The 115,343-nt window shown below is 55.6% G+C and carries 93 protein-coding genes, 2 tRNA genes and 10 pseudogenes (1 of these 105 running past the window's edge); 47 read left to right on the top strand and 58 right to left on the bottom strand.

The features are described from left to right. Positions 1–94: 94 nt before the first annotated feature. The 4 genes from ACZ1GM_RS00005 (at position 95) to ACZ1GM_RS00020 (ending at position 5,739) form a co-directional block, all read left to right on the top strand. Entirely contained in the window at positions 95–2,521 is a 2,427-nt protein-coding gene (locus ACZ1GM_RS00005) for an RHS repeat-associated core domain-containing protein (protein ID WP_472677188.1), read from the top strand. A 740-nt stretch (positions 2,522–3,261) separates the two neighbouring features. Further along, entirely contained in the window at positions 3,262–4,113 is an 852-nt protein-coding gene (locus ACZ1GM_RS00010) for an RHS repeat-associated core domain-containing protein (protein ID WP_472677189.1), read from the top strand. Next, positions 4,113–4,400, top strand: coding sequence for a hypothetical protein (locus ACZ1GM_RS00015; RefSeq protein ID WP_472677190.1), 288 nt, complete (start codon positions 4,113–4,115; stop codon positions 4,398–4,400). The genes ACZ1GM_RS00010 and ACZ1GM_RS00015 overlap by 1 nt, the downstream gene beginning before the upstream one ends. Before the next feature lie 313 nt (positions 4,401–4,713). Further along, the gene (locus ACZ1GM_RS00020; protein WP_472677191.1) at positions 4,714–5,739 is read left to right on the top strand and encodes an RHS repeat-associated core domain-containing protein; all 1,026 of its coding nucleotides are present in this window, start codon (positions 4,714–4,716) and stop codon (positions 5,737–5,739) included. A 301-nt stretch (positions 5,740–6,040) separates the two neighbouring features. On the opposite strand, the gene ACZ1GM_RS00025 is transcribed toward ACZ1GM_RS00020, so the two are convergent. Then, entirely contained in the window at positions 6,041–6,253 is a 213-nt protein-coding gene (locus ACZ1GM_RS00025; protein WP_472677192.1) for a hypothetical protein, read from the bottom strand. 27 nt (positions 6,254–6,280) lie between these two features. Here ACZ1GM_RS00025 and ACZ1GM_RS00030 point away from each other — a divergent pair, with 27 nt between their 5' ends. From ACZ1GM_RS00030 to ACZ1GM_RS00040, 3 genes are read left to right on the top strand one after another with little or no spacing between them, the layout of a single operon-like run. Further along, positions 6,281–7,204: an RHS repeat-associated core domain-containing protein gene (locus ACZ1GM_RS00030; protein ID WP_472678592.1), complete on the top strand. Its 924-nt coding sequence runs from the start codon at positions 6,281–6,283 to the stop codon at positions 7,202–7,204. Then, the gene (locus tag ACZ1GM_RS00035; protein WP_472677193.1) at positions 7,201–7,500 is read left to right on the top strand and encodes a hypothetical protein; all 300 of its coding nucleotides are present in this window, start codon (positions 7,201–7,203) and stop codon (positions 7,498–7,500) included. The genes ACZ1GM_RS00030 and ACZ1GM_RS00035 overlap by 4 nt, the downstream gene beginning before the upstream one ends. Positions 7,501–7,505: 5 nt before the next feature. Further along, the gene (locus ACZ1GM_RS00040) at positions 7,506–8,015 is read left to right on the top strand and encodes a hypothetical protein (RefSeq protein WP_472677194.1); all 510 of its coding nucleotides are present in this window, start codon (positions 7,506–7,508) and stop codon (positions 8,013–8,015) included. Positions 8,016–8,378: 363 nt separating this feature from the next. Here the strand turns inward: ACZ1GM_RS00040 and ACZ1GM_RS00045 are convergent, their stop codons facing one another. After that, a complete protein-coding gene (locus tag ACZ1GM_RS00045) occupies positions 8,379–9,962 on the bottom strand; it encodes a sodium:solute symporter family transporter (protein WP_472677195.1) in 1,584 nt (527 codons plus the stop codon). Positions 9,963–10,092: 130 nt separating this feature from the next. Continuing rightward, entirely contained in the window at positions 10,093–10,344 is a 252-nt protein-coding gene (locus ACZ1GM_RS00050) for a hypothetical protein (RefSeq protein ID WP_472677196.1), read from the bottom strand. Between the two features lie 154 nt (positions 10,345–10,498). Here ACZ1GM_RS00050 and ACZ1GM_RS00055 point away from each other — a divergent pair. The 3 genes from ACZ1GM_RS00055 to ACZ1GM_RS00065 all read left to right on the top strand — a co-directional run bounded on the left by ACZ1GM_RS00055 (position 10,499) and on the right by ACZ1GM_RS00065 (position 14,126). After that, positions 10,499–11,850 (top strand): IS3 family transposase gene (locus ACZ1GM_RS00055; protein ID WP_472676197.1). Its coding sequence is split into 2 segments (ribosomal slippage): positions 10,499–10,835 and positions 10,835–11,850, totalling 1,353 coding nucleotides; the frame shifts between segments, so codons are not numbered across the junction. Between the two features lie 81 nt (positions 11,851–11,931). Next, the gene (locus tag ACZ1GM_RS00060) at positions 11,932–12,195 is read left to right on the top strand and encodes a three component ABC system middle component (protein ID WP_472678593.1); all 264 of its coding nucleotides are present in this window, start codon (positions 11,932–11,934) and stop codon (positions 12,193–12,195) included. After that, positions 12,105–14,126 carry a DUF3732 domain-containing protein gene (locus ACZ1GM_RS00065; protein ID WP_472677197.1) on the top strand — a complete coding sequence of 674 codons (2,022 nt, stop codon included), beginning with the start codon at positions 12,105–12,107 and terminating at the stop codon, positions 14,124–14,126. The genes ACZ1GM_RS00060 and ACZ1GM_RS00065 overlap by 91 nt, the downstream gene beginning before the upstream one ends. Before the next feature lie 294 nt (positions 14,127–14,420). Here the strand turns inward: ACZ1GM_RS00065 and ACZ1GM_RS00070 are convergent, their stop codons facing one another. The 4 genes from ACZ1GM_RS00070 to ACZ1GM_RS00085 form a co-directional block, all read right to left on the bottom strand. Further along, positions 14,421–14,792, bottom strand: a complete 372-nt coding sequence (locus tag ACZ1GM_RS00070) for an antibiotic biosynthesis monooxygenase family protein (RefSeq protein ID WP_472677198.1) — start codon at positions 14,790–14,792, stop codon at positions 14,421–14,423. 23 nt (positions 14,793–14,815) lie between these two features. Continuing rightward, entirely contained in the window at positions 14,816–15,271 is a 456-nt protein-coding gene (locus ACZ1GM_RS00075) for a MarR family winged helix-turn-helix transcriptional regulator (protein ID WP_472677199.1), read from the bottom strand. Positions 15,272–15,436: 165 nt separating this feature from the next. Beyond that, a complete protein-coding gene (locus tag ACZ1GM_RS00080) occupies positions 15,437–16,828 on the bottom strand; it encodes a tyrosine-type recombinase/integrase (protein ID WP_472677200.1) in 1,392 nt (463 codons plus the stop codon). A 130-nt stretch (positions 16,829–16,958) separates the two neighbouring features. Next, positions 16,959–17,033 (bottom strand) — tRNA-Gly (locus ACZ1GM_RS00085). A 211-nt stretch (positions 17,034–17,244) separates the two neighbouring features. Between ACZ1GM_RS00085 and ACZ1GM_RS00090 the strand changes: the two are divergent. Further along, positions 17,245–18,184, top strand: a pseudogene (locus ACZ1GM_RS00090) (tetratricopeptide repeat protein). 16 nt (positions 18,185–18,200) lie between these two features. After that, positions 18,201–18,807 (top strand): annotated as a pseudogene (locus ACZ1GM_RS00095) (LON peptidase substrate-binding domain-containing protein). 4 nt (positions 18,808–18,811) lie between these two features. Here the strand turns inward: ACZ1GM_RS00095 and ACZ1GM_RS00100 are convergent. The 6 genes from ACZ1GM_RS00100 to argB all read right to left on the bottom strand — a co-directional run bounded on the left by ACZ1GM_RS00100 (position 18,812) and on the right by argB (position 23,513). Continuing rightward, positions 18,812–19,921, bottom strand: coding sequence for a serine hydrolase domain-containing protein (locus tag ACZ1GM_RS00100; RefSeq protein WP_472677201.1), 1,110 nt, complete (start codon positions 19,919–19,921; stop codon positions 18,812–18,814). A gap of 11 nt (positions 19,922–19,932) precedes the next feature. After that, complete coding sequence (locus ACZ1GM_RS00105; protein ID WP_472677202.1) at positions 19,933–20,553, bottom strand: MarC family protein; 621 nt, start codon at positions 20,551–20,553, stop codon at positions 19,933–19,935. Positions 20,554–20,563: 10 nt separating this feature from the next. Then, positions 20,564–21,322 carry a hypothetical protein gene (locus ACZ1GM_RS00110; protein WP_472677203.1) on the bottom strand — a complete coding sequence of 253 codons (759 nt, stop codon included), beginning with the start codon at positions 21,320–21,322 and terminating at the stop codon, positions 20,564–20,566. Continuing rightward, positions 21,319–22,212, bottom strand: a complete 894-nt coding sequence (folD, locus tag ACZ1GM_RS00115; protein WP_472677204.1) for a bifunctional methylenetetrahydrofolate dehydrogenase/methenyltetrahydrofolate cyclohydrolase FolD — start codon at positions 22,210–22,212, stop codon at positions 21,319–21,321. The genes ACZ1GM_RS00110 and folD overlap by 4 nt, the downstream gene beginning before the upstream one ends. Positions 22,213–22,216: 4 nt before the next feature. After that, positions 22,217–22,510: a YggT family protein gene (locus tag ACZ1GM_RS00120; RefSeq protein ID WP_472677205.1), complete on the bottom strand. Its 294-nt coding sequence runs from the start codon at positions 22,508–22,510 to the stop codon at positions 22,217–22,219. Between the two features lie 97 nt (positions 22,511–22,607). Then, positions 22,608–23,513, bottom strand: coding sequence for an acetylglutamate kinase (gene argB / locus ACZ1GM_RS00125; protein WP_472677206.1), 906 nt, complete (start codon positions 23,511–23,513; stop codon positions 22,608–22,610). A gap of 372 nt (positions 23,514–23,885) precedes the next feature. Here argB and ACZ1GM_RS00130 point away from each other — a divergent pair, with 372 nt between their 5' ends. From ACZ1GM_RS00130 to ACZ1GM_RS00145, 4 genes are all read left to right on the top strand, one after another. After that, the gene (locus ACZ1GM_RS00130; protein ID WP_472678594.1) at positions 23,886–24,098 is read left to right on the top strand and encodes a BufA1 family periplasmic bufferin-type metallophore; all 213 of its coding nucleotides are present in this window, start codon (positions 23,886–23,888) and stop codon (positions 24,096–24,098) included. A gap of 65 nt (positions 24,099–24,163) precedes the next feature. Then, positions 24,164–24,778, top strand: a complete 615-nt coding sequence (locus ACZ1GM_RS00135; protein WP_472677207.1) for a hypothetical protein — start codon at positions 24,164–24,166, stop codon at positions 24,776–24,778. Positions 24,779–24,990: 212 nt separating this feature from the next. Beyond that, positions 24,991–25,434, top strand: coding sequence for a DUF4870 family protein (locus ACZ1GM_RS00140; RefSeq protein ID WP_472677208.1), 444 nt, complete (start codon positions 24,991–24,993; stop codon positions 25,432–25,434). A 549-nt stretch (positions 25,435–25,983) separates the two neighbouring features. Beyond that, positions 25,984–26,448 (top strand): thermonuclease family protein, encoded by a 465-nt coding sequence (locus ACZ1GM_RS00145; RefSeq protein WP_472677209.1) that lies wholly within the window; start codon positions 25,984–25,986, stop codon positions 26,446–26,448. A gap of 31 nt (positions 26,449–26,479) precedes the next feature. Here ACZ1GM_RS00145 and ACZ1GM_RS00150 read toward each other — a convergent pair. From ACZ1GM_RS00150 to ACZ1GM_RS00160, 3 genes and pseudogenes are all read right to left on the bottom strand, one after another. Next, positions 26,480–26,779 (bottom strand): annotated as a pseudogene (locus ACZ1GM_RS00150) (excalibur calcium-binding domain-containing protein); the annotation flags it as partial. Between the two features lie 717 nt (positions 26,780–27,496). Beyond that, positions 27,497–27,943, bottom strand: a complete 447-nt coding sequence (locus tag ACZ1GM_RS00155) for a hypothetical protein (protein WP_472677210.1) — start codon at positions 27,941–27,943, stop codon at positions 27,497–27,499. Between the two features lie 132 nt (positions 27,944–28,075). Next, positions 28,076–29,131, bottom strand: coding sequence for a ribonucleotide-diphosphate reductase subunit beta (locus ACZ1GM_RS00160; protein WP_472677211.1), 1,056 nt, complete (start codon positions 29,129–29,131; stop codon positions 28,076–28,078). Positions 29,132–29,447: 316 nt separating this feature from the next. On the opposite strand from ACZ1GM_RS00160, the gene ACZ1GM_RS00165 reads away from it, so the two are divergent. Further along, a complete protein-coding gene (locus ACZ1GM_RS00165; protein ID WP_472677212.1) occupies positions 29,448–30,704 on the top strand; it encodes a GGDEF domain-containing protein in 1,257 nt (418 codons plus the stop codon). Between the two features lie 111 nt (positions 30,705–30,815). Continuing rightward, on the top strand, positions 30,816–31,058 hold the full coding sequence (locus ACZ1GM_RS00170) for a DUF2171 domain-containing protein (protein ID WP_472677213.1): 243 nt from the start codon (positions 30,816–30,818) through the stop codon (positions 31,056–31,058). 130 nt (positions 31,059–31,188) lie between these two features. Here the strand turns inward: ACZ1GM_RS00170 and ACZ1GM_RS00175 are convergent, their stop codons facing one another. The 4 genes and pseudogenes from ACZ1GM_RS00175 to ACZ1GM_RS00190 form a co-directional block, all read right to left on the bottom strand. Further along, complete coding sequence (locus ACZ1GM_RS00175; RefSeq protein ID WP_472677214.1) at positions 31,189–31,494, bottom strand: hypothetical protein; 306 nt, start codon at positions 31,492–31,494, stop codon at positions 31,189–31,191. 10 nt (positions 31,495–31,504) lie between these two features. After that, complete coding sequence (locus tag ACZ1GM_RS00180; RefSeq protein ID WP_472677215.1) at positions 31,505–31,732, bottom strand: hypothetical protein; 228 nt, start codon at positions 31,730–31,732, stop codon at positions 31,505–31,507. Positions 31,733–31,877: 145 nt separating this feature from the next. Next, a pseudogene (locus ACZ1GM_RS00185) lies at positions 31,878–32,162 on the bottom strand (PilZ domain-containing protein); the annotation flags it as partial. A 150-nt stretch (positions 32,163–32,312) separates the two neighbouring features. Next, entirely contained in the window at positions 32,313–32,609 is a 297-nt protein-coding gene (locus tag ACZ1GM_RS00190; protein ID WP_472677216.1) for a hypothetical protein, read from the bottom strand. Positions 32,610–32,842: 233 nt separating this feature from the next. Between ACZ1GM_RS00190 and ACZ1GM_RS00195 the strand changes: the two genes are divergently transcribed. After that, complete coding sequence (locus ACZ1GM_RS00195; RefSeq protein WP_472677217.1) at positions 32,843–33,793, top strand: hypothetical protein; 951 nt, start codon at positions 32,843–32,845, stop codon at positions 33,791–33,793. Positions 33,794–33,818: 25 nt separating this feature from the next. Here the strand turns inward: ACZ1GM_RS00195 and ACZ1GM_RS00200 are convergent. From ACZ1GM_RS00200 to ACZ1GM_RS00215, 4 genes and pseudogenes are all read right to left on the bottom strand, one after another. Continuing rightward, positions 33,819–35,887, bottom strand: a pseudogene (locus ACZ1GM_RS00200) (ribonucleoside-diphosphate reductase subunit alpha). Positions 35,888–36,357: 470 nt separating this feature from the next. Next, a complete protein-coding gene (locus tag ACZ1GM_RS00205) occupies positions 36,358–37,254 on the bottom strand; it encodes an alpha/beta fold hydrolase (protein WP_472677218.1) in 897 nt (298 codons plus the stop codon). 207 nt (positions 37,255–37,461) lie between these two features. Further along, entirely contained in the window at positions 37,462–37,641 is a 180-nt protein-coding gene (locus ACZ1GM_RS00210; protein WP_472677219.1) for a hypothetical protein, read from the bottom strand. 88 nt (positions 37,642–37,729) lie between these two features. Beyond that, complete coding sequence (locus tag ACZ1GM_RS00215; RefSeq protein WP_472677220.1) at positions 37,730–37,966, bottom strand: hypothetical protein; 237 nt, start codon at positions 37,964–37,966, stop codon at positions 37,730–37,732. Between the two features lie 447 nt (positions 37,967–38,413). Between ACZ1GM_RS00215 and ACZ1GM_RS00220 the strand changes: the two genes are divergently transcribed. Then, complete coding sequence (locus ACZ1GM_RS00220) at positions 38,414–38,743, top strand: PilZ domain-containing protein (protein ID WP_472677221.1); 330 nt, start codon at positions 38,414–38,416, stop codon at positions 38,741–38,743. 18 nt (positions 38,744–38,761) lie between these two features. Here ACZ1GM_RS00220 and ACZ1GM_RS00225 read toward each other — a convergent pair. Continuing rightward, positions 38,762–40,787: pseudogene (locus ACZ1GM_RS00225) on the bottom strand (TonB-dependent receptor). A 96-nt stretch (positions 40,788–40,883) separates the two neighbouring features. Here ACZ1GM_RS00225 and ACZ1GM_RS00230 point away from each other — a divergent pair. The 5 genes and pseudogenes from ACZ1GM_RS00230 (at position 40,884) to ACZ1GM_RS00250 (ending at position 47,286) form a co-directional block, all read left to right on the top strand. Further along, complete coding sequence (locus ACZ1GM_RS00230) at positions 40,884–42,392, top strand: flavin-containing monooxygenase (protein ID WP_472677222.1); 1,509 nt, start codon at positions 40,884–40,886, stop codon at positions 42,390–42,392. A gap of 54 nt (positions 42,393–42,446) precedes the next feature. After that, a pseudogene (locus ACZ1GM_RS00235) lies at positions 42,447–43,207 on the top strand (competence/damage-inducible protein A). Between the two features lie 82 nt (positions 43,208–43,289). Beyond that, positions 43,290–46,271 (top strand): DUF2339 domain-containing protein, encoded by a 2,982-nt coding sequence (locus tag ACZ1GM_RS00240; RefSeq protein ID WP_472677223.1) that lies wholly within the window; start codon positions 43,290–43,292, stop codon positions 46,269–46,271. 48 nt (positions 46,272–46,319) lie between these two features. Further along, on the top strand, positions 46,320–47,003 hold the full coding sequence (locus ACZ1GM_RS00245) for a polysaccharide deacetylase family protein (protein ID WP_472677224.1): 684 nt from the start codon (positions 46,320–46,322) through the stop codon (positions 47,001–47,003). A 40-nt stretch (positions 47,004–47,043) separates the two neighbouring features. Further along, on the top strand, positions 47,044–47,286 hold the full coding sequence (locus tag ACZ1GM_RS00250) for a hypothetical protein (RefSeq protein WP_472677225.1): 243 nt from the start codon (positions 47,044–47,046) through the stop codon (positions 47,284–47,286). A gap of 55 nt (positions 47,287–47,341) precedes the next feature. Here ACZ1GM_RS00250 and rplA read toward each other — a convergent pair whose 3' ends face one another. After that, positions 47,342–48,040: a 50S ribosomal protein L1 gene (gene rplA / locus ACZ1GM_RS00255; protein ID WP_472677226.1), complete on the bottom strand. Its 699-nt coding sequence runs from the start codon at positions 48,038–48,040 to the stop codon at positions 47,342–47,344. A 4-nt stretch (positions 48,041–48,044) separates the two neighbouring features. Then, complete coding sequence (gene rplK, locus ACZ1GM_RS00260) at positions 48,045–48,476, bottom strand: 50S ribosomal protein L11 (RefSeq protein ID WP_472677227.1); 432 nt, start codon at positions 48,474–48,476, stop codon at positions 48,045–48,047. Between the two features lie 273 nt (positions 48,477–48,749). Here rplK and ACZ1GM_RS00265 point away from each other — a divergent pair, with 273 nt between their 5' ends. Continuing rightward, entirely contained in the window at positions 48,750–49,514 is a 765-nt protein-coding gene (locus ACZ1GM_RS00265) for a hypothetical protein (protein WP_472677228.1), read from the top strand. 21 nt (positions 49,515–49,535) lie between these two features. Here the strand turns inward: ACZ1GM_RS00265 and nusG are convergent, their stop codons facing one another. Next, entirely contained in the window at positions 49,536–50,072 is a 537-nt protein-coding gene (nusG, locus tag ACZ1GM_RS00270; protein ID WP_472677229.1) for a transcription termination/antitermination protein NusG, read from the bottom strand. 31 nt (positions 50,073–50,103) lie between these two features. Next, positions 50,104–50,310, bottom strand: coding sequence for a preprotein translocase subunit SecE (secE, locus tag ACZ1GM_RS00275; protein ID WP_472677230.1), 207 nt, complete (start codon positions 50,308–50,310; stop codon positions 50,104–50,106). A 505-nt stretch (positions 50,311–50,815) separates the two neighbouring features. Here secE and ACZ1GM_RS00280 point away from each other — a divergent pair. Beyond that, entirely contained in the window at positions 50,816–52,222 is a 1,407-nt protein-coding gene (locus ACZ1GM_RS00280) for an alanine/glycine:cation symporter family protein (protein ID WP_472677231.1), read from the top strand. 133 nt (positions 52,223–52,355) lie between these two features. Here the strand turns inward: ACZ1GM_RS00280 and ACZ1GM_RS00285 are convergent, their stop codons facing one another. The 3 genes from ACZ1GM_RS00285 to ACZ1GM_RS00295 all read right to left on the bottom strand — a co-directional run bounded on the left by ACZ1GM_RS00285 (position 52,356) and on the right by ACZ1GM_RS00295 (position 55,281). Continuing rightward, entirely contained in the window at positions 52,356–53,078 is a 723-nt protein-coding gene (locus ACZ1GM_RS00285; RefSeq protein WP_472677232.1) for a hypothetical protein, read from the bottom strand. Between the two features lie 5 nt (positions 53,079–53,083). Next, positions 53,084–54,151, bottom strand: a complete 1,068-nt coding sequence (locus tag ACZ1GM_RS00290; RefSeq protein WP_472677233.1) for a Fe(3+) ABC transporter substrate-binding protein — start codon at positions 54,149–54,151, stop codon at positions 53,084–53,086. Positions 54,152–54,225: 74 nt separating this feature from the next. Then, positions 54,226–55,281 carry an ABC transporter ATP-binding protein gene (locus tag ACZ1GM_RS00295; RefSeq protein ID WP_472677234.1) on the bottom strand — a complete coding sequence of 352 codons (1,056 nt, stop codon included), beginning with the start codon at positions 55,279–55,281 and terminating at the stop codon, positions 54,226–54,228. A gap of 53 nt (positions 55,282–55,334) precedes the next feature. Here ACZ1GM_RS00295 and ACZ1GM_RS00300 point away from each other — a divergent pair, with 53 nt between their 5' ends. Next, complete coding sequence (locus ACZ1GM_RS00300) at positions 55,335–56,972, top strand: ABC transporter permease (protein ID WP_472677235.1); 1,638 nt, start codon at positions 55,335–55,337, stop codon at positions 56,970–56,972. A 187-nt stretch (positions 56,973–57,159) separates the two neighbouring features. After that, the gene (locus ACZ1GM_RS00305; RefSeq protein WP_472677236.1) at positions 57,160–57,972 is read left to right on the top strand and encodes a ferredoxin--NADP reductase; all 813 of its coding nucleotides are present in this window, start codon (positions 57,160–57,162) and stop codon (positions 57,970–57,972) included. A gap of 30 nt (positions 57,973–58,002) precedes the next feature. Here the strand turns inward: ACZ1GM_RS00305 and ACZ1GM_RS00310 are convergent, their stop codons facing one another. The 3 genes from ACZ1GM_RS00310 to ACZ1GM_RS00320 all read right to left on the bottom strand — a co-directional run bounded on the left by ACZ1GM_RS00310 (position 58,003) and on the right by ACZ1GM_RS00320 (position 60,937). After that, positions 58,003–58,953: an EAL domain-containing protein gene (locus ACZ1GM_RS00310; RefSeq protein WP_472677237.1), complete on the bottom strand. Its 951-nt coding sequence runs from the start codon at positions 58,951–58,953 to the stop codon at positions 58,003–58,005. A gap of 326 nt (positions 58,954–59,279) precedes the next feature. After that, positions 59,280–60,377, bottom strand: coding sequence for a CHASE2 domain-containing protein (locus ACZ1GM_RS00315; protein ID WP_472677238.1), 1,098 nt, complete (start codon positions 60,375–60,377; stop codon positions 59,280–59,282). A gap of 95 nt (positions 60,378–60,472) precedes the next feature. Further along, on the bottom strand, positions 60,473–60,937 hold the full coding sequence (locus ACZ1GM_RS00320; RefSeq protein WP_472677239.1) for a FecR family protein: 465 nt from the start codon (positions 60,935–60,937) through the stop codon (positions 60,473–60,475). A gap of 423 nt (positions 60,938–61,360) precedes the next feature. Between ACZ1GM_RS00320 and ACZ1GM_RS00325 the strand changes: the two are divergent. From ACZ1GM_RS00325 to ACZ1GM_RS00340, 4 genes and pseudogenes are all read left to right on the top strand, one after another. Continuing rightward, a pseudogene (locus tag ACZ1GM_RS00325) lies at positions 61,361–62,314 on the top strand (BCCT family transporter); the annotation flags it as partial. Positions 62,315–62,426: 112 nt separating this feature from the next. Beyond that, positions 62,427–62,942 (top strand): BCCT family transporter, encoded by a 516-nt coding sequence (locus ACZ1GM_RS00330; RefSeq protein WP_472677240.1) that lies wholly within the window; start codon positions 62,427–62,429, stop codon positions 62,940–62,942. 346 nt (positions 62,943–63,288) lie between these two features. Next, positions 63,289–65,949, top strand: coding sequence for a TonB-dependent receptor (locus tag ACZ1GM_RS00335; protein ID WP_472677241.1), 2,661 nt, complete (start codon positions 63,289–63,291; stop codon positions 65,947–65,949). A gap of 76 nt (positions 65,950–66,025) precedes the next feature. Beyond that, a pseudogene (locus ACZ1GM_RS00340) lies at positions 66,026–67,998 on the top strand (tetratricopeptide repeat-containing sulfotransferase family protein). Positions 67,999–68,025: 27 nt separating this feature from the next. Here ACZ1GM_RS00340 and ACZ1GM_RS00345 read toward each other — a convergent pair. Further along, positions 68,026–68,382, bottom strand: a complete 357-nt coding sequence (locus ACZ1GM_RS00345; RefSeq protein ID WP_472677242.1) for a MerC domain-containing protein — start codon at positions 68,380–68,382, stop codon at positions 68,026–68,028. 206 nt (positions 68,383–68,588) lie between these two features. On the opposite strand from ACZ1GM_RS00345, the gene ACZ1GM_RS00350 reads away from it, so the two are divergent. Together ACZ1GM_RS00350 and ACZ1GM_RS00355 are read left to right on the top strand one after the other, a co-directional pair. Continuing rightward, positions 68,589–71,864, top strand: coding sequence for a VPS10 domain-containing protein (locus tag ACZ1GM_RS00350; protein ID WP_472677243.1), 3,276 nt, complete (start codon positions 68,589–68,591; stop codon positions 71,862–71,864). Between the two features lie 4 nt (positions 71,865–71,868). Further along, the gene (locus ACZ1GM_RS00355) at positions 71,869–72,387 is read left to right on the top strand and encodes a PepSY domain-containing protein (RefSeq protein ID WP_472677244.1); all 519 of its coding nucleotides are present in this window, start codon (positions 71,869–71,871) and stop codon (positions 72,385–72,387) included. A gap of 203 nt (positions 72,388–72,590) precedes the next feature. On the opposite strand, the gene ACZ1GM_RS00360 is transcribed toward ACZ1GM_RS00355, so the two are convergent. Beyond that, positions 72,591–75,749, bottom strand: a complete 3,159-nt coding sequence (locus ACZ1GM_RS00360; protein ID WP_472677245.1) for a VPS10 domain-containing protein — start codon at positions 75,747–75,749, stop codon at positions 72,591–72,593. A gap of 264 nt (positions 75,750–76,013) precedes the next feature. On the opposite strand from ACZ1GM_RS00360, the gene ACZ1GM_RS00365 reads away from it, so the two are divergent. Then, the gene (locus tag ACZ1GM_RS00365; protein ID WP_472677246.1) at positions 76,014–78,698 is read left to right on the top strand and encodes a M14 family zinc carboxypeptidase; all 2,685 of its coding nucleotides are present in this window, start codon (positions 76,014–76,016) and stop codon (positions 78,696–78,698) included. A 99-nt stretch (positions 78,699–78,797) separates the two neighbouring features. Here the strand turns inward: ACZ1GM_RS00365 and ACZ1GM_RS00370 are convergent, their stop codons facing one another. The 8 genes from ACZ1GM_RS00370 to ACZ1GM_RS00405 all read right to left on the bottom strand — a co-directional run bounded on the left by ACZ1GM_RS00370 (position 78,798) and on the right by ACZ1GM_RS00405 (position 89,376). Further along, entirely contained in the window at positions 78,798–80,078 is a 1,281-nt protein-coding gene (locus ACZ1GM_RS00370; RefSeq protein ID WP_472677247.1) for an autotransporter outer membrane beta-barrel domain-containing protein, read from the bottom strand. 39 nt (positions 80,079–80,117) lie between these two features. Next, positions 80,118–81,125, bottom strand: coding sequence for a hypothetical protein (locus ACZ1GM_RS00375; RefSeq protein WP_472677248.1), 1,008 nt, complete (start codon positions 81,123–81,125; stop codon positions 80,118–80,120). Next, positions 81,091–81,501, bottom strand: a complete 411-nt coding sequence (locus tag ACZ1GM_RS00380; protein ID WP_472677249.1) for a hypothetical protein — start codon at positions 81,499–81,501, stop codon at positions 81,091–81,093. Before ACZ1GM_RS00380 ends, ACZ1GM_RS00375 begins: the two co-directional genes overlap by 35 nt. A 169-nt stretch (positions 81,502–81,670) precedes the next feature. Next, positions 81,671–82,072, bottom strand: a complete 402-nt coding sequence (locus ACZ1GM_RS00385; RefSeq protein ID WP_472677250.1) for a hypothetical protein — start codon at positions 82,070–82,072, stop codon at positions 81,671–81,673. Positions 82,073–82,391: 319 nt separating this feature from the next. Beyond that, on the bottom strand, positions 82,392–83,501 hold the full coding sequence (locus tag ACZ1GM_RS00390) for an autotransporter outer membrane beta-barrel domain-containing protein (RefSeq protein WP_472677251.1): 1,110 nt from the start codon (positions 83,499–83,501) through the stop codon (positions 82,392–82,394). Then, on the bottom strand, positions 83,440–85,980 hold the full coding sequence (locus ACZ1GM_RS00395; protein ID WP_472677252.1) for a beta strand repeat-containing protein: 2,541 nt from the start codon (positions 85,978–85,980) through the stop codon (positions 83,440–83,442). Before ACZ1GM_RS00395 ends, ACZ1GM_RS00390 begins: the two co-directional genes overlap by 62 nt. Positions 85,981–86,750: 770 nt before the next feature. After that, the gene (locus tag ACZ1GM_RS00400) at positions 86,751–88,751 is read right to left on the bottom strand and encodes a M48 family metalloprotease (RefSeq protein ID WP_472677253.1); all 2,001 of its coding nucleotides are present in this window, start codon (positions 88,749–88,751) and stop codon (positions 86,751–86,753) included. 169 nt (positions 88,752–88,920) lie between these two features. After that, complete coding sequence (locus ACZ1GM_RS00405) at positions 88,921–89,376, bottom strand: LemA family protein (protein ID WP_472677254.1); 456 nt, start codon at positions 89,374–89,376, stop codon at positions 88,921–88,923. 139 nt (positions 89,377–89,515) lie between these two features. Between ACZ1GM_RS00405 and ACZ1GM_RS00410 the strand changes: the two genes are divergently transcribed. Beyond that, positions 89,516–90,193 (top strand): PspA/IM30 family protein, encoded by a 678-nt coding sequence (locus tag ACZ1GM_RS00410; RefSeq protein ID WP_472677255.1) that lies wholly within the window; start codon positions 89,516–89,518, stop codon positions 90,191–90,193. Between the two features lie 158 nt (positions 90,194–90,351). Further along, positions 90,352–91,314 (top strand): hypothetical protein, encoded by a 963-nt coding sequence (locus ACZ1GM_RS00415; protein WP_472677256.1) that lies wholly within the window; start codon positions 90,352–90,354, stop codon positions 91,312–91,314. A gap of 11 nt (positions 91,315–91,325) precedes the next feature. Here ACZ1GM_RS00415 and ACZ1GM_RS00420 read toward each other — a convergent pair. Continuing rightward, positions 91,326–91,401 (bottom strand) — tRNA-Trp (locus tag ACZ1GM_RS00420). Positions 91,402–91,502: 101 nt separating this feature from the next. Here ACZ1GM_RS00420 and aat point away from each other — a divergent pair. Next, positions 91,503–92,204 carry a leucyl/phenylalanyl-tRNA--protein transferase gene (aat, locus tag ACZ1GM_RS00425; protein WP_472677257.1) on the top strand — a complete coding sequence of 234 codons (702 nt, stop codon included), beginning with the start codon at positions 91,503–91,505 and terminating at the stop codon, positions 92,202–92,204. On the opposite strand, the gene ACZ1GM_RS00430 is transcribed toward aat, so the two are convergent. The 4 genes from ACZ1GM_RS00430 to ACZ1GM_RS00445 form a co-directional block, all read right to left on the bottom strand. Continuing rightward, on the bottom strand, positions 92,150–92,656 hold the full coding sequence (locus tag ACZ1GM_RS00430; RefSeq protein WP_472677258.1) for a DUF2155 domain-containing protein: 507 nt from the start codon (positions 92,654–92,656) through the stop codon (positions 92,150–92,152). The genes aat and ACZ1GM_RS00430 overlap by 55 nt on opposite strands. A gap of 3 nt (positions 92,657–92,659) precedes the next feature. Next, positions 92,660–93,052, bottom strand: a complete 393-nt coding sequence (locus ACZ1GM_RS00435; RefSeq protein ID WP_472677259.1) for an NADH:ubiquinone oxidoreductase subunit NDUFA12 — start codon at positions 93,050–93,052, stop codon at positions 92,660–92,662. Positions 93,053–93,247: 195 nt separating this feature from the next. Beyond that, a complete protein-coding gene (locus tag ACZ1GM_RS00440; RefSeq protein WP_472677260.1) occupies positions 93,248–93,727 on the bottom strand; it encodes a DUF192 domain-containing protein in 480 nt (159 codons plus the stop codon). Further along, the gene (locus tag ACZ1GM_RS00445; RefSeq protein WP_472677261.1) at positions 93,727–94,365 is read right to left on the bottom strand and encodes a regulatory protein RecX; all 639 of its coding nucleotides are present in this window, start codon (positions 94,363–94,365) and stop codon (positions 93,727–93,729) included. The genes ACZ1GM_RS00440 and ACZ1GM_RS00445 overlap by 1 nt, the downstream gene beginning before the upstream one ends. Before the next feature lie 128 nt (positions 94,366–94,493). Here ACZ1GM_RS00445 and ACZ1GM_RS00450 point away from each other — a divergent pair. From ACZ1GM_RS00450 to ACZ1GM_RS00475, 6 genes and pseudogenes are all read left to right on the top strand, one after another. Continuing rightward, a pseudogene (locus ACZ1GM_RS00450) lies at positions 94,494–96,228 on the top strand (fatty acyl-AMP ligase). A 114-nt stretch (positions 96,229–96,342) separates the two neighbouring features. Next, the gene (locus ACZ1GM_RS00455) at positions 96,343–97,563 is read left to right on the top strand and encodes a toxic anion resistance protein (protein ID WP_472677262.1); all 1,221 of its coding nucleotides are present in this window, start codon (positions 96,343–96,345) and stop codon (positions 97,561–97,563) included. Then, complete coding sequence (locus ACZ1GM_RS00460) at positions 97,563–98,318, top strand: hypothetical protein (protein WP_472677263.1); 756 nt, start codon at positions 97,563–97,565, stop codon at positions 98,316–98,318. Before ACZ1GM_RS00455 ends, ACZ1GM_RS00460 begins: the two co-directional genes overlap by 1 nt. Then, entirely contained in the window at positions 98,318–98,626 is a 309-nt protein-coding gene (locus ACZ1GM_RS00465) for a polyhydroxyalkanoic acid system family protein (RefSeq protein ID WP_472677264.1), read from the top strand. Before ACZ1GM_RS00460 ends, ACZ1GM_RS00465 begins: the two co-directional genes overlap by 1 nt. Before the next feature lie 108 nt (positions 98,627–98,734). Continuing rightward, positions 98,735–99,391: a biliverdin-producing heme oxygenase gene (locus ACZ1GM_RS00470; protein WP_472677265.1), complete on the top strand. Its 657-nt coding sequence runs from the start codon at positions 98,735–98,737 to the stop codon at positions 99,389–99,391. Then, complete coding sequence (locus ACZ1GM_RS00475) at positions 99,388–101,946, top strand: HWE histidine kinase domain-containing protein (protein WP_472677266.1); 2,559 nt, start codon at positions 99,388–99,390, stop codon at positions 101,944–101,946. Before ACZ1GM_RS00470 ends, ACZ1GM_RS00475 begins: the two co-directional genes overlap by 4 nt. A 32-nt stretch (positions 101,947–101,978) precedes the next feature. Here ACZ1GM_RS00475 and ACZ1GM_RS00480 read toward each other — a convergent pair whose 3' ends face one another. After that, entirely contained in the window at positions 101,979–103,025 is a 1,047-nt protein-coding gene (locus ACZ1GM_RS00480) for a mannose-1-phosphate guanylyltransferase (protein WP_472677267.1), read from the bottom strand. Between the two features lie 55 nt (positions 103,026–103,080). After that, the gene (locus ACZ1GM_RS00485; protein ID WP_472677268.1) at positions 103,081–103,821 is read right to left on the bottom strand and encodes a hypothetical protein; all 741 of its coding nucleotides are present in this window, start codon (positions 103,819–103,821) and stop codon (positions 103,081–103,083) included. Between the two features lie 127 nt (positions 103,822–103,948). Between ACZ1GM_RS00485 and ACZ1GM_RS00490 the strand changes: the two genes are divergently transcribed. Next, positions 103,949–106,729, top strand: a complete 2,781-nt coding sequence (locus ACZ1GM_RS00490; RefSeq protein WP_472677269.1) for an ATP-binding protein — start codon at positions 103,949–103,951, stop codon at positions 106,727–106,729. A gap of 75 nt (positions 106,730–106,804) precedes the next feature. Here ACZ1GM_RS00490 and ACZ1GM_RS00495 read toward each other — a convergent pair whose 3' ends face one another. From ACZ1GM_RS00495 to ACZ1GM_RS00510, 4 genes are all read right to left on the bottom strand, one after another. Beyond that, positions 106,805–108,058 carry a hypothetical protein gene (locus tag ACZ1GM_RS00495; RefSeq protein ID WP_472677270.1) on the bottom strand — a complete coding sequence of 418 codons (1,254 nt, stop codon included), beginning with the start codon at positions 108,056–108,058 and terminating at the stop codon, positions 106,805–106,807. Continuing rightward, complete coding sequence (locus tag ACZ1GM_RS00500) at positions 107,970–110,282, bottom strand: TonB-dependent receptor (protein WP_472677271.1); 2,313 nt, start codon at positions 110,280–110,282, stop codon at positions 107,970–107,972. Before ACZ1GM_RS00500 ends, ACZ1GM_RS00495 begins: the two co-directional genes overlap by 89 nt. 258 nt (positions 110,283–110,540) lie before the next feature. After that, on the bottom strand, positions 110,541–111,470 hold the full coding sequence (locus ACZ1GM_RS00505) for an isopenicillin N synthase family dioxygenase (RefSeq protein ID WP_472677272.1): 930 nt from the start codon (positions 111,468–111,470) through the stop codon (positions 110,541–110,543). 10 nt (positions 111,471–111,480) lie between these two features. Next, positions 111,481–112,812 (bottom strand): NupC/NupG family nucleoside CNT transporter, encoded by a 1,332-nt coding sequence (locus ACZ1GM_RS00510; RefSeq protein WP_472677273.1) that lies wholly within the window; start codon positions 112,810–112,812, stop codon positions 111,481–111,483. Between the two features lie 148 nt (positions 112,813–112,960). Between ACZ1GM_RS00510 and ACZ1GM_RS00515 the strand changes: the two genes are divergently transcribed. Then, positions 112,961–113,647 (top strand): queuosine precursor transporter, encoded by a 687-nt coding sequence (locus ACZ1GM_RS00515; RefSeq protein ID WP_472677274.1) that lies wholly within the window; start codon positions 112,961–112,963, stop codon positions 113,645–113,647. 248 nt (positions 113,648–113,895) lie between these two features. On the opposite strand, the gene ACZ1GM_RS00520 is transcribed toward ACZ1GM_RS00515, so the two are convergent. Together ACZ1GM_RS00520 and ACZ1GM_RS00525 are read right to left on the bottom strand one after the other, a co-directional pair. Beyond that, a complete protein-coding gene (locus ACZ1GM_RS00520; RefSeq protein WP_472677275.1) occupies positions 113,896–114,903 on the bottom strand; it encodes a radical SAM protein in 1,008 nt (335 codons plus the stop codon). Continuing rightward, positions 114,900–115,343: the 3' portion of a dihydrolipoyl dehydrogenase family protein gene (locus tag ACZ1GM_RS00525; protein ID WP_472677276.1), read on the bottom strand. It continues 975 nt past the right edge of the window; the window shows 444 of its 1,419 coding nt (coding positions 976–1,419); the start codon falls outside the window, past its right edge — the gene reads right to left on this strand; its stop codon occupies positions 114,900–114,902. The genes ACZ1GM_RS00520 and ACZ1GM_RS00525 overlap by 4 nt, the downstream gene beginning before the upstream one ends.

The raw sequence follows: 115,343 nt of genomic DNA on the forward strand, positions 1-115,343 counted from the left end.
TGGCGCTACCAGCCTTCCGCTCAGCGAAACCATCACCGATGGCGCTAACAATACCCCGCTTACCACGACTTACACTTACGACAATGCAGGCCGCATGTTGTCGATGGATGGACCGCTCGCTGGCAGCGATGATGCGACCTACTACAAATATGATGTCGTTGGGCGCCGCATCTGGGAAATCGGTGCCAAGGGTCAGGCGGGCTATCGTCAGGCAACCAAAACAACCTATCGCGATGCCGATGATCAGCCAACTAAGGTCGAAATTGGACGGGTCAACGATGCAGCAGGCAATGGCTGGACACGCTTCAGCTACACGTTGCACTATTACGATAACAATCGTCGCAAGACCTTTGATCGAGTGAATGATCATGGGCATACGACCTATGCCGTCACGCAATACAGTCACGATGCCCGAGGACGTTTGGATTGTACCGCCGTGCGTATGCGTCCAGTGGTGAACTCATCGCTACCCTCAAGCGCATGTACACTCGATCCAGGCACACCAGCTGATCAAACGGACCGGATCACCAAAAACATCTACGACACTGAAAGCCGGGTTACCAAGATCCAGCAGGGTGTTGGGACGTCGTTGCAGCGCGACTATGCGACATACACCTATACGACCAATGGTTTGCAGCGTAGCATGACCGATGCGCGGGGTTACAAGGCGCAATGGGTCTATGACGGCTTTGATCGGATGCGCCGCTGGTATTTCCCATCCAAAACAACGCCAGGCATCATCAACACATCGGACTATGAGCAATATAGCCACGACGCCAATGGCAACCGTACCGCGCTGCGCAAGCGCGATGGCAGCACCATCACGTATACGTATGACAACCTCAATCGAGTGACGCGCAAGACTGTGCCTGAGCGTGCCGGGCTTGATCCGCTGCATACACGCGACGTGTTCTACCAATACGACATTCGTGGGCTTCAAACGCGAGCACGGTTTAACTCGCTGTCAGGGCTAGGGCCGGTGTTTTATTACGATCGATATGGCCGGATGACGAGCGTCTATGACACGACCAGTACGCCGCGAAGCCAATGGTACTATTATGACAAAGCGGGCAATCGCACGCGCATCAAGTACCCGGATAACCAGTATTTTGATTATGTCTATCGCGCGGACAATTCGCTCTATGACGTCAAGCTCTCGAGCGGTTCCATATTTGCGCGTTACATCCGCAATGACCGCAATGAGATGACCCGGCTCCAACAGGCGGGATACCAAGACTTCACCTATGATCCCATTGGCAGGCTCTCTCAGCTAAAGCTCGACATGAGCGGCACTTGGCGCGATGTGACATGGGATTTTACTCGCAACCCGGCTTCGCAGATCGCTAGTGAGAGCCAGACCAATGATGCATATACCTGGGCAGGCCCCACCGGCACGACCACGAATTACACGACGAATGGTCTTAACCAGTATACCGGCGCTGGCGGCAACAACTTCACTTATGATGCCAATGGCAACCTAACATCCGATGGAACCAACACATACCTTTATGACCTTGAGAACCGCTTGGTCCGGGTTATCGGCAGTGGTTACACAACACATCTCTACTACGACCCGTTGGGCCGCCTTTATCGGAAAACCTCCAACAAACCCGGTACTACGAATACCGACTTCGTTTATGATGGGGACGCCCTGATAGCAGAATACAATACGTCAGGTACGATGTTGCGTCGCTATGTGCATGGGCCAAACCCTGGTGCAGATGATCCGATCGCTTGGTTTGAGGGCTCTGCAGTCGACCAAGCCAGTTCTCGGTTCCCCAAGGTTGACGCGCGCGGTTCAGTCGTCGGATGGGCCAATTGGTGGAGCAACTCGCTCGGGGTAAACACCTATGATCCCTATGGCGTGCCCGCCGCGACCAATACCGGGCGGTTTCAGTATACCGGGCAGGTCTGGCTGCCAGAGATCGGTCTCTATTACTACAAGGCTCGCATCTACTCACCCACCCTCGGCAGGTTCCTCCAAACCGATCCCATCGGATATGAGGACAACGTCAACCTCTATGCATACGTCGGCAATGATCCGATTAATGGAACGGATTTCACAGGCCTTCAGAGAGATGAACAGGACAAGCTTGATGTCGATATTGGCGTCGATGCGGGTGAAGATGGCATAACACTGACGACAAGCGCCTCTATTGGCGGCAATAAGGTGGATACTAAGACAACAGTCTCATACAGAGGCGACATCTCTGCGAAATCGGATGCTCAAATTGGCGATTTGAAAGTAAATGCAGAGGGAAGTATTGATCTTGACAACGAGATGGACGCCAGAGCCGATGGAACGGTAAGTTCAGAAGGTGGAGAGGTAGATGTTGCATTGGGCAAGGCCGAAGCTAAGGTGGAGGCGACCGGTGTCGATGACCAAGCGAGAAGATTCTATCGAGCTGCACAGACTGCAGCTGACGAAACCGGCATAACCGGAGCAATAACTGCTGCTGCCGCTGGTGCAGAGTTCGTTGTCAAAAAGTTCAAGAGCTATTTTGGCAATAAGAAGAAATGACTCTATACGGGCAAGCGGACACCACACCTCAAAGCAACTAAGATTTTTAATTATGCCGTTTATACGCGACTTATCGTCTCTGAAAAATTTGATGATTGCCTATCTTCATAGGCGATCTGGACGCATTGACCGTGCTAGAAAGCGGGTAGGCAGAGTTCTTTCAAGCAATCCAGATTCGTTTGATTTCATATTGGCATATGATGGTTTCTTATTGATCCAAGAGGACCAAGTTCCCAAGGCGTTGGAGAAATTCCGCCAATGCCGGGAAAGGTTCGAAGGCAGTTCGGAAGACGATCACCGTTACATTGTAGCGTATTGTGACTACTTCTTAAACGCAGATAAACCAGACTACGACTGGCGGAAGCTCTTACGTAGAGTATCCAATCTAAAACCGAATTCACTGACCAAGTCATTTCTCATATTTCCGACCGAACAGCAAGTATCAGCCTCTTTGGCTAACTGATCGCTACCATGATGCCTGGTAGAAATACATTCGTATTTCGGCTTCAGCAAAAGATCGGCGAGAGCTTGGCAAAGGAATGGGAAACTGAGAAATCTGGAGTTAAGAAGTTCTGGGGACGGTATGTTTAACCTGGGAGTTATGGAGACCGCATACATAATTCTAGCACCGTTACATTCACGGCCCCAATCCCGGTGCAGATGATCCTATCGCGTGGTTCGAGGGCTCTACAGTCGACCAAGCCAGTTCTCGGTTCCCCAAGGTTGACGCGCGCGGTTCTGTGGTCGGATGGGCCAATTGGTGGAGCAACTCGCTCGGGGTAAACACCTATGATCCCTATGGCGTACCCGCCGCGACCAATATGGGGCGGTTCCAATATACCGGGCAGGTCTGGCTCGATGAGATCGGCCTCTATTACTACAAGGCTCGCATCTACTCACCCACCCTCGGCAGGTTCCTCCAAACCGATCCCATCGGATATGAGGACAACGTCAACCTCTATGCATACGTCGGCAATGACCCGATAAACAGCGTCGACCCAACGGGGTTGGCGGCAGCAGATGACCAGATCAGACGCGGCTTTAGTCTTGTTAATCGCAAAGAGTATGGCGGTAGCGGCAACGACTTCAACGGCTCTGCACCCGGGAAGGGCACGGATTTCAGGGGAACGGCGAATAATTCGGGCAACCAGCGAAGATCAACGCGGCCCGGCGTGAGTGCTGCGCGTCCTGCAGGTCAGGCACCTAGGCTGCCTGCGGGTGGGATTAGAGCAAACGATACAGCTGGAGGGCATGTTGCGCGTGTGCATGTTGGCAAGAGTCGGAATTTCTTGAGGAACAGACTCCGCCAGGATCCCAATAAGACGGTGGTCTCAACATTTGCCAACGCACCTCTAGCTAATGCAGCTGCGCGTGAGGCAGTGCGATCCAATGCGAAATTGATCAATGGCTTTTTGAATAACGGCGGGATTGGGCAGCTAAGGATTGAATTCTCATCACCAGTTTCGCTAGGAACGGTCCTGCGCAGAGATGGGACCTCATATCAGAGCAGAGACGCAGTGTTCTTTATTAGGGCAAACAAAAACCCATTCAATAATTATGATGTATACGTAAATACGGGGTTCTTAGAGTGATGCAGCGTTATAAATCCGAGTTCGAGGATTTCATGAAGAATTATTGGCATCAAATGGCCGATGAGATTTACGATTCGTTTGATGATGCCATTATCCAGTTTGGGCAAGACCAAGGTGACCAGAGAAAGGATGGGCTGGTCCGCGAGATTGAAGAAATGCTAGCTAAGGGAAGTTTTCCCGATCAAGAAGGTGTGACCGCAGCATATAACGACCCTTTTTGGACCAAATTCGACAACATCGTTACAAGAGACATGCTGAGAAGTTCTAAGCTCATAGCAACGCTATGACAGTGCGCTGTACTTTGAGGTCCTAGCGGACCGAACCACTACAAAGTTGGTACTCCCGACAAGGTTTGATGAGCAGCAGGGGAGAGGCACGAAATGCAGCTAGCTCACTCAGGCGGATCAAGTCGCCGTCTCAGCAGACTAGGTTGCGGCGTTGATGAATTTCTGGTCTCCACAACGCTTTCTCTATGTCCGAGTTTGGGTCTATTCTGTTGAAGAAGTCGCATCTGGCGCGGGTTGAGTTGCGCTGCGGATAGCGGACGAGCGGAGGCTGCGCTTCCCTCAGGCGGGTGCGAGGCCCGGCATTGGTTGCATCTTGGCCAGTTTGCGCAGGTTTTGTAGTTCCGGGGACGGTATCCATAACTCCTGTACTGCTATATCCACAGCTCTTAATCCTGGAACGGATGATCCCGTCGCTTGGTTTGAAGGCTCTGCCGTTGGCAGCTCCAATGCACGCTTTAGCAAGGTTGATGCACGCGGCTCGGTCGTCGGATGGGCCAATTGGTGGAGCAACTCGCTCGGGGTAAACACCTATGACCCCTACGGCGTGCCCGCCGCGACCAATACGGGGCGGTTCCAGTATACCGGACAGGTCTGGCTGCCAGAGATCGGCCTCTATTACCACAAGGCCCGCATCTACTCACCCACTCTGGGGCGTTTCCTTCAAACCGATCCCATCGGATATGAGGACAACGTCAACCTCTATGCATATGTCGGCAATGATCCCATAAACAGCGTTGATCCTACGGGGCTTTGTGACACAGGCTCCAACATTGATGGTCGCGGTGGCGGTACCAGCACGTGTAAGACGCTGGAAGGTTTTGAGACTGACGATACATATGGTACTGGCAATGGTACAAAGCTCATTCAATCTCAGCGCATTAGCCAGACAAATGATAAAGGGGAGGCAAATTCTGATTTGTTCGAAGAGACGCTAGCCAGTTTTGAAACTCAAGCTAGGCAAGGAACCGTCGACTCAGGCTACACTCGTGAATTTGGTGTGACCGCTGCCTTGGATTCCAAAATAAGTGAGTGGGTTGTCAGTTTGTTTCAGGGGCCGAGAGGAAACAATCCTCTGCAAATGGGGATTGGTGAAGGTCAGCGTTTGGCATACGCATCACACACCCACACTGGGCTTGGGACGACAGGTGCCCTTCAAGCGCTCAGAAACGATCACACGACTTTGTGTTACGGGAGAAGACATGTCACCACAGGCCCCTCTCCGGGTGATAAGGGGTTTGCTTCGCAGGTAAGAGAACATCATCCAGGCGCGAGGATGGGGGTTTGGTATCAAGAACATGGCTTCCTTTCGCCTTCACGGTGGAAGTATAGATCATTCTAAGTAACGCTAGGATTGAGAAAATGGCGACAAAATTCAACGCTGCCTATGTTTTCGCAATGGTGATCGCTTTACTGCATCTCGCGAGCGCATTTGTGGCGTATCAAATGGGAAGTGAAAATGTGATTTCAGGGGGATGGTCATTGGCCCTGTATGGATTGTGCATTGCCATGATTGTCGGCATATTTGCGCCGGAAAAATGGAGAGCACTGCTTTTGCTAACGTTCTCAGTAATCTTGTTTTCTTATGTCGCGTCGGCAATTTTCGTAGCCTTCTTTGAGGAGTTTTCCGATAGAATTGAAGATTACGTGAGCTTCTTAGTAGTATTTTTGATATTACTCCTAGCGTCTATGTTTGGATTGTACTCCTCAATTGTGAAAATACGGTCTACTTTCAAATAGATGCCGGGGAGTTCCGGGAGTTCCGGGAGTTCCGGGAGTTCCGGGAGTTCCGGGAGTTCGCGGAGTTCGCGGAGTTCGGGGGACGGTATACATAACTCCTGCGCCGCTTTGTCCATGGGCCTAACCCTGGTGCAGATGATCCTATCGCGTGGTTCGAGGGATCTGCAGTCGACCAAGCCAGTGGTCGGTTCCCCAAAGTTGATGCGCGCGGTTCAGTCGTCGGATGGGCCAATTGGTGGAGCAACTCGCTCGGGGTAAACACCTACGATCCCTATGGCGTGCCCGCCGCGACCAATATGGGGCGGTTCCAGTATACCGGACAGGTCTGGCTGCCAGAGATCGGCCTCTATTACTACAAGGCCCGCATCTACTCACCCACTCTGGGGCGTTTCCTTCAAACCGATCCAATTGGCTACGCGGATAACGTCAACCTCTATGCATATGTCGGCAATGATCCCATAAACAGCGTTGATCCTACGGGTCTGGCAGCAGCAGACGACCAGATCAGACGCGGCTTTAGCCTTGTTAACCGCAAAGAGTATGGCGGCAGCGGCAACGACTTCAACGGCTCTGCACCTGGGAAGGGCACGGACCATAGGCAGGCGACGAACGGCACAGCAAACCAAATCCGGCCACGGTCAGGCATTAGAGGGCGCAACTTACCTGCGGGGCGTGGGGGTGTAAGGGCGCGTGTATCATATGATCTTACCACCCATGAGAACGGTGCGCACAATGGCCACACGATCGCTCGCCACGTCGGACGTACTAGAGATCAATTGAGAGGACGAGCCATACGTGAAGGGCGAGATAAGGTATCGACATTTGACAATTTGAATGCTGCTAATGGAGCACTGAGATTGGCTATCGAAAGCAATAGCAAACAGATAAATCGTCAGATCATGACTGGTTCAAACTTAATGGTGGTTCGGGCACAGTCATTGATTCCAATCGGAACCGTGTACAATGCCAGAGCTGGGCAATGGACAAGATCTTCAAACATCAAGTTTGTTCTTCGATATAATCAGAACCAAGGCACGTTATCAGCAATAACCGGATACTTAGAATGAGTGCTTACCCAACGTTTGAGAAATTTATGGATGCAATCTGGAATGAGGATGGCTTGTATGCCTACCAATGCCTGCTGTTTGCGATCTTCACATTCGACGAGATCGAAGGCAGAAATCAAACAAAGAAATTGATCCTAGAAATTGCTAGCTTGGATAGCCAAGCAGGGTTTGAAGGTGAGTTTCCTCAACCTCCAGCTTACGAGAAACTATTGAACAGGACGTTTTCCTCGCGCATCTCTACTGAAGAAGCGAAAGCTATCCTGAAGCTTAGCGGGTCCCTGCTGCAACGCAAATAGGTTCAATGGCATTGGCAACTAATCTGATTTGTCGCAGCATGATGTCGTGCATAGTGGCGTTGTGTTTGACATCGTGTGAAATTGGCGAGCTAGAAAAGGATTCGACTGAATATCTAGATAATAACTGCTGGTTCGAGGGGGACACTCTTCATGCCACCGTGCTGGTTTATGCGCTATCCGACAATGAGGTTGTTTTCGATTTCGTTTCCGAGGTTTGTGACCCTTCAGAATACGATCTTGGTCAACCGCGAACCTTCCTCCTGAGTTATTCAAGTTCCGCCGGGCAATCTCTTGCAGAGGCGCTTGACATTAAATCGGAGATTTTGGCAAATCAGGTCAGCCCTCTCCCATCGATCGAACATGCAGAGCGTGCTGTGACAATAACAGCAGTCGCCAGATTTTCGCGTTTGGGCGAAACGCTCGCCAAGATTGATCACATTGAGGCAATCGCTATTGTTGAGGAAGTTCAAGTCGATCGCGCATTAGAACGCCAGTTGAGTTTCGGTCAAAACTAGAATCTTGGACTAAGTTTCGAGTTGGCTAGCGCACTGCCACATTCATGTCTTTAAACCAGACGTGGAATTCCCAGCTCATCGTTTTTTAGGGCTCTGCGGTCGGCAGCTCATATGCTCAAAGCCTAACAGTGGGCTGCGGAACGCGGAACTGTTCTCTTAAAAGCAGCAATCCAAGATCTTATCTGATACTGCAATGCAGCGAGTGTCTTGAGTGCGCCTAATTGACGTCCACAATGGAGTCGTAGGCGGAAAGTCGGCTCTTAGCTCATCCGAAGGCGAAAGCTGACTTTCCGTTCGCGACCCAATTGCGGACATCGCAAATGCCTTCAGAAAAGTAGCTGGGCTTGGATCTGGCTCATCGACTCACCACAGAATGGCGTAGAGCCCGACCAAGATCGCGATTGTGACGGCTGCCAGTGCGTTGAACAAAGTCGTGGTCGCGAAAGCGATATCGCCGAGATTCACCGTCTGCTGTTCGTCCGGCTCCGCGGTCATCCGCGAGACTACAGCTGCCGCGATCAGGCTGACCATGAACACGATCCAGATGCGGATTACGAACGGCACATCACCTGCCAGTTGCGAAAGCGCGAAGTTGAGTATGAGCGAGCCGATGAGCGCGGTGAAAGCACCAACTGCATTGCTCCGCTTATCGAAGAAGCCAAGCAAGAAGACGACCACAATTCCCGGCGCAATATAGCCAGTGTATTCCTGCACCGTTTGAAAGCCGCTCTCAAACCCGCCGATAAATGGCCGCGCCAGCACGAGTGCGATCGCCATTGCGCTGAAGGCAGTTATACGTCCGACCATCACATAATGCTGTTCGCTCTCTTCGGGGCGTGCATTGCGATAAAGGTCCATTGTGAAGATGGTCGAGATCGAGTTCATCATAGAAGCCAGCGAACTTACGATTGCGGCAATGAGCGCTGCGAACACGAGGCCGCGCAGGCCAGCAGGCGCAAAGCCCATCAGCTCTCCATATGTGCGGTCAGACTTCTCAGCCAAGGCCGCGCCGTCAACCAGCCCCTGCTGCGCAAGGATCACTGCTGCAATGCCCGGAATGACAACAATGAAGGGCACGAGCAGCTTGAGCAGAGCGGCAAATGCGAGACCCTTCTGCGCTTCGCCCAGATTCTCTGCGCCGAGCGCACGCTGAATGATGTACTGATTGAAGCCCCAATAGCTGAAGTGCAGCACCCATAGCCCACCCAGCAGCGTCCAGATTCCCGGAAGGTCAGAATAGGCAGGGTGCTCCGGCTCTAGAATCATCTCAAAGTGTCCCGGCATCTCTTTCATCAGATAGCCAAGGCCGCCCATCGCTCCCTCTGCGGGCAGCGCATCCAGGGCGAACCATGTGATAGCGAGGCCGCCCAAGATAAGAATCACGACTTGGATAATGTCCGTGAGTGCGACCGCCTTGAGCCCGCCATAAAGCGAATAGAGCGCGGCAAATGCTGCCAGCGCCATCATGGAGCTCATCACGCCCCAGCCGGTCAGTGTGTCGACGGCGAGCCCGCCGAGCCACAGAACTGCGGTCAGGTTAACCGCAGTGTAGAGCGCCACCCAGAACACGCTCATCATGTTTTTGACGCCGGTGCCATATCGCTGCTCAAAGAATTGCGGCATGGTGTAGATGCGCCGCTTCAGGAAGATCGGCAGGAAATACTTCGCCACGATCAGCAAAACGATGGCCGCCTGCCATTCATAAGCCGCGATTGCGATGCCCACGGCGAAACCCTGGCCAGATTGGCCGATGATCTGCTCTGCCGAGATATTGGAGGCGATCAAGGACGCCCCAATGGCCCACCATGGCAAGGCGCGCCCGGCGAGGAAGTAGTCCTCAGTGTCCTTCTTGTGCCCCGCTGGCTCGCGCGACACTGCTAAAGCTATTCCAAGCAAGGCCACCGCATAGGCAGCAATGATCACGATATCGATCGTTTCAAGCGTCACGTATCTCTCTCCCCAAGCGCAGGCTTTTACCCTGCGTCTTTGATTGCCTCATTTGCTCAGCGATCTTTGTCGCCTAGCTGCGCCAGCTGACGCGCTGGTTGTTCCTATCCCACCACTGCGCGGCATCGCTCTAGAACGAGCACCGAGTCCCTTCAGGCATCTCCTGCCTGGCGATCTTCGCAATGCTGATCTGCATGGGCGCCTCACTGGCAATTGTCAGCGTGCTGCCGGGCGAGGCGAGACACGCTTGAGTCAGCACCATCTCGCGCCAGCCTTTGCCCGCTGCGATGGTCAGTCCTTCTGTGATGTCCGCCGTTGGCCCAGTGCCGCTCGCGGCAATGACGCTGCCTGCTGGAGCCTCAACGATATTGTATGTGATCAAGAACGCACCCTCGCCAGAGCCCGAAAACGTCAGTCCGCTACCAGGCCCAAAAGTGATCTCGCGCGCATCTGTTCCCCGTCAGCACCTATGGCACAGATTAGCGGTTGAAGTTTAGGAGAGTTTTGGTTCTCGTCGTAGTGACGAAGGAACGAAGATGAGAACCAAAAAGTCGAAGTCGAAGCAACCTGCGGAGCAGGTTGTGAAGGACATCCGCCGTCGGACGCGGCGGCACTTCTCAGCCGAAGACAAGATCAGGATCGTATTGGAAGGTCTGCGCGGCGATGATAGCATTGCTGAGCTGTGCCGCCGTGAAGGGATCGCGCAAAGCCTGTATTACACCTGGTCGAAGGAATTCATGGAAGCGGGTAAACGCCGTCTTGCTGGCGATACAGCCCGTGCTGCGACCACGGATGAGGTGAAGGATCTGCGTAATGAGGCGCGTGATCTGAAGGAGTGTGTTGCTGATCTGACCCTGGAGAACCGGTTGCTCAAAAAAAGCATGACCGGGCTTGGGGGAGACGACGCATGAGATACCCTGCATCTGAGAAGCTGGAGATCATCAAGCTGGTCGAGCAGTCACATCTGCCTGCCAAGCGCACGCTGGATCAGCTCGGCGTGGCGCGGCGGACCTTCTACCGCTGGTATGACCGCTACCTAGAAGGCGGGCCTGAGGCGCTCAAGGATCGTCCCTCAACGCCAAGCAGGGTATGGAACCGCATTGCGCCCGAAGTGCAGGACCAGATCGTTGATATGGCGCTGGAGCATAGCGAGCTCAGTCCGCGTGAACTTGCGGTGCGCTTCACTGATGAGAAGCGCTACTTCGTCTCTGAAGCGACCGTTTACCGACTTCTGAGGGCTCATGATCTGATCACCAGTCCTGCTTACACGGTGATCAAGGCGGCAGACCAGTTCCACACGCAAACCATGCGACCGAACGAGATGTGGCAGACGGACTTCACCTACTTCAAGATCATCGGGTGGGGCTGGATGTACCTCTCCACCGTGCTCGATGATTACTCGCGCTACATCATCAGCTGGAAGCTGTGCACCACCATGCGAGCCGAAGACGTCACTGAGACCCTCGATATGGCTCTTACTGCTTCAGACTGTAGCCATGCCAATGTGCTGCATAAGCCGCGCCTGCTATCGGACAACGGTCCCTGTTACATCGCTGGAGAGCTGGCTGATTACATCAGCGCCAAGAAGATGGATCACGTGCGAAGCGCGCCCTTCCATCCGCAGACCCAAGGCAAGATCGAGCGCTGGCATCAGACGCTCAAGAACCGTGTTCTGCTGGAGAACTACTTCCTGCCAGGCGATCTAGAAAACCAAATCAAAGCGTTCGTCGAGCATTACAACCATCAGCGCTATCACGAGAGCCTCGACAACGTCACACCTGCCGACGTCTACTTCGGTAGAGCCGCAGCCATCATCAAGCGAAGAGAAAGGATCAAACAAAAGACGCTAAAACATCGCCGCTTGCTTCACCGCAAGCTAGCCGCCTAAACTGAAACCAACAGACGAGGCCAGTCCTCCAAACGATCAACTCTCAGTCTGTGCCAAATGTCATGACGACGGACAGTCCTAATCGGCTTCGCCGAGCGCGCCCGGTCACTAAGGCCTGTCGTACAAGAAGCCTTGAGATTTGCATTTGATCGACAGGCATTGCGGCTCGTCGAGAATGGGTGCGTGGACTTGGGCGAAACGCCACTGAAAGTGACGAAAGGGTTCATAGATGGGCTTACAACCGACGCAAGCGAATGCGTGCTATCCGCAAGGATGCTTGGTCGTTGGTTCGCAAAGGCGGGTACTACCTCAACAATTCTGACGGCTTGGGGAGTGAAGCCATGAGTATGAACATCGGGTCGATCATTCTTTACTCGCATACCGGAGAGCAACGTGAAGTCTGTTTTCGCAGAACAGGGCTCAATGTCATCACTGGCGAGTCAGGAACCGGCAAGTCGGCGATTATAGATATTATCGATTATTGCCTCGGCAGTAGGAATTGTCACGTAGCGGAAGGTGTCATTCGCAGAGGTGTTTCTTGGTTCGCAATCCAAATTCTCAATGGTGAAGACGAAATATTCGTTGCGCGTAAGAACCCTGGCCCCGGAACTGACACAGGTGGCGAGATCTATGTTCGACGCGGCCATTTCGACGCATACCCCGGCCTTGAAACCCTTTCTCGCAACATGGTCAGAGAAGAATTGGTGTCCCTGCTCTCACGTTTTGTCGGCATCTCAGAGAACGAACATCGCCCAATAACGGGCACTCGACAGCCCCTGCGAGCAACGATCCGGCATGCTCTTTTTCTTTGTTTCCAAGAACAAGATGAAATCGACAGTCGCGAACGGCTATTTCATCGCCAAGGCGACCAACACATCCCTATGGCGATCAAAGACACGTTCCCATATTTTGCGGGCGCAGTCGATGAGCAACACTTCTTGCGACAGCATGAGCTCGATACTGCACGAGACGAATTGCGAGAACTCGAACAAACTGTCCGGCGTCAAGATGAGCAGGCTACGGTTGGATTGGGTCGGGTAAGACGCCTCGTCACGGACGGCAAACGCGTCGGTATCATCGCTCAAGACTTTGAACCCGTTGAAACGGAGCTCGCCGTCAGACAACTTGAGCAGGCCGCAGCTGTGGAACTTGGAAGTCAACGTGTGCTTCCTGATTTCGGTGACTCAATCAATCGCGTGCGGGGCGAACAAGCGACCTTACGAGCCAGTCTGGAGCGCTTAAACGAAGAGCTTCGAGCCTCACGTTTAGTGCTTACTGAGCAAAGCGCCTATTCGAAAGAAACCAATGAGCAAAGAGCAAGGCTCAGCTCTCTTGGCCTATTCAAATCTGATGCCGACGGCCACGACTGTCCATTGTGCGCGACTGAATTGCCGGTTCCGACTCCGAGCGCGGAAAATGTAAACAGCGCACTCAAAGCTGTTTCTGAGCAACTAGCAGCGGTTGAAGTCGAACAGCCTCATCTTCAACGTCATATCGAGGAAATAGAGAAGAAGCGAAGCGAGTTAGAACGCAGTCTCATCGAAGCTCAGAATGAGATGACCCGTCTGATTGCCGATGACGCTAGGGCCAAAGCGCAACAAGACACACTGGTTGAGCAAGCTCGCGTAGTGGGTCGCATTGGCGCTTTTCTGGATGGCCTCAAGCCAACGGAAGGTGAGGCTGATCTAGGGCCGATGATCGAAGCTGCGCAGCGAAAGGTGGAGACGCTAGAAAAAGCAGTGAATGCGGATGATGTGGCGCAACGATTAGACACCTACTTAAACCTGATAAGTAAACAGATGTCGCGCTTTGCTGAATCGCTCGACCTGGAACACAGCGGCAGCGAACTTCGTCTCGACTTAAAGAAACTCACCGTAGTTGCAGATACGATAGATGGACCAGTTCCGCTCAACAGAATGGGGAGCGGAGAGAATTGGGTTGGCTATCACGTGCTGACTTACCTAGCGCTGCACTGGTGGTTTAGGAAGCGCAGCAGACCAGTACCGGCGCTTCTGATTTTCGATCAACCTTCGCAAGCTCACTATCCTGCTGATCGCGATCAAGAAGGCAGTCTCGATCCGCTGGAAGACAAAGATCGTCATGCAGTTCAAGCGTTGTTCCAACTCATGTATCAGGCCTGCGAGACCATTGATGGCTTACAGCTCATTGTTCTTGATCACGCCCACCTAGCGGAGGACTGGTTCGAAAAGTCGATTGTTGAAGAGTGGCGTCGGGATCGGTACCTCGTTCCACCTGAATGGGGCGCGAGTGTTTAACGAAGTCTGGAAGCCAAGAGTTCATGTTACGAGCCCTTCGCAAGCCACAGCCTAGGGGTAATGCGCAGTACCGTTAGCACGAGAACCGTCACGCCGAGCGGGATGTGAACCCTCAAAAACGCCGCTTTAGCGGGCACCACCTGCGTTGAAGCCAGAACCGATCAGCGCAATGATGGGGATTGCGGTGAGCCAGTGAATGGTGACGGCCACATTGCCGTGCTTTTTGAAGGCATTGTTCAGTTCCTGAATTTGATCAAATCGGGCTCATTGACCCGCGAGAGACTCGCTGTCTCTTTAGGCAACGCAGTGTCCCGCGACTGCGAGCTTCTTGAAAAGATACGGCGATACGGTGGCGCTGTCGGGGTAGCGGGCAATGCGAGCCTGAAACTCAGGGTTCGTGAAGGCAGTTCGGAAGCTCTCTACACTCTCCCACACCGCATAGTTTAGGAAGGTAGGGCTGCCAGCGATTGCTTGATGCAACTGAGTGGAGATGTAGCCTGGCTGCGCTTTCATGAACTCAGCATCGTGTGTCCATGCCGCGACCAACGCGTCTTCGTCAGCCGGATCGATGGTGAAGACGTTGATCAAGACAACAGACCCATCCTCATTGGTCTGAAGCTGGTCCATCAGGCTTACTGCGTCGTTTAGTTCCTTTAGATTTGGCATCTGAGATTCCTTAGGCTGTCTGTTCAAGAATTGGCTGCTTCGGACCGCTCTCGAACGGTCTGGAGCAGGCTGAGCGCAGTTCTGATGTCTTTCATGGAGAGCCCATCGGCTAGCGCATTGACCCATTCGGCCTGCGCTTTATTGACCTCGGCGATCACCTTTTCACCATCGTCGCTAATTGCGAAAAGTGGCGCTCTCTTGTGATCAATATTAGGTCTGCTTTCGACGAGGCCGACCATTTCGAGATCGTTTATGATCCGCTGAACGCCTTGGCGTGCAAGGCCCATCCGCCGCGCAATTTGTGGGACTGTGAGCGCTTGCCCTTCTTCGTCGATTGCGCCGATCACCTGCCAGCGAGCGCTGGTGAGGCCATATGGCTTGGTGAGCGTGTTGCCGGCGCTGAGCATTTGGCCGTTAATCCGGAATATCTCCAGAATCAGAGCCGTAAGTGCTTCACCGTTCTCATCTCGAATCGCCATGAGCAATGAATAGTCATAATGACAACATATTGTCAAAAGACGCGATCTGAGGAGTTAATATTTTTGACGAAGCTTACCAGCTCACATCGTTCAACTCAGGTGAGGCAATGCTGTCAGGTCAGCAATTGGGTCGTTTGCTGACTGTCTGCATTGAGCAGAAATCAGTTATGAAGCAGATGAGAGCCCTGCCTGAGAAAGCGGATGGGCAATTTTTGAGAGCTGATCGCGCCTGAACTCCAATGATCCACCGTCGCCGTATTCTGGCCGTGAGTTTGCATGGCCCATGAGGGTCATCCGCAGATCGCGGTCGATCCCTGCCTCCAGCATACGTTTCTCGAAGGAGTGCCGAAACGAATAGATTTTGTGCTCAGGCGTAGGGAACAAGCATCGCGACTTGAACGCCTTCATCAGAGTTGCGGATAATAGGTTCGGTTTGTCGCGATAACGCAGGAAGCCATTCGGGGCTTGGCGCATGGCTTCAAGTGACACCCCTACCAAAGGAATATCTCGAATAGATGCCCGTGTCTTGATCTCGCGGTGAGGCTTTGGCTGAATACGAATATGGGGAACGGCATGGTCTAGAACGATGTCCTCAGTTTCAAGGTTCGCTATCTCACTCGGACGGCACCCTGTTTCGATCAGTGCCAAAACAATAAATCGCGCTTGCTCGTTCATTGTTGCGAGCGCATCGGGAGCAAGAATGCGCGAGCGCACCCAATCATTTTCAAAGGGCGGGACTTCACCCTTTCCTTTATCTTTGAAAGCAAGATTGCGGAACGGATTGGGACGATCCTCTTCGCCAATGAACGCAGTGTACGCCGAGTAGAGTTTTCTCACGCATCCGATATCGCGGTTAGCAGTATTGGCTTTAAGCGCAGGCTTGCCAGTTCTGGGCTCAATGCGCTCGCGCCACCAGTTGTAGAAGGCTTGTGCATCCTGCCGCGTGATTGAAAGGATGGGTTTGTCGCCGATCAAATCAATCAGATAATGAACGCCGCGCTTTTGCGTCTTGATCCAGCTTTTGCGCTGAACGTCAGACTTTCCAATCAACTCATCTGCGGCGATCTGCTCGCAGTAGATATCGAACGCTTCGGAGATGTTCACTGGTGGCGGTGTCGCGCCACCGAGCAGTGCCTCCGCTTCCACCTCTTGGCGCTTAGACTTGCCGCCTGCACTCTTCATATCGACGAGGTGGATACGCTCGATCAGTTCTTCGATTGCCGCTGTCTTGGCGAGCTCTTCGGCTGGCACGTAGCTAAAGCCGCGTGCGACCGCGCGGTTGCTCGCAGCGGAATAGCGACGCTGCGCGATTGCGCGCTGAGCCTGGATCGAATTGCATGAAGCGTCAGCATCATCGCATCCGCAAAGCGATGCCCAATAAAGGTCGTCTGCCGTCACCATTGCATCGCGCCGTTCTTTGGCGGTCTCAAAGGATGTTGTTTTCAAGGAAACACGAATGCGTCCGCGATCATCGAACCGGGCATACCGTGCGGGCACACGGCGATTGTAGTGCCAGTGCCCTGCCCTAAATTCGAGATGACGCGATTCTTGTCCCATGAGCTCCAACGAGGTGTTTGGTCCACAAAATGGTACACATTTTGGTACACAAATTCCTCGCGAGCCTAGGCAAAGCTCCGCCCAAGGGCAAACAAGCCCCTGTGAAATAACAGCTATCTTGGGAAGTCAATGGAGCGGGCGAGGCGATTCGAACGCCCGACCCCAACCTTGGCAAGGTTGTGCTCTACCCCTGAGCTACGCCCGCTCACTGACGCTCGCAATGATCGACCGCTTCGGCCCTGATCACTGGGGAGGCGGCGCGATTAGCAGCGGTCTCACCCCTGTGCAAGCCAAAATCGCGCAAGTCCAAATCGCCATCTAATTTTGGCCATGCACCTGCCCTTCACATTCTTGGCGAGACGTCCCACATGGGGGATCAAACAGATTCGATTACGAAAGGATACGCCGTGGCGAGCATGGGCCTCAATATTGAAGAGCAAAAGGCAGTCGATCGGTTTCGCACTGATGTCGTTGAACCATCGATGTCGAAGCTCGTCATTCTGGATTTCTGGGCTGAATGGTGCGGGCCATGCAAAGCGCTGACCCCGGTTCTGGAAAAGGTATCGGTACGAATATGCTGACAAGGGCGTCGTTTTGGCCAAGGTCAATGTTGACGAAGAGCAATTCATCGCCAGCCAGTTTCAGGTCAAATCCATCCCCACAGTATACGCGATGTTTCAGGGACAGCCCGTCGCCGATCTGACCAATGCGCGCAGCGAAGGTCAGCTAAAACAGATGCTCGACCAGCTTTTGGAAAAACTGCCAATCGGCGAAGGCGCAGCAGATGGCGCAGACCCGCAAGGGCCAACGCCAGAGCAAATCGAACAAATGGTCGCGATGGGTGAGCAGGCGTTAACCGATGGCGATGCCGAACAAGCGATGGCGGCTTTCGCACAGATCGCACAGTTTGATCCAAGTAACGCGGCCGCCATAGGCGGCATGATCCGCGCACAGATCGCTGCAGGGCAGGTCGACGAAGCGAAGCAGATGATGTCAGCCGTCGAAACCGGCCCGGAATTGGCGGAAATTCTCAATGATCCGGCAATCGTGGCCGCCAAGAGTGCGCTCGAGCTAGCCGATACCAGGGTTGATGATAGCGAGCTCGCCAGCCGGCGCAATGCAGCAAAGGCTGATCCTGAAAACATGGAGGCGCGTCTTACCTTTGCCGAGGCAGCCTATGCCGCAGGCCAGCGTGATGAGGCCGCCGACGAACTGCTTGGCATGATCGAAGCAGACAATGAATGGAATGACGGCGCAGCGCGTGCCAAGCTGCTCCAGATATTTGAAGCGGTCGGGCTGGAAGATGAGTGGGTGGTTGCCACCCGTCGCCGTTTGTCTCGGATCCTGTTCGGCTGATAATCGTTCATAGATCATGCGGCTTTCCATATTCCCCCTGCCCGGCGCGATCCTGTTTCCCGGATTGCAATTGCCGCTGCACATCTTTGAGCCGCGGTACCGCGCGATGACCACTGACGCGCTCGCCCGCGATCGCAGGATTGCCATGATCCAGCCGCAAAGGGGCGGAGACGATGCGCCTTTGTATGAAGTAGGCTGCATCGGGCGCATTGAAGATGTTGAGGCGTTGGAAGACGAGCCGCTTTAACCTGATCCTGAGTGGCGAGAAGCGATTCCGTATGATCCGCGAGCTGGATGCAGGCACAGCATTTCGCCAGATCGAAGCGGAAGAGATTGAGGAAAAAGAAGCTCAGGTGCTTGCCTCGGTTGAGCGCGCAGCGTTTGAGATGGAGGCGCGCCGGTTCGCTGATATTCAGGGCTACAGCGTCGATTGGGATTCGGTCGAACGGCTCGATGATCACTCGCTGATCAATGGCGTGTCGCAGATTGCACCGTTTGATGTCGCATCAAAACAGGCGCTGCTTGAGGCCGACACTATCTCGGACCGCTGCGATATGCTGATCCAGCTTATGCAGTTCTTCTCGCTGCGTGATGGCGGCGATGACAAGGTGACGTTGCAGTAGCCAATTACCGGAGTTTCTTGCCGGGCTCGGGCTCCAGCATCCCAAGCAAGGTCGTCATGACTGTGAACCCATTGCGCTCAGCGGTTTTTCGATTGTAGTTTTCGGTCTGCACCACCAGCACGGCATCATAGGATGGCACCAAGGCGACGATATTGCCGCCATTGCCCTTCATCATCAGTGCGGCGACGTATCCTTCATTTGTGCGCAAGGCCGTCAACCACCAGAGGTTCGCATAATAGACGTACTCGCCAAGTTGGTGACGGGGCTTCAGCATGTATTGCAACCAGTCCTGCGACACGATGCGTTGTCCATCCCGCACACCATCGCTCATCACCATGCGACCAATTTTTAACAGCGCATCGTCCGAAATGGTCAACTGCCCACCCGACTGAACTTCACCAGAACGGGAACGTCGCCATTCTACGCCGTCGATACCGAGCGGATCGAACAAACGGCGCTGAACGTAGGCATCGAACCTTTCACCAGTAACGGCCTCGACCACCTGCCCGAGCAGGAACACACCCGCCGTGCAGTATGAAAACGGCCCATCGCCATCGGCCTCACGGGAGAATTCGCGCGCTGACAATCCAAGCGCAAATTCGCGCCAAACGCGCTTGCGGTACATCTTCTCTTCCTGTCCGGGAGAGCGTTTCTCCCAGTCATTGCAATCGAGCGCGGAGGACATGCCCAACAAATCAGCAACAGTGATGTCGTCGTATGGCGCGCCGCGTTCTGACCCCAGCAAGGGCCAGACTTTTGCATCCACGCCAAACAATGCGCCATCATCAATGGCCATACCCACAGCAATCGCTGTGATGGACTTGCCCGCTGACTTTATATCGACGGGGTCGCCCATATCACCTTTACCAAAGCGTTTGCGATATACGATCTCTCCGCCTTGCTCGGTCGCTGCCGCGCGGATCTTCCCAAGCTCGCCAGCCTCAATGGCAGCCTCCAGCTCTGTGATCGTCCAATCGGGAATTGCCTTTGCGGAAAGCTTCGCTGGCACCACAAGCGCCAATACCAAGCCCCACAGGCACATCTGTGCCAATCGTCCGATCCGATCCATGCCGGTGAGCATTACGTCCGGTTCATGAACGCTGCCAGAATTCAAGGGACAGAACTCTAAATCCCGAAACTACCCTTGAGGCCATCGATCACATATTGGGCCGCCAGTGCCGCGAGCAGCACGCCGAGCAGGCGCGTGACAACTGCTTCGAATGCATCACCAAACAAACGCATAAGAGGCCCGGCCGCAATCAGCGCCGCCATTGTTATCAGCAACACGATACCCAGTGCGCCCAGCACGACCAGCGACTGATCCAGCCCATCGGCCTCGTTCATCAGCAGCATGATCGCCGCAATCGCGCCCGGCCCGGCAAGCATCGGCATGGCCATCGGGAAAACCGAGACGTCTTCCACTTCGCGAGCGCTCACTTTTTCGGCGCGTTCCTCGCGGCGTTGTGTGCGCTTTTCAAACACCATTTCAAACGCAATCCAGAACAGCATCAGCCCGCCCGCAATTCTGAAACTGTCGAGATCGATGTGCAACGCGCCGAGCAGACTCTCTCCAAATAGCGCGAAGATGAGCAGAATTATCGCCGCGATAAAGCATGCGCGGATCGCCATATTGCGCGCCTGCGCTGCGGTCGCGGCCTTCGTCAGGCCTGCATAGATTGGTGCGCAGCCCGGTGGGTCAATAACCACAAAAAACGTGATAAAGGCGGAAATGAAAAGCTCGTGCATGATACGATACTCAGCCCTCTGGCGGTGAGGTCAGCGCCTCTTCCAGTGGGGTTTGCCATTTGCCGCCGGAATAGAAATCGACCGCAAAATACTTGATCCCATCAGGGCGGTGTTCCCAGCGCCAGCGTAGCGTTCCATCGCGCGACAGGATCGCACCTTGTGGATGCTCGCTCGCCAATGACAACGCTGGCGGCGGCGGGACTTCGCGACCGCGCGTACAGTCGGCAACCAGCCCCTTGATCGTGTCCAACGCGGTCACAACGATGGCGCCTTCGGGCAGCTCTTCCTCGATACGCGGCGCGGGCTGCGGGTCATCGCGCCCGGCAACATCATATTGCCAGCGATACTCGCCATCCGTCTGGCGCTTCCACACGGTCACGTAATTGCCAACCTTCTGCTCTGCGTCCATGAAGCGGCCCTGGCTTACGGCAAGCTCACCATCACAGCTCATCACCACGGTTCGCGTTGCCCAAGCCGACGATTGCGCAGGATCGGACAGCGCGCTCATCACCCGAACCGCATCGGTCGGGCCATTGCGCGTATGCCACAGGGCACCAGCCGCAGCATAGTCCACACCAGCTGTCCATTGCCCATCCTCTTGCGCAGCGCGGGCATAGGCGATTTCGGTTGCAACGATCTTGCTTGGCTGAGCCGCACCGGGTGCCGTCGCGACAGCGCGTTCCCAGCGCTCAACCACTTTGCGCGACGGGCCGCCACTGGCACATCCAGCGAGCAGGCTAGCAAGAACGACAGCGGCAACAGTTCTCATAGGCTTTCTGGTACCTCTAATCCGGCATTGCGATGCGCCGCGACCAGCGTATTGCGTAGCAGCACGGCGATCGTCATGGGCCCGACGCCGCCGGGAACAGGGGTTATAGCGCCTACTCTTTCGCTAGCCTGAGCATAATCGACGTCGCCCACCAGGCGCCCCTTTTCCGCACCCGGCTCAGGTGGCAGACGGTTGATGCCGACGTCGATAACCGTCGCGCCTTCTTTCAGCCAATCCGCCTTGATCATTTCGGCCCGGCCCACGGCAGCAACCACGATGTCGGCGCGGCGCACGACATCGGGAAGATCCTTCGTGCGGCTATGGGCGATAGTGACCGTCGCATTGGCATCGAGCAGCAATTGCGCCATCGGTTTGCCCACCAGAATGGACCGGCCAATCACCACTGCATTCATACCCGTCAAATCACCCAGATGATCCTTGAGCAGCATCAGGCTGCCCAACGGTGTGCAGGGCACCAACCCATCCAGGCCCAAGGCCAACCGCCCTGTGCTGACGGGGGTCAGCCCGTCGACATCTTTCTCTGGAAGAATGCGATCAACGACCCGTTGCTCATCAAGGTGATCGGGCAGCGGTAGCTGGACCAGAATGCCATCAACCGCATCGTCCGCATTAAGCTTTGCGATCAGCGCCAGCAGTTCGGCTTCGCTGGTATCGGCAGCCAGGCGGTGTTCAAAACTTGCCATATTGGCCGCCACGGTCGCCTTGCCCTTGCTGCGCACATAGACCTGGCTTGCCGGGTCTTCTCCGACCAGCACTACGGCTAGACCAGCCTTGCGCCCCGCCGCCTGTTCGAAGTCGCCTGCCAGAGCGCCGACCCGCTCGCGCAAAGTCGCTGCAAACGCCTTACCGTCAATCCGAATTGCCGCCATGTGGCTACATTCCTCGCAAGATGCCAGACAGCACGATCAGAATGACATTGAGCAGGATAATCAGCACCAGTGGCGAGAAATCAATCGCACCCGTACCCGGCATAATGTTTCGGATCGGTCGCAAGATCGGATCAAGCAATTGGTTGATTGCGTTGTAAAAGCTGGAAAGGAACTGGTTTGACTGGTTCACCACGTTAAAGGCAAACAGCAGTCCGATAATGAACTGAATGATGACCAGCATCACCAAAACATTGGTGAGCATGCTGATGATCTCATAGATCGTGAAAAGCGCCTGCATTGATGCCTATGTCCTTATTGCTTGCAGCCCGTCTTAGCCAAGTAAGTCACCCACTACGAGGGTGCAAGGGGCCTTATCCCTCACCCCAACTAATTCCCTAACCTTGACTGATCAGCGTACCCGCTCCGCGCGCGGTAAAGAATTCCAGCAGCATTGCATGCGGCACACGGCCATCCAGCACCACCGCCGCCTCGCAGCCTGCCTCAACCGCTTTCACGCACGTTTCAAGCTTTGGGATCATGCCCCCGGCGATTGTGCCGTCCGCTTGCAGCTCCGCAATCTGCGCAGGGTTCAAATCGGTAAGCAGTTCGCCCTGCTTGTTCAGCACGCCAGCCACATCAGTGAGAAGAAACAGCCGCGCCGCGCCAAGTGCCGATGCCAGAGCGCCCGCCATGGTGTCGGCGTTGATATTATAGGTATGACCATCATCACCAGCACCGATGGGCGCGACAACCGGGATCATGCCGTTTTCGCTGGCAGTGTCGATCACCGTTGTATCAACCAACGCCGGTTCGCCGACAAAACCCAGATCCAGCGCCTTCTCGATCAGACTATCGGGGTCTTTCTGGGTTCGTTGCAGCTTTGTCGCGGTCACCAGATTGCCGTCTTTGCCCGACAGGCCAATCGCCTTGCCGCCCGCCTTGGCCAGCCAGCCGACCAGCTGCTTATTGATCGCACCGGATAGAACCATCTCGGCGATCTCTGCTGTGGCTTTGTCTGTCACGCGCAGCCCATCAATAAATTGCGTTTCCACGCCCAGCCGCTCCAGCATGTTGCCGATTTGCGGACCGCCGCCATGCACCACAACCGGGTTGATCCCCACCGCTTTGAGCAGCACGATATCGCTGGCAAACTCCATCGCGGCGGCCTCATCACCCATCGCATGGCCGCCATACTTCACCACAAATGTACGCCCGGCATAGCGCTGAAAATATGGTAGCGCTTCGATCAACGTCTGCGCTTTCTGTTGAATGTCCGCCATCGATGTGTCGTTCGCGCTCATGAGCTAATCCGTTCTAAACTTACGGCGAGAGCGCTTAGCTGGCTTCACGACCCGGCGCAAAGCGGTTTCGTCTTTCGCTTACCAAGCGTAACCTTTGCGCAGGTTCATACGAACCGGGGGCCGGAGGGTGGTGCCATTTTGCGCTGCTCCGTTTTTGAGAAAAGGACGCATATCATGGCGAAATTCAAATCAACTGCTCACTTTGGCACTGCAATTCTGGCCGGTCTGGCAGTCGCGGCATGCGGCGGCGCGGCTGAAGATGGCGATGCGATGGCTGACAAAGAAGCGATGTCGGATGACGCGATGGCCATGGAAACCATGGAAGCAGACGAAGCTATGGCCGCTGAAGCAGGTGCAGCAGGTGAAGCGGAAATGACGGCGGCTTCTGAAGACGGCGACAAAGAAAAATGCTATGGCATTTCACTTGCCGGAAAGAACGATTGCGCGGCTGGCCCCGGCACGAGCTGCGCGGGCACATCGACCGTCGATTATCAGGGCAATGCCTGGACTTATGTCGACGCTGGCACATGCGAAGCGACCGAAACGCCAAACGGCACGGGTTCGCTTGAACCAATCCAGGCGTAGTTCAACGCGGATATCATTGGGCGGGCCGCCATTGCAGTGCGGCTCGCCTAGTGCCACAAGGGGGAATGAACCGCACGCGCTTGCTTCTCCCCGCTCTGTGCCTGGCAATTGCCGGATGCGATCGTACCGATCCAAACCCACAGGGTACATTCTGGTCAGCGCTGCAATCGCATTGCGGCAAAGCCTATGCGGGCAAGCTGGTCAGCAAAGAAGAAGTCGACACTGATCTTCGCGGCGCGGCGATGGTTATGCATGTTGCCGAATGTTCCGACACGCAGATCAACATCCCATTCCACATTGGTCAGCCCAATGAAGGCTGGAACCGCAGTCGAACGTGGCAATTCACCAAAACCGATACGGGTGTGCGGCTCAAGCATCGCCACGCGCATAGCGATGGCACGCTGGATGAAGTGACCAATTATGGTGGCGATACCGCCGATGGCGGCACACCGCAGCGGCAGGATTTCCCAGCAGATACGGAAAGCATCGCGCTGTTCCGCGCCACCGGGCTTGATGCATCGGTGGCCAATACCTGGACCGTTCGGGTGGATAGCGCCGATAGTGACACAGACGCGCCAAAGTTCGTCTATCAGCTGACGAGGCCTACCCCGAACAAGCGCAGATTCCGCGCGGAATTCGACCTTAGCAAGCCGATTGATCCGCCACCGCCCCCCTGGTGAGCAATAGCGGCCTGACCAGCAAATGGCTCTTTATCACCGGTGTGGATTGGCCTCTGACAGTGGCTGGGGCGCAACGCTTATCAAACGGTGCGGTTAGCTCTCTGCCGCGCTCAGGGGATAACAGATTTGGCGTATCCCCCATCGCTTGATAGACTGCATGCCTGTTTGCGGGCGCGACCACAATCTGCCCGCGCAAAAGAGGGGTTATCATCATGAGCGACACGCAAGACAAACCGGCGACGGGCGGTACTGTCAAATTCGGCGACCAATCCGCACAACGCCGGACACCGGGCGGCCCGCCGAGCGCCAATGGTGGTTTTGATCTCAACCGGCCCACGATCATCAGCCTGTGCTATCTCGGCAGCTTCATTACTGGCCTGTCCGGCATTGTCGGCATCATCCTGGCCCATGTCTGGAAAGGCGAAGGGGCAGGCGGCGACAATGACGCATGGATGGAATCGCACTTCACCTATCTGATCCGCACATTCTGGATCGCCTTTGTCGCAGGCATCGCGGCAAGCGTGCTGATGGTTGTTCTCATCGGCTTCCTGCTGTTTCCGGTGATCGCCGTCTGGGTGCTGGTGCGCAGCGTGATGAGCATGCTCAAGGCGCAGAAACGCGAACCTATGCCAGACCCGGAAACGCTCGCTTTCTGAGTATTTGAACTGCGCCACCCGCATAGGCGTCTCATAGATCCAATGTAGGACATTGTCGGATCGCCGCCGCGCTATCACGGCCAGCGTAGGTAGGAAATCGCGCGCTTAGAGAAACGGAATGAGCGAAGCTGACTGAATCCGGCTCAGGCATAGGTGTGATCCCGTAGCCAACTGCTCCATGGGCGAGGCGATTTAACCGGTTTTTGAGAGCTGTGCTGGCATTGAGCCTGCATGGGTAATGTAGTTGGTTTTAGGAAGAAGCGGGGTAAGCGAAACCGGCAATTCTTTAGTTTCCGCACGCCGTCCGGCGCGCGATCTCCTCGCTCACGCGATCAAAGATCGCATCGCTGCGGGCGGCCCTGCAGGTGGCCTTTGGCCAGCTGCGTCTTCGACTTCGCTTCCGGCCTTGCGAGCCCTGACGGGCTCGAGCCAGCTCGGTCCGCCAACGGTCGGACCGCAAGCGCGACTGCGCGTCGCGCCAAATGGCGCGGAAGCCTAAGTGAGCGGACGCGAACGCCGGCGCTTGAGGCTAAACAAACAAAGCTCGCCATGATCGCCCTGCCGCTAGGCGCATTCACTGCCGTGTTCTTTGCGCCGTCGCTGGGCGGCGGTGTGCCAGAGACTGAAGCTGCGGCACTGCTCGCAACTCCCTCCGATTTGGAGGAAGCGTATTTCCCGATATGCGATGATGGCCCGCGCATTACCTGCGTCGTGGATGGCGATACGATCTGGTATCAAGGCACGAAAATCCGCATTGCTGACATCAACACGCCGGAGGTGAGCGAGCCGGGTTGCGCCGATGAAGCGCGTCTGGGTCGCCGCGCTACGCGCCGCATGCAGTATTTACTGAATGAGGGGGCGTTTACCGTGGCCCCGAACCCCGATGGCCGGGATGAGGACCGCTATGGCCGCAAGCTCCGCGTGATCGAACGCGGCGGCGCGAGCCTGGGCGACACACTGGTCGATGAAGGCCTCGCTGAGGAATGGAATGGGGTTCGACAGGGGTGGTGTTAGCTAGCGAGCCGCGATATGGCTCGCAGGCTATGCCGTCACCATCGCGGTCTAGGTGGGAAGAATAGCCGGGTTCACCAAGCCTGATCGGCGCTGCTCCGGCACGGCGCGCTTCATCGCAATAGCGATAGTACACGCCGCCAGTGGAGCTGGGTACCATCTGGCGAATACCCGTTTCGCGTTGAGCCTCCGGCGACCAAGCATGTGCTGGTCGTGATGACTCTTCGCTATCAGACGTCAGCATGCGCTCAAGGCCATTCGGCATGCCGAATTTGGCCAAGCCGATCCCGCACAGAACTATGATTGCAAAGACGAATTCGAACGCGCTTTTCATGGCTGCAAGATGCGCCAAGAGAGTTAGCGACGGGTAAAATTCCTGTGATCGTCATTCCCGCGAAAGCGGGAATCTAGGGCGTTTTTGTTCAAAGTTGGCTTATCTGGACCCCCGCCGTCGCGGGGGTGACGTGATTGAACGATCATTTAGTATACCGTCCCCGGAACTGTTGTTCCGGAACTGCCGGAACTGCTCGTCCCCGGAACTGCTATGTTGAGCCGATCTCCCTTGTGTATAAACTGTGGATTTTGTGCGATAGCCTGTGCATAATATGAGTCCAGCTACAACCGGATGTGTTCAATTGTAGGAAAAGCCCATATATCTAGTACGACCCTGCGCTTTTCGAAGCCTCACGCTCTGCGAGAGGTATTATTAGAATTGCGTGGGGTCACTTTCTTATTCCCGCCGCTTTTTTCGTTAAGCTCGCATCCGTGCGTGCATTGTGAGGGACGAAGATCCAGTGTCTGTATGGCATCTGGAAACGGTCTTCGGGGCCGTTTGGATGGCCAGTTGTAGCACCGACATTGAAGTGCGGATAAAGTATCCAGATGCGCTCCTTTATCGCCTTATAAACTTGCTCTTTAGCCCTCGCCCTCTTGCTCCTGCGTTTAGCCGGCGGAACAGGTTTAGTGTGTTTCTCGTTCATACGGGACTGCATGCCACCTAAGACTACGTCGAGAGCTTGCAGAACGTTATGATCCTTTGAATTGATCTCCGCTATGTCTTCTTTATCAATGCGAAATCCAATCCTACTCCACACAGGGAAGGTAGATAGCGAAGACAGATATTCCTTAAATTCCTGAAATTTTTGAGCATTGTGTGGGACGTCGTCAAGAAGCACGGTACCGCAGAAGATCCTTCCCCGCCATCGCAATAACGCAAACCAAACGCATGTTTGATAAATTGATAGTAAAGCAGAAAATAGTCGTTATCGATCTGATAGTCCGCCAAAAGCGCAACATGTCTGTTTTGAGTACACATGATACGCAGCTTCATGTCACCTCTGGCGATGATATCGAACACTGCATTCACAAATGCTATGTATTTTTCGGCGTAATTACTGGTAATCTGTTGCCATTTCGTTTCGCCATCAAAGATTTTTAAATCATCTTTTACAGCCTGCAGTTCATCGTGCAGCGCCTTTTGGCGCGAGGCCTCGATCAAGACGCCTCCATAAAAGTGGGAGTAGAACTTCCCTTTAGTGTCCGATTCATCACAATAGATGATGTAGCGCTTCGACATCGGCGTTTAGTGAATGCAGCCGTCGAAGTAAGCAACCTATTCAGTCACCCCACTTCACTCCGCCGCTTCAGCGTCCTCAAACATATCCGGGCCATCATCAATCGCTTCGTCGCCGGCCTCGTTCGCGGCCTTTGCCTTGTTGCGCTTGTCAAAGCTGGACCAGACATCGTTCCAGTCGCCCTTCGTCGCACCCTTGGAATATTCGGTCGCGCGCTGTTCAAAGAAGTTGGCGTGCTCCACCCCGTTCAGCAGCGGCGTGAGCCATGGCAGCGGGTGCTCCTCCACCATGTAAATCGGCTGTAGCCCCAGCTGGCCCAGACGCCAGTCAGCGATATAGCGGATGTATTTCTTGATTTCCTTCGGGGTCATGCCGCTGACCGGGCCCATTTCAAAGGCGAGGTCGATAAAGGCATCTTCCAGCCGCACGGTCTTCTGGCAGATGTCGATGATATCTTCCTTCACCGCCTTGGTATAGCAATCCCGCTCGCGCACGAATTCGTGGAACATGCGGACAATGCCTTCGCAATGCAGGCTCTCGTCGCGCACAGACCAGCTGACGATCTGGCCCATCCCCTTCATCTTGTTGAAGCGCGGGAAGTTCATCAGCATCGCGAAGCTTGCGAACAATTGGAGCCCCTCGGTAAAGCCGCCAAACATGGCGAGCGTGCGGGCAATATCCTCGTCAGTGTCGACGGTGAATTGCTGCATGTAGTCGTGCTTGTCCTTCATTTCCTCATAATCGAGGAAAGCGGAATATTCGCTTTCGGGCATGCCGATTGTGTCGAGCAGGTGACTGTATGCCGCGATATGCACCGTTTCCATATTGGAGAATGCGGTGAGCATCATTTTCACTTCGGTCGGCTTGAACACGCGGCCATATTTGTCGTGATAGCAATCCTGCACCTCAACATCGGCCTGAGTGAAGAAACGGAAGATCTGGGTGAGCAAATTACGCTCATGCTCGGTCAGCTTTTGCGCCCAGTCGCGGCAGTCCTCGCCCAGGGGAACTTCCTCTGGCATCCAGTGGATTTGTTGCTGGCGTTTCCAGAAGTCATAGGCCCATGGGTATTCAAAGGGCTTGTAGGTCTTTCTGGCTTCTAGCAACGACATCTTGTGTTCTCCGGTGTTCAGCGTGAAGTACCGATATAGGGAATCAGATGCGTGATTCGATAGCAAGAACAATCGAACATGCGGGGATAAAATTCGTTTGTTCGGTGCACAAAATGCATGGGGCGTAGGCGGCGGCGATAGGGGTCATTGCGCAATTGCAGGCAACTGGCCGCCAATCACCGCCAACTATCGCGATTTCGCTTACCGATCGAACATCGTGAATCGCATGTTAAGTATGCCTTCACCACGTCTGCCAAGACCTTGGATACCAGACTCGCAACGCCTTCCTTAAGCGCGTCTGCGGTATGCGCGCGTTATGGCGAGTGTGTATTCATCTTGGCCCATCGGTCTGCCCAATGGCAAAACCGCCGAGCAGGGCGACACCGTTAGCGGTGAGCATGTTGAACGCGTGCTGTCCGAGCGTGTGCCATTTGCCGAGTGGCCTGAGGAATTGCAGGCCGCGCGCAATGCCGGGCAAGACGGGGCAGTGGCCGCCGAACTGCGCTTCTTGCTGATTATGGGGCTGATCGTCGCGATGGTCTCGCTCGCCATTGATGTGCTCGCAGTGCCGGACAAGGTGCATCTTGCTCTGGGCCTCAAGATGCTCACCACTGTTCCGCTGGCCGCGATTGGCCTGCTGGTGCTAAAGCCGACCCAAGTGGCGGGCCTGAAACTTGTGGCTGCGCTTTCCCTGATTTCATTCGGTGCAGGCGCGATCCATCTGGCCAGCCATGCCGGACCAGATATGGCTGTGCGGTATTCGATGGCCTGTGCGATGCTGCTGGGTGTCGCGTTGCTATTGGTGCCATACTCGCCGCGAGAGAGCGCACGATTTGGCCTGACTTACGCTGTTGTTACCATAGCGGTCGGGTTCTGGCCCAATCCGCTTGAGCCATTGGCGCAGTTCAGCCATATCCTGATGACGGGCCTTATCGGTGTGCCGTGTTGGGTATTGGGCCAGCGTCACTTCGAAATCAGCAACAGGGCGTTTCTGTTTGGGTTGCGTGATCAGGCGCTGCGCAGCGAGCTGGAGAAGAGCAATGCTCAGCTGCGCGAACTGTCACAGCACGATCCGCTGACCGGGCTGGCCAATCGCCGCCACTTCGAAAACGAGTTTCACGCAAAGTATCAGGCCGTGGATTGGCGCCGCGGACGTACCGCGCTGCTGCTGATCGACATTGACCGGTTCAAGCAGTTCAACGATTCCTATGGCCATTTGGCGGGTGATCAATATCTGCGTCAGTTTGCGGCGCTGCTGAACCGTATTGCGCAAGCCTCAGGCGGGCTTGCCGCGCGATATGGCGGTGAGGAATTCGTGGTTGTCGTCCGTGAACGCAAGAGCGGCGAAGGCCAGCGGGTTGCGGCGAAGCTGCGCGAAGAGCTTGGGAAATTGATACTCGACATTGATACCGATGATACAGCACCACTCACGGCCAGTATCGGTATCGCGCACGCGTCCACCACCGAGGCAGAAGCGCTTGAGCGGATCATAGCGCGCGCTGACGCAGCGCTGTATCAGGCAAAACGACAAGGCCGCGACCGCGTGATTTGCGCGGATATTCTGGCCGCGTGACCAGTTAAATCCAGCCATTCTGTCAGCCGTGCCTCAGCCTCGACGAGTTGCGGAACGAACACACCCTTTCGCCCGTTACATACGTGTAACCAATTAAAAGGAAAGGATATTATGTTTGAGAAGCTACGTATCAAAGAACATATGGAAGTCGTAAATACCGAAGGCCTGCACGTGGGTACAGTAGACGCAGTTCAAGATGACGCGATCAAGCTGCCCAAGTCAGACAGCATGGATGACATGCACCATTTTCTCTCGCTCAATGACGTCGAGAAAATCGATAATAACAGGATTTATCTGAAGGAAGGCGCACGTATTCCCGAAGGCCTCGGCAACAAGGCAACAGTCGGCGCATAAGAACGACGACTAAGAGCGTCGCACACGAGATGGCGACGTACACTGCCCCGGCGCAGCTCCCCAAACCTCACACAGGTGGGTTGAGCGCGCTGGGGCTTTTTGTTGTGCCAGTGTATCTGTTACGGGCGCGTCAGTCGCGCTTTTTTGATCCAAAAAAGCTGCCGCCGCCCAACACCGTAATACCCAGGAAAAACCCGAAATCGTACCAGCCACCACGGTTGGGCACGGCATAAACGGCGATGTTAGGATCGAACAAGGATCCTATCCAGGCAAACGGGAAAATGAACCCGTGCCACAAGCCCCACCAGAAACCGGGCGAGCCCGCCTCTTTCGCCACGCCAGCATCAATTTGTGACGCGCATGCGGAAAACAGAATGGCAAGTGCACAGGCAACGACGCCTCGCGCCTTCCTCGCAGATGTTATCTTGCCAATCATGATGGAGAGGTTAGACGACAAATGTGCCGATAGCGAGGCCGATGGCGCCAAAAATCAGACCGGCCATAATCGCATTCTGCCTGAAGGTCTTGTGGGGGCCAAACGGGTCGAGCTCGGGATTCTTTCCTTTACCCTCTGCGAATTTCTGCTTGCGCTTCTCAAACGCTTCGAGCGAGCCCTTTTGTGTCACAGCCCAAGCGATCGCCGGGCCGCCGAGCAGCCCCATAATCAAACCCATTATAATGCCCATGTCTGCAACCTTTCCGACGTTAAACGCGCGACTGCGCATCTTAGGATATGGACAAACCATATGGCACACCGTTGGTAAAGTCAGGTAAGCAACAAAAGACGACGAGAGACGATACGTCGACCGACGTGGCGCTTTAGCAGAACCTGCGGGGAGGGGCCTCGGGCATTGTTTCAAATTCAACCGATTGCGTATCAAATGTACCGTCAGGAACGTGACTGTTCTGAAACCGATCAAATTGATCAGTGTCCAGCGGGTTTGCAAAGGTAATCCCAACCTCGCCTTTGTCGGCCCATTTCACGCTCGCAAGATGCGGGCCTGAATTGCCGATATATATCTGCAAACTGTGACCCAGCGGCAGCATGCGCCCACCGGTAGCAAAACGACAGCCACCTTCCGACAGATCGGTGAGTTTCACATCAACCGGAGTCCCAAGGCCCGTAAAATACCGGTACGGGCATGGTGAGCGCCTTGCGAGGTTTTTGCCGCGTCTTCATAGCGCGGGCGTAGTAGTCGCGAAGGCGTTAATTCTGAGTATAAGCGGCTCTGGTTTTTGCCCGCAGCAGTTGGATCAGAACAGACCGACGATAAGCAGCGAGGTCAGCACGATGGCGGAAATGCCGAGAATGATGTGAATCAGGCTCATGCGCAGGGCAAATGTGTCATCCGATGCCTTCATCCGCCACCCGTTAAATGCAAAAGCAATGCCGAGGAGTGTGCCAACAATCCCGATTAGAAGGATAGTCGTGTTTATGAAAACTCCACCATTTGCGTGGCGATATCCGGCAGGGCTATGTTGAGTATCAGATAGGCGATCAGTGGCAAAGCGGTAGATACAAGGATTAGCGGGGGTTTCCCTTATAGACATTGAGACCCCAATCAGACCAATCTCACCCGATATTAACCGGCATCGTGTACGGGATGCTGATGCCCTTTCAATTCAAACGCATGGCAGTTCTTATCGGCGCGGCGTTCCTTGGCTGCTAAGCTGGCCTGCTTGCGCAAGAAAAAAAGCCAGAATTCGATATTCCCCCTGATATCAGAGTAGTGGGCGCAGATCGAAACCCTCCACGCTTCCCGACGCCTTTTCAGAAGATGGAAGTGACGCCTAATCAGGTTCCGATAGACGGTGCGGGAAAGCTACATTTCAAGCCATCAGCCGAAGCGCTTGGGCTGAATGATTGGGAAGGTCGCGCTGGCGTCACAGCACGTGTCCAAATGTGGTTCGATGGTAATGGTAAGCCAGTGGACTGCAATGCGATAAGCACACGGACCGGCTGGTTTGAACGACCAGAAGAATGGAATCGCGACTACTTCGTCAGAGCCATTTGCGACGAATTTTTGACCAAAGCTCGTTTCTCCTATTCGCGCTGGTTTGACCTGCCAATTGAACGCGGCGTGCTAGAGCGGGAGGTTAAGCTGACCCGCAAAATGGAGCCCGATATGCCAGTTAAACTCATGCCCCGAAGTCAGGGAATTCCGGTTATGCTAACGCTGGAATGGAATGGGATCGTCGGAAGCTGCCAAGCGGACCTAGAGAGAGTTAGCGATAAAGCCGGATACGAGATTTGTATTGCTTTTGGAGAAACGGAAATCGCACAATGGTCGCGGTCAAGCGCGGCAAAAGACAAGAGTTCCACAAAAGAGGTTGGGGCTTATGTGTCGGGGAGACTACTGGACGAAGGAGCGGTTTCTGTCAGTACTGGAGTGATTCAGAGTTTTGGTTTCGGCGCGGCCTGGCCAGAGGTCGACGCCACCGAAGAGGCTCTACTCGACAAAGGGGATGGCGAGTTTTCAGCGCGGTTCCATTTCGACGATGTCCCCATCGACTCAAAGTATCAATACGAAATCGACGTCAGGGTGCTGCTGGGCATTGGCGTCGATGGACGGGTCAGAACATGCCGTCCGATAGGCCGAGGAACGTATCCAGTGATCGGCAATTCTACATGTGCCGCGATAGCAAGACGTGGCCGTTATAGCTTTAGAGAAAAACCCAGCTGGGATGGGCTGAGATACTACAAAACCACTGTGCGCTGGGTGGATGGAAAGTAGCTGAAGCTACCTTCCAATTCGTCCATCACTGACAGGCCAGGCATTCCTCATAATCGGTTTGCTGTTCGCCCAGCTCCGCTTTCAGCTCAATCTCCGGCGCCTCTGAAGTATTGTCCGCCTCTACCCCGCCGGCAAAGCCCGCGCGCTGCACAGATTTCGAACGGAGATAATAGAGCGACTTGATGCCTTTCTCCCACGCCTGGAAGTGCAGCATCATCAGATCCCATTTGTCGACATCAGCCGGGATGAACAGGTTCAGCGACTGCGCCTGATCGATATAAGGCGTGCGGTCGGCGGCGAATTCGAGCAGCCAGCGCTGATCAATTTCAAAGCTGGTCTTGAACGTCGCCTTTTCCTCTGTCGTCAGGAAGTCGAGATGCTGGACACTGCCGCCATGCTCGAGGATTGAATTCCAGATATTGTTGGAATTCTTGCTCTTCTTATCGAGCAATTTCTCAAGATACGGGTTCTTGACGATGAAGCTGCCCGACAGTGTTTTGTGCGTGTAAATGTTCGCCGGGATTGGCTCGATACACGCCGAGGTGCCGCCGCAAATGATTGAAATCGATGCAGTCGGGGCAATTGCCATCTTGCAGCTGAACCGCTCCATCGCGCCCATTTCTTCGGCATCCGGGCACGCGCCGCGTTCTTGCGCGAGCAACATGGAGGCTTCGCATGCCTTGCCATGAATGTGCTTGAACATCTTCTCGTTCCAGACCTTCGCCATCGGGCTTTCAAAGCCGATATTCTTGGACTGGAGGAATGAGTGAAAGCCCATCACGCCCATGCCGACACTGCGTTCGCGCATGGCGGAATACTTCGCGCGCGCCATCTCGTCAGGTGCGCGGTCAATGTAATCCTGCAGCACGTTATCGAGCATGCGCATCACGTCCTCGATGAACTGCTTCTCCTCGTTCCACTCATCCCATTTTTCAAGGTTGAGCGATGACAGGCAGCACACGGTACCGTGCGGTCATTGCCAAGGTGATCGATACCGGTTGGCAGGGTGATTTCGCTGCACAGGTTCGAGGTCGACACTTTCAGGCCCAGCTCGCGGTGATGCTTGGGCATCATGCGGTTCACTGTGTCTGAGAAGACGATGTAAGGTTCGCCCGTGGCCAGGCGGCATTCCACCAGCTTCTGGAACAGGCTGCGCGCGTTAATGGTGCTTCGCACTTCGCCGGTCTTGGGTGATTTAAGATCAAAGTCTTCGCCTGCGCGAACTGCCTCCATGAACTCATCGGTCAGCAGAACGCCATGATGCAGGTTGAGCGCCTTGCGGTTGAAGTCGCCTGATGGTTTGCGGATTTCGAGGAACTCCTCAATTTCCGGGTGCGATACGTCGAGATAGCACGCCGCCGAACCGCGCCGCAGCGACCCCTGCGAAATTGCCAGTGTCAGGCTGTCCATCACGCGTACAAATGGGATGATACCGCTGGTCTTGCCGTTCAGGCCGACCGGCTCTCCAATGCCGCGCACATTACCCCAATAGGTGCCGATGCCGCCGCCCTTGGAAGCGAGCCAGACATTCTCGTTCCATGTGTTGACGATCCCATCAAGACTGTCGGAAACGGAGTTAAGGTAGCAGCTGATCGGCAGGCCGCGTGTCGTGCCGCCATTCGAAAGCACAGGCGTAGCCGGCATGAACCAAAGGCGCGAGATATAGTCATACAGGCGCTGAGCATGTTCGGCATCGTCTGCATAGGCATCGGCCACGCGCGCGAACAGATCCTGATAGCCTTCACCGGGCAGCAAATAGCGATCTGTCAGCGTCTCCTTGCCGAATTCGGTCAGATTGGCGTCGCGGCTCTCATCAATCTGCACGTCGAAACGACGATCCAGCACTTTCTTGCTCGAATCGCCTTCAGCAGCAGCCTTCGCTGCTTCAGCGATTGCGCCCGTCATGGCTTCGCCCACCTTCGCGTCAATAGCGCTTTGGTCGACCAGCTCTTCGCTACCCTTATCGGTGGCCTGCATGTTCACTGCTTTCTTGGCGCCCTTGTCGGCAGCCTTGTTGGGTGTCGCGCTCGCTTCAGAAGTCTGTGTCTCTGTCTCGAGATCCATCGCCACTTCATCTCCGCTTCTGAATTCCATTTCTCGCCCCGCTCCTGGTCTCAAAGTTCACTATGTGTTCGACTCGGCAGGATGTGTCCTACCTAGCAAATTTGTGGTCCACCGGGTCGAAAACTTATCCAGTTTTTCTCCCCAAAGGCGCCCCCTAACGGACCGAATCTCCCCTTCACCCTGATATGGGCGTTCATCGGCAAAACACTAGGTATTGTGGGCACCCCGAACCAACTAACCACTAGATACTGAATCAAACACGATTCGAGCGCAAGAGGGTTACTACGGAATTAACATCGATTGGACGCGCAAAAGCGAGGTGTATTATCTTGCTGCAACGCCGCGACGCGTGGAGAAAGCTGGACTTTGCGAACGTGCAACCCCCAAAATGAATCTGCGAAAAAATTTTTGCGGGCAAAAGTTCTTTTCAGGGGTTTGAATCAAACGAATCCGAACGCGCAATTTTTGAATCAAGATTGCCGCACGTCGAGACCTATTGTTCAGGCTGCAACCGCCGTCGATTTCGCATGCGCGGCAATCGCATCGGAAATCTCATCAACCAATTCCATCGGCAAATCATGCCCCCAACCCGGAATGGTTTTGAGTTGTGCATTCGGGATTAGAGCCGCTGTCTCTCGCCCGCCCTCAACTTTAACCAGAGGATCAGCCTCTCCATGCAGAACCAGCGTCGGAACACTGATCGTCTTCAGCATCTCTGCGCGGTTACCATCTGCAATGATCGCCGCCATGTGGCGCAGCGGCCCTTCGGTATAGACACTGCGCCGGACTGACTTGCGCACGCGCTCTTCCAGCCTTTGTGCGTCAGCCGGGTAACCCGGTGAACCAATAGCTTTCGCCAGCTTAATGCCATGCGCGACCATGACATCTTCGTCAGTGCTCGCAGGCCGAGTAGTCAACGCCCTGATCGCCTCTCGATCCGCCTGAGGCAGCTTGGAGTTACCAGTGGTCGAGAAAACCGAGGTGAAGGAATGGCAGCGCTGAGGATACTTTGCCGCCACATGCTGACCGATCATCCCGCCCATGCTCGCGCCGACAATATGCGCGCGGTCAATCCTGAGCGCATCGAGCAGGCCTATGCCGTCAGCGGCCATATCGGCGAGCGTGTAAGGTACCTTGGGCGCAAACCCCAGCTTCGACAGGATCGTCAGCTTGATCGGGCCGGGCGCTTTCACCCCATCAAATTTGTGACTGAGCCCGACATCGCGATTGTCATAGCGGATCACGCGGAATCCATGAGCGACCAATGCATCAACCAGTTCATCAGGCCAAAGCGTCAATTGCGCGCCAAACCCCATGATGAGCAACATGGCTGGATGGTTCGGATCGCCGCGATCATCATATTCGATGGTGATCCCGTTCGCTTGAACCTGCGCCATACTGTCCTGCCCCAAATCGTTGTCTGCTAAGCTGCTGCGAGCATGGACAATTCGCGCTGGCATAGCAAGAAAGCCGAAGCAGCCCGCACGTTGAGCAGCGCCGCCTCAGGCCTGACAATCAGGCGCAAGACGGCGCTGCAGGGGATTGAGTGCCGCCAACCTTGGCACCCATTAGGGCCATGACCCTAATTCTGTTTTGGTGACCGACTAGTATCCGAGCTGGATCACTTGATCAGCGCCGCCAGCAACGGCCAGACGCGTTCGTTCTGACTTGGCAAGCTGTGCAATCAGTTGTTCTTTCTGCTGCATGCCTTTGGCGAAAATCACGTTCGCCTGAAACATCCGCCCTTCGACATTTGTAACTGGCGCATCATCAAGGCTGCGCATCCGCCGCACCGCCCATTTCGCGGCACGTTCACCGACCGGGCCCGCTGTGTTGGCGTATGTCCTTAGATTGGTGGGCGTACCATTGGCATCAAGCGTGAAACGGACCTGGACGATCCCTTCGTACCGAGCGCCCCTTGCCGTATTTGTCGGCCAAAGCCAGTTTGCGGTTGAGATCGCGTGTCGCGGTTTGGCGCCAGCTTTCCATCTCGACTGGCGAAGTCACCAGAATATCTTCGGATGTGCCCGCGGCGATTGGAGTTGAAAAGGTTAAGGCGAGTGCGAAAGCGCCGCCCGAGGCAAGCGCAAATTTGGTAAGTGTGTTCATTAGATCATCCTTCCATTGACGTTGGATGATCGGCCATCTGAGACCAAAGTGCCGAGCTCAGTCCCGAACCGGAAAACCCGAATTCGCTCGTGCAGCGGCAGAAATGGTCGATCGGAAACGGGCCACCATGGGTTCCTTGGGGGTCTACAATGATGACCGCGTTTCCAATCTCAGATGAGCGAATGAGACAGAAAATTACAACTGTGAAACTTTGAGCAGCAGATTATTTCCGATGAAGGCGCAATGAGACCCGATCAATTGCAAGTACGCCTCACAACGCCCTCGCAAAAGCCCACAGTTCGCGGCGATTGGCATTCTCCCGCAATCCGGCTTAAGGATTTCGCTTACCATTTATCGTAAAAGTGTTGTTAGGAACTTGATTTAGATCAGCAGGCGTGCATTCGATAGGATAGCCGCAGAGTTTGAAGCATTGCGCGTGAGGGTTTGGTGAGCGACAGCAAAAGCGAAAATGGCATGCGCCGCGAGGAGCGTCACGTCGTCCAAGTGGCAGGCCGCTATCGTTCGCGCGTGGGCGTATCGCGTGACATCTGGATCAAAGACATTTCAGAGACCGGCTGTCGGTTCTTCGACAAGTTTTCTGTCTTGGAGATTGGATCGACCGTCCTGTTCCGCGTCGGCCATATCGGACCAATTTCTGCGCATATCCGCTGGCGCGACAAAAGCACGGTTGGCGTCGAATTTGAGCAGCCCCTTCATCAAAGTGTGCTCGATCACATCGTGAAAACAATGGATCAACTGGACCGACCTAACGGTTAACCGGCGTTCTATACTCCACTAGAACCCGTAACGAATTCCCGCCCACACCGTCAGCGGAGCGCCCAGATCAATCGCGCCACCGGAATTGCGCGTCACGATACGCTCATCTGTCAGGTTCTCTCCACGCAAGACTAACGAAAACTGATCAAGCAATGGCGCCTGCAGATAGGCTCCGAGCGTTGTCACCGCGGGCAGAACGCCGGTTTCCAGATCGCTCTCAAATTGCTTACCGACGTGGCGCAAAGTGACGGCACCCAGCCAGCCATCAGCAGGTTTCCATGACACCGTGCCAGAGGCGGCCCAGCGTGGTGTTTGTGGGGGCCGATTGCCGTCGAGGGCAGCTGATGCCCCCTCACCATCAACTTGCGCGTCTGTAAATGCCACAGTGCCGTCAAACCTGAACGCCCCGCGTTTAACCCTCGCACCCAGCTCAATCCCGTGCGCCTCAATCGCGGGCAAGTTCTGACGCTGGCGCAGATTTGGCTCCAGCGTCACATTAGCGATGGCCCCTTCGACGCGGTTATCAAACGCAGTGAGGGTAAACTCCACGCCATCGAGCCGGATTCCAGTCGAGCCCAGCTTCGAAGCCTTCCAGCCGCTCATTCTCCAACGCTGCATTGGCTTGCGTCACCACCGGGAAGACCACGAAAGGCCTGTACAACTCGTTCAAAGTCGGCAGACGAAGTCCGCGATAGAGCGCACCGCGCAGCCGCAATTGATCACCAATGTTATATGATGCGCCCGCACGATAAGACAGGCTCCAGTCGGACCGGTCCTCCGCTCTCGTTTCGCTCACCAGCACGTTGCCTGCATCGCGTGCCTCGAAAAAGCCGTCTTCAATGCGCGTGAGATCAGCCCTCAAACCGCCGGTCAGAACCAGAGCACCAAGCGTCCAGTCATTTTCAATGAAGAGGCCAAGGTCGCTATTCGTCCCGCCCGCCCGGCGCCGTTCGCGCAAATTGCCGGTGAATGCGCTGAAGGCATCTTCCTGCAGCTCGCCATCGGATTGTCGATAGTCGACACCCAGCCGCAGGACATGATCCTGGCCCACGGGAGGGCGCAGCTCAAACTTGCCACCCAGGCCAGTGGACGGCGTGTTGCGCTGGTCGAGCACCTTCACAAAGCGGGTCGAGCTAATCACAATATTCGAGAAGTTTCGCGCCTGCAGATACGCAACCGCATCAAATTCCCAATCGCCAGTGCCAACCAGACGTATACTGGCATCGGCCCCGCGCGATGAGCTGTCAGCCCCTTCAAACCGCAAAGTCCGGCGGTCTTCAAAAACCAGACCGCGCGCCTGCAATTCGACCGAGCCGGTGAGAGGGGCAACGCCCCGCACGCTCGCTGACCAACTATCATAGGCGGCCCGCGCGCTCGCAGGGACGCGCTGATCGGTTGGCGTCGTAAAGAAACCCTGCCCACGGTCCCATCGCACACTGGCCGAGGCAAACCCCGCGCCCAGTTTGCCGCTGGCCGTCGCGCTAGCTTCGGTACCGCCGCGATCATTGGCAAGCAGGCTTGCTGTTAGCGGGCTGCTATCGCCCGGACCTGCACTTTCCAATTCGATTGTGCCTGCAAGCGCACCCGCGCCAAATGGACCGGACCCGCCGCCGCGCGTAACGCGGATTGACCCCAGGCGCTCGGGCGCAATCGCACTAAAAGGAATGTAACCAAAGAAAGGATCTGACAGTGGAACACCATCCAGCAAGACCAGCGCGCGACTGGTCGCGTTGCCGCCCAATGCACGGAGCGTTGCACCTTGTGCGCTGGGATTGGAAGAGCGACTGTCTGAGCGGCGAAACTGCTGAAATCCGGCCACCGCACCCAGTGCGTCTTCAATTCGCCCCGACGGCGCAGTAACAATCTGCTCACGATCCAGCTCGCGCTCAGAATAGGCGGGCGAACCCGGCGTTTGCTCCAGCCCTTCGCCCGTCACAACAATTGTGACCGCGGTGTTTGTTTGCAAGGAATCCTCACCCTCTTGCGCTGTGAGCGGAGCGGCGAGTGCGGCAGTCGAAAGCAATATCAATTTGACGGAGTTCATAACGCGCCCGCTAGCCCAAGTGAGTTGCGCAATGCAACGGGGCTGGTGCTCCGGTCGACTCTGCGTTACGTTCACGTAACTTGGGAGAGACACGCAATGACAAATGGCGCGACCGATTTCGACGTATTGATCGTCGGTGCAGGAATATCCGGCATCAGTATGGCCGCGCATATGCAGCAAAAAGCACCACATCACAGTTTTGCGATTGTTGAACGGCGTGATGAGATTGGCGGGACTTGGGACCTGTTCCGATATCCCGGAATTCGCTCTGACAGCGATATGCACACTTTGGGCTTTGATTTTGAGCCGTGGCGGCATGAAAAAAGCATCGCCGATGGGCCCAACATTATGAGCTATCTGCATCGGATCGTTGATGAACGGGACATTCGCAAACATATCCGCTTCGGCCATAAGGTGATTTCAGCGGACTGGCGCAGCAGCGATGCGCGCTGGCATGTTACGCTTGAGCTGGAGGATGGTGAGCGCAAACTGCTGACGGCCAACTGGCTTTATCTCGGCTCAGGCTATTACGATTATGACGAGCCATATGATCCCGGTTTTGAGTTCGGCGAGTTCAATGGCCAAGTGATCCATCCGCAGTTCTGGCCCGACAATCTGGACTATGCTGGCAAGAAAGTGGTGGTAGTCGGCAGCGGCGCGACCGCAGTTACCATCGTCCCCTCCATGGCCGACAAAGCGGCGCACGTGACGATGCTTCAGCGCACACCGACATGGATGTTCTCGCGCCCAGCAAAGGATGGGCTTGCGAATTTCCTGCGCAAGGTTCTGCCCGAAAAGACAGCGTACAAAATCACACGCTGGAAGAATATCCGAATGCAGGATTTCTCGTTCAAAATGGCACGGAACAAGCCAGAGCGGGTCAAGAAATCCATCAAGAAGGCAATCGTGAAATCGCTGGGCCCAGACTATGACGAGGCAGCATTTACCCCGCCCTATGATCCATGGGATCAACGGCTTTGCCTGGTGCCGGACGCTGACCTGTTCGAGGCCATGAATGCTGGCAAAGCGAGCGTCGTTACCGGACATATCGCAGCATTTGAGAAAGGCGGGGTGCGGCTCAAGTCGGGCGACTTCCTTGAGGCTGACATCATTGTAACGGCAACCGGCCTGAAACTGGCAGTCGCAGGCAAAATCGCACTGATGCAAGAAGGTGAACCGGTCGATCTGTCTCAGCGATATTATTACAAGGGTTGTATGTTCTCAAACCTGCCAAACATGGCGGTGGTGTTTGGCTATCTCAATGCGAGCTGGACTTTGCGCGCGGACATCAACTCCGATTACGTCTGCCGAGTGCTTGAGCATATGCGGAAAAGTGGCTCAGAAATCGCCGAGCCCGTGCTGACACCAGCCATGGAAGCGGCATTGGAAGAGGATGACATATTCGACTTTTCTTCCGGTTATATTCAGCGCGGCAAAGACATCATGCCCAAAAATGCGGTCGAATATCCATGGCGGCTTAATCAGGAATATGTCGCTGACCGCAAGCGTATGACCAGTGAGCCGGTTGACGATGGCTTGCTGGCGTTCCGGGCAATCGGTGACAATGCCCATACGGCAGAGGAACAATTGCAAGCTGCGCAGTAACATCAGCAAGCAAATGAATAGCATTCACCGCGAAGGCACGTTACCTGCCACCTTATGAGCGAACGCATCTATACCGCTGGGTTGCTTGTCATTGGCGATGAGATTCTCTCTGGCCGGACGCATGACAAAAATATCGCACAAGTGGCCAGCTGGCTGCAGGTTCAGGGCATCCGCCTTGCCGAAGTACGGGTGGTCCCCGATGTGATCGATACGATAGCGGTACGCGGTCAACGCGCTGCGCAGCGACAATGACTATCTCTTTACAACCGGGGGCATCGGGCCAACGCATGACGACATTACCGTCGATGCCGTGGCTCATGCGTTAGGCGTCGAAGTGGTCGTGCATCCAGAGGCGCGGGCAATGCTGGAGCGGTACTATGCTGACAAGCCCGGTGGATTGAACGAGGCGCGATTGCGCATGGCGCGGGTTCCCCAAGGTGCCGAGCTGATCCCCAACCGCATGTCGGGCGCGCCCGGAATCAAGATCGGCAGCATTCATTTGATGGCCGGTGTGCCGCATATCACCGCCGGTATGCTCGACGCATTGACCGGCACGCTGGAGGGCGGCGCACCGCTGCTGTCTGAAACGGTTGGCTGCTGGATTCCGGAAAGCGAAGTGGCTGACCTTCTGCGCGAAGTCGAGCAGGCGCATGAAAGCTGCCAGATCGGTAGCTATCCCTTCTTTCGCGATGGCAAGGTCGGCGCAAATTTCGTCATCCGTTCGACGAGCGAAGCGGACCTGAAAAGCTGTGTCGATACGCTATGCGATGGGCTGGGAACGGCTCGGGCTGGACTTCACTCCTGGCGGCATCTGACGGACATCCGCTTGCAAGACCTGCCCTTGCAGCTAGACTGATCCGGGTGGGGAGCTCTTCTTGGAACTGATATTTCTCGTCGTTGGCACGGTACGCGCTCATAATCCTTTGGCAGCGTGTTAAAGGCCTTGAGCAGCAGCTCGATACGCTCAAATACCTGCTGGATGAGCGGGGTGCAGCACCGCAAGCGGGTACGATCACAGAACCGAATGAGCCCCAGATAGAGGACATTGAAACCACCGACACAACCGACACGCCAGTCGTAGCGCGCGCATCGGGTGTCACCATTGTCAAGCGCAATGCGATTCCGGAAGAGACTGTCACTGAAGAGCCTGTAGAGACTGATCCGGCTGAGGGACCTTCAACTGAGGCACCAGAGGCTGAGCCAGCAATGGCCGTGCCTGCACCAGTCAGCCAAGCTCCAGCCGAAAAGGCCAGCCTCTTCGATCGCTTCAGCTTTGATTTTGAAGAATTGGTCGGTCGGCGGCTGTCGATCTGGGCAGGCGGGATTGCTCTGGCGATCTCGGGCATTTTCCTGGTCATTTACTCGATTGAACAGGGTCTGCTTTCACCGACTGTCCGCGTGGCGCTCAGCTTCCTGTTTGGCTTCGCTCTGCTTGCCGCGGCTGAACTCGCTCACCGCTTTGAAGAACGTCTGGCGGATCCCCGCGTACGACAAGCGCTTGCTGGCGCAGGTCTCGCAACACTCTACGCCGCGTTTTATCTGGCTGGAACAGCCTATGGCCTGATCGGAGCAGGCGTGGCCTTTGCCGGTCTGGCCGCGGTCACCGCAGGCGCGATCGCTCTATCCTATCGCTATGGTTTGCCCTGCGCGATCCTGGGGCTGGTCGGCGGTTTCGCCGCACCTGCGCTGGTTACCAGCGCTGAGCCCAACATCCCTCTTCTCACAGTCTATCTGGGCCTCGTAACTGCTGGACTGGCCTATACTGGCGAGCGACAAAGCCGCCCATGGCTCGGCATTGCGTCACTCGCAGGCGGCTTCCTATGGGGCACGGTGCTGCTCGTAAGCGGGGTGGAAGGGACCAGCGCGATTGCTTCGGTCGGCCTGCTGATCGTTGGCCTTGGCGCGATGATCCCATTGCTGCTCTCAAGCCTGTCAGACCGTCCGTGGCAAAGACTCGCCGCGACCGCGATTGCCAGTCTGCAAATGGCAGCGCTCGTATTCGAGGCAGGGTTCGCGCCCCTGACATGGGGCCTGTACCTGCTGCTCGCCGCAGCCATCGCATTCCTCTCATGGCGCAACCCAGCAATGCGCGAAGCCAATGGCATCGTCGCGGCAGTTGGTGTCAGCCTTCTGTTGCTCTGGCCAGAACCGATAGGCCGGGAATTCGCAATGGTAGCCGCAGCGATCGCGGTGATCACGCTGATCGTGCCGCTTGCACTCATTCTGCGCCGGGACGAGCGCAGCTTTGATCTGTGGCAAATCGCTCTGATCGCGCCAGCACTTGCATTCCCCTCATGGCATCAGTTCGGCTTTGCCATGGCAGGCAACACGCGGTGGATGCTCGCAGCGGGCGTATTCACAATAGCAACCATCCCGGCGCTGGCGGCATGGCAGATATGGAGGCGCGAACACCATCCGATCAGCGTTATGGTGGCAACCTTGGCGAGCGCTGCTGCTGTCGCTCTTGGCGGTGCGATGATTGCGCTTGATCCGCAATTCTATCCCTTTGCCGCCGCGCCAATCGCGGGCGTTCTGGTTTACCTCTGGACACGCAAACGAGATGCACCGCTGCGCGATCTGGCGTGGTTCGGTTCGGTTGTATCTGCAGCGAGTGTGTTGGCGGACGATACAATCGTATTCGACGAAATCGCTCGCGGGTTTGGCGAGGATTATCATGCGTGGAGCATAGTGAGCGCGCTGCGGTGGATCGCCGCTATTGCGCCCGCCGCAGCGATGGCGTGGCTGGACGATGGCCGCGCACGGCGGGCGATCGGGGAAATCGCAGCCGCCCTGTTCGGCTACGTCGCGCTGGCTCAGCTGTTGCCCGGAAACACTTTGGCTTGGTCAGCCGCTCTGCTTGCTATCGCCGCCGCGTGGCAATTGAGCGAGCGACGCGCGCTTTCAAATACGTTTGCGACCATCGCCGGGCTATGGGCGCTGATTCCATCGCTTGATTGGCTGGAAGATGGCATTGAGACGCTGTTTGGTGATCCCATGCTGTCGGTTGATCTCCCGATGACGCTGGATGTCTTCATACAGCTCGCCCCCTTCGCCGCAGCCGCGCTTTGGATTGCAATCATGCGTGAAAGCGATCGGACTTGGAACCAGCGGATATTCATAGGTCTTGGTGGAATGGTGTCGATCATCGGTCTGCATGCGCTCTACAAACAGATCTTCGCGCTTGAGACCGTTACGCAGTTTGTCGATATGGGACTGCTGGAACGTACAATCTGGCAAGCTGGGTTACTGGCGGCAGGCAGCGCGCTGGCGCATTTCGTGAAACGAGACGACGCGCGTTTGATCGGCACGGCGCTAGTCGGCCTATCGCTTGCACACTTCGCGATCTTCACCTTTGTGCTGCACAATCCACTGTGGACTGAGCAAGCGGTCGGCCAAGTCCCCATCGCGAATCTTGCCTTGGCCGCATATGCCGTGGCGCTCGCGGCGCTTTATCAATTCAGCCGGATCGGCGGCGAATGGCTGGGTCGCGGTCGGATTGCCGTTGAACCGATAGCGATGACCCTGATCTTCATGCTGGCGCTTACACTGCTACGCCAGATTTTCGCAGGATCGATCATGCCACCAGTACCCATGAGTGGCACCGAAGACCTCCTTCGTTCGCTACTGGGTATTGTGGTTGCTATCGGCTTCCTTGCTTGGGGTGCGAAGACAGGCAAGCGAAGCTGGCGCATCGGGTCGATGGTCTTGATGGTGCTCGCAGTAGCAAAGGTATTCCTGATTGATGCCGCGGGTCTCGAAGGGTTGCTGCGCATCGCAAGCTTCATGGCCTTGGGCTTCAGCCTGATCGGCATTGGCTGGGTCTATTCCCGCCTGTTGGGATCGCGCAAAGAACCAGAGGCGGAGCAAGCCATATCTTAACCCATTTGGGATAGTTCGCCGGGGCTATGACGGCGGTCTATATAACGATTGATACCGAGTATTCGGTACGGTCTGGCGCGTGGACCAAACACCGCCAGTCAGCAGGAGAACTTTGCGCGCTCAATATCCTGCGAAACGCCGCAGGGAGCGGTTGGCGTATTCGCGCAAATGGAGATTATGGATCGGTATGGCTGCAAGGGTGTGTTTTTCGTCGATCCCATGCCCGCGCTGATCTGGGGCGTGCCTGCAATCGCCGCGATTGTCGAACCCATCATTCAACGCGGCCATGATGCTCAATTGCACATGCATACAGAGTGGTTGGAGCTTGCAGGGGCGGACAATCCCCTGCCCGGTCGGACCGGCAGGAATATTGGCGACTTCGCCTTGGAGGATCAAGTCACCCTCTTAGAGCTTGCGCGTGGCTTCTTGATCGAAGCTGGCGCGCCGCCACCGACCGCATTTAGAGCAGGCAATTATGGTGCGAATGACGATACGCTGCGGGCGCTTGCTCAGCTTGGCTTTGCCTATGACAGCAGCCATGTGCCCGGCATTGTAAACTCCGATTGCCACATTTCACTGACGAGCGAGGATCGCAGCGTTGTCGAGCATTGTGGTGTTTTGGAGGTGCCCGTGGGTACCGTACGCAGCATGGGCAAGCTACGGCACGCACAGGTCACGGCATTGTCAGGCTGGGAAATGGCCACGGTACGTCAAACACGCGGCGTCACATGACATCGGGCTGCTCAACATAGTCTCGCACAGCTTTGAGCTGATGAGCCGTGACCGCAGCCGCGCAAACACAATTGTACGACGCCGTTTCGAGAAACTCTGTCAGGCGATTCAGGAAACGCCCGGAGCGACAAGCGCGACCTTTGCCTCGCGCCCGCCCATATTGGGCGAACAAACCGGTGCCGCCGACCTGCCAAAAAACCCGTTGCGCACGGTACCGCACGAATTGCCGAACAGGCGATTGGCAATGCGCGGTTTGGGCGCGGCTAAACTAGGTCACACATAAAAAGGGCCCTCCGTTTCCAGAGAGCCCCTCTTAACTTAGCTAGGAAGGAAAGGACTTACGCGCCCTCTACTTCAGCCAGATCAACCTTGAGGCCTGGGCCCATGGTCGAGGTGATGGATACCTTCTTCACATATTTGCCCTTCGCGCCTGATGGCTTAGCCTTCACGATCGCTTGCGTCAGCGCTTCGAAGTTGGCTTTCAGGTCAGTGTCTTTGAAAGACAGCTTGCCGATGCCTGAGTGGATGATGCCCATCTTCTCGACACGGAATTCAACCTGACCACCCTTGGCGTCCTTCACGGCCTGCTCCACGTTCGGCGTCACCGTGCCCAGCTTCGGGTTCGGCATCAGACCTTTCGGGCCAAGCACTTTACCCAAGCGGCCAACGACACCCATCATGTCAGGCGTTGCGATCACGCGATCATAATCAAGATTGCCAGCCTGCATGTCTTCCATAAGGTCTTCTGCGCCAACTTTGTCGGCACCAGCGGCGGTTGCCTTGTCAGCATTGTCGCCCTTGGCAAACACAGCGACTTTCACGTCTTTACCCGTGCCAGCTGGCAGAGAGATCATGCCGCGAACCATCTGGTCGGCGTGACGTGGGTCAACACCCAGATTGATCGCAAGTTCGACGGTTTCGTCAAACTTCTTGCTGCCATATTCCTTCAGCGTCGCAATCGCTTCATCAACGGTATAGTGCTTTTCCGCCTCGAGCTTCTCAGCGAGCGCTTTTTGTTTTTTGTTCAGTTTAGCCATCGGATCAGCCCTCCACCACTTCGAGGCCCATCGAACGGGCAGAGCCTTCGATGATTTTCATAGCCTGATCGATATCGTTTGCGTTGAGGTCCACCATTTTGGCCTCAGCGATTTCCTTCACCTGGCTCTTCTTGACTGAGCCAGCAACAACCTTGCCCGGCTCGCCAGAACCTGATTTTAGCTTGGCAGCCTTCTTCAGCATGTAGCTGGCAGGCGGCGTCTTGGTGACAAAGGTAAAGCTGCGATCGGCATAAACCGTGATCTTGGTCGGGATCGGCGCGTTCTTTTCCATGTCCTGCGTCGCGGCGTTAAACGCCTTGCAGAATTCCATGATGTTGACGCCGCGCTGACCCAGAGCAGGGCCGATCGGTGGGGATGGGTTTGCAGTGCCAGCGGGCACTTGCAGGCTGATATAGCCGTCAATCTTCTTGGCCATGAGAGGCCTCCTTTCACACTGTCGCTAACGGGGCTAGCCGAAAGCTCATGTTAAGCGGTCAAACAGCGCACCTTGCGGTGTGCCTCCCGCGCGAGATTCCATCGATCTCTCGAAGGAAGCGGCGCGAATAGCGAAATTGGCGTGATTTGCAAGCGAAATACTCCCAATTGATCGGGGGGATTGAGGCATTTGCGCAAGTCATGATAAGCGGCAAAGAAAATCGCGGGTCGCCAGAGAAGAATGGCACACAATTGTGAATGAGGAACCCGCCTGATGACTGACGAAACCACATCGACTGATGAGCCGCAGACCGACACAGGCGACAAAGCCAATTCCGGATCTGGCGCTCTGGGAAAATTCGGCACAGTGCTGGTCGGTCTGGTTTTATTGATTTTTGGTCTCAGCATGGTCATCCCCGATGGCGAAACCGGCATGAGCGGGATGGAACGTGCGTTGGGGGCGCTCGTAACCGCATTGGGAAGCGGCATTCTGGCCACGGTCCTGCTTCCACACGCGCTCGAAATTGATGGCAAGCAGGTAAAGCCCTTCGGTGTTGATCTAAAGGCAAGTGGCGGCGCAGCGGTATTTGTCCTCGCCTTGCTGTTCGCGTATTTCGGCGCGCAGGTATTCGGCGACGCGCCTTCTCCATCACCCACGCCGACATCAACGGAAACGGCGACACCTTCGCCCACACCGACAGAAACCGCAGTCAATCCCGTGGACCCCGAAACACCAGAACCAACGCCAACTCCGACACCCGAGGAAACGTTAGAGCTAAGCGGCAACACCACATTTGTTCCCGCACCGGGCTTCCTTATGAACCCATACAATCGCGAGTTTGAGTTTGCCGAGAACTTGGTCGCCATGCGGACCTATTGCAGCAATTGCTGCCCATCCGGGCCAGAAGTTTGCGGGCAGGTTGGTGCTGCAGCTAACTACTCATATGATATGGCCGCAGAATTCGCTGTGACTATGTGTATACAGAATGGCGGAACGCAGTATTCCTGCAACGCAAATCTGGAACAGCTAGCACCCTGAAATCAGAGCGCAGCAGCGGGCTTACTTAACCAGTTCGACCTGCTCAAATTCCAGCTCAACCGGCGTAGCGCGGCCAAAGATCGACACCGACACCTTGACCTTCTGCTTGTCGAAATCAAGCTCTTCGACAACGCCGTTGAAGCTTGCAAACGGCCCGTCGAGAACCTTGATCTGATCGCCGATCTCGTAATCGACACTGATCTGTTTCTTGGGTGCAGCTTTCGCCTCTTCAACACCGCCAAAGTAGCGCGCAGCCTCTTTTTCGCTGATCGGCTGCGGCTTGTTATCATTGCCCAGAAAGCCAGTAACTTTCGGCGTGTTCTTGACCAGGTGATAGATATCATCGGTCATTTTCAGCTTAGCCAGCACATAGCCAGGCATAAACTTGCGTTCGACCTGAACCTTCTTGCCGCGCTTTACCTCGGTAATAGTCTCGGTGGGCACCTCAACTTCTTCCACGCCATCGGCAAGGCCGAGGCGATCCGCCTCTGAAAGGATCGCGTCGCGAACCTTTTTCTCAAATCCAGAATAAGCGTGGATGATGTACCAGCGTGCCATAATGCGTCCTGATCAGTGATGCAGTTAAAAATTAGAGGAGCGTGAGAAGCCAGCGGACGACCGCACCAAAGCTGGTATCGATCGCGAGGAAAAACAGCGAAAGCACGACCATCATAATGAACACGAAAATGGCAGTGCGAATCGTTTCCTCACGCGTCGGCCAGACAACCTTGCGCGTTTCCGTACGCACTTGATTGACGAATTCAGCCGGCGATGTTTTTCCAGACTTTTCGGCCATGACATGTGGTCCTGTTTTACAACTCATTCGCCCTACGGCGACACTGTCTTTCAGGTAGGGATTTTCGCCGCCCCGAACAAGGGTTCGGGAGGGGCTGGCCTGATTGCAATGTCGGAAGACGGCTGCGCATGTAGGACGCGGATAATGCAAAAGCAAGAGAGAGTCTTTTGTTTAGGATCCGAACCACCTGCGCCCTCCACCCGCTTTATGTCATATCGCTTCGCTACTTGAGGACAGCCACCCGGATGGGATTTCAGCAGCCTCCGGGTGGAAGGGCGAAGGAAGAAGACCACAAACTACACTCTAGCCAAGGCGACTCGACCGCTCTAGCGTACGCCGCCAGAATAAGGGACGTTTGAGGGAACCCGAATTACATGGCCGCACCTGACGCAGGATCAGTCTCACTGATCGACCGAGTAACCAATGTCTCCGACTTTATCTGGGGGGCACCTGGAACGGAGAGCTTGTCAGCTGGCTCTCCATTGGCGGGCAACCCATCCCACCGATGACAATCATCCTTTTGGGGGTCGGCCTGTACATTATGGCCGGCCTCAAATTCTATCCGATCCGTCAGCTGGGCAGTGCGTTCAAAGGGTTATTCGCTGGCCGCAAGGGCGAAGGTGATGGCGAGATTTCGCCTTTTGCAGCGCTGTCGACTGCGCTTTCCGGACAAGTGGGCACTGGCAATCTGGCCGGGGTCGCGACCGCGATCGCGCTGGGTGGACCGGGCGCAATCTTCTGGATGTGGATCACCGCACTAATCGGCATGGCGCTGGCTTTCGCTGAAGGTTCTTTGGCGATCCGGTATCGTGAAAAGACATCAGACGGTGTCTATCGCGGCGGACCGATGAGCTACATCATGATGGGATTGGGGCCAAAATGGACGTGGTTGGCGATCCTGTTCTGCCTCGGCACGCTGTTCTCCGCCATGGTCACCGGCAACTCAATTCAGGCGAACGCTGTCGCCGATGGTCTGAACGAGCTGTTCGGTATTGAAGAATGGCTCGGCGGCCTGATCGTCGCTGTGCTGGTGTTCATCGTGATTATCGGCGGGATTAAATCCATCGGTAACGTGGCGGAGAAGGTCATTCCGTTCATGGCGGCCACATACATCGTGATGGCGCTGATCGCGCTGATCCTGAACGCGTCAGACATTCCCGCCACATTCGGCCTGATTTTTAACGGGGCGTTTAACCCTCAGGCGGCGACGGGTGGATTTGTCGGAGCAGCAATCGCGTTGGCCATTCGCGCGGGTGTTGCGCGCGGGCTGTTCTCCAACGAGGCAGGTCAGGGTTCGACGCCAATGGCACACGCAGTCGCGCAGACCAATGATCCGCGTCAGCAGGGCCGCATGGCCATGCTCGGCACATTTATTGATACGATCATCATCTGCACGATGACCGCGCTAGTGATCCTGACCGTTCAGGGTGACTTTACTGGCGGCGGTGAGCAAGTCGCTCACGCCTGGAATTCTGACCTGGAAGGGTTCGCAATGACCAGCGGCGCATTTGCTGCGGCATTCCCATTGGAAGTGTTCACGATACCGGTAGGGACGCTCGTTGCATCGACGGCGCTGATCCTGTTCGTGTTCACCACACTGCTCACCTGGAGCTATTACGGCGAGCGGGCGATCACATTCATTTATGATCGCATCCCAGGCTCAACACGGGGCGGTGAGAAGGTGCTGCACATGATCTGGCGTGTTCTGTGGTGCGTGGTCATCTATATCGGCTCCACGCAGGATCTAACGCTGGTCTGGCGTTTGGGCGATATCTCCAATGCGGCGATGGCCCTGCCAAACCTCCTCGCGCTCATGCTGCTGTCAGGTGTGGTGTTCAAGCTGGCTCAAGGTGACAAAACCGCTGGCCCAACACATACGGTTGACACGCCGGAAGAGCCGAACGAATATTAGGTCAACGGTTTTAGAGCTCTCGGGAGAGGAGAGACGTGAGTGGCTGGCCGCGCGCCCGATGCACGATATACGGGCACTATATATGGCGCGCGCCAGCTGCTCACACCACATTTATCCTGTAAATAGGTGCTGCTTAGTTGGCCGTTTGTGCCAGCGGCAGCGCCAAGGCGACCTTTGATGCTAGGGCAGACACGTCCTCGGCAGATGCAGGTTCCGCCGGTGGAATGGGCGCACCATCTGGCCAAAGTGCAAGCATCCCTTCAAGTCCGCTGCGCACCGCATCGGCGTGCCCACTTTCATAATTGGCGGCAATTTTATGAGCGACCACAAGAAAGCCCCAAGCGTCCTGATATTCTGCCGGGTCAGTCACCACACCATCGGTCACGGCTAGGGTGTACTCCTCAACTGCCGTGTCTAACAGAAAGCGGATAAGTTCCGCATCATCGCCGCCAGCCTTGCCGCGCACCTGATTCAGGTTGGCCTCGGCTGCCGCAAGCTGTGGTGCGATCTCACTCGCCGGTTTGCCTTCTTCCAGAGCGTCGGAGACCGCCGCGAATATCGCAGCGTCAAAGCCAAGCTCTTCCAAACCCGCACGTTCTGCGGAGTGCATCTCTGATACCGGGTGCAGCAAATGGGGGGCCGCTGCCTTCACTTCGCCAGCGCGATAGAGGGCAAGTCCTGCCTCGACATGGCCCGACATAAAAACCAGCCGCTGGGGCAGAGGGAGCGCGCCAATATCGCTTTCACCCGCCGACGAGGTTTCGTCGATGCTAACGTATTCTTCGGTGGGATCGGAACAGCCAGGCAGACCTGCGGCCAACACCACCAGTGCGAACGGGGCGCCTATGCGCCGCATACTTCTCAGCTCCATCCAGCTGAGTCGAAGATCCGCACAGCCTCAGCCGAGTTCTTGCCCAGCTCCGCCGCGTTGAGCGTATCGGGCTTGAAGTCACCCATGGCCTCGACTGCGGAATTGGCCTCGACCGCTTCAACAACCGGATACTCGTTATTGCCATTGGCAAAGTACGCTTGAGCCGAATTTTCGGTCAGATACTCCAGGAAACGAACGGCGTTTTCACGGTTCGGTGCGGACTTAATGACGCCCGCTCCGCTAACATTGACATGCGTGCCAGCTCCGCCTTGGTCAGGGAAAATCACGCCAACCTTGTCGAACTTGGCCTGCTCAGCCTCATCACCGCCGGCATAACGGGCGAGGTAATATGTGTTGACGATTGACAGGCGACATTCGCCTGCAGCCACCGCATCGATATTGGCCGTGTCATTGCCCTGCGGATCGCGCGCGAAATTGGCAACTACACCGCGCGTCCACTTACGCGCGGCCTCGGTACCATTGTTGGCAATGATGCTCGCGAGCAGTGAGATGTTGTAGATGTTGGAGGACGAGCGCACGCAAATGTCGCCCTTCCACGCCGGATCAGCAAGATCGACATAGCTGTCCAGGCCTTCGGGGGCGCCAGCTTCTTTGTTGTAGATGATCACACGGGCGCGGGTCGAAAGGCCGAACCAAAGGCCATCGGGATGACGCAGATAGTCTGGAACGCGCTCGGTCAGAATTTCAGAGTCGACCGGCGCGAGAATCCCGGCCTCTTCTGCACGCCAAAGACGGCCCGCATCGACCGTGATCAGCAGGTCCGCAGGGCTGAATTCGCCTTCGCTGACGACGCGTTCGATAAGAGCGTCGGCATCCGCTTCGATGCGGTTAACCCGGATGCCGGTTTCACGCGTAAAATCATCATAGAGCGCGAGGTCCGTATCGTAGTGGCGCGAAGAATAGAGGTTTACTTCGCCAGTGATCTCAACGTCGGACAGGTCCGCGCCGCTGGCGCTATCTTCCTCACTTGGCGAACATCCAGCCAGCATTGCCGTAGCCGCGAAAGACAACGCCCCAAGACCAACAAATCCACGCATTTCCCAACTTCCCTTAATCATTCTTGCAACTCATTATCAATATCAACAATAAGTGCAAGCGCTATGTCTGTCACTCATGTTTTGGTCGGAAATGCCATAACGGATCCGGCGCGAGGCGTGACTGCCCACTTGCCATTCTCCATCTCACCATCAGCCAGCGTGAAAGCGCCGCTTTCCTGCGTCAATGCAACCCTCTCTCCATGCTGATTGGCAAGCGTTATCTCCTGAAGCACACCCGCCCGTCGAACATCCTCAATGACGAGGCCATTCTTGGTAGCGCTCAAAGCGAGTGCGCCTTTGCGTACAACCAGCTCAACCAATGCGTGAGCTTCCACTTTGGCCGGTTCACGCAAGCAATCAACCCGCCAATCACCAAATGGCGTCACCAGCATGCCATCCTTGGCCTCCGCAGAAATCACTTGCGCATCGCCAAACAGCATCGCGACCTGTGCGCTCTGCGGCGCATCATAAAGTCGTGCAGGCGTGTCCATCTGAATGATCCGACCGGCCTCCATCACCGCGATATAGTCTCCAATATCCATCGCCTCTTCCGGATCATGGGTGACCATGATCGCGGTCGCCTCACGCTCTTTCAGCAAGCGACGGCAATCGCGCCGGAGGCTACGACGCAATGTGATATCAACGCTGGCGAAGGGTTCATCCAGCAACAGGATTTCGGGTTGCGGTGCCATTGCGCGGGCCAGCGCGACGCGCTGCTGCTGACCACCGGACAGCGTATTGGGATAGCGGTGCCCCTGCCCATCAAGCTCAATCCTCGACAGCCACGTCTCAACCACGCTGCCCGTATCGGCGCCTTTGCCAAGACCAAACCCTATATTTTCCGCAATCGTCATATGCGGAAACAAAGCGCCATTCTGAAATACCAGGCCCACCGGACGCTGTTCTGGTGGAGGTGCAGTTCGTGTATCAGCAAGCAGCGCCTCTCCCACGTGAATGCTGCCCTGTTGCGGCGCTAAAATACCCGCAGCGAGGTTGAGCAAAGTCGTCTTCCCGCAACCCGACGCACCGAGCAGGCAAGTGATTTTCCCCGCAGGCGCAGTGAGATTGATATCCGCAAGGGCTTGATGTTTGCCATACTTATAGGCGATTTGGCGAAATTCGAGGCTCAACAGGTATTCCTTTTATGCTGACGTCCCTTAGGCGTTTCCAACTCGGCAGTGCAATGACTCAAGCCGCAGCTGTGCCTGTGGCGCGGGGCAGTGCCGCGTGGACTCTATCGGCCTTGGCCTTCGCTCTGCTCGCTGCGATCCCGATCCTGGCGGTTCTGTGGTCTTTGACCGACGGGGGCTTTGCCGCCTGGTCGCATTTGGCCGAAACGACCCTGCCACAATATCTGGTGAATACGCTGGCGCTGATGATAATGGTGGGCGCGATTGCGGCGGTGGTGGGTATTTCCACAGCATGGCTTGTGACGACCACGCGGTTTCCGGGCCGAGCCATTTTTGCTTGGCTATTGATACTGCCACTCGCCTCGCCGGCCTATATCCTTGCTTATATATACGCTGATATTCTTGGTTTCTCTGGGCCGGTACAAAGCGCTCTACGCACCGCCTTTGGATGGAGCGTTGGCGAGTACACCTTCCCAGCGATCCGCAGTCTGCCGGGCGCAGCGCTGATCCTAGCCTTTACGCTGTACCCCTATGTCTACCTGCTCGCGCGAAGTGCATTTGCCGCGCAAAGTGCCAGCCAATTTCGCGCGGCACGCACGCTGGGGCTGTCACCGGCGCGCGCATTCTGGAAAGTGGCGTTGCCCGGCGCACGGCCAGCCATTGCCGGGGGATTGGCGCTCGTCCTGATGGAAACTCTCGCCGACTTTGGCGTCGCGGAATACTTCGCCATTCCCACATTCAGCACAGGCATTTTCCGCAGCTGGCTGGCCATGGGTGACAAGCAATCCGCACTCAAACTCGCCGCGATCATGCTGATCTTTGTGGCGGCCTTGATCGGGTTGGAGGCGGCGAGCAGACGCGACCGGGTCGAAAGCCACGATCAAATTGGTGATGTAGCCAGCCTGCTGACGCTAAGCCCGCTGCAAAAAATCGTTGCAATCATAGCGTGCCTGATCCCAATCGCCCTGGGTTTTGCGATCCCGGTCCTTGCGCTGGTGGATCACGCAATCACGGTGGGTGACGGACAAAGCTGGGCGACGCTGTCTCGCTATGCTGCCGCATCGTTCAAGTTGGCGCTGGCAGTTGCGATGCTTGCCAGCGTCATTGCCCTCATCCTCGCCTATGCGCAGCGCCAATCGCCAGACCGCACAACCCGTGTGGCGATCCGATTGGCAACGCTCGGCTATGCACTGCCGGGCGCATTGCTGGCGGTGGGCTTGCTGGCGCCACTCGGTGGGTTTGACCAAGCGCTCACGCGCTTTGCGCGCGATCAGTTCGGCTATTCCAGTGGACTGATCCTGTCCGGAACAAGCGCGATCCTGATCTTTGCACTCGCCGTCCGCTTCCTCACGGTATCCTTTAACAGTGTCAGCGGAGCGATGGCCAAAGTACCATTGTCAATGGACGCCGCAGCACGCTCACTCGGCGCGACGCCAGGCGGTGTGATTAGACGTATCCACCTGCCACAACTGCGCCTCAGCCTGGCCGCTGGCGCTGCACTGGTATTCATCGATACGCTGCGCGAATTGCCCGCAACCCTCATCCTTCGCCCGTTCAATCTCGAAACGCTGGCGACGCGTGTCTATCGCTTGGCGAGCGATGAGCGGCTGGCAGAGGCATCGACAGCGGCCTTGCTGATTATCCTGCTCGGCCTGATCCCGGTTTTGCTACTTTTGCGGTCCGGGAAGTAAACCAGGGTCGCTCTCTGACGAAACCTGCCCTGTCTTATCGACAATCTTTTCACACTCGCTCTGGCGGGCATTATCTGCTTTTGGCGCCGCAATAATCAGTCGCGCGTTCATCCGCTTGATGCGCGTGGCCATCATGCACATATGACGATCCACAACGCTGGATTACCGAGATAGAGAGTCAATACCCATGAATGATCAGCCGGTGGGCAACGATGCCTTTGAGCCGACGTCAGCCCTGTCAGTTGAAACGGTGAAGCGTACCCAGCAGTGGAACGACAATCTGTTCAGCTTTTCCATCAGCCGTCCGCCAAGCTTTCGTTTCCGCTCGGGCGAGTTCGTGATGATCGGCCTGCCGCAAGAGAAAAAGCCCCTGCTGCGCGCCTATTCTATGGCTTCACCCAGCTATGCTGATGAACTCGAATTTCTCTCGATCATCGTTCAGGATGGCCCGCTCACATCGCGCCTTCAGCATATTAAAGAGGGCGACTCGATCTATCTCGCCAAGAAGCCGACCGGCACGCTGGTGACGGACGCACTGCTTCCCGGCAAACGACTGTTCATGCTTTCAACCGGAACTGGCCTTGCACCGTTTATGAGCCTTGCCCGTGATCCGGCTGTCTATGAGTTGTTTGATGAGGTGGTGATTGTGCATAGCGTGCGCGGCGTTGCCGACCTCGCCTATCGCGAACTGCTTGAGAGCAAGCTGGAAGGCGATCCTCTGGTGGAGGAAGAAGCGCAAAAGCAATTTCATTACGTGCCGACCGTCACGCGTGAGGAATTTCGGACAACCGGACGTATCTCGGCACTCATCGATAGCGGCGAGTTGTTCGAAGGCATCCCTGGCGCGAAGACGCTTGATCCGGAAACAGACCGAGTAATGTTGTGCGGCAGCATGGCGATGATCAAGGATCACGCGGCTGATCTGGAAGAACGCGGATTTACCGAGGGCAGCAATGCACAGCCTGGTCAATTTGTGATCGAACGCGCGTTTGTTGGCTGATCGCAGCGGGGCCGATTGGCTTCGCGCTGACTAGGCTGCCTTGGTTTTAGAACGAGGCAAGGCCGTACCAATTTTCGGCGCGACCGCCTCGACGAATTCGTCCCAGATCATCGGTTTTCCGACATGCCATCCTTGGATATAGTCGCACCCTGCCTCGTGCAGAATCTCTTGTGTTTTGGCGTCTTCAACGCCTTCCGCGACCACTTGGAATGATAATGCATGTGCCAGCTCAATGGTTGAGCGGACCATCAGAAGATCTGATTTGTTGCTGCTCAAGTTTCTTACAAAAGCCTGATCAAGCTTAACCTCGTCTACCGGGAATTCTTTCAGGTAATTGAGCGTCGCATTGCCGGTGCCATAGTCGTCAATCGAAATGCGCAAACCCGCGTCGCGCAAACGCGACAAGGCCTTGCGAGCAACTTCCGGATCTTCATTGGGTGCACTCTCGGTTACCTCAATCGTGAGGAGAGGCTTGTCCGACGGCGGCAATTTCGCAGCTAGAGTGATCGTCTCGTCAATAAATGTCGCGTCGTCCAGCAACTGAACGGAAAAGTTAACCGCAAGATTGAGCGGTCGCCCGGCACTGTGCATCGCCGTTGCCTTCTCAACTGCCTGCCGCAGCACGAACAGGGTCAGCCGGTCGGTCTCTCCGCGTTCCTCGAGGATTGGAATGAAATCGGCAGGAGAGATAAAGCCCATCTTTTGGCTGTTCCAGCGGATCAGACACTCGGCTCCGTAGACTTCGTCATTAGCAAGATCCAGCTTGGGCTGGTAGTGAACACAGATTGATCCATCTTCGAGCGACGCCTCGAGTTCCGCGATAATGAACTGCTTATATTCCGTCTCTTCGCTCATCTGCTCGTTCGCGGCAGACCAGCGCAGTCCGTGACGCTGCGCAAATTCTGAGGCGGCCACAGCATCCGCCAGTACGATTTCCGACAAGCCAAAGGCAGGTTTCAATTTGATCCGGCGTACCGACATATTCCACTGGTATGCTCAACATGTGAGCCGCAGCAACAAAGTGCGCGTCGAAATCATGTTGCGCGTTTTCGGGCACAAACCATCCGAATAATCCGCGCTCAATCCGATACACCTGCGTATTTTGAGCGATACCGGCAAGTTGATGTGCGACCGCCCGATCAATATGTGCGATCGCCTCTGCACTGGCCAATGCCTCAATCTGGTCTGCGTCAGTGATTCTGGCGACCGCGAATCTAGGTGATGTGATGCGTCTCGCCCGAAGTTCCATGGCAGGACGATTAGGGAGGCCGGATGCCTCATCAGTCAGCTGCGCCAGACGAAGGTTTCTAAGCAACCGGATTATCCGGTGAGCGTACCGCGAATACCCCAAGCAGCAAGAGGCTCGCGGCGATCTCAACATAGATTAGCGACATCTGATCAAGCGCCATCGCCACCGACAGTATCGTGATACCCAAAGCAAGTGCGATAGGTACGCTGCGTCCCCTCCAACGTCGGCTGAGGCACGCGACCAGTAAAACAGCAAAGCATATTATTAAAGCAATGAGCTGCCCGCTCTTGTCACGGATACGCCCGAGAGTGAGGGTTTCCGCCGCTTGTGCCTGAACAAACACGCCGGGTTGAACGCCGTAGAGTGAAGTCGGATAGCGATCGCCGAGCTCAATCGCAGTTGCGCCAATCAACGCCTGCTTTCCCGCAATCCGTGAAGGCGCGACATCACCATTGATCAGATCGATGAACGAAATGCGATCAAAGCTTTCAGGCGCAATTGCCTGATCGATTGGGAAGCTTTCGGCAACGCTGCCGGCTTTACCGGCAAGCATACTCGCCAGAGACGGTCGCGGCGTATCATTAGTTACAACGCCATAGGGATATTCCAGCACGCGACCGTCGAGCTCTGGCACAACATTCACCGATGCCAGAAACGCGTGTTCGCGCAGTTCTGGGATCGGTAGCGCCTCTGAAATCACCGGGCCAGCGTCTGTCTGATTGACCTGACGGAACGTTGGCAGGATCACCAATCCATCAAAATCGGCCAGTGCCTCTGCAAACAATATGTCCTGATCCGGGGTAGAGCTTGCTGAGAACTCGATATCAAATGCGATCTGGCGTGCGCCCAAGGCATTGAGCTCGCGCACCGCATTGGCGTAATGTTCACGGGGCCATGGCCAGCGCGGCAATCGTTGCAATGATCGCCCGTCAACCTCGACGATAACGATCTCGCTTGGTGTGGTTGATTCGCGGACGCGATCACGTGCGTCGCGTAAATCACGTTCCACGCTGCTGGCAAAACCGGTTGTGAGCGCAGCGATGGCGATCAACGCAGAGATCGCCAGAGCCATAAGCGACCCTGCTGCCTCTTTTTGCAAAATTCTATCGCGTACTAAAGACACGGCCACGCTACTCCGGTCAAACAGCACGCCCATGGCGGGCGCGCCAGCCAGAATGCTATAGCGAGCAATAGTTTAGACTGCGTTTCCAGCTTGGTCTGGCTGGCTAGACAGGCATCAATGGCCCAATCTTATTCGCTTACGTCTGTTTCGCTTTCATTGCCGGCAAAACTGCTGACCCCGCGCTTGTCACCATCGCGACCATAACCCTTGACTACAGCAGCCACTGTTGGGCGCCTTACCTTTGATTGCGGCGTTGCGGTTTTCTCTATCCCCAACAGCATATCTCCCAGCGATTGAAACACTTGAGAAACGGTGCCGCTCTCTTCTGCTTCGGCGATACGCACCTGCGCCTTGGGCGTGACCACAAGATACTCGTCATCGCGCACCAGAACGGCGCGAGCGCCCTTGCCGGTGCGGACGACATCACCAATTTGCAGCTGCGTACCTTTAGCCCCGTACACAAACTTGTCGGCGCGTTTGATGGAAACCTGCCCGTCAGCTTCGGAGATAATCCAGCCAGAGTCCGTCGCCAATGCGCCGCTGCTCGCCATTAGAGCCGCCGCAACGCAGACGCTTTTTGTCAGCTTGATCATCCTTCACCTCGCAAGCTTTGGTTTTATTTGTCACATTACGTTAGCAAGCGAGGTTTCTCAGGCGGTTAAGTCGCTGGGATAACGGTGTCCTAAATCATATGGTTAAAGCCAGATTTTCGTGTTTCGACAAAAGGTATTCCCGCGAACACGGCGGTATTGAGGACGCCGCGTTGCATAGTTGAGACAAGCCTCTATGCTCTTGTCATCTTTCAGCCACACTTTGTTGATGCTGCAGCAACCCACAAGCTTCCAAAAGAACCGCAAGGTAATCCGATCTTAAAATCACAGACTTCTGATGCCGCAGATCAGCCGATTGATCCGCCCCTGATTGACCTTCCCATCGATACGCATGATCGCGGTTTTTACGACGGTTTCAGTCGTGAAGTGACCATTCCGGGAAAAATCATCGTCTCACTCATCATCATGTGGGCGATCTTCTTCCCCGTTCGCGCGATGGAAACGCTGGAAGTCGCGAACTCCACCATCATCGCTGCTTTCAGCGGGTGGTACGTATATCTCGTCGCTTCGCTCATCCTGGTATGCGGGGTGCTCGCCCTGTTGCCGCAGAGTGGCCGCTTGCGCTTAGGCGGCGCGGATGAGCAGCCTGAATTCTCGCGCTTCTCATGGTTTTCCATGCTGTTTGGTGCTGGTATAGGTATCGGCATGCTCACCTATTCCACTGGTGAGCCGCTCGCGCACTTTGCCAACAACCCTGATATTATTCGCGGCACTATTGAGGGTGTTAGTGCGGAGGCTGTCCGCCCCGCTTACATGTGGACCTTCCTGCATTGGGGCTTTGGCGCATGGTGCACGTATGCGCTGGTTGGCCTTGCCATCGGGTACGTTTCGCACAGGCGCGATCTCCCGCTGACCGTGCGCTCCAGTCTGGCCCCGCTGTTCGGCAAGAGTATGTCTGGAAATTTCGGGCACGGTGTCGATATCGTAGCCGTGGTGGCGACGATACTAGGCGTTGCGGTAACCATGGGCCTTGGCGTTCAACAGTTCGTTGCTGGGCTGTATCGGGTCGGCTTTGGCGACTGGCTGATGGTGAGCGATGGCGAAGGCGGATTGACCGCCTCTGCAGCAGCGATCGTCACCGCGCTTGTCGTGCTGGTCGGCGCCTCAACACTCAGCGCGCTGTCGGGTGTGGGACGCGGGATCAAATGGCTATCCAACATAAATATGGGATTGTCCTTCGCGCTGCTGGCATTGTTCGCTGCAGTCGGCTCAGGGTTTTATGGGCTTCAGCTGCTGGGCGTGGGCATCTGGGATTACATCGTTACTCTGCCCGCCAATTCTCTGACCCTGTTTTCAAACGATGGCAGCGAAACCGCCGCGGCTCTCGTTCAATGGCAGCTGGATTGGTCAGTATTTTATTGGGCGTGGTGGATCGCCTTTGCACCCTTTGTCGGCATGTTCATTGCCCGTATTTCACGCGTACCGCACGATCAGGGAATATGTGCTGGGTGTCGCTATCGTTCCTTCTTTGATGTGCTTCTTATGGATGGCGCTCGCAGGAGGCACAGCCATCGAACTGGAATTGAGCGGACAGGCGGGCGGACAAATCCTCAACACGGGCATCTCGGACCAACTCTATGCGACCCTTGCCGTGCTGCTCGATCCAAGCTTTGCGCTGATCGTATCAGGTCTCGTCGTTATTCTGCTGATGACCTATCTCATCACATCGGTGGATAGTGCGATACTGATCGTAAACACTATCAATGGCGCAGGAGAAGATGAGGGCGGGCGGCGCTATCACATCCTATTTTGGGGCACTGCGCTGGCCTTTGTTGTTGGCTCAATGCTGATCCTGGGCGGGATCGACGCAATCCGTATCACGATGATCATAGGCGCCCTACCGTTCTCTTTCGTGGTCGCACTGATGGCGATTTCCATTCTTAAGGCGGTGATTTTCGATCTAATTCGCAAAAAACATGGCGTCCCAACGACCGCAATCGGTTGCGAGGAATGGGAAGGACAAGTTCCAGCGCCAGAAAAGACCTAATAGAGGTCAGAACGCTACAATACAGAATAAATATACGAAGAATATCCTGATGAGCACTTTTTGTCCCTGAGTATATTTTATAAATATATACTTTGTATATTTCGTTATATTTTCCCAATATTCATTCTAGATTATATTGATGATTTCGAGTGAGGTGTTTGTTGTAATTTTACAACGGGCTCGCGCTATATCCCCAAAACTACTGGGCTACTGGTGACTGATGCAAGTTCACTTTGTTACCGGCCTCGCAACAGGGTCTGCAATTTTGGCAGCTGCCTATTTTTACTGATTATGCGGACAATTCGCGTTCCGCGGGTCGCAGAATTGTCTAAAGGGGACAAACAACATGATTAGATTTGCAAGCAGCGCGTCTGCTAGCGCGCTGGCTATTGCCGTTGCTGCGCCAGCGATGGCGCAGGACGCGCAAACGCCTCAAGAGGGTACTCAGGAACAACGCGGCGGCGTTGGTACTATTGTCGTTACCGCACAGCGCCGTAGCGAAGATTTGCAAGACGTGCCGGTATCGGTCGCTGCCATCAACTCAGAGCAGCTTGATGAGCTGAACATTGATACGTTCGAGGACTACCTCGACCAGATCCCAACGGTGACCGCTGGCGGAAACGGACCGGGGCAAAGCACAATCTATATTCGTGGCCTAGCCTCAACCACACCCAACATCACGGTTGCTGGTGTGGCCGGCCTCGCGCCGAACGTTGCACTCTATCTAAATGATCAGCCGCTTTCGCAGCCGGGTCGTAACCTTGACGTTTACGCCGCTGACCTCGAACGGATTGAAGTGCTTTCTGGTCCTCAGGGAACCTTGTTTGGCGCAAGCTCGCAGGCTGGCGTTGTCCGCCTAATCACCAACAAGCCGAGCCTCTCTGGCTTTGATGCCAGCGCGTCGGCTGGTGTGGCGTTCACTAAAGGTGGCGAGGCCAGCTATAACGGCGAAGTCATGCTTAACGTGCCGGTCGCTGACACAATCGCATTGCGCGGCGTGGTCTATCTCGACGACCAAGGCGGCTACATCGACAATGTGCAGGGCACACGCGACCTCACTGAAAGCGCGCGCTTCCGCCCGGAGGGTTTCGTCCGCGAAAACGGTGTACCTGTATCAGCGGTACGTGCGGGCTTCCAATCAACGTCAGATTTGTCGGGCGTAACGTTCCTGGCCGCTGACAACGCCGGCATCGCTCAAGACGATTTCAACGACACGACCTATACGGGTTTCCGCGTCAGCGGGTTGTGGGAAGTAACCCCTGACTGGACTGTCAATGTTTCGCATCAGCGCCAGAGCCTTGAGAGCGATGGCGTATTCTTCGCTGATCCTGAGCTTGATGGTCTTGATGACCTCGAGATCGAACGCTTTGAGGAAGACCGTCTCGAAGACGATTTCTCCAATACCAGCTGGACGGTCGAAGGCCGGATCGCGTTTCTCGATGTGATTTACACCGGTGCGTACACAGATCGCGAAAGCGAGCAGCGCGCCGACTACACCGACTATCTTTTTGCCGGTCAGTATCTGCCATATTACATCTGCGACGGCTCGGTCAGCTATCCCGGTGCAGCAGCCCCAAGCGGTACGTGTCAGGCGCCAAATCTCTACGTGAACTCATTCTCCAAGACCGAAGTGTTCACGCAGGAATTGCGCTTCAGCACACCTGACGACTGGCGTGTGCGTTTCCAGGGCGGCGGCTTTTATTCCGACCTCAGTCTGGAAGAACGCGTCGACTTCGCCTATCCCGGCAATGTCATCGCCCAGCCATTCGGAGCTTTTGCGCCAAACTTCCCGCAAATGTCTGGCTTCATTTCTGATCCGGGACCATTCCCGGCTGACACCATCTTCCGCAACGACATTCGCCGTACAGACGAACAGTTCGGCATTTTCGGCGAGGCCAGCTTTGACATCGTCCCTGACCTTTTGTCAGTCACACTCGGCGCGCGCTATTACGATGTTGAGGTGGATTTTGAAGGCAGCGCGAACGGATCGTTCTGTAACTCAGGCGCGGCGGCAGATGCCAACGCCTTCGGTACGGACATCAGCGATTTATATGATGGCGATGGCAGCTTCACCTTCATTGGATCGTGCAACGCTGCACTGCGTCAGACCTTCGATATCAACGATACGCTTGCCGACATCGAAGCAGCCGGGCTTTCGGCCACGCAGGCACAGCAGGTGTTCAACGCTGTACGTGCGCCGGACACCGCCTCGACCAGCGGGACGATCTTCAAGGGAACAGTCACCTTGACGCCGACAGAGGACCTGCTGTTCTACGCGACTTATTCGGAAGGTTTCCGGCCCGGTCTGTTGAACCGCCCAGGCGGCGCGGTTGCGCCGGGTACCGGCTTTGTCGTGCCATTCGAAGTCGAAACCGATGAAGTAAAGAATTACGAACTCGGCTGGAAAATGGACCTGATAGATGGCCAGTTCCGGTTCAACGGCAGTGCATTCTTCGTCGATATCTCGAACCTGCAAACGCAGATTTTCGACCCGTCGATCACCAACCTGTTCTTCTCATCAAACGCAGCAAATGCAGAGATTTACGGGCTGGAGGCAGACTTTGTGATCGCGCCCTATGCGACACCGGGCCTGACAGTGGCAGGTGCGTTCTCAATCCTCGATACAGAGATTACGGACGTCCTGATCCCGACAAATGATGTGATTGAGGGTGAGGAGCTGGCCTATGCACCAGGCTTACAGGGCAATATCCGCGCTCGCTATGAGTGGGATTTGTCGGATAGTCTTGAAGCTTACATTCAGCCTCAGTTGAATTATTCGTCATCCAAGTTCACCGACATTATCGAGATCAACAAGATTGAACTCGACAGCTATACGCTGCTCGACCTGTCCGTCGGGGTCAAAGCCGAGCAGTGGCGCTTTGAGATCTATGGTGAAAACCTGACCGATGAGCGGGCTGAGATCTCCGGCATCTTTGGCAATGATCGCGAACGCATCATCACCAACCGTCCGCTGACGGTCGGCATGCGTGTCACATTCGACTACTGATCGGATACAGCACAGATAGGAACGGCGGGAGTGGCAATGGTTCACTCCCGCCGTTTTGCTGTCTAGGTACTCACTCATGAGCCGCGAAGAGTCACTCAAGCAAATACAGCAGTCACTAAAAGACGGTCAGTTCGAGGCTGGCCTGGCGCGCGCGCGCGCACTGATTGCAGATGATCCCCACGACGGTGAGGCGCTCTATATGGCAGCGGTGGCCGCACGCTATCTCACACGATTTGATGAGGCAGGGGAGCACCTGATGGCCCTGCATACCGCCATGCCAGAATATGGAAGAGCATGGCAGGAGGAAGGCCACCTCGCATTGGCGCAGGGCGATAGCGTAGCGGCATTGGCTGCATTTACGCGCGCCACGCGTTTCAACCCGGCACTTGAGGCAAGCTGGCGCGAACAAGCACGGTTGCACACGGAGGCTGGCCGAGCGGCGGAAGCGCAAGTCTCTACACAGCAGCATCAGCGAATAATCAGTTTACCTCGCGAACTGGTCGCTGTGACAAATCATCTGGCGGAAGGTCGCCTAATCCGCGCAGAGGAAATTTGCCGCCACTATCTGCGCCAGCACCCCAAAAAAATCAGGCGCACGTGGAGGGCATGCGGCTACTCGCCCGGATCGGGATTGAACTGGGCATTCTCGATGATGCGGAGTTCCTGCTGGAAAGTGCTGTCGAATTTGCGCCTGACGATGTGCAGCTGCGTTTCGACTATATCGATGTGCTGCGGCGGCGTCAGAAATCCGCCGAGGCACGCGAACAGGCTGAAGAGCTGTACCAACGCGACCCGGCCAATCCGCTGTTTCAATCACGTCTGGCGATCGAATGCATTCAGATGGGCGACTACGATCAGGGTCTCAATTTATTCGACAGTGTGCTCGAAAAACTACCCAATGATCCGGCCAGTCTGACCAGCCGGGGTCATGCACTCAAAACAAAGGGCGATCGCTCCGAAGCAGAGGCAAGCTATCAAGCCGCTATCGCCGCTAAGCCCGATCACGGCGATGCCTATTATGCGCTCGCCAACCTTAAGACTTACACATTTAGCGATGGTGAGGTCGCCGCCATGCGCACGCAGGTGGAGCGACCCGACCTGGCCTTTATGGACCGCGTGCACCTCCATTTTGCGCTCGCCAAAGCGTTGGAGGATGCTGGCGAATATGCCGAAAGCTTCACCCATTATGACAAGGGCAATGCCCTGAAACGCGCACAAACTCGTTACAGCGCGGACGCCATGACGAAAGAGCTGGCGCGACAAAGGGAACAGTGCACGCCTGAGCTGTTTGCCAAGCATCACGGCAGCGGCCACACCGCACCAGACCCGATCTTTATCCTCGGCCTACCGCGCGCCGGTTCCACCTTGCTAGAGCAAATCCTCGCCAGCCATTCGCAGATTGATGGCACGCTTGAATTACCCAACATTCTGGCGCTGGCGCACCGGCTGCGCGGACGGAAAGCGGGCCAATCACGCTATCCCACAATCCTCCATGATCTGACGGCTGATCAGCTCGCGAAGTTTGGCGAGGACTTCATCGACAGCACCCGTATTCACCGGCAAGGCGCACAGTTCTTTATCGACAAGATGCCGAACAATTTCCGGCATATCGGCCTGATTCATCTGATCCTGCCCAATGCGAAGATCATCGATGCGCGCCGTGCGCCGATGGATTGCTGCTTTTCCGGCTTCAAACAGCTGTTCGCCGAAGGTCAGGAATTCACATACGGCCTTACAGAGATCGGACGGTACTATTCGGACTATGTCGGCCTGATGGATCACTGGGACACAGTGCTGCCAGGCAAGGTCTTGCGGGTCCAGCACGAGGATGTGCTCGACGATCTTGAGGGGCAGACTCGGCGAATGCTCGACTTTCTAAGCGTACCTTTTGAGGAAGCGTGCCTGACGTTTCACAAAACCGACCGGGCCGTCCGCACTGCCTCCAGCGAACAGGTCCGCGAGCCTATCAATCGCAAGGGCCAAGATGCGTGGAAGCCGTTCGACCAATGGCTCGATCCGCTGCGCGCTGCGTTAAGTACTGCGGATTAGTTTAGCCTGGTAACGACCGCGCTCATTCTAGTTTTGGCTGACAAGCCGGTGAATGTGAGCGACTGCCAGAATTAGACCACCGACAACAGTTGGGGTTGTTTCACTCATTCCGAAATTCTCGGCGAAGAGAGCGCCGGAAATCAACGTCAGGCCAATCACAACTGGCACGAGAAAAGTGTGTGCTCGCGCAGCACGGTCTGTTGCGATCACGCCCCCGGATGCCGCGATAGCGAGCAGTGCCAACGTCCAGTGAACCCACTCCGCCCCTGCAAAGGCAGCGGCGAACGGCAAAAAGACCGCGACCAGGGGCAGAGCCATGCAATGCGCGATGCATGACAGGCTGAGCACCGTTGCGGCACGATCATAGGAAGTTGCAGGAAGCATTTGACCTCTATGTAATAGTATCACATATCGCCTAGCCATCTGGATGTGATACGTCAATCGATGAATTTCATTGCAATCGCTTGACGGACGCGAATGTGTCTGACGACATGCGCACTATAGACGTGAGTGAGTCGTTGATCGACATCTGTTTGCGGCAAATGCAAATCTGTCCGCCTGCTCACGCAGATTACCTTGGGGGTGCTCTTATGAAAAAGATCTCGCACTTTTTGCTGATACTGGCTGTTGCTTTGGGCCTGTCGAATACGGCAACCGCGCAAAGCGATAAGGGAAAAGAGCAAACTGCCCTCTCGAGCGGCACGTTCGATGCATTCAATCTGCGCAATATAGGCCCGGCTTTCATGTCTGGCCGCATCGCTGACATTGCCATCGTGCAGGACGATCCCGCCACATGGTATGTCGCCGTGGGTTCAGGCGGCGTTTGGAAAACTGAAAATGCTGGCACCACCTGGACTTCGCTTTTCGATGGTCAAGGTTCCTATTCAATCGGCTCGCTCGGCGTCGACCCGTCAGACCCCAATCGTATCTGGGTCGGAACAGGCGAGAATCACGGAGGCCGTCATGTGGGCTTTGGCGATGGGCTGTATCTGTCGAAGGATGGAGGAAAGACCTGGGCGAAGAAGGGGCTGGAGCAATCCGAGCATATCTCAAAGATCATCGTTCACCCCGAAGACCCCGATACCGTGTGGGTCGCCTCGCAAGGTCCGCTGTGGTCAGCAGGTGGGGAGCGCGGCGTCTACAAGACAACCGATGGCGGAGAAACGTGGGAGAATGTCCTATCATCGGGCGAGTATACCGGCGCGACTGATCTCCTCATTGATCCACGCAATCCCGACCGGCTCTACGCAGCGCTCTGGCAGCGCCATCGCACGGTTGCGGCCTATGTCGGCGGCGGCCCGGAAACCGGCCTTTGGAAATCTGATGATGGTGGTGAAACCTGGGAGGAACTGAAAACCGGCCTGCCTGAGGGCAATATGGGCAAGATCGGTTTAGCGATTTCGCCAATGCAGCCCGACATTCTCTATGCCGCGATTGAGCTTGACCGGCGTGAGGGTGGCACATGGAAATCCACCAATCGCGGTGCGAGCTGGACCAAGATGTCCGATACAGTCGCAGGCGGCACCGGACCGCATTATTATCAGGAACTCTATGCCAACCCACATGTGTTCGACCGGATTTATCTGGTGTCCAACACCACGCAGATTTCAAATGATGGCGGCTCAACCTGGAGCGATCTCAACAACGAACTGAAGCACGTTGATGATCACGCGATTGCGTTCCGCCCAGATGATCCGGAGTATATTCTGTTTGGTTCTGACGGCGGACTGTATGAGAGTTATGACCACACTAAAACGTGGCGATTCATCGACAACCTGCCGATCACGCAGTTCTACAAAGTTGCGGTCGATGACGCAGAGCCGTTCTATTTCGTTTACGGCGGCACACAGGACAACAACTCACAAGGTGGGCCCTCACGCACAGACAATCGGCATGGCATTCGCAATGATGACTGGTTCATCACGCTGTTTGCTGACGGTCACCAATCGGCCACTGAGCCGGGCAATCCCGACATCATGTATGCGCAATGGCAGCAGGGTAACCTTGCCCGCGTTGACCGCATCACTGGCGAAGTTGTGCATATCCAGCCACAGGCCTCCCCCGGCGATCCTATTGAACGCTGGAACTGGGATGCCCCCATCTTCGTAAGCCAGCACAATCCAACGACGATCTATTTTGCGTCGCAGCGGCTGTGGCGCTCAAATGATCGGGGTGACAGCTGGACAGCACTTTCCGGTGATCTCACACGGGATCAGGACCGCTTACGTCTGCCTGTTCAGGGGCGCTTGTGGAGCTGGGATGCAGGGTGGGATTTTCTCGCCATGTCACAATACAATACGATCACATCATTCGGGGAATCACCGCTCAACGCAGACCTCCTATATGTTGGCACCGATGACGGCCTGATTCAGGTTTCCGAAAACGGCGGTGCAAACTGGCGCCGGATTGAGGCCGGTTCACTTCCAGGCGTCCCTAGCACAGCCTTTGTGAATGACATTCGCGCGGACCTGTTCGACGAGAACACAGTCTATATCGCGCTCGACAATCACAAATATGGCGATTTCCAACCCTATTTACTCAAGAGCACCAATCGCGGTCGCAGCTGGACGAATATCGCAGGCAACATCCCCGATCGGCATCTGGTGTGGCGGATCGTTCAGGATCACAAGAACCCCAATCTGTTGTTCACAGCAACCGAATTTGCGATTTACTTTACGCTCGACGGCGGTCGCAAATGGGTCAAGATGACCGGTGATGCACCGACCATCGCATTCCGCGATATAACCATTCAGCGCCGCGAGGATGATCTGGTGGCAGCCAGCTTTGGCCGAGGCTTCTTCATCGTTGATGACATCTCCCCGCTGCGCACTTTGACCGAGGCGAGCCTTGAGCAGCAGGCGATGCTGTTCCCAGGGCGCGATGCATGGTGGTATATCGAACAGCACCCGCTCGCATTTTCTGAAGGGGGCTCGCAAGGCCATGGCTACTACCGGGCGCCTAACCCGCCATTCGGTGCGAACTTCACCTATTATCTTGCCGACGATGTGCCGTCGCTTAAGGACATCAGACAAGAGCGGGAGAAACCGCGTGCAGAAACTGGCGTAGACAATCCTTTCCCGGGTTTCCCTGCTATGACTGCAGAACTTCAGGAGGTTGCGCCGACAATCTGGCTAACGGTGCGCGATGCAGACGGAAATGTGGTTCGCCGGATCAAAGGCCCAGCAAAGCGCGGGTTCCACCGTGTGAATTGGGATCTCCGCTTCCCCGATATGAGCGCGGCCACGCCGCCCGCAGATGGCGAGGATGAGCCATCCGGATTCCTTGTGACGCCGGGTCAATACACCGTTTCGCTTTCGCAGCGTGTCCGTGGGCAAACGACCGAACTAGTCGGTCCACAACCGTTCATGGTAAAGCCGCTTCGCGACGGCGCGCTACGCCCACAACCTGACGCTGCTGAGTTCTGGTCTCAGATTGCCAGCTTTGACCGGTCTGTCACAGCGGTGGGCTACACGCTTGGCGAAGCACAGAAGAAGGTTGAAGCTCTGGCTATCGCGAGCCAGCGCATACAGTCTGGCGATCCAGCGCAATTCGACAATCGCGTTCAGGCCCTTCGCCGAGAAGCTTTGGCGCTGGATGAAATGCTCAATGGCAATCCAGCGCGCAATGCGCTGACCGAGCGGACACAGCATACGGTGCGCAGTCGCTTGGGCCGGATCATCACTGGATTATCGGCATCGACCTATGGGCCGACCCAGACCCACCGGCAGCAGTTCGGCTATGCTCAGGTTGAACTCGAGCAGATCAAAGGTCGGCTAAACACGTTGGTTGAAAGCACAATACCTGCGCTTGAGGCGGAACTGAGCGCTGCTGGTGCGCCATGGGTGCCAGGGGCAAAGATCCCGTAAAGCTATGAACCCAAAACGCTTTTTTCGGCAAGTGCACTACTGGCTTTCGCTGGCAATCTTCTTGCCCGCTGGGATAATGTTCGCAGCGGGCGTTGTCTTGATGCTGAAGAAAGAGGTTGATTGGATCCAACCACCAACCGTCAGCGGCACTGTCCGACAACAGCTACCAGTTGCGAGCCTTGAACAAATGCTAGCAGCCGCGCGTCAGCATCCCGAGGCTGGCATTACGCAATGGTCAGACATCGACAGGATCGATTTGCGTGTCGACAAGGGGGTTGCGAAAATCCGCAGCAATACCGACTGGGAAGTGCAGGTCGACACCAGCACCGCTGAGGTCCTGCACGTTGCCTACCGTCGTTCCGATTGGATCGAGAGTATCCATGACGGGTCGTTCTTTTCCGATAGCGTGAAGCTTTACCTGTTCCTGCCCACCGGGATCATTCTGATCATCATGTGGGGCACCGGGATTTATCTGTTCCTTTTGCCGCGACTGCAGAAACGCAAGAAAGCGCGAAATCGTTAGCTCCGTAAAGGCGTCAAAAGCGAAGCTGGGGCTTGCAAGGACAGAGCCGACCCGGTTCGTTGCTGACCGCCCCATACGCGCGATACGCAGTGTCGAGCAGATTATTAAAAGCTAGCGTGAGCTTCGCATCGCCGGCATAATTACGACCGAAATACGGATCGTAATCGCATCCATTCAGAGCGGAACGCTCCCCTCATCGGCATCTATTGCGGCCAGTTCGGCACGCCGCTCCCCGGTGTATAGGGTGCACCAAGACCTTCCAGCTCACCCTCCAAAGCAACAAGGCGCGTCTCAACATCGCGTAGGCGCGTGAGTACGGCGGTGAATTCCTGCTTCGCCAGCGCCAATGCGGTCTTATCAGAGCCGGTGGTCGGTGACTGGTGTGACCAACCCCATCCACGTATCTGTCCAACACGTTGGGAGACCGAGAACGGAACCGGTTCATTGCGACTGCTAACCGTGCGATCACCGAATAAGGCACGGTCAGCCTCATCCAATATCGCCTCAAGCTGCTGAATGCTCGCTCGCTGCACATCGTTGGGCGATGGCACCGCTTCAACCGCAACCTTGAGATATGCCAGGCGACCGCGCAGTTCGCCCGATGCCGCCCCCGCCCCGGTGACTGCACGCGCAAGCCCCGCAGTATCCTGCTGGAATGCCAAGACAACCTCGCGATCTCTTGCAATTTCCGGGCTGTTTTCAAACGCCTTCACCATGAAACTCCGGGGCGGTGCAAGCTGCGTAACCACGCCGTTTATCCGTTTGCTCAACGTCGCCGTATAAGTGCCCGGAAGCACTAACGGGCCCATGGGCGGGCTACTGAAAATTGATCCTTGCGGCGCAGTGATCTGCGCCGGATCGGGCGCGTCGAAACGTAGATCCCACGCCACCCGATGCAGCCCCTTGGAATGTGGGGCGGTCATCCGACGAACGACAGCGCCATTTGCGTCCGTTATTGTGAACAGAACTGCAGGTTCATCCTCACGATCTTCTGTGCGTAACCGCTCCCACGACGGATAAGGCGTATCCCCGCCATTCTTCTCGACCTTTTTCTCTGCCTCGCGTCGCGTGTCCGAGAGCGACTTCAACCCATCGCGCAAGGTATAGGTAAACACAGCACCAAATGGCGGGTTCTCTGCGTGCCAGAAATTATCACCATTAGACGCCTTCGCGCCGCCCCAAGTCCCCCACAGATCGCCCTCTATGTATAGCCAAGGATCACGAATGGGGAACAGCGTCGCCTCTGATCCTGCAATGGCGCTGCTTCGTGTGCGCAGCGGTGAGTAGTCATCAAGCACATAAATCCCGCGTCCGAATGTTCCCACCACAAGATCATTCTCGCGGCGCTGAATCTCAATGTCACGAACGTCAATGGTCGGGAAATTGGTTTTGAGCTGATGCCAATTGCGACCGCCATTCTGCGTGTAGAACAAGCCAAATTCTGTACCGACGAACAAGAGGTTTGGATCAACATGGTCCTCCGCAATCGTATGTACTGATCCCCAATCGGGCAGGTCGCCAGCAATCGAGGTCCATGTCCGCCCGCGATCATTGCTGCGATACAGGTAAGGGTTGTGGTCGCCGCGCTTGTGATTGTCGAACGCCGCATAGGCAACGTCGGGCGCATGCGAGGAGGTAACGATATCCTCGACCAACGTCATGGTCGGCACGCCGCGAACACTTTCCAAACGCCGCCAGCTCGCGCCGTTATCTTCAGTGACAGAAATCACGCCGTCATCGCTGCCAACGTAAATCAGGCCTTCGACCAGTGGGCTTTCGCTAAGCGCAATTGCGGCGCCATAAATCGAGGTGGAATCGTTCTTGGCAATCGCGTCAACACTCCACACCCGGCCCATGACCTCCAGCGAATTGCGATCAATTTGGCGAGTGAGATCAGGGCTGATTTTCTGCCACGAATTGCCCCGGTCATTAGACGCAAAGAGATACTCAGCTGCATAGTAAATCCGGTCGGGATTATGCGGGCTAATCAGAAGCGGTGTGTTCCAGTTCCACTTGTAGGCAGGCTCATCTGTCTCTGGCTGCGGCGTCAGGAACACCCGCTCCTGTGTGCGCCGATCATACCGCGCCAGCCCGCCATACTGGTACTGTGTGTAAACGATGTTCGGATCACGCGGATCAATCTGCGGCTTATAGCCATCGCCGCCCAAGATGATGTGCCAGTCGGAATTGGCAATGCCGTGCGTTAGTGTGGTGCGAGAGGGTCCACATAGCGAGTTATTGTCCTGCGTACCGCCACAGACATTGTAAAACGGGGCCGCATTATCAGGCTGGACCCGATAGAATTGTACAATCGGCAGATTGTCGACATGGCGCCATAAAGTTCCGCCATCCCAGCTTTCATAAATCCCGCCATCACCACCAATAATCAGGTGATCAGTATTGCTCTCATTGATCCACAAGGCATGGTCATCAACATGCCGATGGGCAGCGCTAAGGTCAGTGAAGGTCTTGCCGCCATCTCTGGATCGCTTCGAAAATGTGTCGAGCGAATACAGCGTATTTTCATCCTTCGGATCGACCACTATCTCGTTATAATATTGCGGGCTCGACGTCATGTGGCTTGAGCGCTTTTCCCAATTCTGACCAAAATCGCTCGAACGATAAACGCCCTGCTCATCAGGCTGCCCCTCGATGATTGCGTAGACCATGTCGGGATTTGTCGGTGCCATGGCGAGACCAATGCGCCCCATATCATCGCCGGGCATACCAGCCGTTACTTCGCTCCAGCTCTCACCCCCGTCCGTGGTGCGGTGAATGCCCGAGCCCGGACCGCCATTGATTAACACCCAGACATGGCGCCGTCTCTGATAGGAAGACGCGACGATCAGGTCGAAATTGTCGGGATGTACAACAAATTCATTTATCCCGGTGTGTTCGTCGATAGCCAACACCCGCGTCCAGCTCTTTCCGCCGTCAGTCGTCTTATAGAGGCCGCGATCACCACCCGCGTTCCACAATGGTCCCTGTGCGGCGACCAGAACCGTGTCGGCATCTTCGGGATTGATCCAGATCTGGCTGATGTGGCCGGAATCTTTGAGGCCCATATTGGTCCACGTTTTGCCGCCATCGGTTGACTTATAGACCCCATCGCCAAACGCGACAGATCGCTGCGCATTATTCTCGCCAGTGCCGACCCATATCGTGTTGTCATCGGAGGGGGCGATTTCGACGACGCCAATCGCGTAAGTGCCTTCCCTGTCAAAAATCGGTGTCCAAGTCGTGCCGGAATTCTTGGTGATCCAAAGCCCGCCCGATGCCGTGGCGACGATATAATGATGCGAGCCGCCAGAGAAAAACGCGAAGTCTGAGATACGCCCGCTCGGATAAGCCGGACCGATCAATCTGAGCGGAAGAGAAGAAAGAGGGCTTTGCTCTTTGTCCTAGTCCGGGCTTTGGGCTTGCGCCGGGCCGTCAATCCCAAGCCCTAGCATCAGTGCCCCAGCCGCCAACACCCGCATGAAGTGCTTGCCCAAATCCCTCATATTACCCCCGCCATCGCTCACTCGTGCAATTCACATATCTAACTGAGACCGAAAGTTACGCAACGTCGCAATCGCTGTTCGATGAACAGCAACGATGGCTGCTTGACGAAAGACAGCCGGTGGATGAAACCCGGTGCTGCAAATTCAATTCAACCAGGCGAATCGGATCATATCGGAAGCAAATTTGTTGGCGTTGCTGTTGCGGCCTTGGCAGTTCTCAGCGTTATGGCGCAACCGGCCCAGGCGCAGTCTTTTGTCGATGCAGAATTCGATCCAGCGATCCCAACTCTGACCGAGACAGTTGGTCATGCCCCTGGCACGCGGATCACGTCGCCCGATGAAATGCTGACTTACATCCAGGCTTTGGCCGAGGCCGCCCCGGACCGCATGAAACTGGTTCAATATGCAACCAGCTGGCAGGGGCGCCCACTTCACTACATTGTTCTCACCGCACCAGAAAACATGGCTCGGCTTGATGCCATTCAGGCCGACCTTGCGACCGTCGCCGCAGGCCGCCCGAGCAATGGTAATGCACTGCCCGTGACATGGCTCGCGCACTCAGTGCACGGCAATGAAATCTCTCCTGCAGACGCGGCCCTGATGATGACATATCACCTGCTTGCGGCGCGCGGCGACGGAACGGTGGATCGTATCCTGCGCGACACGATCGTGATCATCGACCCGCTGCAAAATCCCGACGGGCGCGCGCGATTTGTGCACAATTTCCGTACTGCCCGTGGTCTAGAGCCAAACGCTGATCGTCAATCAGCAGAGCACGACGAACCGTGGCCAAGCGGACGGGTTAACCACTACATGTTTGATCTCAATCGCGACTGGTTCACGCTGAGCCAGCCGGAAACACGCGGCAAAGTGAAGGCGGTGCTCGACTGGCACCCCGTTGTTGTCGCGGACATTCATGAAATGGGCGGTGACGAAACCTTTTTCTTCAGCCCCGCCGCCGAACCTATCAATCCAAATATTACCGCCGCTCAGCTGCGCGCGTACGAGATCATCGGGCGGAACACTGCCGGTTGGTTTGACCGAATGCGTGAGCCCTACTTCACGCGCGAGGTCTATGATCTGTTTTACCCCGGCTATGGCGACACGTGGAATACGCATCACGGCGCCATTGGCAGCACCTATGAGCAAGGCTCGCCACGCGGCCTGTTGTTAGAGCGCTGCGATGGCACAATCCTCACTTACGCAGATGCGGTCCGCAACCAGTTTGTCGCCAGTCTCTCAACCGCGGAAGCAGTCGCCAAAAATGCCAGCCAGTTTGTGCGTGATTTCGGCGCGTATCGTTCCGCCAATGCCAATGGCGCGGCGGGCAATGGCACTTATGTTATCGACTTGTCCGAACGCCGCTGGAATGCCGAGGCACTGGGCAGGCGCCTGGCTGCACAAGGCATCACAGTCATGCGGCGCGAGGGAGCTATAAATGCCTGTGGGCGGTCATATCCCAAAGGCTATCTGGCGGTTCCTCAGGCGCAGCCTGCGGCGCGGCTAGTCCGCAGCCTTCTCGATACAGATACCGCGCTACCGCGAGACTTCATCGAGGAGCAAGAGCGCCGCCGGTCACAAGATCTGCGGCACGAACTCTATGATGTGACCGCGTGGTCAGTCGGCTACATGTCGGGCGTTGATGTATCGCTCTGCAATGGCTCTATCCGTGGTGAGGCGCTCTCAGGAGAGGAAGCGATCCCCGCAAAATCAGAGGGCAGCGGCGAGTTTGCGACCGCCGTGCCCTGGACCGATAGCGGGCAGGCACGACTGGTTACGCTTGCAATTCGCGCCGGGCTTGAAGGGCGCATCACGGACACTGCCTTCACTCAGGATGGCCACGTTTTTCCGCGCGGCACAGTGGTTTTCCCAACCGGCCTGAACGACGCGACTGGCATGGCTAAACTGACCGAGCTGGCGCGCGAGATTGGTGCTCACACAGTCCAACTTTCATCAAGCTGGGTGGACGATGGGCCTAACCTCGGCAGCGAATCTTTTGTTCGGCTTTCATTGCCCAAAGTCGCAATCGCTTGGGACCAGGGTGTCTCTCAATTAAGCGCAGGATCGGTTAGGTACGTCCTTGAGCAAAGGCTGGGCTTGCCGGTTGTACCGATCCGAACGCATCGCATGGCTGGTGCTGATCTGAGTGAATACGATGTATTGATCGTCCCGAGCGGCAACCCAGAGCGCGCGCTCGGTAGCGGGGGCGTGTCGACGATCCGCAACTTCGTGAAACGTGGCGGAGTGCTTGTCGCAATGGGCAGTAGCCTCGGCGTGTTCGCGGGGGGTGACGATCCATTGCTGGCCGTAACGCAAGAGGCAGCATTGGGCCGCGTGCCTTCTGGCGATGATGATGAGGAAGACAGCGAACAGGGTGGGCTGGCTGAAGCGGTCGAGATCAGCAGCGATGATGAATATCGGGAGCTGATCCGTGACCAAGACGCATTGCCTGATACACTGCCCGGAGCGCTGCTCAACACAGTCTCTGACCCAGATCATTATCTGTCTGCTGGATATGATGAAGGTGCGGTTGTGCTGGCGAGTGGATCGCAGATATTCACACCGCTTGACCGCGCAGACGGCATTAACGTCATCCGTTTTGCCGATAGCGGATCACTGATCGCGAGCGGCTATGTCTGGAATGAAAATCAGCGCCAACTCGCCTTCAAACCTTACCTGATGGCGCAAAACAGCGGTGATGGCCTGACGATCGGCTTTGCCCATGATCCAACCACGCGCGCGTATCTCGATGGGCTTGATCTGCTCCTCGCGAATGCGGTCCTCGTCGCGCCGTCACGCGAACGGTGAGGGCCGAGAAGGCCTTGCCACTCTTCTGACAGCGCGAAAAGACGTGGCAAAGTTCGTGAAACAAAGGGGGCCTCTAAAGGGTGGCTTTAGAAATGCCCCCTAAAATCTCAGCCGCAGTCCGGCAGTGGCTGAGGTTGACTGGTTGTCTGCGCCGATGCGCGAATCAACAGAAGCGACAATATCGAGCATTTCGCTTGCGCTAAATACCAACCCACCTTCGAGAGCAGCAGCCACTTTATCACGGTCAACACCAACTCCCACCAAACTGAGTGGACCACCGGCGTAAGAAGCGACAGCGACGGCTTGTCGCCCTTCCAATTGGAACTGTGCGCCAAGTGAAGCATATGGGCGCACGCGCGCATCGGAACTGTCGTCGCTTCCCAGATACACCCCGATGTCCGCAAAGCCAGCCGTATGACGATCCTTGGCAACAGTCAGCGCAAACGAACTCATCGAATTTTCATTCAGCCCGTCGCGAGAAACCCTGACATAGGTGATCCCGGCATTTGGACGAATGACCCATCCATCTCCCGTTGCGACTTCGTAACTGACTGAGAGATCGGTGACCCAGCTGCTAGTATTTGCGGAGCCAGTCGCTGATGTTGCGCCAGGCAGAGCCCGCTCAAGCGTTACATCTCCACTGTAGTAGAGAACTGACGCACTGAGGCCAAAGCTATCGGACTGATAGCGCCCATTTACACCAGCCACGAAGCCGTCCCCTTCTCCCTCAGCTCCGCGCGCGGTCAGTCGTTGTTCGCCGTCCAGATAGCCGACAAATGCAGAAACGCTACCTTGCACAGAACCGAAGCCAATCCCACCAAGGACACCGGAGCTTCGCCCACGTGCCGATGCGATGTTGTTATCAACGTTGCCGTCTAGGCGACTCCAATCCGCAAAGGCGGTGCCAAAGCTGAAAAGGCCCTCGCTCTCTCCGGTGCTTAAAGTCAGCGGACCGCGCACGAGATCGGCGAGCATGAGCGCATCGCTCACACTGTGCTGCGTCGCCGAAGCGTATGGCTCTGGCGTCAGTTGTGCAAACGCTGACGCGTTCGATGAGCCACCTGCAGTGAGCAGACTGGGTAATGCAGAGAACAGATTGCTCCCGGCGGGCTGAACCGCCAGCGTCGCGTTGGCGTAATCGACGCTAGCCGAGGTTTGCTGGGCAAAAGAGGTATCGCTAACGAACTCGCCAACCAGCTGCAGACGATTGGCACCCTGGATCAGGAAACCGAACAGATCATCCGACCGCGTTACCGTACCAAAGCTGCCGGTAATTCCGCCATCTGCAATGATAAGGTCATAGGTAATACCAGGCTGAAGTTCGCCTATGGTTGACAGCTCCAGATTTGCTCCATTTTCGATGGTCAGGGCGCCGCTCACCAACAGTTGATCGGTCAGTGTCGGCGTGAACTCGAACAGCTATGTCGACCCCGACAGCAAAGTCACATTTCCGTTGACTGTCATCGTTCCGGGCGAAGCACCCGGGCTGAGGGTGCCGGCAACAGTAATATCGGCGTTTACAAGTCCCGAGGTGCCAAATGTCGCACCAGACCCAATAAGGATCTGCTGAGCCGTTATGCTAGAGTCCGCCAATCCGACAAAACGTCCGCCGGTAAGATCAAGATTACCAAGCTGAGCCATCCCGCTGAGCGTGGTATAGCCACCCGACTGAGCGAACATTTCGATCCCGCTCACATTGCCGAGCTGGACAGGGGCAAGTTCGTCACCACCCGACAGGACGATGGTATCCATGCCCCAGCCGCCATTGATCGATCCTGCAAACAGCCCGGCAATGGTGAAGGCGTTGTCCTGCGTCCCAAAGTTCACTGTGGGAGCATTCAATGAACCATCTTGCGCTATAGTCAGATTAGTGGCGGCATCGATAAGATCAAAGTTCTGGTCACCTGACAATGCAAGCGTGCCAGCGCCTTCTGTTTGAAGCGTGGCAAAACCGCTGAAAATCGGACCGAGAGCGCGATCACCAGTCACACCGATAATCAGAGTATCGCTGCCAGAACCAGCATTCACAGCCCCGTCTATTGTACCGCCAGCATCCAATCTCAAGGTGTCATCACCGGCACCAAGATCGAATATACCCGATGCTGTGCCGCCATTGGTAACCGTGATCTGTTGATCGCCGGTTCCAAATGCCACCTGATCGCCCACTGACCCAAGCTGACCCGAGACATTGAGCGCACCGCCGGGGAGATTGATGACCTCGAACTGTGTCAACGTACCGGTCAAAGTTACTGGCCCCGCCGCTGAGGCGGTAAAGACGTCCTGATCTGCGCCACCGCTATAACCACCTGTGATTGCCGTGACGTTCAGCAAAAGGGTATCCGCGCCAGCGCCAAGGTTAGCGCCAGCCGCCTCGCCAGATAGAACCACAGCGTCAGCACCGGTACGAGCCGGCAAGGGCTGCAACATTGAAGCCGTTTGTAGTTAAACTCAGGTCCGCCCCATCGAGCGTGATGCTGTCAATATCTGTGGTCAACGCAAATGATAATTGCCCGTCACCACCAAAGGTGAATTGCTCAAAACCAACCACCAATCCGAGGCCATTTTGGTCGCCGGACAAGACCGCCGTATAGCTGTCGGTGCCAGCACCGCCATCGACTACGCCGAATACCTGGCTATTCGCGCCAGCGCTGAAGCTGTCATCGCCAAAACCGAGCAGAACAGCACCCTCCACCGTTCCGTTATTGGTTATGGCGTCGTTCCCGCCGGCAAGCGAGACGCCGCCGCCAATGACACTATTGTTGATGATCGTCTCATTCTGGTCGCCGCCAGTGAAAACGGTCATACCGGCAACATTGACGGCCTGGCCTTCGTCAACCGTTACGGTACTCCCGTTGACGGCGATTGTGTCAATCGCAAAATCACCCTCATAGGCGACGTTACCTTCACCGATCTGCGTGAAGACCTCAAAGTTGATATAATCAGCCGCGTTGATCGCTCCGCCGCCGGTCGCATCAATAGATCAACGTGTCGGTATTTGCCCCGCCATCGACAGTCCCGAGCAATGTGGCACTGGCTAATTGCAAGAACGTGTCGTCCCCCGCTCCGAGGATAACATCGCCTTGCAAAGTGCCCCGGTTTTCGATGCGATCACTGCCTCCGACCAGGTTGATCGAGCCGATGATGGTGCCGGTATTGATGATACGATCCTCGGTGTCGGCAAACGTATGAACCGCACCAGCTAGCGTTAGCCCGAATGCACTGATAAGCGCATCGTTCTCGTCAAACGCGGTTCCGTTTGTGCCTCGGATCGTGCCGGCATTGATCACTTCGAGCGGCCCGCCAAACGTCATGATCGCGCTTGAAAGCGTACCGGTAGCTTCGATAATTCCGTCAGCCTCATTGATGATCTGCATCGCATTGCCCGACGAGATCCGATAGTTGGATCGCGTTAGCGAGGTTAGAGAATGAGAAACCAAATGGATTAGCAATCGGCGGAGTGCCGCCCGCATTGGCGCTGATCGTTCCGCTATTGCGAATTGTGATATTAGGGTCTTCGTCTGAAGACGAAAACGGAACGCCATTCTGCACAGTGGCAAAAATCGCGTTGCCCCCTTACCCGACGGTACCGAAACTACACCTGTGTTGATGAGCTCAATTCTACCGTCGGTTTCCTGACTAGTGAGTGCGGAAAGGAATAGTGTCAAATTATCACCGGCTGCGGTGATCGTCCCGCTATTGGTAAAGGCAATTTCGGCGGTACGGGTTCTCTGCATCAATCGGGGTAAAGACCGAACCTGAGACCAGGCCCGATATCTCACCGCTATTATCTAAAGTCAGAGTCCCGAGCCCTCCCGTGGAAACCGCGGCAAACCCCTGAGCGACCGTAATACTACCGCTGTTGGTGAATACGGTATCAACCGCGTCGAAAATCCTGACCGCTTCGCCGTCAAGATCTTCTGACCCGACTGTGCCACTGTTGTCGAAATTTGTCACCGAGCCTGTAAAGCCGTCCGCAATGGACGCCTCGTTTTCGAATGACGCGAGGGTCTCATTCGTCAGGGGGTTGTTAGGCAGGAAGAACGGCAAATTCGTCGATGCTACACCCTCAATGTCAGCCTGGTTCACAATGCTTCCATCGCCCGAGAAGAGCACGTCCGAGGCGATGACCTCACTAGCTGTGACAGTAACAATCGTCTCTGCGCCGATCACGCGAACTCCTTCGAGTTCAAAATTCGTAAGCTCGACGTTCCCCAATTCAACCGAACCGCTTTCATCGCGCGCATATACAATCGTATCATCGCCCAGCCCACCATCGATGATACCAGAAATGCCGGTTTGTCCATTTAGAGCGATGAACACGTCTGCACCGTCGCCGAACAACAGATCACCCTCAATCGTGCCGCCATTGTCAGTGTAAAGGGAGCTGTCGAAAGATCGGCCAAAGCTCGAGAAACCCAAGTCAACCGTGCCGATAATGGTACCGGCGTTAAACAGGTTGCCGCCCGAAAGCTGAATTGCCGGGCCCCCTGCTGCGCCAGAGATCAGTCCAGTTTCTTCGTTAGTGATGGTTAGGTTGAACGAGCTAAAGCCGAATTGCCCCGCCGCGATCGCAGCTGCACCAGAGCTCGAAATCTCACCTGAGTTCGTAATTATGAACGTCGAGAATTCTGTCTCAATGGCATTGCCAGTCGTTGCGATGGTGCCAAAATTCTCAATGATCCCGACGTTCCGCAAGCCTACCGAGGTGTCAGACGCTCCATCAAGATCAACGATATCGCCATTATTGATGAACGTTTGCGAGATCCCGCGCCCCAACCGCACCATCAAGACTGATAGTGCCATTATTTGTAACGGTTCCCCCACCCGCAATACCATTAATCTGCTGAAACGGGTTCGCGACCTGTTCAATGACGGTAATAATGCCGTCATTGGTGAATGTGTCCTCAAAACCGCTTGAGATCGCAGCGAATGGGAAGAAGTTCGGGTCGTTGTGCGTGAAAGAAATCGCACCGCTGCTGACGATATCTAGGGACGGGTTGCCAAGCTGCGGTTCGTCCGGAGCGAACAGCAAAAGCCCACCAGTCAGGGCTTGCTGATTCTCAACAGCGATATCGGCATTGAGGTCAACTGTGCCGACCCCGGTTAGGATTACCGTTGCGGTAGAGGACCCTTCAAGCGCAAGCGCGGCTCCATCGAAGATATCAAAGCCAAGCCTTACAAATCCATCGGGCACCGCCAAGGAAGATGTTGCATCTTCGCGCACGCGATAGCGCAATTCGGACCGATCAGCAGTTACAGTCCCATTTATTCCCGCGAATGACCTGTTATCGCTCCCCGCCAACTCAGCGACCAAAATTGCGTCCTGACCCAGCTCAAGATCGCCGTTCAACACACCGCCGGGTAGCGCAAAAAACCGGTTGCCGTTAAATCCGCCGCCAAACTGATCGCCCAGCAGGCGGACATCGCCATTGATCGTTCCTGCATTGATGACAGACCGGGATGCGGATGCGGCGACCCCGTCTATCGCGAATGTTCCGCCAGAGATCACGCCACCCGCGCGGTTGTCGATGGCAGAGAAGAAATCCAAAAATACGCCGGTTTCGGGCGATGTAATGGTCCCGGTATTGACAAACGAGCTGCTGATGCGCGCGCCAATCAGAGCGCCTTCGATTAGGCCGCTATTGATATTTGGAGTGCCGATCGATCCTCCAAGATCAGACAATCCAACACCTGCTGTGGAGCGGATCGTGCCCGAGTTGTCGAACTGGCCGCGGAAAAGTGAGATACCAGTTCCGGTGGCGACGATCTCGCCAGTGTTCACTATCGTACCAGTTCCATCAAATCGAGCACCATCACCACTCGCAGTTATTGTGCCGTTGTTTTCAAAGCGGTTGGCATTGAAAAAGAAATCAGCAGCAAACTGATCCAACCCGACTGAACCAGCGGTAGTTTCGATCGTCCCATCGTTGATGAAGGTAACCGACGAGTTGAAACCAAAATTGGTGCCTTCACGGACTGCCCGCTCAGCACTTGAGAGAGATGCTTCGTTAACGATTGTTCCTTCGCCCTGAACAATCAAGGTGCCCGGTATTACGAAGTCATTGGCAAGCGTAGCTGTGACGTCGAGGTCTGGAGAAAACGATAGCTGCTCAAAATTCGTCGGCAGCGCGAATGCGCCACCGATCACGCTATCAGCGGTAACTGCAACCTCAATCGTGTCGTCGCCATCACCGCCATCAATCGTTCCTGAAACGCCGCTGCTCACAACTCCATTCGCAAATGATGCGATCAATACATCGTCGCCCGAGCCGAGCAGAAGGTCGCCGTCAATGGTGCCTAGTGTCGAGTTGACTCTAGTCGAGCCAGCAAAACCTGGCCCGTTAACTACCACGTCACCGACGATCACCCCCTGATTGTCGAGCTGGAGAGCAGTGCCAGCTTCAATCGCAATGCCACCAGCGGCCTCGATCCGGCCATTGGCCAAATTGACGATGTTAAGTTCTTCGCCGGATATCGCGAGGCCAGATCCGGAATTTTCAATCAGACCACTATTGGTGAATGGATCAAAATTGAAATCCGGAAAGATTATCGTTGAGGTGGTGCTGGATGACCGAATTGTGCCACTATTGGACTTAATTCCAAATACCCTGAAATCGGGCCGAATGTTGATGGCAGTCATTGCGCCGCCATCAATAAGCCCCATGTTATCAAGTGTGCCGATCGATGAATCGATAGCACCGATTACACCGGTCGATCTATTGATGATCGACGTGAAACTAGCTTCGCTTGGCTGGAGAGACAAAAGTGCAGGCCCCGATATCCCGGAGATCGTTCCACTGTTGTCTATCGATACAAGCGCCCCTTCAAAGCCGAAGCCAGGGCGACCGATTGTGATCCCGTTCGCGCCAGTGACGGTGCCACTTTCCTGTACGATAACATCAGCATTCACCTCAAAGGCGAAACCCGGAGAGCCTAACTGATACGCGACCGCAATGCCCGCATCGGCACCGCCATCGACTGTGCCAGCAACGTTCACGCTGGTCGGCGGGAAGGCGCCATCAAGCGGCAGGTCCAAAGTAATGGCCGCCCCACTAGCGTTCTGAACCGTCGCACCATTCTCAACAATTACTTCGGTACTGTTCGTGTCTACAGTCAATCCATCAACATCAACGCCGCTGCATGTCGTGGTCCCATTTTGCTGTGTTGGCTCGGGCTCACACTGAGCAAACGCCTGAGTGCCGCTGAGCAGCGCGATAGTAAGAGTACTTGCCTGCACAGAAAAACGAGCGGCGCCTTTGCGACGCACGGCAATAGATTTCACGAAAGATGCCCCCAAACCGAAGTGTATTCTTATCGTATTTTACGAATGCTTTGGAGATAGTCCATCCCCAAAATGAAACTGTGCCATTTTCAGTCTTTAGGATAAAGTGTGCAGCGAGCGCATACCAATAGCCGAATGGCGCAAGGCTTCCGCTCGGCGGTCATCCTATTGGCTGGGCATCTGGGTGAAATGGCAGGGGCACAGAGACTCGAACTCTGAACCTTCGGTTTTGGAGATCGAAAAGATGCATGTTCAAATTACTGAAGTATATGCATAAGTATTCAATTTTAGGAAAGCGCGCAGGTTCTTGTTACGACTTCCCATGCAGTTTCCCACAAGATAGCGATATGAAGCTTTTTTCGGATAGATCGCACCGAGCCTGAGATGCCTTTTTAGAGCCATCTCAGGGCGTTGTCCTTAATAACGACACCCTGCGAATTGAATTTCCTCCGGAAATAGAACCGCCTACCCTATGCAGGCTCATCACGAAGAAAGCGGCGGCTGTATTGCGCTTAGCCAAGGGCACACCTGCGGGGGTGGTTTGGTCGCCTCACTCGATTTACCCCTCCATTGCCCCTCCCCTGAATACTTGCTTCTCTCGGTAAAACCGTGGGCACAATTCCGGATTGAAAGAGAGGATTGCACGGCTCTGCCAAGGCGCGCGTTCTTCACCATATTGCTACCAATGATCGCATCAGCAGCGCAAGACGACACGCATCGTGATGGTCTTTGCGGAACTCGTAGAGGCATGCCTTCACTCTTAAAATCAATCAAGGCGGCGGCACATAATCACCAATCGATACGAACTCTTCTTTTGCGGAATTCTCAGGGGCATATCTCAGTGCTAGACATGGCACATAGCGATTTGGTTGTTCAGCAATCGCTCTCAGTTCGGCTCTTTCTATTGAACTTCTGCCCGAAGCAAATCGGGGGTCGAGCAACCGTTCCGCCAACCTTTCCTGAACTGACTTATGAGTCTCAGACATCAATACTCTCTGGATCGAAGCAAGTCCTTCAAGACCAAAAAGATCAAAGGCTCCCCGAACAACGTCTCGGCGTGTCTTGGCGTATTCCAGAAGCTCTGCATCGCCACCAGTCAGAGCAGCACGTGCCACCGCACGAAGCGCTCTGGGATAGTCGAGAAAATCAATATCGCCATCACGCGCGGTCATCGAGAATTCTCCGACAGCATTGCGCCCGTGGAACAGATATTCATGAAAACAGCCGACCTGCCTCACCTCCGCCAACTTGGCATTATCCGGAGCCATCTTGGTAGGTCGATAGTCCCCCTCTGAATAGAATTTTCCATCAGCAGTAAGCGTCGTTTGATACCCTGCAAGCATCCCACTTTCACCAGCATAGTCGCGCATCTTTACACCAAGCTCAGAAGCAACCTTTCGAGAACGTAGACGGCTTTGTTTCTGGCTTGCCTCAAGCTGCTGGCCCGCATGCCCCAGAATAGTTCCCTGTTGATCGCCGAACTGCGAATAGTCCACTTTATATTCTTCAAAGCATCGGTCATTATCGTCAGCAACAAGGCAATGCAGTTGATCCACACCTACATAGTAGCCAAACTGTCTAACATCCATTTTCGCCGCGACCGCCGACGGATTTAGCAAACTCGTCCCCTGCCATGCTACTGACACGACTATCGCGGCGAAAAGAGTAAACTGAGCAACCCTGGTCAGACCAAAGATATTCTCGTCTGTGACTTCTCCGATGCGGGCAAACACGCTGGTGCGCTTGTTTTCCGCTTTGCCCCCTGCGGCCTGTTTGATAAATCGCGACCGCCCTGTTTGCTGATGAGCATCAGGCGCGTTAAACACCATTGATCCCGTCGTCCGTGACAGCGCATCAATGCGTTCTTCGATTTCGGGATGTGACGCAGTGGCCCCGTCGCTGTCCCCCGCAATCATCATTGCCTCGTCCTCGTCACGGGTACCATTGATGTGATAGCGGTCTTTGACCTTGAATAACGCCGATGCCAGCGCTGCAGGATTGTGCGTCACACGAATAGCTTCAGCATCGGCAATAAATTCGCGCGAGGCACTTATTATCAATCGCGATCCGTAAGCCCCGCGGATTGCGATCTGCCCCACCAGCCCGCCAATGATCATTAATGGAAAGAACACCGGGAAACCGATGCAAATAATAGCGTGGATTGCATTGCGAAAATGAAGGGGGTTCCATTTGTGCATCCACCTTAGGTTAGCGACACAAATGTTGGCCGCTGCCATCAATCGGATGTCGTTATTTTTGATGTGCGTTAGCTCGTGCGCCAGCACCGCCTCCAGCTCTGTATCATCAAGCCCGTCAAGCAAGCCTCGCGTTACCACGAGGATCGACTTTGATTGCGAAACACCACACGCGAACGCATTCATTGCTGGGCTTTTCAGGACTGCGACAAAAGGTGCTCGCAAACCCATGCTCATCAACAGATTTTCCGTGATCGCACAGAGGCGTGGTTCATCACCCGCATCTACAAAATAGAAACCCGCGGCTTTCTGAACGTTGCTGGTGTAAAGCAGCATCTGACAGCAAAACAGAGCCAGAGTGCCGACAAAAATCAACGGCACATAGACGGTCAGGTAGCCAAGAGTACCATAAAGTGGGGAATAGGCCTCGTGTACTAGTGCGAGTGGTACAAACAGCACCATCGCGGCCAAGACTTGAGTGGCCAAGGCAAAGGCGAGAAAATAGCTTAGCGAACGCGAATTGTTGCTTTGAATCCAGCCAAACAAACCCGTTGGCCTGTCCGGAACAATTTCCATCGTAGACGCTCGTCCTGTTACAAATACTTGGCGTTATCAGAAACTAAGCGGCGCTGCCTCATCCATCACGATACGGTCTAAGCCCAAGTCAAATGGTTGACGCTTTGACAAGCTGCGTTTGACAGCGACTGAGCTCGTTGGCCATTGTCCCAGCGCCATATTGTATTCTTCAATCGCGAGATTGTAGAATCGACGAGCGTACCGTGATGCGATTTTCACAATCAGTGATTTCTTGCCGCAGATTTCGATAGTCGGGCAACGAACGAAGATCAGGGTTTTTCTCAATATTCGAAATTAGATTGAAAACCTGAGCGGTCAGTTTTTTCTCGGCCTCAAGCTTGATGGAGCTCGAAGCGGCCTGCAAAGCTTCGGTTCGCGCATTGGCTACCGAAAGAACCATATCCGCTTCATAGCCTTTCTGATCCTTCAGCAACTCGACCAATCGTGGGATTAAATCGTGGCGATGCTTCAAATGTACATCAATATCGGCAGAGGCAGTGTCACAGCGCGCATCCAAAGCGGCGATGAGGTTGTTCGATGACACCCATTTCCAAAAGAAAAAAGCACCAACAGCAGCGCCCATCAACACGATTGCTACAACGATCCCGATTACTGTCGCCAGCATTTTGTCCTCCAATTTGATCGGCAGCTTGTTAGAAGTGAAACGCTAACAAATTCTTGTTCAATCGGGCTAAGTTATCTGGCTTTATAGTTTTGTTTAATAATACCGAATTACACGGAGATCAGAACTGAGGAGGGCTACAGTGGCTGAGAGTATTTTTGTACGTGTGCGCCGGGTTGTATCAGGTCGCATCGAAGATCAGGTCGACGAGATGGAGAAGGCCAATAATGACAGCGTCATGCGCGAGGCGATTCGAGAGGTCGACCGCGCAGTGGATATCGTTCGCAAGGATCAACAAGCCGCAATGACCCGCCGACTTCAGGCAGTGCGTCAGCAACAAAAGATCGAAGAGCGGGCCGCAGCACTTACTGCCAAGGCAGAGTTCGCGCTAGGCGAAGGCCGTGAAGACCTCGCGGAAGGCGCTCTGACACGTCAAGTTGATCTGGAAGAGCAGTCCGCGAAACTTCAGTCCGCTCAGGAATCGGCGAAGTTAGAGGAAGAAAAACTGGATGAAAGTTTGGCCGCGCTGAGTGCGCGCAAGCGTGAGATGGAAGAAGCGCTGGCTGCGTTTCAGGTGGCCCGCACAGAAGTCAATGCCGGCGGTCTAGAAGGGGTTTCTGCGTCGCCTGATATGGAGCGAAAGCTGGAAAATGCGGAAGCAGCTTTCGATCGCGCCATGTCTGGTGAAGGCGGCGTTGGTTTCACGCGCAGCGATGTTGAAGCTATCAATCAAGTCGCCGAAATCGACTCCATGTCACGTCGCTCTGAGGTTGCACAAAGGCTAGAAGCGTTGAAAAGGAACACCACAAAAGCCGCGTAAACAAGGCGGCAGGGCGAGCGATATTGCAGCCTTCGCCCCTATCCTAAATTGTGACGAAGGGCACGCGCGTGCAAGATGCAGCTGTTGAGCGCACCTGTCGCGCTGACGCAAGCTCAGAAATAAATCTGCAAACCCGCCGAAACTGACGAGAAATCGCTATGACCACAATTCGCAAACCGAGGCAATCTGAGCTTGAGCCGTCCAAATCCGTTCAGACTGCGCGTAAGACGATAGCAGAGACGAGAGAAGTCAGTTCGGTGCTCCGCGGCGGTGCTGGAGATCTTTTGGTGACCATTTGCCTGTTCCCTCTGTTGTTTGTGGGCTTGTGGCACGGACCGTTCATTCTACTTGAGGGACAGCTCTTAGGCGGCGGCTTGACAATAGCGGTGGGCCTTGGTGCGCTTTATGTCCTGCTATCGCATCGCAAGCGGAAAAGAGAGGCCAGCCGCGCGAGACAGCTCAACTCGACCTCAAGCACTTATGTCGATAAAACCGACCTCGGTGTACCCAAGCGTATTCTGTTCGCTCGCGAGCCCATGGCATCAAAGCTCGCTGGAATTGGGTTCGCGACCTTTATTTGCGGCTGGTTGTCATTCGGCGAGTTCGGGATGATGCTAGCGCTGTGCGCGTTTTTCGCTCTGCGCGCTTTGATCGTTCTTGTGAACATAGTCAGCCCTAGCGTCGGCGTTCATTTGCGCCGCGACGAGATTGAGACATCGGACCTACTTGGGATCAAATCCAAACTACGCTGGGATGATCTGACCGCGGTTCAGGCAGTAAAAGTGCGGTCTTGGAATCAGCACCTTTCGCTGCGTTACGGCTCGCGTCAGTTTGTTGAAGTGCGGGGTCGCAATCCCTCTGGTGCAACCAAAACGCTGCGCATTCCTTACAGGATGCTGTCTCTCGAACTCGACGATATCGAAACGATGATCGACAGAGCGCACAGCGGCGAATTGGATTTCGCCTCAGCTCACTCTGCAACCCGGTCCAGCGTAGCTCCGGATCACGCCAGAGGGCTTCCCAAATCCGACCTATCTGCGCTAAGAGCACAACGACAGGTCGCCTTCGGTCGAAAAGGGTTTTCCCTAGCAACGCCCTCTACTAGTCGAGATCATCACTAATACCGAGAAAATGGCAGGGGCACAGAGACTCGAACTCTGGACCTTCGGTTTTGGAGACCGACGCTCTACCAACTGAGCTACGCCCCTGCATTGTCGAGCGCGCCCCACTAATCCGCGCAGGCGCCCTTGGCAAGCGGCCTTTGCATAGCGACATCACAATGCGGCGCAAGTCGTGCTACAGCATTTTCATGCACGCCCCCATCGAGTCGCCGGAAATCATTGCCCCAGAGCTGCTGCTGCTCGCTTATCGCAATGGCATTTTCCCGATGGCCGATCACCGCGACGACGATGACATATTCTGGGTAGAACCACGCGAGCGGGCGATCTTTCCGCTAGACGAATTCCATCTCTCGAAAAGCCTGCGCAAGACGCTGCGGCAGGATCGCTTTACCGTCACGTGCAACGCGGATTTTGCGGGCGTCATCAACACCTGTGCTGAACCGCGCGAAGTCCACGCAGAAAGCTGGATCAGTCACAGGATTGAGGCGAGCTATCTCAGCCTTCACAGCGCTGGCCACGCGCATTCGTTCGAATGTTGGACGAAAGAAAGTGGCTCACAAACGCTTGTTGGCGGACTTTACGGCGTCGCATTCGACCGCGTGTTTTGCGGTGAATCCATGTTCACCCGTGCGGACAATGCCAGCAAAGTCGCACTCGCCTGGCTCATCGCCTGCATGAAGAACGCAGGCTTCCGCGTGCTCGACTGCCAATTTATGACCGATCATCTAGGGTCCTTGGGCGCACAAAGCATTCCGCAGACGGACTATGTTGCAATGATTGCGCAGGCGCGCGGGCTACCGCCCAAAACCTTGCACGAAAGCTGGCGCGAGTTTGCTCAGGCCTCTTCGCCCGGAAAACTCATCGCACAGTCTTTTACCCAGACGTCATAGACCGGATGTTCAACCACATTTAGGCTGGGTGAGTTCTTGAACAGCCAACCGGAAAAGATGCGGCTGAACTGATCGTCTCGCGGGGATTGCGCAACCAGCACTTGGACGAATGCGCCGGTTTCGCGCGGCAATTCCCAAGGCGCAGTGCGCTCGCAGGCCTGAAGCCGCACAATGATATCGCCAACGCGCTGAGTCTCGCCGGGCTTAAGCTCCAGATCTTGTGACACATTGTTGCGTTTGTTGAGCAAGCCCAAGGTCGCAACACGTTCTTCCATGGGTGTGCCGATGCCCGCCTCATCACTCTGGATGGTAATTGCAGAATCGGACTGCTGAAGTTCCTCAGGAACTTCAGTTTCCTGCTCCGTTTGCGGTGTTGCCTCTTCGCTGCTGCACGCAGAGACCAAAGCCGCAACCAGCATCACCGCCAGACAGGGAGAAACTCGCCTACGCATCGATCAGCTGTCTGGCGACCATGCCTCGTAGTCGCCTGTGGCGCTCGCACGCTGACCACCCTTTTCGAGAGCGCCTGCGGGGCGATAGGCCGCCGCCGTGCCGGTTGCGTTTGGTGTGTAATCGGTTTCCCATATCTTGGCGGGGGGAAGAAAACTCTCCGGCACATCATCACCGCTGCCGTGCAGCCACCCGTGCCATTCTGCCGGCACGCGGCTCGCGTCATTGGCACCGTCATACATGACCCAGCGACGTTCCTGCCCGCCCTTCTTGGTCGAGCGGTAGTACTTGTTCCCTTCCACATCCGTGCCGACATGCTCACCGTTGCGCGCTGACCACAGATGTGTGCCGATGGTCGCACCATCCCACCAGGTAAAAATCTTGCCAAATATGCTCATGGGCGCAGCAGTTAGCGGATTTGGATGTCGAGGCAAAGTGTGATTCTGGCTTTCCTTTCTCACATGCCCAACTCTAAATTGCCTAGCCGCCCGCGCCCTCCACCAGTTTCCTGTGTCCTACCACTTCGCTGCTTGAGGACAATCACCCGAAGACTTTCGCGCCAGCGAACATGCAGCGAGGGGAAAAGAAACTCACTATTCCCAAGTCACCAAATCGCCATCCTCAATCCCAAGTTCTGCCGCACGTCCGCCACGCAATTCCAGAACCGCAATTGCCTTGCCAAGCGAGTAATAGGAGTCCGTTGAGTAGGGCGTAGTCTCGGCATGGATGTTTAGGATGCGATTGTCTTCGCCAATATAGATGATGTCGAGCGGCAGCGGTGTGTTCTTCATCCAGAAGCTGCGCACTTGCGGCACCTCGGACGGGAAAATCATCCCCTCAAAATCGCCGATTTCGGTACGGAACATATAGCCCTGGGCCTGAGCCTCTGGTGTATCGGCCAATTCAACTTCAAAATTATGTGTCCCCTGGTCGGTTTCGACAGTCAATGGAATGACCAACAGGCCCGACTCAGCATGCCGATTGGCCTGAGGTGCTGCTTCAGCAGCCGGGCTGGCCTGCGCGTCGGGCTGGGGCGAGCAGGCCATCACCAAACACGCGCCTGTAGCTGCCATCAATCGTCCCACGGGTTAAACTCCTCTTTCTCTTCAGGCTCGGCAATTTCGGCCTGCCAATCCTCCAGCGCAGTCTCATCCGCCGCGTCCAGAACAGCCTTTGCATCGCCGAAGTCATGGCCTGCGCGGATCATCGCGGCAAGCTGCTTCTCGCGTCTTTTGTGCCTTTCCTCGCCAGACAAATCGTCAGCCAATGCATCAAACGGGCCGAACCGTCTCTTGCGCGCCAAAGTCACCACCGCCTGCCTGCGGGCATAGGTACCGGGTTCAACTTTTGCCGCGACATGTTCATCGACACCAGCCTGATACAGCGCTTGCGAAACACGGCGAGCGCCATAGCCACGCCTTAGCAGTCCTGAAGAGCGCGCTCTGGCGTAGCCAGCATCATCAACATAGCGCTTCTCCACGAATTTCTCGACCAATGCAGCGCAATCAGGAGGTGGATCACCCTCCTCCTCACCTACAAAGCCGCGCTCGCGCAGTTTGCGCTTTAAGTATGTTTCCAGCTTGCTCGCCGTGGTCGCAAAGCGAGCAACATACGCCAGCGCCAGCTCTTCCAACTGCGCGCCATCGAGCGGGCGTCTTGCAGACCGGGGCCGCTTTTTTGTCCCCCGCTGAGATCGGTAGGCTTGGCTCATTGGCCATATTCGTGCCACACTCTGTCTCAAATGGGAAAGATTAGTTCAGCGCACGTTCTAAATGTGCGCTGTAATCGCATTGAGGGATGCCGTAAGGCGCTGAAAAATTACGGGTTTTGCCACAGTCTATGACCGAAACCGTTTTGACGCCCACACCGAACGATTGTGATTTGCCACGCCGCAGATCCGACTTTTCAACGTTTGACGAGGCGATAGATTACGCCGCACGCAGTGAAAAAGGCATGAATTTTCACGATATGCGCGGCGCTCTTGAGCAGGTCTATCCATTTAGCCAGATGCGTGAAGACGCAATCGAGATGGCATATCGCCTGATCGCTGCCGGAATTGGCAAGGATGACCGAGTTGCTCTGGTCGCCGAAACCAGTGCCGAATTTGCTGCGCTGTTCTGTGGCTGCATCTATGCAGGAGCATGGCCAGTGCCTTTGCCGCTACCCACAACCTTTGGCGGCAAAGAAAGCTATATCGATCAACTTAAGGTCCAGCTGAATTCGAGCGACCCCAAGATTCTGCTTTACCCAGCCGAGATTGACGAGATGGCCAAGGCAGCTGCGGATCAGCAGGGTTGCGAAGGGCAGAATTGGGATGAGTTCGCCAAACGCCCAGCCCCTGAAGTAAAGCTGCGCCCGTGCCAACCCGATGATATCTGCTATTTGCAATATTCCAGTGGCTCGACACGTTTCCCGACCGGCGTCGCCGTGACGCATAAGGCCTTGCTCCACAATTTGCGGGGCCACGCAATATCCATGAAGATTGGCGAAAATGATCGCGGGATCAGCTGGCTTCCGCTCTATCACGATATGGGATTGGTTGGTTGCTTCCTGTCGCTGACTGCGAACCAAGTTTCTGTCGATTATCTGAGAACTGAGCACTTTGCCCGTCGTCCTTTGGCTTGGCTTGATCTGATAAGCCGCAATAAGGGCAACTCACTCAGCTATTCACCTACCTTTGGCTATGACATATGCGCACGCCGCATTTCCAGCCAGAGCCACGTGTCAGAGCGGTTTGACCTGTCGCGCTGGCGGCTTGCAGGCAATGGCGCGGATATGATCCGTCCGGACGTGATGCAAAACTTCGTCAATGCGTTTTCCGAAGCGGGATTTCAGGCAAATGCGTTCACTCCCAGCTACGGTCTGGCAGAGGCAACGCTGGCCGTTACCGTCATGCCACCGGGCGAAGGTATTCGCGTGGAATTGGTCGAGGAAGAACGCTTGTCCGGCTATCCGCGCGATCTCAGCAAACCGGCGCGCTATCGCGCGATCGTCAACTGCGGCAAACCATTGCCGGGCATGGATGTCGAAATTCGCGGCGAGGATGATACCGCCAAGGGTGACCACCAAATCGGCAAAGTCTGGTGTCGCGGCGAGAGTGTAATGCACTCATATTTCCGCAATGAAGCCGCGACCCGCGAATGCCTCGTCGATGGTTGGCTAGACACGGGCGATATGGGCTACATGGCCGATGGGTATCTGTTCATCGTCGTACCGCGCCAAAGACATGATCATCATCAACGGCAAGAACCACTGGCCGCAGGACATTGAATGGGCGGTGGAACAATTGCCGGGCTTCAACCATGGCGACATTGCCGCCTTCTCTGTCGAAACGGACAATGGCGAGGAAGCTCCCGCGGTATTGGTGCATTGCCGCGTGTCCGACCCAGAAGAGCGAGTGAAACTGCGCGACCAGATTTCAGACAAGGTCCGCTCCGTCACGGGAATGAATTGTGTCGTGGAGCTGGTTCCACCGCGTACATTGCCGCGCACCAGCTCTGGCAAACTAAGCCGAGCCAAGGCGAAGAAGCTCTATTTGGCGGGCGAAATTCAGCCGTTGGCACTGGCTGCCTGATCACCGCAATTCTTCGCTGACGATTGACCATTTCGCGTTAGCTGGAAACGCGTTAGACTTGAAAGGTGTGTTTTATACCACTAATACAGTGGTGAAGGAGAATTTTGCACAGTCATGGCCAGCAAAGATACAAGCTCAGCACCATCAGTCGCTACAGCCACAGAGTTTGAGCTGTCACCGCCCGATCCCGTGCCAACCGTTGCGCCTGAGAAAGCGGCGGGCCTCGTGCCAGTTGATTCCGAAACCAAGAGCAAGCTGGCGACGAAAGTCGATGGCTTCGTCGCCGATTTGATTGCAGAAGACGCCAACTCACCAGAGTTCGGCAAAAAAGTTGATCAGCTTACAAATATGGGCCGCAAGGAAATCATGGCGGCGGCGCAAATGTCCAACCGTTTCCTTGATCGACCGGTCCGGGCGATGGATCAGGATGAAGGTGTTGGCGCCAATCTGGCGGAGCTGCGCCGCGTTGTTGAGGATCTGGATCCCGGCAAGAAGGGCAAGCTTTCGGGTCCTCGCAAAATCCTTGGCATCATTCCATTCGGCAACAAGCTGACCAATTACTTCCGTAGCTATCAAAGCGCGCAAACGCATATTCAGGGCATCCTTACTAACCTGTCCAGCGGCAAGGATGAGCTGTTGATGGACAATGCCGCGATTGATGTTGAGCGGCAGAAGCTGTGGGAGGCTATGGGCAATCTGGAGCAAATGATCCATATTTCCCAAACGCTTGACGAGAAGCTGGAAGAGAAAGCGGCAGAGCTGGATGCAACAGACCCGGCAAAGGCCAAGGCTGTTCGCGAAACGGCGCTATTCTACGTTCGCCAGCGCACACAGGATTTGCTGACTCAAATGGCTGTCAGTGTTCAGGGCTACCTCGCACTTGATCTGGTCAAGAAGAACAATGTCGAGCTGGTAAAAGGTGTCGACCGCGCCAGCACGACAACCGTGGGCGCGCTACGCACAGCGGTGACTGTGGCAGAGGCGATGACCAATCAGCGGCTTGTGCTCGGACAGATCACCGCGCTCAACGACACCACAGCCGGTATCATCGATTCAACCAGCACCATGCTACGCGATCAGACCGGCAAAATCCATGAACAGGCCGCCTCCAGCACTATTCCTCTGGAGACGCTGCAACGTGCATTCCAGAATATCTATGACACCATGGATGAGGTGGACGAGTTCAAAGTCCGCGCGCTCGACAGCATGAAGCAAACGGTCAATGTTCTGACTGATGAGGTCGAGAAATCCAAGGGCTATATCGCGCGAGCTGAGGGGCAGGCACAAGCGCAAAATCAGGTCGCTGAGTCGAAACTCCTAACACTGGATGATTGATGGGTGATCTGACGACAGACAGTGACCGCTTGATCGAGCAGGGCCGTATTCTGCGCGATGATAACCGCGCGGGTGGGCGGCACCGCCTGGAGGGATCCATTGGTAAAGGTTCAGCGGGTCTAAAATCCAAACACCTGACCAAAAAGCTCATCCAGCTGGCAGTCGGGTTCGTTGGGATCTTGATTGCCATGGGCATCGCAGGAGCGATCCTCAACGGCATCGGTTTTTGGGGTGTGATGATCTCGTTCCTGCTGATGGCTTTGCTGTTTGGCGGCGTCATGACACAAAGAATCAAGCCGCCGAAATTACCTGAGATCAACAAAGGCAATGTGCAGCAAATGGTTGGCCGCACCGAGCTATGGTTGGAGCATCAGCGGCCCGCTCTGCCCCCGCCAGCAGCGAAGATCGTCGATGATATGGGTGTTCAGCTCGACGCGCTGGGCCTGCAATTGGAAGGGGTCGATCAAAACCACCCAAAAGCGCGCGAGGTTCGCCAGCTAGTCGGCGAGCAGCTTCCCGAAATGATCGACAGCTATCAGAAAATCCCCGCGCATATGCGGCGTGAGGAGCGCGCGGGCTCGACGCCGGACGATCAACTTACCCAAAGCCTCGGCAACATCAGCAAGGAAATCGACAGTATCACGCGGCAATTGGCAGAAGGGTCGCTCGACGATCTGGCAATCAAAAACCGCTATCTCGAATACAAATTCGGCGAAGGGACGGAAACGTCTCCGGCCTTGGAGAATAAGTCCTAATGCGCGTTCCGATCACTCACGAGCTCGATAATGACGAGGTTCGCCGCCGTTTGCGAGAGCGCAGTCACGAGATTGCTGATTTCATTCCGGGCGGGATGGCCGATGTGACAACAGGTTGGCCCGACGATGATCACATGACTGTCGCGGTTCGCGCCATGGGCCAAGGCATTGATGGCCAGGTTATTATCGAAGATGGTCAGGTGGTCTTTGAGATCAACCTGCCACCCGCACTATCATTCTTTGAACCTGCGGTTTCAAATGCGGTCAAGGCGCAAGGCGAACGCCTGTTGGAGCACAAACCGAGCTGATCAAGTGAGCCCTGCGAAATCACTAAGATCTCGCTCACAACACAAGCCGCCTAGCCAACTAAATTGACAGTGTTTTTGTATAGTTTTCTTGCATGCGTAATAGTACGCATGCAAAATAATATCGTGCGGTCATATGTATCGACCGCTCAGCGAGGGGAAATAGCCGTAGCCAATATGCCACTTTCAGATGCCCAGACCCTGCGCGCACAATTGCGCGAAAAAACTGCCGATCAGCATGACGAACTCGATCATCTGCTCGGCCCGATGGGCATGTTGGATGGCGATGGTTATGCACGTTTTTTGGCAGTACAGTATTTCGCGCGGCAGCCGATTGAGGTGTGGTTATCCAGCGAACTCGACCATAGTGAGGCACCTCCGCTGCAAACACCTCTGATCGCTGCTGACCTCGCTGAAACACGATGTGGTTTTGCCAGAACCATAACCAAAGGTGCTTCCAGCACTTTCGTCCCGCCACGAGATGGCCAGACGATTGGCGCCTTGTGGGTTTTGGCAGGCTCGTCGCTCGGCAATCGCTTTATTTTGTCGCGCCGCAACAAGGCCGGGCTAGCCGGTCCCGCCCGTTTCCTCTCAGACAGTTCGATGCCTACTTATTTCGGAACGCTACGCGATCAGCTTGAACAAACCACTTCGTCTCGGCATGCTGACGGAGCTGTCTCAATGGCTCGGCGGGTATTCTCGACATTCCTCAAGGCATTCGAAAGCCAAGCGCTCGCTTTTGAAGGCAGCGAGTATATGTCGGCATGACCTATCAAAGCGAAAACATCACACTGACCAATTGTGATCGTGAGCCGATCCATCAGATCGGAGCAATCCAGGATTTCGGATGCCTGATGGCTTTCGCCAGTGATTGGCTGCTTGCTCATCAATCCGCGAATGTAGCTGAGATTTGCGGCCTGACTGACAGCCCGGCGATCGGACAAGAAGCAAAAGCCCTTTTCAGCACAACCAGCTGGAAACATTTGCAGAAAGCCGCATCGCGACTTGATACGCCCGACGATGTAGAGCGGCTCTTCGGAATTGATTTGTTTGGCGGCGGAACGCTGTTTGATGTGGCGCTGCATATCTCTTCCGAGTTGACGCTGATGGAAGTCGAGCGTCACGAGGAAGGGATGCTGGATCGCGGCCTATCGCTCGTGCGTCCACTGATAACCCGGCTTGAGAAAGAAACGGACCGTCAGGCGATGTTCGATAGCGCCGTGTCTCAGCTGCGCGATATTCTTGGCTATGACCGGGTGATGCTGTATCGTTTTGGCGACGATGACAGCGGCGAAGTCGTAGCTGAACAGAAGAACGCGTATCTCGAAGCATTCAAGGGGCTGCGTTATCCCGCAACAGATATTCCCCGCCAAGCTCGCGCGCTTTACCTGCGTAATCGGTTCCGGATTATCATCGACACGTCGGGCGAACAGATACCCATCGAACCTGCCAACACGGCAGCAGGTGATCCGCTGGATCTCAGCATGTCGACACTGCGATCGCACTCCCTAATTCACAACGAATATCTGCAGAATATGGGGGTTGGCGCCTCGTTATCGATCGCCATTATCATTCAGGGGAAATTGTGGGGCCTGTTTGCCTGTCACCATGGTGAGCGACGCGTTTTGTCAAACAGTCTGCGCGTCATTGCGGAGCTTTTTTCAGAGTTGTTCTCATTGGCGCTGGAGCGCACGCTTGCCGACGAGATGCGGGAGCTTGATCAACGTGGTCGCGCTCTGCACGATCGGATTGCACGCAGTTTTGCAGGCGGCGGCTCACTCGCCTCCAGCTTGCCCTCTCTGGTTCCGATTATTGATAGCGTCATCAAACATGACGGGGTGACGCTATATTGCGAGGAGGGGCATTTTACGAGCGGCACTACACCTTCTGAAGAAGAGTTCATTGCGCTTCTCCCCTTTTTGAACAGCACCTCAAATGGCCGCGTTTTCACTTCAGAGGCTTTGTCCGAACAGGCGCCGGTAGCAGCTCAATTCGCTGATCGGTTAGTCGGCGCTCTTGTTCTTCCGATTTCGCGACGTCCGCGCGATTATCTGGTCCTATGGCGGCGTGAACTCACGCAAACCGTGACTTGGGCTGGCAATCCGACAAAAAACCGGGAAGTTGGTGAGCACGGTGTTCGACTAACACCGCGAGAGAGCTTTGCGGCATGGAAAGAGACGGTGACCGGACGCTGCGCACCGTGGGAAAAGCACACATGTAAACTCGCCGATGAGTTACGCGTTTCGTTACTGGAAGTAATCCTCAAGCTGACCGATGAGGCGATGCATGAACGGGTGAAAGCGCAGCAGCAACAAGATTTGTTGATCGCTGAGCTGAATCACCGAGTACGCAATATTCTCAACCTTATCAGCGGACTGATAAACCAGTCGCGCAGTGATGCGTCGGATATCGAGACATTTTCGCAGGTTATCGGGGGTCGGATCAGTGCACTGGCCGGCGCGCACGACAACATAACCAAGGAAAACTGGACTTCCGCGTCGCTCCACGATCTGATCAAAACGGAGGCGAAGGCATATCTGTCGGGCAAGCTCGACCGGATTGCTATCACTGGTGATGACGTGATGATCACGCCTGAGGCCTATACTGTCATTGCCTTGGTCATACATGAACTGACAACAAACTCAGCGAAGTACGGGGCTTTGTGCGACCAGCGTGGCAGCCTAACTATTGCGATTGATGTCACGCCAAACGGGCTGGAAATCAAGTGGCGGGAGAGAGACGGCCCTGCTGTGGCAAAGCCAACGCGACAGGGCTTTGGCACGACAATCATCAAGCAATCGATACCCTTCGAACTCAAGGGTAGCGTAGATATGCGATACGCGCCAACGGGTGTCGAGGCTGATATCATCATACCATCAAACTACATCGATCTTTCCGCCAGAAAGAGTTCCCAAAAGACAAAATCAGTTGCCGGTAATGGAGAAAGCTCTGGTAATGGAAAGTTGCCAGACGCAGTCCTCCTCGTCGAAGACAGCATGATCATCGCGCTTGATACCGAAGATCAGTTGAAGCGCATGGGGATCGATACCGTCAATGTTGAAAGCAGTGTCGCCGCAGCGCTCGCTTCGCTCAAGCAGACCCGCTATCAACTTGCCTTGCTCGATTATAATCTTGGCTCAGAAACAAGCCAGCCAATCGCCACGGAGTTGAAGCGGATCGGCATACCTTTCTGGCTCGCCACGGGGTACGGCGATATGGGCGATAAGATTGATGAACTGGGGGCCAGGGGCGTGCTGACCAAACCGTATGGCAACGAAGAATTACAGAGTATGCTGCACGAGTTCGCCCAGTTGACGACGTAGTTGCGGCGGCGCAGAGCCACCGTTTGTCATTGCTATTGGCCGCTCGCCCCAGGCAGCTTCCCAACCTTCTGTGCCCCTTCGATTGAGGTGACTAGAACCTCGTCCCCGTCAACGACGACGACAACATTATCGAGACCGACAATCGATACCCGCGCATCGTCGCTTTGCACCATGACATTGCGGCAATCGGACAAATCCACCGAGCCAAGTGTAACATTGCCGCTATCATCAGCGTCACCTAGCCGTGCTCGCGCATCCATCAGAGCGTGCCAATTGCCAATGTCAGACCAGCCCATCGTGCCAGCGACCACCGCAGCACGGTCGGTGTTTTCCATGACCGCATAGTCAATTGAGTCGCCGACAATGTCGCGAAACGGCGCAGACGCAGGATGAAGTTGCCTACCGGCCTCGCCCGAACCTTCCGCGGCCTGCTTCACCAATGCTGCCATCTTAGGGCGATGACGTTCCAGTTCAGTAAGAAACGCATCAGCACGAAATGCAAATATCCCTGCGTTCCACACATAGCCGCCATCTGCGAGAAATGCCTCCGCGCGCTTAAGATCAGGCTTTTCAACAAAGCGTTCGACTGCGTTGCCTACGCTTAGCGCAGGACCGGTCTTGATGTATCCATAGCCAGTTTCGGGCCCAGTCGGCGAAATGCCCAATGAAACCAGATGGCCTTCGCGTGCTAGCGCCGCCGCATCCGCCGCAGCCCGCTGAAACGCCGCCGCGTCCGCAATATGATGGTCGCTTGGACACACCAGCATCACAGCATCTCTGGGCAGCGCGTGCGCGGCAAGAGCGATGGCGGGAGCAGTATTCTTCGCCGATGGCTCCACGATAATCTGCGCCCCTGCATGATCATCAAGTTGCTCTTCAATCAGCTTAACATGCTGCGCGCCTGCAACGATGGTGGGGTCAGCAAACACACTCGGATCAGTCACTCGGTCGAGGCTTTGTTGAAACAACGATCGCTCGCCGAGCAGCTTCAGAAACGGCTTTGGCGCGGACTTGCGGCTAAGCGGCCAGAGGCGCGTACCGCTACCCCCACACAAGATAACAGGATGGATCAAACTCATAGTGACCCTCATAGTTCCTTAGGCTCTCAATGCGACTTTTTTGTTGGCTATGTTACTAGCAGGTGCCACGGCAGAAATCCTGCCGCCAACCATAACGGGCCGGCACAGCATTGCCATCAGCATCGCGTGCCGGGTTAAAGCGAATGCGCTCCACCACTAACGGACAGACAAGGGCATTTGTTGCCGGGTCGGGGCCAGGCCGGGACACACTGCACCCTGATGCGCGGCCATCAACGCCAACGGTGAACACCACCGTCACGGATGTCCCTTCACGAATGGAACGACCACCATTTGGAATGGGAAAATCGCGCGCGGAGTTGATCTGGCCTGATCGCACCGACGGACGAGTGACCGCGCCGCCGCCCTGACCCGAACCACCTCGACCGCTGCCCGTCCCGGCTCCGGGCCCCGACGCCCCAGTGCCATCACCCTCTGCGCGTGCGCCAGAATTGACTTCCTGCCCAGTAGAGGACGCCTGCGGCATAGGTGGGTCGGGGCGCAAAGTCTGCCTAGGGGTTGGTGCCGTAACCGGCTTGGGAACTGCTTCCTTGCCAGGGTCACCAGCTGCGCCCTCATCAGGTTCCGGCTCTACCGGCGGATCAGGCGGTGTGGTGATTGTCACCGTAAACGCACTCACAACAGCACTTTCCACCGTCTGGACCGCATTGGGTGCGAGTGCACGAGTCAAAGCATACAGCGCGGCAATGTGCAGAACCACGATCAAGACGATAATCGCGGGTCGTGGTTTACGCTTTCGCGCGCTGAACTGAACATTTTCCCGGTGATCTACGGACATTGGATTAAAGCAACTCCTTAGCCATCCGTCCTACTAGAACACAAAAAGGACTGACGGCAAAATGAACTCGCAATCCGCCTCAAAGGATCAAGACCTTACGCGCTTGGGGCAGCACGGAAAGTCCTTGGTGGCTGCCGCTCTAGGCTGTCTGGCCTTCGGCGCGCTTGCTTACTTCAGTATAGAATTAACCCGCAGTGGAGGGCGGGTCGCCACCGTTTGGTTGCCCAATGCCTTGGCTGTCGCCTACCTTTTGCGGGCGAGGATCGCCAACGAAGCGCTATTCCTCCTTGGCCTATGGCTAGGCAACATAACGGCAAACCTGCTCCATCAAGACCCGGTATTGTCGGCGCTCATATTCTCGCTGGCAAACACCATAGAGATTGTGCTGGTTGTCTATCTGGCTCGTAAGTTGTGCGGCAACCTACCGGATATGCAAAGGTTGGATCATCTGGCGCGTTTTGCCGGGATTGCCGCTGTGGCAGGAGCTCTAGCATCGGCTTCCATCGCGCAAATCGCGATAACAATTCAATTCGGTTTCAACCCTCAAAAGCTGGGCACTTGGGTTCTTTCAGACGGGCTGGCACTGCTCATCCTCACACCCACGGCTTTGATAGTCGCTGATGCCCTGTCAAAACCACATCGTCCATCACTGCACACCCTTGTCGATTGGATTACCCTCACAGCGCTCAGCACAGCAGTGTCGGTCGCGGTTTTTGCGCAAACAAGTTTCCCTCTGCTGTTCCTGATCCCGCCGCTGGTTGTTGCGTTTGCGTTCAGGCTCGGCAGTTTGGGGACCGCCTTCGCAACGCTGAAGATCGCATTGATTGCGATTGTGTTCACTTCATTGGATTTAGGGCCCATCACTTTGGCCGACGTGGATGATCGCGGCGAGCTGCTGATCCTTCAAGCATTCATGGCTGCCTCATTCCTAATCGGATTGCCCGTGTCTGCCGTCCTCAATGGCAACCGCCTTATGGTCGAAGAGCTGGCACAACAAAAAGAACGGCTAGCCTTGCTCACAACCAATATTACTGATGCCGTTCTGCGGCTCGATCAGGATGGGGTTTGCACATACGGCTCGCCTTCAGTCGAAGCCGTTCTCGGGCGACCTCTACATGAACTGGTGGGTCAGCGAGTTACCGAGCGCCTGCACCCCGATGCCGCAGCAACGCTACGCTATGCCGAACAAAAGTTGCTCAATGGGGAGAGCACGCATGAGCGCATAACCTATCGTCGCTTGCATGATGACGAAAATGGACAGCCGGTCTATCTTGAGGCCGACTGCGCCCTGGCTCGCCACCCAGAAACTGGCGCACGTGCAGGAATCATTTTTTGCGCCCGCAACGTCACCAAACGCGTATTGCTTGAGCGACAACTGAGTCATGCGCGCGCCAATGCGGAACAAGCCGCTAGAGCCAAGTCGCGCTTCCTTGCCAATATGAGCCACGAAATTCGCACGCCGATGAACGGTGTTCTGGGGTTTGCAGAGTTGCTGCGGCAATCTGATTTGCCCACCAGGGAGGCCCGCTTCGCGCAGACTATTGTCGAATCCGGTCATTCAATGATGGCTATCCTCAATGATATTCTTGACCTATCCAAAATTGAAGCTGGCGAGTTGCAGGTGGTCCGAGGGCCAGTCGATGTCATTGGCCTGGCCGAGGAGTGTTGTGACCTTTATCGCGAAGAGATCGAGCAGCGCGGTGTCACTCTCGATCTCTTGGTCGATACCAATATGCCTGGTAAAGTACTGGGGGATGCGCAGCGACTTCGCCAAATTTTGCTCAACTTGATCGGCAATGCATCAAAATTTACTCAGCAAGGTTCGATTGAAGTGGGGATCAACAGCGATCGCGCGCATTACGCGATCACTGTGAAGGATACCGGCATAGGCATTGAGCCTGATCGCCTGCGGGATATTTTTGATCGTTTTATTCAGGGTGATGACGCAATTGACCGCAGATACGGGGGAACCGGGCTAGGTCTCGCGATCTCCAGCCAATTGGCCGAAATGCTGGAGGGAAGCCTGGTCGCGGAAAGCGAACCCGGTGTTGGTTCATGCTTCACCCTAAAGCTGCCACTGGAACGGGTGAAAGACACAATATCCAGCGAGGCGAACACGCAATCGAACCTGATTGGAAAACTACCCAGCTCGGCGCGCATCCTTGTGGCCGAAGATCATGAGGTCAACCGCATGCTGGTTGGCGCCATGCTGGATCAATGCGGCGTCTCGATTGAAATCGCGAAGGATGGAGAACAGGCAATTGAGCGTGTCCTGCAAGCAGAGCGGCAAAACGCACCATTTGATTTGGTACTCATGGATATTCAGATGCCCGAGTGCGACGGATACGAAGCGACGCGAGCCATCCGCACGGCTGGGATCGGTCCGGAACGCCTCCCCATCCTTGCGCTGACCGCCAATGCCTTTGCTGACGATATAACGGCCAGCAAGATTGCGGGCATGCAAGCACATCTGTCGAAGCCGATTGTGTTTGATGCTCTCGTAAGCGCGCTGAACCGATGGCTGCCGCATCGCATCGTTGCGGAGGATAGCGCGTGCGGAGAGGTCGACTCACATGCTCCGCAATTGAGCGACGAAACGGACCTGATCAGCGAATGGCTGGTTCGCCGCGCAGACGCGTTGGACAGCATTGAGAACGCATTGGAAACGGGTGAATTTCACGGTTCAGAAGCAGCCGAGTTAGCCCGGACCATGCACAAGATTGCAGGCGTCGCGGGGGCTTTTGGAGAAGCCGAGTTCGGAGAAAGCGCGGCGATTTTGGAACGCGCATTAAAGAGTGGGCTGCCTGCTGAGAAGTGCCGGGAGTTGGCGATAGCGGCGCTAGACGTTGCGGAGAAAACAAACGCCAGTGAAACGGATTATGGCGAAACGGAAACGGCGGCCCCCTAGCCTATTACTAGAGAGCCGCCGCTTCTGTGGTAGGATCACACCGTTGAGAGCGCGAACCGACGCAATGTTACAAGACTAGAACTCGTAACGAACGCCAAACTGAATGCGCCAGATGCTGTTGTTGACAAACGTGTCCGCTTCACCAGCTGATGGATTGAAGTTCGTTATGACGTAACGACCTTGATCATCAAACGCACCATCTACCAGATCAACCCGGCCATCAAAGCCGCCCAGTGCACGACGAACATTCCAGCCGCTGTCGATCATGTTCAGGAAATTCGAGAAGTCCGCGAACACCTCGACGCGATCTTCCTTGATCCCCGTCAGACTACCAATGAATGGCAGTTCCTGGCTGAGACGGAAATCGAGGTCGAAGAACCAGTCATTCCGGCATGTGTTTCGCGCAATGGATTCACCAGGCGTGAAGTCACAGTTCAGGTCGCTTACAACACCGGTTCCGTCATTAAGAGCAGCCAACAGCGCAGTTACTGCTGCCGGGTCGCTATCTGGTGAAAGGTTAGGATCGTTCAGGCCTGTCGGGATGTACAGCAGAGCGTTTTGCTCACGCGTACTGGCATCGTCGAAGAACGGGCGGCCATCGTCAAAAACGAGGCTGTACGGACGACCTTCCGACGCGCGGAAGAAGATGCCGAGACCAGTGCTATACCCATCGAAGAATTCCTCGCGGAAGAACATCGATGCAGTAAAGTTGTGCCGTGTTTCAAAGCCCGACTGCGAAACAGCAGGGCTCTGCCGATTAAACGCCGGGAAGTTATCAATCGTCGACGTTGCCGTTGATGAGCGGAAGTTGTTCGTCTGCTCACTGTCACTGAAGGCATAGCCAAAATTCACATTTACGCTGCCGTTTTCGGTGAAGATACCTTCACTGAAACGCTTAGTCAGAATGAATGATGCGTTGTGGCTGTCGAAGCTTGGCCCGTTGTTCAACTGAACAAAGTCATCGAGACTGGTGCCGAAGCACTCAGGTGTGACGTTTTCAAAGGTCGGCGGATTACCAGTCACAAATGTCGCATTACAACCGTCGCGAAGTGGATCGATTGGACGACGCAGCTCACGACCGTCGACGGTGAACCCGTTCAAGCCTAGGCTCGGATCGATCACCTGAACCAGATCGTTCACATTCAACGTGTCATTGAAACGCGTGTAGATGTAATCGAGGTTTACTTTCCAGTTCGAGAAGAACCCGGTTGCCGTACCGATGTCACTCGAGAAGCCGAGGTTAGCACGAACAGCCGTTGGAATGTCGAAATCCGGTGCGATTGACTGAAGGTCGCCGCCGCCCGCGGTCGCTCCGTACCGCGCCTGCATTAAGCGCACACTGTGGAAAGCCAGTGAATTGGCCACCCGTTACGACATCGATCTGGCCGGTAGCTGGATCAATCGTAAGATCAGCAGGATCACAATCCCCTGTGTTGCCATTCACCGATGCAAAGCCATCGTTCGAGAACGCGTTGGAGAAGTACACGACCGGATCACCGCCCGCAAAGATGCCAACGCCGCCAGTCAAGCGACTGTTCGAGAGGAAGCCATCATTGTCGAGTTCATACGTCGCAGAAAGACGTGGCAGGATTACAGGATCAGTCTTGCTGAACGAAACGGAATTGGTGAAACCGAAACGCTGCTGGAACAGTGGGTTCGGACGTGGCGCATCGCCGTCATACAGCTGAATACGAACACCGGCATTAACGCTCAGTTGGTCAGTCGCCTGCCATTCGTCCTGAACGAAGAACGACCAGATGCGGCGGTTAAACAGTGCCGCGGCATTGTTGATGTCGCCGTCGATGCCTGTGCGGATGGTGCCGCCGCCTGCATCACCGGAGATGATGTCGTCTGGACCGTCAAAGTCGCCGCCGGTGTTATTCGCCAGCAGTCCCTGCTCGAAATCATCCAGACCGTTGAAGAACAGCGTACCCGTTGCGTTGATCGCAAACAGGTTGAACACTTCGAGATCGTTCAGCTCTGCGCCAAACTTCAGGAAGTGACCTTCGCCAGCGTCAAAATTCATAACGAAGCGTGCTTGATCAATCTTTGTATCGAGCTGGTTAGCCGACCGGAAAATGCCGGGGCCAGTAGCGAGGCCGCCATCTTCCCCATCAGGGATCAAGCCATTGCTGCCATTAGGGAAGCCGACCACGAGACGCACTGTTGGATCGTCAGTTTGCGCTTCGTTAAAGCCCAGCGGACCCTGAACATCACCAACTTCAGCGCGGCTGAGACGAAGCTCAGTGGAGATCGTGTCAGTCCAATCGGAATAGAGACGAACTGAGTAATAATCTGACTCAGTGCCCTCATCTTCGAAGGAGTTGATACCAGTGAAGGTGTTGCCGCCAGCATCCTGTTCAACATTGGTCTCTTCAAGACGCTGATAGGTCGCCTCAAGACGGTGCTGATCATTGATCTGAGCATCCAGACGCCCAAAGTAACGCACGTTACCTTCAGGAAGCTGGGCAGGAAGCCCGCCAATGTCCTGGCCATACACGTCACGCGCGATTTGAGCGAAGCGATCAAATTGAGCCTGAGTTACAAACTCAACTTCATCCGCGGCGCCAGAACCGAAAGGCCCCTGGTTAAAACCGTCAGCAATTTTGACTTCTTCATAACCGAGCGAGAAGAACAGACGGTCTTTAATGATTGGACCTGAGAGTGTGGCACCCCAACGCTCTTCACGGCCTGCATTGATAGCACGGGTGGTGCCGTCCGCGTCCACAACTTCGTCGTTCTGCAGGCTTTCATCGAAATAGGTGTAGAACGCTGAGCCGGAGAACTCGTTCTGACCAGCCTTAGTAACGACATTGACCAAACAACCAGTAAAATCGGAATACTCAACGTCGAATGGCGCAAATTCAACCGAAGTCTGCTCAACCACGTCAAATGGCAGCGGCAGCGAGTTACGCGCCGCAAACGGCGTACCGTTCAGGCCGAAAACGTCAGATTGAATGATGCCGTCAACGGTGAACGTGTTGGTCCGGTCGTTGCCACCAAGGCACGAGATACGGTCGACATCGTTGCTCTGCTCAAGACTTACGCGCGGGTCGATCCGGATGATGTCGCGCACGTCGCGGGTAATGGACGGGAAGTTTTCCAACGTTACCGTGTCGAACGCTGTGCCAGGGCCAACGGCCAGCTGTGTTGCGCCAGCACGTGCGCCGGTGACGACGATCACATTGTCAGATGCGCCAGCAGCGCTTGAAGCGAGTGAAAAGCTGTAAGAGGTGTTACCGGAAATGCTGATGAACTGCTGCTCAACGGTCTGGCCCTCATAACCCGCCGCAGTCGCGGTGACTGTGTATGGGCCACCGGGAGGAAGCGAGCCGACGCGGAAGGCGCCATCATCGCCGGCTGTCAGCGTGCGCGTTTGGCCAGTCCGCGTGTCGGTAATGGTGACTTCGGCGCCGGCAAGTGGCGCGCCGCTTTCGTCAGTCACATCACCTTCGATGCCAGATGTAATTTGCTGAGCGGCGGCAGGCGTTGCCACCATGGCACCAGCGGTCAGGCTGACCGCAGATGCCGCGAGGAGATACTTAAGTTTCATCGAGAAGACCCCTTCGTCTCGGGAGAGTTTGAAACAAATGCGTTTTGATTCGGACCCGCGCAGACGGGCACGGCACCGCCAAGCTAGTGATTTGTTACAGAGTCAAGACGGTCCTTTGACCAATGTGGACAGCATTATGATGCACCGCACAAAAACCGCAGAAAACCACGGGTTTTACCCTGTGGCGAAAAGGCAACGCCGCAAAACTTTCACGGAAAGTCTGAATATCCCGCAACGATATCGGGGCACTTAGGCGACTCAGGCGAGGTTTATCTCGCGCAGCCGTCGCTGCAAAAAATCATGGCTGGAAATCGGATCGGGGTGATTGTCCGGCTGCGCAGGATCAATGCATTGAGGCAGTGTTTCGATCACAAAATCAGGCCGGAAATGCAGGAAAAACGGCATCGAATATCGCGCGCGATACGCTGCCTCTCCTTTCGGATTGACTACGCGGTGTGTGGTCGATCGCAAGCGCCCATTGGTGAGCCGGTCGAGCATGTCACCGACATTGATGACCAATGCGCCCCTTTCTGATCCAACGGCGTGCCATGTTCCCTCGGTTGTGAGCAGCTCCAGACCCGCTTCCTCAGCGCCAAGCAGCAAAGTGATCGTGTTAATATCACCATGCGCGGCAGCACGAATCGCACCCTCGGCTTCTGCACCTTCCAAAGGTGGGTATCGCAGCAGCCGCATAACCGAATTGCCATCCTCTACTGTCGCGGCGAAATACTCCCGCGGCAAACCGAGATGAAGCGCTATTGCCTCCAGAACGCGGCCACCCGCTTCCTCGAACGCGGCATAAAGCTCAGTGAATGTCTCTTCAAAGCCATCAACCTCTGCAGGCCAGATGTTGGGCGCCATAAACTCAGACAAAGGATGGCCCTCAGGCAGGCTGCGCCCCACATGCCAGAACTCTTTCAGGTCGTGGACCTTCGCGTCTTTGGCTTTCTCTGTGCCAAATGGGGTGTAGCCACGCGCACCGCCGCCGCCCTCGATCTTATACTTTCGCTTCACCTCGTCAGTCAGAGCAAAAAACTGTTTCGACAGTGCCTCTGCCCGATCAATGAGATCTTGCGGGATGCCGTGATCCCGGACCACGCCGAAACCAAATTCGGCAAAGGATTGGCCCAATTCATCAGCAATTTCTTCAAGCGGGCGAGCGAGCGATACGGATGCAATTTCAGACATGGCAGCCTATTTAGTACGGCAGGAACAAGCCCGCCAGTGCCGCGCTCATTAAATTGGCGAGCGACCCCGCCGCCAGCGCGCGCAGGCCCAATTTCGCGATTACCGGACGCTGGTTGGGAGCGAGCCCGCCAGTCACCGCCATCTGGATGGCGATGGATGAGAAATTGGCAAAACCACACAGCGCAAAGGTTACGATGGCACGACTACGTTCGGTCAACTCGCCCGCTTGCATTGCGCCCAGATCGATGAAGGCCACGAACTCATTGAGGACGATCTTGGTACCAAACAGGCCACCGGCGACCTGCGCCTGATTCCAGTCGGCAATCCCGATAAGGAACATGACGGGCGCGAATACAAAACCAAGCAATTGCTGAAAGCTGACATCAGGATAGCCAAACCAGCCGCCAATCCCACCAAGAATGCCGTTGGCGAGCGCGACAAGAGCAACAAACACCATGACCATCGCGCCCACTGCCACCGCCAGCTTCACGCCGGTTTGCGTACCTTGCGCAGCCGCCTCGATGACGTTGGCGGGCTTGTGCCCTTCCTCAAATGTTTCGGCTACCTCGACTTCCGGGGCTTTGCCTCCTTCAACCAAAGAGCCGGGGCCTTCTGCGCTGATCCGTGCATCGGGCAACACAATTTCAGACAGTTCCGCCGCGTCGCGCGCCAGCTCGCTTTCATCATCTGGCATGATGATCTTTGCCATCAGGATACCGCCCGGCGCTGACATAAACGCCGCAGCCAACAGAAACGGCACAGCTTCCGACCCAATGAAACTCGCATATGCCGCCAGAATTGTTCCCGCGACACCGGCCATGCCGACACTCATGAGAGTGAACAGGCGGCTAGGTGTGAGTGCAGCCAGATAAGGCCGCACAACCAGCGGGCTTTCCGACTGACCGACAAAAATGTTGGCCGCGCTGCCCAAAGCCTCGACTTTGCTGATCCCGGTAATCCAGCCAATCGCACCGCCGACCCAGCGCACCAATCGCTGCATGATGCCCCAATGATAGAGGATCGAAACAATCGCCGCGAAAAACACGATCACTGGCAATGCCGCGATCACAAATGTGCTGGCAAACGGGTTAGCGTCCATAGAGCCAAACACCGCCTCGATCCCGACTTTGGAATAATCGAGCAGCGCAATCACGCCATCGGAAAGAAACTGAATTGCACTGACGCCGAAGGGAGTGCGTAGAACCAATAACGCCATGAGCGCTTGCAACGCGAAGGCTGCGCCGACAACGCGCGGTTTGATCCGTTTCTTGCCAGTCGACAGCAGAAACGCGATCAGCAGAATTGCGGCAATGCCCAAAAGGCTCGTCAGAAATGGTGGCATGATACCCCTCAATAGTTCCGCGCCCGCCCGATCCCGGCGATGATGGCTGCGGATGAATCGAACCGCTGTCTTGCGCGGACGCGCCCTTTAGTCAATTTCTGATGCGCGAAGACCTGTTTACGCACCAAGCCAAAGGCCATGATTTGCCATGACTGACGAGACCACGCCGCAGAGCGACGTACAGCCACCATCTTTCCCGCGGGGTTTGTTTCTCTTTTTGCTGATCTATGGCGGGATGACCGTGCTGGCGGGGGTCGTTGCATTCAAACAGGTTCAGTTATGGCCAAGCAATCTTGCGGTTGAGGCCGGTATATTCCCATTTCTGCTTCTCGTTGTCGTGTCGAGCACGATCGCCCAGCTCTATGGCAAGGCGACCGCAAACCGTTTGGTCTGGTTCGGCTTCATTCCCCTGGCGCTGTCGGCTGCGTTGATATTTTTGGTGCTGGGGCTGCCGCCTTCGCCAGAAATGACCGAGTTTCGCAGCGGTGACCTCGCTGCATTCGAAACCGTGCTTGGTCAAACCCCACGCATTTTGATGGCGGGTCCGTTCGCCTACATCACATCGCTGCTGCTCAATGTATGGATTTTCTCCAAACTGGCGGGGTCGGGCGAAGGCAATACTTTGGGCCTGATGATCCGCGGCGCAATTGCCAGCGCGCTAAGCCAAGCAATCGATTCGGTGATCTTCATCACATTGGCGTTTTATGGACAGTTCGACATTACTGACCTGCTAATTGGTCAGGTCATCGCCAAGGTCACGCTCAGCTTTGTGCTGGTGCCGTTCTTGATTACCGGCGGCGTTGCGTTGGCGAAGTGGCTGGATAGTAGGGAGTAGTTTTTTTAGCCTCAAGCGCCGGCGTTCGCGTCCGCTCACTTAGGCTTCCGCGCCATTCGGCGCGACGGGCAGACGCCCTTGCGGCTCGCTACTCGCTCGCCGGACTATTCCCGGCCAATACTGCTGATTTAGTCGCGAAGCACGGTCAACGACTAGGTGACCGCAAGGCCAAAGGCCGTCCGCAGCGGCGCGGACTTGTCCGCAAGTCGCGAGGATATCGCAGCACGGAGGTGCTGCGGAAACAAAACTCACGCAGAACAGCTGGCCCCGCCAAGCACACAAAACCGCGCGCAATGCGGGTGGTTAAGCGCTACATGCTGCGAGGCCTCGGCCAGTGTGTCGCCCAAATCGAAATCCGCCTCATAGGGAAGCAGAGTACATGCCGCGACGCGCGGCGCCGGCTCACCCTTGCGATGCACGACCATCCGGCTGGCCGAACACATCACATCGTTCGGTGATTTGTTCAGGATGCTCCAGCACGCGGTCGTAATCTCAGCGATGTCTTTGCCTGCGTCCATCTCGGGAAACAGTACCAGCCGCATCGGATCGCTCGCATCTATCGCTATGCCTTCGCGTTCCAGCATTGCCGCGTAGTGTCGGCGCCCTTCTGCATCGGTCTCATGCGGCAACATTCGCCCCGCCACTGCCAGTGAAAAGCCATTTTCAGACAGCCAGCGAAGGCCATCCATGCCGCCATTCCATGCGCCTGCGCCGCGTTCCGCATCGTGAACCGGTTGCGTGTGATGATCGAGGCTGATGCGCATGGTAAGTTTGTTGCCAAAGCGTTCTTTCAGATCGAGCAGTTCGCTTTCATAGCGACGCATGGGCTTCATCGCGTTCGAGAGGACCAGGGCCTCAAACCCGCGTTCCAGCACATCGGTGAGCATCGTCACGAACTCAGGGTTCATGAAAGGTTCGCCGCCGGTAAAACCGATCTCGCGCGTGGCCAGATTGTCACGCTCAATCTCATCCAGATAACGCGCAATATCGACGGCGTTGATGTAGACCAACGCGTCATTGGTCGGGCTGCTTTCAATATAGCAGTTGGTACAAGCCAGATTACACAGCGTGCCCGTGTTGAACCACAGCGTATCAAGCTTGGTAAGCGGCACCGATGCGCGGGGCTCGCCCTTGGCGGTCCATCTAAGATCAGCGAACTTCTCGCGCGGAAGAGGCGCCGCCTCAATCGCGAATGGTGATGGTCCAACAGGTGCATTGCGGGTTTTACTGCGCGACGCAGTTTGGCTCTCACTCATGCAAACATCCGGCGCAGCTTGGCGACAAAGGCCACATACTTTTTCGGTAAGGAGCCGAAAACGGTCGGCTCCCACGCGGCAAAAGCAACCGCCTTGGTGATCTCGCTGCGCGTCGGATAGCTGATCACGGCAGAGCCCAGCGCGAAGGTGCTGGTCTTCCCTGTGATCGATTGTGTCAGCGGCAGCAGAAGTTCGCCCGCTCCCTTGCCGACAATGCTCGCGCCGAGCACTTTCTTGCCTTTGAGGATGACTTTCATATGCCCCTTGGTCGCGCCTTCTGCGATGGCGCGTTCATTGTGATCGAACCCTTCTTTGACCACGGTGATCGCATCGCCGTGCGCCTCGCGGGCCTCTTTCTCGGTCATGCCGATCTGCGCCACTTCTGGATCGGTATATGTACACCAGGGCAGCGCCGCCCAATCGACTTTCGTCGGTAGACC

It is taken from the genome of Qipengyuania sp. JB2-7 (genome assembly GCF_055693485.1).

Bases quoted from the DNA above. Each gene is read 5' to 3' on its own strand.
- ACZ1GM_RS00005 (WP_472677188.1), top strand. From the start codon at position 95: ATGTTGTCGATGGATGGACCGCTCGCTGGCAGCGATGATGCGACCTAC.
- ACZ1GM_RS00015 (WP_472677190.1), top strand. From the start codon at position 4,113: ATGCAGCGTTATAAATCCGAGTTCGAGGATTTCATGAAGAATTATTGG.
- ACZ1GM_RS00025 (WP_472677192.1), bottom strand. From the start codon at position 6,253: ATGGACAAAGCGGCGCAGGAGTTATGTATACCGTCCCCCGAACTCCGC.
- ACZ1GM_RS00035 (WP_472677193.1), top strand. From the start codon at position 7,201: ATGAGTGCTTACCCAACGTTTGAGAAATTTATGGATGCAATCTGGAAT.
- ACZ1GM_RS00040 (WP_472677194.1), top strand. From the start codon at position 7,506: ATGGCATTGGCAACTAATCTGATTTGTCGCAGCATGATGTCGTGCATA.
- ACZ1GM_RS00065 (WP_472677197.1), top strand. From the start codon at position 12,105: ATGCGTGCTATCCGCAAGGATGCTTGGTCGTTGGTTCGCAAAGGCGGG.
- ACZ1GM_RS00070 (WP_472677198.1), bottom strand. From the start codon at position 14,792: ATGCCAAATCTAAAGGAACTAAACGACGCAGTAAGCCTGATGGACCAG.
- ACZ1GM_RS00075 (WP_472677199.1), bottom strand. From the start codon at position 15,271: ATGGCGATTCGAGATGAGAACGGTGAAGCACTTACGGCTCTGATTCTG.
- ACZ1GM_RS00080 (WP_472677200.1), bottom strand. From the start codon at position 16,828: ATGGGACAAGAATCGCGTCATCTCGAATTTAGGGCAGGGCACTGGCAC.
- ACZ1GM_RS00105 (WP_472677202.1), bottom strand. From the start codon at position 20,553: ATGCACGAGCTTTTCATTTCCGCCTTTATCACGTTTTTTGTGGTTATT.
- ACZ1GM_RS00110 (WP_472677203.1), bottom strand. From the start codon at position 21,322: ATGAGAACTGTTGCCGCTGTCGTTCTTGCTAGCCTGCTCGCTGGATGT.
- folD (WP_472677204.1), bottom strand. From the start codon at position 22,212: ATGGCGGCAATTCGGATTGACGGTAAGGCGTTTGCAGCGACTTTGCGC.
- ACZ1GM_RS00120 (WP_472677205.1), bottom strand. From the start codon at position 22,510: ATGCAGGCGCTTTTCACGATCTATGAGATCATCAGCATGCTCACCAAT.
- argB (WP_472677206.1), bottom strand. From the start codon at position 23,513: ATGAGCGCGAACGACACATCGATGGCGGACATTCAACAGAAAGCGCAG.
- ACZ1GM_RS00130 (WP_472678594.1), top strand. From the start codon at position 23,886: ATGACGGCGGCTTCTGAAGACGGCGACAAAGAAAAATGCTATGGCATT.
- ACZ1GM_RS00135 (WP_472677207.1), top strand. From the start codon at position 24,164: ATGAACCGCACGCGCTTGCTTCTCCCCGCTCTGTGCCTGGCAATTGCC.
- ACZ1GM_RS00140 (WP_472677208.1), top strand. From the start codon at position 24,991: ATGAGCGACACGCAAGACAAACCGGCGACGGGCGGTACTGTCAAATTC.
- ACZ1GM_RS00145 (WP_472677209.1), top strand. From the start codon at position 25,984: ATGATCGCCCTGCCGCTAGGCGCATTCACTGCCGTGTTCTTTGCGCCG.
- ACZ1GM_RS00160 (WP_472677211.1), bottom strand. From the start codon at position 29,131: ATGTCGTTGCTAGAAGCCAGAAAGACCTACAAGCCCTTTGAATACCCA.
- ACZ1GM_RS00165 (WP_472677212.1), top strand. From the start codon at position 29,448: ATGGCGAGTGTGTATTCATCTTGGCCCATCGGTCTGCCCAATGGCAAA.
- ACZ1GM_RS00170 (WP_472677213.1), top strand. From the start codon at position 30,816: ATGTTTGAGAAGCTACGTATCAAAGAACATATGGAAGTCGTAAATACC.
- ACZ1GM_RS00175 (WP_472677214.1), bottom strand. From the start codon at position 31,494: ATGATTGGCAAGATAACATCTGCGAGGAAGGCGCGAGGCGTCGTTGCC.
- ACZ1GM_RS00180 (WP_472677215.1), bottom strand. From the start codon at position 31,732: ATGGGTTTGATTATGGGGCTGCTCGGCGGCCCGGCGATCGCTTGGGCT.
- ACZ1GM_RS00190 (WP_472677216.1), bottom strand. From the start codon at position 32,609: ATGTCTATAAGGGAAACCCCCGCTAATCCTTGTATCTACCGCTTTGCC.
- ACZ1GM_RS00205 (WP_472677218.1), bottom strand. From the start codon at position 37,254: ATGGCGCAGGTTCAAGCGAACGGGATCACCATCGAATATGATGATCGC.
- ACZ1GM_RS00210 (WP_472677219.1), bottom strand. From the start codon at position 37,641: ATGCGCAGCCTTGATGATGCGCCAGTTACAAATGTCGAAGGGCGGATG.
- ACZ1GM_RS00215 (WP_472677220.1), bottom strand. From the start codon at position 37,966: ATGAACACACTTACCAAATTTGCGCTTGCCTCGGGCGGCGCTTTCGCA.
- ACZ1GM_RS00230 (WP_472677222.1), top strand. From the start codon at position 40,884: ATGACAAATGGCGCGACCGATTTCGACGTATTGATCGTCGGTGCAGGA.
- ACZ1GM_RS00250 (WP_472677225.1), top strand. From the start codon at position 47,044: ATGAGCCGTGACCGCAGCCGCGCAAACACAATTGTACGACGCCGTTTC.
- rplA (WP_472677226.1), bottom strand. From the start codon at position 48,040: ATGGCTAAACTGAACAAAAAACAAAAAGCGCTCGCTGAGAAGCTCGAG.
- rplK (WP_472677227.1), bottom strand. From the start codon at position 48,476: ATGGCCAAGAAGATTGACGGCTATATCAGCCTGCAAGTGCCCGCTGGC.
- ACZ1GM_RS00265 (WP_472677228.1), top strand. From the start codon at position 48,750: ATGACTGACGAAACCACATCGACTGATGAGCCGCAGACCGACACAGGC.
- nusG (WP_472677229.1), bottom strand. From the start codon at position 50,072: ATGGCACGCTGGTACATCATCCACGCTTATTCTGGATTTGAGAAAAAG.
- secE (WP_472677230.1), bottom strand. From the start codon at position 50,310: ATGGCCGAAAAGTCTGGAAAAACATCGCCGGCTGAATTCGTCAATCAA.
- ACZ1GM_RS00280 (WP_472677231.1), top strand. From the start codon at position 50,816: ATGACAATCATCCTTTTGGGGGTCGGCCTGTACATTATGGCCGGCCTC.
- ACZ1GM_RS00285 (WP_472677232.1), bottom strand. From the start codon at position 53,078: ATGCGGCGCATAGGCGCCCCGTTCGCACTGGTGGTGTTGGCCGCAGGT.
- ACZ1GM_RS00290 (WP_472677233.1), bottom strand. From the start codon at position 54,151: ATGCGTGGATTTGTTGGTCTTGGGGCGTTGTCTTTCGCGGCTACGGCA.
- ACZ1GM_RS00300 (WP_472677235.1), top strand. From the start codon at position 55,335: ATGACTCAAGCCGCAGCTGTGCCTGTGGCGCGGGGCAGTGCCGCGTGG.
- ACZ1GM_RS00305 (WP_472677236.1), top strand. From the start codon at position 57,160: ATGAATGATCAGCCGGTGGGCAACGATGCCTTTGAGCCGACGTCAGCC.
- ACZ1GM_RS00310 (WP_472677237.1), bottom strand. From the start codon at position 58,953: ATGTCGGTACGCCGGATCAAATTGAAACCTGCCTTTGGCTTGTCGGAA.
- ACZ1GM_RS00315 (WP_472677238.1), bottom strand. From the start codon at position 60,377: ATGGGCGTGCTGTTTGACCGGAGTAGCGTGGCCGTGTCTTTAGTACGC.
- ACZ1GM_RS00320 (WP_472677239.1), bottom strand. From the start codon at position 60,937: ATGATCAAGCTGACAAAAAGCGTCTGCGTTGCGGCGGCTCTAATGGCG.
- ACZ1GM_RS00330 (WP_472677240.1), top strand. From the start codon at position 62,427: ATGTGCTTCTTATGGATGGCGCTCGCAGGAGGCACAGCCATCGAACTG.
- ACZ1GM_RS00335 (WP_472677241.1), top strand. From the start codon at position 63,289: ATGATTAGATTTGCAAGCAGCGCGTCTGCTAGCGCGCTGGCTATTGCC.
- ACZ1GM_RS00345 (WP_472677242.1), bottom strand. From the start codon at position 68,382: ATGCTTCCTGCAACTTCCTATGATCGTGCCGCAACGGTGCTCAGCCTG.
- ACZ1GM_RS00350 (WP_472677243.1), top strand. From the start codon at position 68,589: ATGAAAAAGATCTCGCACTTTTTGCTGATACTGGCTGTTGCTTTGGGC.
- ACZ1GM_RS00355 (WP_472677244.1), top strand. From the start codon at position 71,869: ATGAACCCAAAACGCTTTTTTCGGCAAGTGCACTACTGGCTTTCGCTG.
- ACZ1GM_RS00365 (WP_472677246.1), top strand. From the start codon at position 76,014: ATGAAACCCGGTGCTGCAAATTCAATTCAACCAGGCGAATCGGATCAT.
- ACZ1GM_RS00375 (WP_472677248.1), bottom strand. From the start codon at position 81,125: ATGTTGCAGCCCTTGCCGGCTCGTACCGGTGCTGACGCTGTGGTTCTA.
- ACZ1GM_RS00380 (WP_472677249.1), bottom strand. From the start codon at position 81,501: ATGACCGTTTTCACTGGCGGCGACCAGAATGAGACGATCATCAACAAT.
- ACZ1GM_RS00385 (WP_472677250.1), bottom strand. From the start codon at position 82,072: ATGCAGATCATCAATGAGGCTGACGGAATTATCGAAGCTACCGGTACG.
- ACZ1GM_RS00390 (WP_472677251.1), bottom strand. From the start codon at position 83,501: ATGGCACTATCAGTCTTGATGGTGCGGTTGGGGCGCGGGATCTCGCAA.
- ACZ1GM_RS00400 (WP_472677253.1), bottom strand. From the start codon at position 88,751: ATGGAAATTGTTCCGGACAGGCCAACGGGTTTGTTTGGCTGGATTCAA.
- ACZ1GM_RS00405 (WP_472677254.1), bottom strand. From the start codon at position 89,376: ATGCTGGCGACAGTAATCGGGATCGTTGTAGCAATCGTGTTGATGGGC.
- ACZ1GM_RS00415 (WP_472677256.1), top strand. From the start codon at position 90,352: ATGACCACAATTCGCAAACCGAGGCAATCTGAGCTTGAGCCGTCCAAA.
- aat (WP_472677257.1), top strand. From the start codon at position 91,503: ATGCACGCCCCCATCGAGTCGCCGGAAATCATTGCCCCAGAGCTGCTG.
- ACZ1GM_RS00430 (WP_472677258.1), bottom strand. From the start codon at position 92,656: ATGCGTAGGCGAGTTTCTCCCTGTCTGGCGGTGATGCTGGTTGCGGCT.
- ACZ1GM_RS00435 (WP_472677259.1), bottom strand. From the start codon at position 93,052: ATGAGCATATTTGGCAAGATTTTTACCTGGTGGGATGGTGCGACCATC.
- ACZ1GM_RS00440 (WP_472677260.1), bottom strand. From the start codon at position 93,727: ATGGCAGCTACAGGCGCGTGTTTGGTGATGGCCTGCTCGCCCCAGCCC.
- ACZ1GM_RS00445 (WP_472677261.1), bottom strand. From the start codon at position 94,365: ATGAGCCAAGCCTACCGATCTCAGCGGGGGACAAAAAAGCGGCCCCGG.
- ACZ1GM_RS00455 (WP_472677262.1), top strand. From the start codon at position 96,343: ATGGCCAGCAAAGATACAAGCTCAGCACCATCAGTCGCTACAGCCACA.
- ACZ1GM_RS00460 (WP_472677263.1), top strand. From the start codon at position 97,563: ATGGGTGATCTGACGACAGACAGTGACCGCTTGATCGAGCAGGGCCGT.
- ACZ1GM_RS00465 (WP_472677264.1), top strand. From the start codon at position 98,318: ATGCGCGTTCCGATCACTCACGAGCTCGATAATGACGAGGTTCGCCGC.
- ACZ1GM_RS00470 (WP_472677265.1), top strand. From the start codon at position 98,735: ATGCAAAATAATATCGTGCGGTCATATGTATCGACCGCTCAGCGAGGG.
- ACZ1GM_RS00475 (WP_472677266.1), top strand. From the start codon at position 99,388: ATGACCTATCAAAGCGAAAACATCACACTGACCAATTGTGATCGTGAG.
- ACZ1GM_RS00480 (WP_472677267.1), bottom strand. From the start codon at position 103,025: ATGAGTTTGATCCATCCTGTTATCTTGTGTGGGGGTAGCGGTACGCGC.
- ACZ1GM_RS00485 (WP_472677268.1), bottom strand. From the start codon at position 103,821: ATGTCCGTAGATCACCGGGAAAATGTTCAGTTCAGCGCGCGAAAGCGT.
- ACZ1GM_RS00495 (WP_472677270.1), bottom strand. From the start codon at position 108,058: ATGCAGGCGCGGTACGGAGCGACCGCGGGCGGCGGCGACCTTCAGTCA.
- ACZ1GM_RS00500 (WP_472677271.1), bottom strand. From the start codon at position 110,282: ATGAAACTTAAGTATCTCCTCGCGGCATCTGCGGTCAGCCTGACCGCT.
- ACZ1GM_RS00505 (WP_472677272.1), bottom strand. From the start codon at position 111,470: ATGTCTGAAATTGCATCCGTATCGCTCGCTCGCCCGCTTGAAGAAATT.
- ACZ1GM_RS00510 (WP_472677273.1), bottom strand. From the start codon at position 112,812: ATGCCACCATTTCTGACGAGCCTTTTGGGCATTGCCGCAATTCTGCTG.
- ACZ1GM_RS00515 (WP_472677274.1), top strand. From the start codon at position 112,961: ATGACTGACGAGACCACGCCGCAGAGCGACGTACAGCCACCATCTTTC.
- ACZ1GM_RS00520 (WP_472677275.1), bottom strand. From the start codon at position 114,903: ATGAGTGAGAGCCAAACTGCGTCGCGCAGTAAAACCCGCAATGCACCT.